The organism is Amorphus sp. MBR-141, assembly GCF_053628695.1.
In genome coordinates this window covers 57672-171453 of record NZ_JBRJGW010000009.1, presented here as the reverse complement: position 1 = coordinate 171453, position 113782 = coordinate 57672, and the positions used below count along the sequence as shown (strand labels likewise).

Annotated in this window: 100 protein-coding genes (2 of these 100 only partly in view); 46 read left to right on the top strand and 54 right to left on the bottom strand. The window is 68.4% G+C overall.

Translation table 11 applies throughout. From position 1 onward, the window contains the following. From ACSSVZ_RS14185 to ACSSVZ_RS14160, 6 genes are all read right to left on the bottom strand, one after another. Positions 1–914, bottom strand: partial view of a 3-keto-5-aminohexanoate cleavage protein gene (locus tag ACSSVZ_RS14185; protein WP_453971008.1) — the 5' portion only. The gene continues 13 nt to the left of window position 1, outside the view; only the first 914 of its 927 coding nucleotides appear in the window; it begins with the start codon at positions 912–914; its stop codon lies off the left edge, out of view. An 8-nt stretch (positions 915–922) separates the two neighbouring features. Then, positions 923–2278: an aminotransferase family protein gene (locus tag ACSSVZ_RS14180; RefSeq protein WP_453971006.1), complete on the bottom strand. Its 1356-nt coding sequence runs from the start codon at positions 2276–2278 to the stop codon at positions 923–925. Positions 2279–2294: 16 nt separating this feature from the next. After that, on the bottom strand, positions 2295–3374 hold the full coding sequence (locus tag ACSSVZ_RS14175; protein ID WP_453971004.1) for an ABC transporter ATP-binding protein: 1080 nt from the start codon (positions 3372–3374) through the stop codon (positions 2295–2297). 83 nt (positions 3375–3457) lie between these two features. Further along, entirely contained in the window at positions 3458–4597 is a 1140-nt protein-coding gene (locus ACSSVZ_RS14170) for an extracellular solute-binding protein (RefSeq protein WP_453971002.1), read from the bottom strand. A 39-nt stretch (positions 4598–4636) separates the two neighbouring features. Next, a complete protein-coding gene (locus tag ACSSVZ_RS14165; RefSeq protein WP_453971000.1) occupies positions 4637–5422 on the bottom strand; it encodes an ABC transporter permease in 786 nt (261 codons plus the stop codon). Beyond that, positions 5422–6288, bottom strand: a complete 867-nt coding sequence (locus ACSSVZ_RS14160; RefSeq protein ID WP_453970998.1) for an ABC transporter permease — start codon at positions 6286–6288, stop codon at positions 5422–5424. Before ACSSVZ_RS14160 ends, ACSSVZ_RS14165 begins: the two co-directional genes overlap by 1 nt. Before the next feature lie 101 nt (positions 6289–6389). Between ACSSVZ_RS14160 and ACSSVZ_RS14155 the strand changes: the two genes are divergently transcribed. Next, positions 6390–7361 (top strand): LysR family transcriptional regulator, encoded by a 972-nt coding sequence (locus ACSSVZ_RS14155; protein WP_453970996.1) that lies wholly within the window; start codon positions 6390–6392, stop codon positions 7359–7361. A gap of 17 nt (positions 7362–7378) precedes the next feature. Here ACSSVZ_RS14155 and ACSSVZ_RS14150 read toward each other — a convergent pair whose 3' ends face one another. From ACSSVZ_RS14150 to ACSSVZ_RS14135, 4 genes are all read right to left on the bottom strand, one after another. Further along, positions 7379–7978, bottom strand: coding sequence for a nuclear transport factor 2 family protein (locus ACSSVZ_RS14150; protein ID WP_453970994.1), 600 nt, complete (start codon positions 7976–7978; stop codon positions 7379–7381). Between the two features lie 108 nt (positions 7979–8086). Continuing rightward, complete coding sequence (locus ACSSVZ_RS14145) at positions 8087–8650, bottom strand: NADPH-dependent FMN reductase (protein WP_453970993.1); 564 nt, start codon at positions 8648–8650, stop codon at positions 8087–8089. Positions 8651–8726: 76 nt separating this feature from the next. Beyond that, positions 8727–9704: a tripartite tricarboxylate transporter substrate binding protein gene (locus tag ACSSVZ_RS14140; protein ID WP_453970991.1), complete on the bottom strand. Its 978-nt coding sequence runs from the start codon at positions 9702–9704 to the stop codon at positions 8727–8729. A 145-nt stretch (positions 9705–9849) separates the two neighbouring features. Beyond that, positions 9850–10620, bottom strand: a complete 771-nt coding sequence (locus ACSSVZ_RS14135; protein ID WP_453970989.1) for an IclR family transcriptional regulator — start codon at positions 10618–10620, stop codon at positions 9850–9852. 118 nt (positions 10621–10738) lie between these two features. Between ACSSVZ_RS14135 and ACSSVZ_RS14130 the strand changes: the two genes are divergently transcribed. Beyond that, a complete protein-coding gene (locus tag ACSSVZ_RS14130; RefSeq protein ID WP_453970987.1) occupies positions 10739–11194 on the top strand; it encodes a tripartite tricarboxylate transporter TctB family protein in 456 nt (151 codons plus the stop codon). Between the two features lie 5 nt (positions 11195–11199). Continuing rightward, positions 11200–12717, top strand: a complete 1518-nt coding sequence (locus ACSSVZ_RS14125; protein WP_453970985.1) for a tripartite tricarboxylate transporter permease — start codon at positions 11200–11202, stop codon at positions 12715–12717. Positions 12718–12816: 99 nt separating this feature from the next. On the opposite strand, the gene ACSSVZ_RS14120 is transcribed toward ACSSVZ_RS14125, so the two are convergent. The 5 genes from ACSSVZ_RS14120 to ACSSVZ_RS14100 all read right to left on the bottom strand — a co-directional run bounded on the left by ACSSVZ_RS14120 (position 12817) and on the right by ACSSVZ_RS14100 (position 18019). Then, positions 12817–14253: an aldehyde dehydrogenase family protein gene (locus tag ACSSVZ_RS14120; RefSeq protein ID WP_453970984.1), complete on the bottom strand. Its 1437-nt coding sequence runs from the start codon at positions 14251–14253 to the stop codon at positions 12817–12819. 68 nt (positions 14254–14321) lie between these two features. Continuing rightward, the gene (locus ACSSVZ_RS14115; RefSeq protein ID WP_453970983.1) at positions 14322–15125 is read right to left on the bottom strand and encodes an NAD-dependent epimerase/dehydratase family protein; all 804 of its coding nucleotides are present in this window, start codon (positions 15123–15125) and stop codon (positions 14322–14324) included. Between the two features lie 12 nt (positions 15126–15137). Beyond that, positions 15138–16418, bottom strand: a complete 1281-nt coding sequence (locus ACSSVZ_RS14110) for a TRAP transporter large permease (protein ID WP_453970981.1) — start codon at positions 16416–16418, stop codon at positions 15138–15140. Between the two features lie 4 nt (positions 16419–16422). Further along, positions 16423–16965: a TRAP transporter small permease gene (locus ACSSVZ_RS14105; RefSeq protein WP_453970979.1), complete on the bottom strand. Its 543-nt coding sequence runs from the start codon at positions 16963–16965 to the stop codon at positions 16423–16425. Positions 16966–17026: 61 nt separating this feature from the next. Further along, positions 17027–18019, bottom strand: coding sequence for a TRAP transporter substrate-binding protein (locus ACSSVZ_RS14100; protein ID WP_453970977.1), 993 nt, complete (start codon positions 18017–18019; stop codon positions 17027–17029). Positions 18020–18204: 185 nt separating this feature from the next. On the opposite strand from ACSSVZ_RS14100, the gene ACSSVZ_RS14095 reads away from it, so the two are divergent. The 4 genes from ACSSVZ_RS14095 to ACSSVZ_RS14080 all read left to right on the top strand — a co-directional run bounded on the left by ACSSVZ_RS14095 (position 18205) and on the right by ACSSVZ_RS14080 (position 21965). Continuing rightward, a complete protein-coding gene (locus ACSSVZ_RS14095) occupies positions 18205–18957 on the top strand; it encodes a FadR/GntR family transcriptional regulator (RefSeq protein ID WP_453970975.1) in 753 nt (250 codons plus the stop codon). Positions 18958–19049: 92 nt separating this feature from the next. Then, a complete protein-coding gene (kdgD, locus tag ACSSVZ_RS14090; RefSeq protein WP_453970974.1) occupies positions 19050–19955 on the top strand; it encodes a 5-dehydro-4-deoxyglucarate dehydratase in 906 nt (301 codons plus the stop codon). Continuing rightward, positions 19952–21088, top strand: a complete 1137-nt coding sequence (locus tag ACSSVZ_RS14085; protein ID WP_453970972.1) for a mandelate racemase/muconate lactonizing enzyme family protein — start codon at positions 19952–19954, stop codon at positions 21086–21088. The genes kdgD and ACSSVZ_RS14085 overlap by 4 nt, the downstream gene beginning before the upstream one ends. 1 nt (position 21089) lies before the next feature. Further along, positions 21090–21965 (top strand): amidohydrolase family protein, encoded by an 876-nt coding sequence (locus tag ACSSVZ_RS14080; protein WP_453970971.1) that lies wholly within the window; start codon positions 21090–21092, stop codon positions 21963–21965. Positions 21966–22004: 39 nt separating this feature from the next. Here the strand turns inward: ACSSVZ_RS14080 and araD are convergent, their stop codons facing one another. Genes araD through ACSSVZ_RS14065 form a run of 3 tightly spaced genes read right to left on the bottom strand, consistent with a single transcriptional unit; the run spans position 22005 to position 25259 of the window. Next, entirely contained in the window at positions 22005–23723 is a 1719-nt protein-coding gene (araD, locus tag ACSSVZ_RS14075; RefSeq protein ID WP_453970969.1) for an L-arabinonate dehydratase, read from the bottom strand. After that, the gene (locus tag ACSSVZ_RS14070) at positions 23720–24535 is read right to left on the bottom strand and encodes an MBL fold metallo-hydrolase (protein ID WP_453970967.1); all 816 of its coding nucleotides are present in this window, start codon (positions 24533–24535) and stop codon (positions 23720–23722) included. The genes araD and ACSSVZ_RS14070 overlap by 4 nt, the downstream gene beginning before the upstream one ends. Positions 24536–24539: 4 nt before the next feature. Beyond that, positions 24540–25259, bottom strand: coding sequence for a ribonuclease activity regulator RraA (locus tag ACSSVZ_RS14065; protein WP_453970965.1), 720 nt, complete (start codon positions 25257–25259; stop codon positions 24540–24542). Between the two features lie 358 nt (positions 25260–25617). On the opposite strand from ACSSVZ_RS14065, the gene ACSSVZ_RS14060 reads away from it, so the two are divergent. The 4 genes from ACSSVZ_RS14060 (at position 25618) to ACSSVZ_RS14045 (ending at position 29601) form a co-directional block, all read left to right on the top strand. Then, a complete protein-coding gene (locus ACSSVZ_RS14060; protein WP_453970963.1) occupies positions 25618–26598 on the top strand; it encodes a C4-dicarboxylate TRAP transporter substrate-binding protein in 981 nt (326 codons plus the stop codon). Between the two features lie 301 nt (positions 26599–26899). Next, the gene (locus ACSSVZ_RS14055) at positions 26900–27400 is read left to right on the top strand and encodes a TRAP transporter small permease (RefSeq protein WP_453970961.1); all 501 of its coding nucleotides are present in this window, start codon (positions 26900–26902) and stop codon (positions 27398–27400) included. After that, complete coding sequence (locus tag ACSSVZ_RS14050) at positions 27400–28680, top strand: TRAP transporter large permease (RefSeq protein ID WP_453970959.1); 1281 nt, start codon at positions 27400–27402, stop codon at positions 28678–28680. The genes ACSSVZ_RS14055 and ACSSVZ_RS14050 overlap by 1 nt, the downstream gene beginning before the upstream one ends. 216 nt (positions 28681–28896) lie before the next feature. Beyond that, entirely contained in the window at positions 28897–29601 is a 705-nt protein-coding gene (locus ACSSVZ_RS14045; protein WP_453970958.1) for a VIT1/CCC1 transporter family protein, read from the top strand. A gap of 168 nt (positions 29602–29769) precedes the next feature. On the opposite strand, the gene ACSSVZ_RS14040 is transcribed toward ACSSVZ_RS14045, so the two are convergent. Continuing rightward, entirely contained in the window at positions 29770–30501 is a 732-nt protein-coding gene (locus ACSSVZ_RS14040; protein ID WP_453970956.1) for a GntR family transcriptional regulator, read from the bottom strand. Positions 30502–30694: 193 nt separating this feature from the next. On the opposite strand from ACSSVZ_RS14040, the gene ACSSVZ_RS14035 reads away from it, so the two are divergent. After that, positions 30695–32311 (top strand): ABC transporter substrate-binding protein, encoded by a 1617-nt coding sequence (locus ACSSVZ_RS14035; RefSeq protein WP_453971076.1) that lies wholly within the window; start codon positions 30695–30697, stop codon positions 32309–32311. Between the two features lie 34 nt (positions 32312–32345). On the opposite strand, the gene ACSSVZ_RS14030 is transcribed toward ACSSVZ_RS14035, so the two are convergent. Continuing rightward, positions 32346–32801, bottom strand: coding sequence for an acyl-CoA thioesterase (locus ACSSVZ_RS14030; RefSeq protein ID WP_453970953.1), 456 nt, complete (start codon positions 32799–32801; stop codon positions 32346–32348). A gap of 244 nt (positions 32802–33045) precedes the next feature. Here ACSSVZ_RS14030 and ACSSVZ_RS14025 point away from each other — a divergent pair, with 244 nt between their 5' ends. Beyond that, positions 33046–33894 (top strand): fumarylacetoacetate hydrolase family protein, encoded by an 849-nt coding sequence (locus ACSSVZ_RS14025; protein WP_453970951.1) that lies wholly within the window; start codon positions 33046–33048, stop codon positions 33892–33894. A gap of 36 nt (positions 33895–33930) precedes the next feature. Here ACSSVZ_RS14025 and ACSSVZ_RS14020 read toward each other — a convergent pair whose 3' ends face one another. Both ACSSVZ_RS14020 and ACSSVZ_RS14015 read right to left on the bottom strand, forming a co-directional pair. Then, complete coding sequence (locus ACSSVZ_RS14020; protein ID WP_453970949.1) at positions 33931–36474, bottom strand: HWE histidine kinase domain-containing protein; 2544 nt, start codon at positions 36472–36474, stop codon at positions 33931–33933. Beyond that, the gene (locus tag ACSSVZ_RS14015; RefSeq protein ID WP_453970947.1) at positions 36461–37090 is read right to left on the bottom strand and encodes a biliverdin-producing heme oxygenase; all 630 of its coding nucleotides are present in this window, start codon (positions 37088–37090) and stop codon (positions 36461–36463) included. The genes ACSSVZ_RS14020 and ACSSVZ_RS14015 overlap by 14 nt, the downstream gene beginning before the upstream one ends. A 430-nt stretch (positions 37091–37520) precedes the next feature. Between ACSSVZ_RS14015 and ACSSVZ_RS14010 the strand changes: the two genes are divergently transcribed. The 6 genes from ACSSVZ_RS14010 to treY are packed head-to-tail and all read left to right on the top strand — an operon-like array spanning position 37521 to position 51726. Further along, a complete protein-coding gene (locus tag ACSSVZ_RS14010) occupies positions 37521–39596 on the top strand; it encodes an alpha-1,4-glucan--maltose-1-phosphate maltosyltransferase (protein ID WP_453970945.1) in 2076 nt (691 codons plus the stop codon). A gap of 26 nt (positions 39597–39622) precedes the next feature. After that, positions 39623–42907, top strand: a complete 3285-nt coding sequence (treS, locus tag ACSSVZ_RS14005) for a maltose alpha-D-glucosyltransferase (RefSeq protein ID WP_453971074.1) — start codon at positions 39623–39625, stop codon at positions 42905–42907. Further along, positions 42904–45114, top strand: a complete 2211-nt coding sequence (gene glgB / locus ACSSVZ_RS14000) for a 1,4-alpha-glucan branching protein GlgB (protein WP_453970944.1) — start codon at positions 42904–42906, stop codon at positions 45112–45114. Before treS ends, glgB begins: the two co-directional genes overlap by 4 nt. Positions 45115–45131: 17 nt before the next feature. Further along, positions 45132–47216, top strand: a complete 2085-nt coding sequence (gene glgX, locus ACSSVZ_RS13995) for a glycogen debranching protein GlgX (protein ID WP_453970942.1) — start codon at positions 45132–45134, stop codon at positions 47214–47216. Then, positions 47213–49054 carry a malto-oligosyltrehalose trehalohydrolase gene (gene treZ / locus ACSSVZ_RS13990; RefSeq protein ID WP_453970940.1) on the top strand — a complete coding sequence of 614 codons (1842 nt, stop codon included), beginning with the start codon at positions 47213–47215 and terminating at the stop codon, positions 49052–49054. Before glgX ends, treZ begins: the two co-directional genes overlap by 4 nt. Positions 49055–49059: 5 nt before the next feature. After that, positions 49060–51726 carry a malto-oligosyltrehalose synthase gene (gene treY, locus ACSSVZ_RS13985; RefSeq protein ID WP_453970939.1) on the top strand — a complete coding sequence of 889 codons (2667 nt, stop codon included), beginning with the start codon at positions 49060–49062 and terminating at the stop codon, positions 51724–51726. A gap of 7 nt (positions 51727–51733) precedes the next feature. On the opposite strand, the gene ACSSVZ_RS13980 is transcribed toward treY, so the two are convergent. The 5 genes from ACSSVZ_RS13980 to ACSSVZ_RS13960 form a co-directional block, all read right to left on the bottom strand. Beyond that, entirely contained in the window at positions 51734–52432 is a 699-nt protein-coding gene (locus ACSSVZ_RS13980; protein WP_453970936.1) for an ABC transporter ATP-binding protein, read from the bottom strand. Further along, positions 52425–53171, bottom strand: a complete 747-nt coding sequence (locus ACSSVZ_RS13975; protein ID WP_453970935.1) for an ABC transporter ATP-binding protein — start codon at positions 53169–53171, stop codon at positions 52425–52427. Before ACSSVZ_RS13975 ends, ACSSVZ_RS13980 begins: the two co-directional genes overlap by 8 nt. Next, a complete protein-coding gene (locus ACSSVZ_RS13970; RefSeq protein WP_453970933.1) occupies positions 53164–54168 on the bottom strand; it encodes a branched-chain amino acid ABC transporter permease in 1005 nt (334 codons plus the stop codon). Before ACSSVZ_RS13970 ends, ACSSVZ_RS13975 begins: the two co-directional genes overlap by 8 nt. A 10-nt stretch (positions 54169–54178) precedes the next feature. Then, complete coding sequence (locus tag ACSSVZ_RS13965; protein ID WP_453970932.1) at positions 54179–55051, bottom strand: branched-chain amino acid ABC transporter permease; 873 nt, start codon at positions 55049–55051, stop codon at positions 54179–54181. Positions 55052–55139: 88 nt separating this feature from the next. Then, the gene (locus ACSSVZ_RS13960; RefSeq protein ID WP_453970931.1) at positions 55140–56288 is read right to left on the bottom strand and encodes an ABC transporter substrate-binding protein; all 1149 of its coding nucleotides are present in this window, start codon (positions 56286–56288) and stop codon (positions 55140–55142) included. 424 nt (positions 56289–56712) lie between these two features. On the opposite strand from ACSSVZ_RS13960, the gene ACSSVZ_RS13955 reads away from it, so the two are divergent. The 10 genes from ACSSVZ_RS13955 to ACSSVZ_RS13910 all read left to right on the top strand — a co-directional run bounded on the left by ACSSVZ_RS13955 (position 56713) and on the right by ACSSVZ_RS13910 (position 68030). Next, positions 56713–57180 carry a 4-hydroxylaminobenzoate lyase gene (locus tag ACSSVZ_RS13955; protein WP_453970930.1) on the top strand — a complete coding sequence of 156 codons (468 nt, stop codon included), beginning with the start codon at positions 56713–56715 and terminating at the stop codon, positions 57178–57180. A 110-nt stretch (positions 57181–57290) separates the two neighbouring features. Further along, positions 57291–58832 carry a benzoate-CoA ligase family protein gene (locus tag ACSSVZ_RS13950; protein WP_453971072.1) on the top strand — a complete coding sequence of 514 codons (1542 nt, stop codon included), beginning with the start codon at positions 57291–57293 and terminating at the stop codon, positions 58830–58832. 2 nt (positions 58833–58834) lie between these two features. Beyond that, positions 58835–59653 carry an alpha/beta fold hydrolase gene (locus ACSSVZ_RS13945; protein WP_453970928.1) on the top strand — a complete coding sequence of 273 codons (819 nt, stop codon included), beginning with the start codon at positions 58835–58837 and terminating at the stop codon, positions 59651–59653. After that, on the top strand, positions 59650–61218 hold the full coding sequence (locus tag ACSSVZ_RS13940) for a 3,4-dehydroadipyl-CoA semialdehyde dehydrogenase (protein WP_453970927.1): 1569 nt from the start codon (positions 59650–59652) through the stop codon (positions 61216–61218). The genes ACSSVZ_RS13945 and ACSSVZ_RS13940 overlap by 4 nt, the downstream gene beginning before the upstream one ends. A gap of 14 nt (positions 61219–61232) precedes the next feature. Next, complete coding sequence (locus ACSSVZ_RS13935; RefSeq protein ID WP_453970925.1) at positions 61233–61766, top strand: DUF309 domain-containing protein; 534 nt, start codon at positions 61233–61235, stop codon at positions 61764–61766. Positions 61767–61905: 139 nt separating this feature from the next. Further along, on the top strand, positions 61906–63567 hold the full coding sequence (boxC, locus tag ACSSVZ_RS13930; protein WP_453970923.1) for a 2,3-epoxybenzoyl-CoA dihydrolase: 1662 nt from the start codon (positions 61906–61908) through the stop codon (positions 63565–63567). Positions 63568–63697: 130 nt separating this feature from the next. Further along, complete coding sequence (gene boxB, locus ACSSVZ_RS13925; protein ID WP_453970921.1) at positions 63698–65149, top strand: benzoyl-CoA 2,3-epoxidase subunit BoxB; 1452 nt, start codon at positions 63698–63700, stop codon at positions 65147–65149. 90 nt (positions 65150–65239) lie between these two features. Next, positions 65240–66463, top strand: coding sequence for a benzoyl-CoA 2,3-epoxidase subunit BoxA (gene boxA, locus ACSSVZ_RS13920; protein WP_453970919.1), 1224 nt, complete (start codon positions 65240–65242; stop codon positions 66461–66463). After that, the gene (locus tag ACSSVZ_RS13915; RefSeq protein WP_453970917.1) at positions 66450–66935 is read left to right on the top strand and encodes an acyl-CoA thioesterase; all 486 of its coding nucleotides are present in this window, start codon (positions 66450–66452) and stop codon (positions 66933–66935) included. The genes boxA and ACSSVZ_RS13915 overlap by 14 nt, the downstream gene beginning before the upstream one ends. Before the next feature lie 111 nt (positions 66936–67046). Further along, positions 67047–68030, top strand: a complete 984-nt coding sequence (locus ACSSVZ_RS13910) for a helix-turn-helix transcriptional regulator (protein ID WP_453970915.1) — start codon at positions 67047–67049, stop codon at positions 68028–68030. A gap of 33 nt (positions 68031–68063) precedes the next feature. Here the strand turns inward: ACSSVZ_RS13910 and ACSSVZ_RS13905 are convergent, their stop codons facing one another. The 6 genes from ACSSVZ_RS13905 to ACSSVZ_RS13880 all read right to left on the bottom strand — a co-directional run bounded on the left by ACSSVZ_RS13905 (position 68064) and on the right by ACSSVZ_RS13880 (position 76149). Continuing rightward, the gene (locus ACSSVZ_RS13905) at positions 68064–69266 is read right to left on the bottom strand and encodes a thiolase family protein (RefSeq protein WP_453970913.1); all 1203 of its coding nucleotides are present in this window, start codon (positions 69264–69266) and stop codon (positions 68064–68066) included. Between the two features lie 43 nt (positions 69267–69309). Further along, positions 69310–70023, bottom strand: coding sequence for an ABC transporter ATP-binding protein (locus ACSSVZ_RS13900; protein ID WP_453970911.1), 714 nt, complete (start codon positions 70021–70023; stop codon positions 69310–69312). Beyond that, positions 70020–71783: a branched-chain amino acid ABC transporter ATP-binding protein/permease gene (locus ACSSVZ_RS13895; RefSeq protein ID WP_453970910.1), complete on the bottom strand. Its 1764-nt coding sequence runs from the start codon at positions 71781–71783 to the stop codon at positions 70020–70022. The genes ACSSVZ_RS13900 and ACSSVZ_RS13895 overlap by 4 nt, the downstream gene beginning before the upstream one ends. A gap of 4 nt (positions 71784–71787) precedes the next feature. Continuing rightward, on the bottom strand, positions 71788–72828 hold the full coding sequence (locus ACSSVZ_RS13890) for a branched-chain amino acid ABC transporter permease (protein WP_453970908.1): 1041 nt from the start codon (positions 72826–72828) through the stop codon (positions 71788–71790). Between the two features lie 130 nt (positions 72829–72958). Then, complete coding sequence (locus ACSSVZ_RS13885) at positions 72959–74809, bottom strand: feruloyl-CoA synthase (RefSeq protein ID WP_453970907.1); 1851 nt, start codon at positions 74807–74809, stop codon at positions 72959–72961. Between the two features lie 200 nt (positions 74810–75009). After that, on the bottom strand, positions 75010–76149 hold the full coding sequence (locus ACSSVZ_RS13880; RefSeq protein ID WP_453970905.1) for an ABC transporter substrate-binding protein: 1140 nt from the start codon (positions 76147–76149) through the stop codon (positions 75010–75012). Positions 76150–76357: 208 nt separating this feature from the next. On the opposite strand from ACSSVZ_RS13880, the gene ACSSVZ_RS13875 reads away from it, so the two are divergent. Together ACSSVZ_RS13875 and ACSSVZ_RS13870 are read left to right on the top strand one after the other, a co-directional pair. Further along, positions 76358–76963, top strand: coding sequence for a TetR/AcrR family transcriptional regulator (locus tag ACSSVZ_RS13875; RefSeq protein ID WP_453970903.1), 606 nt, complete (start codon positions 76358–76360; stop codon positions 76961–76963). 174 nt (positions 76964–77137) lie between these two features. Next, a complete protein-coding gene (locus ACSSVZ_RS13870; RefSeq protein ID WP_453970901.1) occupies positions 77138–78382 on the top strand; it encodes an MFS transporter in 1245 nt (414 codons plus the stop codon). Positions 78383–78414: 32 nt separating this feature from the next. Here the strand turns inward: ACSSVZ_RS13870 and fghA are convergent, their stop codons facing one another. From fghA to ACSSVZ_RS13845, 5 genes are all read right to left on the bottom strand, one after another. Further along, positions 78415–79260, bottom strand: a complete 846-nt coding sequence (gene fghA / locus ACSSVZ_RS13865; protein ID WP_453970899.1) for an S-formylglutathione hydrolase — start codon at positions 79258–79260, stop codon at positions 78415–78417. A gap of 207 nt (positions 79261–79467) precedes the next feature. Further along, positions 79468–80580 carry an S-(hydroxymethyl)glutathione dehydrogenase/class III alcohol dehydrogenase gene (locus ACSSVZ_RS13860; protein ID WP_453970897.1) on the bottom strand — a complete coding sequence of 371 codons (1113 nt, stop codon included), beginning with the start codon at positions 80578–80580 and terminating at the stop codon, positions 79468–79470. Between the two features lie 128 nt (positions 80581–80708). Beyond that, positions 80709–82418 carry an acyl-CoA dehydrogenase family protein gene (locus ACSSVZ_RS13855; protein WP_453970896.1) on the bottom strand — a complete coding sequence of 570 codons (1710 nt, stop codon included), beginning with the start codon at positions 82416–82418 and terminating at the stop codon, positions 80709–80711. 16 nt (positions 82419–82434) lie between these two features. Next, positions 82435–83196 carry an SDR family NAD(P)-dependent oxidoreductase gene (locus ACSSVZ_RS13850; RefSeq protein WP_453970894.1) on the bottom strand — a complete coding sequence of 254 codons (762 nt, stop codon included), beginning with the start codon at positions 83194–83196 and terminating at the stop codon, positions 82435–82437. After that, on the bottom strand, positions 83193–85052 hold the full coding sequence (locus ACSSVZ_RS13845) for a feruloyl-CoA synthase (RefSeq protein WP_453970892.1): 1860 nt from the start codon (positions 85050–85052) through the stop codon (positions 83193–83195). The genes ACSSVZ_RS13850 and ACSSVZ_RS13845 overlap by 4 nt, the downstream gene beginning before the upstream one ends. A 142-nt stretch (positions 85053–85194) precedes the next feature. Between ACSSVZ_RS13845 and ACSSVZ_RS13840 the strand changes: the two genes are divergently transcribed. From ACSSVZ_RS13840 to ACSSVZ_RS13810, 7 genes are all read left to right on the top strand, one after another. Next, entirely contained in the window at positions 85195–86007 is an 813-nt protein-coding gene (locus ACSSVZ_RS13840; RefSeq protein WP_453970891.1) for a crotonase/enoyl-CoA hydratase family protein, read from the top strand. Continuing rightward, positions 86007–86483 (top strand): MarR family winged helix-turn-helix transcriptional regulator, encoded by a 477-nt coding sequence (locus ACSSVZ_RS13835; RefSeq protein WP_453970889.1) that lies wholly within the window; start codon positions 86007–86009, stop codon positions 86481–86483. Before ACSSVZ_RS13840 ends, ACSSVZ_RS13835 begins: the two co-directional genes overlap by 1 nt. Continuing rightward, positions 86483–87358, top strand: coding sequence for an amidohydrolase family protein (locus tag ACSSVZ_RS13830; RefSeq protein ID WP_453971070.1), 876 nt, complete (start codon positions 86483–86485; stop codon positions 87356–87358). Before ACSSVZ_RS13835 ends, ACSSVZ_RS13830 begins: the two co-directional genes overlap by 1 nt. A 140-nt stretch (positions 87359–87498) precedes the next feature. After that, entirely contained in the window at positions 87499–88620 is a 1122-nt protein-coding gene (locus tag ACSSVZ_RS13825; RefSeq protein ID WP_453970887.1) for a C4-dicarboxylate TRAP transporter substrate-binding protein, read from the top strand. Positions 88621–88704: 84 nt separating this feature from the next. Next, entirely contained in the window at positions 88705–89226 is a 522-nt protein-coding gene (locus ACSSVZ_RS13820; RefSeq protein ID WP_453970885.1) for a TRAP transporter small permease, read from the top strand. Then, complete coding sequence (locus ACSSVZ_RS13815) at positions 89223–90527, top strand: TRAP transporter large permease (RefSeq protein ID WP_453970883.1); 1305 nt, start codon at positions 89223–89225, stop codon at positions 90525–90527. The genes ACSSVZ_RS13820 and ACSSVZ_RS13815 overlap by 4 nt, the downstream gene beginning before the upstream one ends. A gap of 483 nt (positions 90528–91010) precedes the next feature. Beyond that, a complete protein-coding gene (locus ACSSVZ_RS13810) occupies positions 91011–91643 on the top strand; it encodes an invasion associated locus B family protein (RefSeq protein WP_453970881.1) in 633 nt (210 codons plus the stop codon). A gap of 137 nt (positions 91644–91780) precedes the next feature. Here the strand turns inward: ACSSVZ_RS13810 and ACSSVZ_RS13805 are convergent, their stop codons facing one another. From ACSSVZ_RS13805 to ACSSVZ_RS13770, 8 genes are all read right to left on the bottom strand, one after another. Then, a complete protein-coding gene (locus tag ACSSVZ_RS13805; protein ID WP_453970879.1) occupies positions 91781–92521 on the bottom strand; it encodes an SDR family NAD(P)-dependent oxidoreductase in 741 nt (246 codons plus the stop codon). A gap of 128 nt (positions 92522–92649) precedes the next feature. Further along, the gene (locus tag ACSSVZ_RS13800) at positions 92650–92862 is read right to left on the bottom strand and encodes a HepT-like ribonuclease domain-containing protein (RefSeq protein WP_453971068.1); all 213 of its coding nucleotides are present in this window, start codon (positions 92860–92862) and stop codon (positions 92650–92652) included. 106 nt (positions 92863–92968) lie between these two features. Further along, positions 92969–93265 (bottom strand): nucleotidyltransferase family protein, encoded by a 297-nt coding sequence (locus ACSSVZ_RS13795; protein WP_453970877.1) that lies wholly within the window; start codon positions 93263–93265, stop codon positions 92969–92971. A gap of 97 nt (positions 93266–93362) precedes the next feature. Beyond that, positions 93363–93746, bottom strand: coding sequence for a helix-turn-helix domain-containing protein (locus tag ACSSVZ_RS13790; protein ID WP_453970875.1), 384 nt, complete (start codon positions 93744–93746; stop codon positions 93363–93365). 12 nt (positions 93747–93758) lie between these two features. Beyond that, positions 93759–93998 carry a type II toxin-antitoxin system RelE family toxin gene (locus ACSSVZ_RS13785; RefSeq protein WP_453970873.1) on the bottom strand — a complete coding sequence of 80 codons (240 nt, stop codon included), beginning with the start codon at positions 93996–93998 and terminating at the stop codon, positions 93759–93761. A gap of 79 nt (positions 93999–94077) precedes the next feature. Further along, positions 94078–95778: a dihydroxy-acid dehydratase gene (ilvD, locus tag ACSSVZ_RS13780; RefSeq protein ID WP_453970872.1), complete on the bottom strand. Its 1701-nt coding sequence runs from the start codon at positions 95776–95778 to the stop codon at positions 94078–94080. 153 nt (positions 95779–95931) lie between these two features. Then, entirely contained in the window at positions 95932–97083 is a 1152-nt protein-coding gene (locus ACSSVZ_RS13775; protein ID WP_453970871.1) for a PQQ-dependent sugar dehydrogenase, read from the bottom strand. 208 nt (positions 97084–97291) lie between these two features. Beyond that, positions 97292–97648 (bottom strand): hypothetical protein, encoded by a 357-nt coding sequence (locus tag ACSSVZ_RS13770; RefSeq protein WP_453970869.1) that lies wholly within the window; start codon positions 97646–97648, stop codon positions 97292–97294. A gap of 368 nt (positions 97649–98016) precedes the next feature. On the opposite strand from ACSSVZ_RS13770, the gene ACSSVZ_RS13765 reads away from it, so the two are divergent. Then, entirely contained in the window at positions 98017–99897 is a 1881-nt protein-coding gene (locus tag ACSSVZ_RS13765; protein ID WP_453970868.1) for a c-type cytochrome, read from the top strand. Positions 99898–100014: 117 nt separating this feature from the next. On the opposite strand, the gene pyrF is transcribed toward ACSSVZ_RS13765, so the two are convergent. Further along, complete coding sequence (gene pyrF / locus ACSSVZ_RS13760) at positions 100015–100722, bottom strand: orotidine-5'-phosphate decarboxylase (RefSeq protein WP_453970866.1); 708 nt, start codon at positions 100720–100722, stop codon at positions 100015–100017. A gap of 146 nt (positions 100723–100868) precedes the next feature. Here pyrF and hisB point away from each other — a divergent pair, with 146 nt between their 5' ends. From hisB to coaA, 7 genes are all read left to right on the top strand, one after another. After that, entirely contained in the window at positions 100869–101471 is a 603-nt protein-coding gene (hisB, locus tag ACSSVZ_RS13755; protein ID WP_453970865.1) for an imidazoleglycerol-phosphate dehydratase HisB, read from the top strand. Between the two features lie 64 nt (positions 101472–101535). Further along, positions 101536–102057, top strand: coding sequence for a DUF2628 domain-containing protein (locus tag ACSSVZ_RS13750; protein WP_453970864.1), 522 nt, complete (start codon positions 101536–101538; stop codon positions 102055–102057). Then, positions 102054–102704: an imidazole glycerol phosphate synthase subunit HisH gene (hisH, locus tag ACSSVZ_RS13745; RefSeq protein WP_453970863.1), complete on the top strand. Its 651-nt coding sequence runs from the start codon at positions 102054–102056 to the stop codon at positions 102702–102704. The genes ACSSVZ_RS13750 and hisH overlap by 4 nt, the downstream gene beginning before the upstream one ends. Next, positions 102701–103432 carry a 1-(5-phosphoribosyl)-5-[(5-phosphoribosylamino)methylideneamino]imidazole-4-carboxamide isomerase gene (gene hisA, locus ACSSVZ_RS13740; RefSeq protein WP_453970862.1) on the top strand — a complete coding sequence of 244 codons (732 nt, stop codon included), beginning with the start codon at positions 102701–102703 and terminating at the stop codon, positions 103430–103432. Before hisH ends, hisA begins: the two co-directional genes overlap by 4 nt. Positions 103433–103510: 78 nt before the next feature. Then, positions 103511–104284, top strand: a complete 774-nt coding sequence (hisF, locus tag ACSSVZ_RS13735) for an imidazole glycerol phosphate synthase subunit HisF (protein ID WP_453970860.1) — start codon at positions 103511–103513, stop codon at positions 104282–104284. Further along, a complete protein-coding gene (locus tag ACSSVZ_RS13730) occupies positions 104281–104637 on the top strand; it encodes a phosphoribosyl-ATP diphosphatase (RefSeq protein WP_453970859.1) in 357 nt (118 codons plus the stop codon). Before hisF ends, ACSSVZ_RS13730 begins: the two co-directional genes overlap by 4 nt. 123 nt (positions 104638–104760) lie before the next feature. Beyond that, positions 104761–105714: a type I pantothenate kinase gene (gene coaA, locus ACSSVZ_RS13725; RefSeq protein WP_453970857.1), complete on the top strand. Its 954-nt coding sequence runs from the start codon at positions 104761–104763 to the stop codon at positions 105712–105714. Positions 105715–105749: 35 nt separating this feature from the next. Here the strand turns inward: coaA and ACSSVZ_RS13720 are convergent, their stop codons facing one another. The 7 genes from ACSSVZ_RS13720 to ACSSVZ_RS13690 all read right to left on the bottom strand — a co-directional run. Next, positions 105750–106235 (bottom strand): RES family NAD+ phosphorylase, encoded by a 486-nt coding sequence (locus ACSSVZ_RS13720; protein WP_453970856.1) that lies wholly within the window; start codon positions 106233–106235, stop codon positions 105750–105752. Continuing rightward, the gene (locus ACSSVZ_RS13715; protein ID WP_453970853.1) at positions 106232–106699 is read right to left on the bottom strand and encodes an antitoxin Xre/MbcA/ParS toxin-binding domain-containing protein; all 468 of its coding nucleotides are present in this window, start codon (positions 106697–106699) and stop codon (positions 106232–106234) included. The genes ACSSVZ_RS13720 and ACSSVZ_RS13715 overlap by 4 nt, the downstream gene beginning before the upstream one ends. 193 nt (positions 106700–106892) lie before the next feature. Beyond that, positions 106893–110624 (bottom strand): methionine synthase, encoded by a 3732-nt coding sequence (metH, locus tag ACSSVZ_RS13710; RefSeq protein ID WP_453970852.1) that lies wholly within the window; start codon positions 110622–110624, stop codon positions 106893–106895. Between the two features lie 147 nt (positions 110625–110771). After that, positions 110772–111683 (bottom strand): methylenetetrahydrofolate reductase [NAD(P)H], encoded by a 912-nt coding sequence (gene metF / locus ACSSVZ_RS13705; protein ID WP_453970850.1) that lies wholly within the window; start codon positions 111681–111683, stop codon positions 110772–110774. Continuing rightward, positions 111680–112696: an ArsR/SmtB family transcription factor gene (locus ACSSVZ_RS13700; RefSeq protein ID WP_453970848.1), complete on the bottom strand. Its 1017-nt coding sequence runs from the start codon at positions 112694–112696 to the stop codon at positions 111680–111682. The genes metF and ACSSVZ_RS13700 overlap by 4 nt, the downstream gene beginning before the upstream one ends. A gap of 400 nt (positions 112697–113096) precedes the next feature. After that, entirely contained in the window at positions 113097–113465 is a 369-nt protein-coding gene (locus ACSSVZ_RS13695) for a hypothetical protein (protein WP_453970847.1), read from the bottom strand. 116 nt (positions 113466–113581) lie between these two features. After that, positions 113582–113782: the final stretch of a glutamate--cysteine ligase gene (locus ACSSVZ_RS13690; RefSeq protein WP_453970845.1), read on the bottom strand. The gene runs 1170 nt beyond the window's last position; the window shows 201 of its 1371 coding nt (coding positions 1171–1371); the start codon falls outside the window, past its right edge; the stop codon is at positions 113582–113584.

Genomic DNA, 113782 nt, shown 5'->3' with positions numbered 1-113782 from the left:
CGGTCGGCGCCCTTGAGACACAGCATGGCGCGCGCCTCGGCGGGCGTGGCCGGTTCGCGGCCCAGTTCCTCGACGATCCGGCGGATCTTCGCGACCTGTTCGGCGTTCGAGCGCGCAAGCGTCCCGCGCGCGATCATCAGGCTGTCCTCCAGGCCGACGCGGACATGGCCGCCGAGCGTGGCGGCCATGGTCGCCAGCGGCATCTGGTGCCGCCCGGCCGCGAGGACGGAAAAGGCGTAGTCGTCGCCGAACAGCCCGTCGGCGATCAGCTTCATGTGCATGAGGTTGGCCGGATCGGCGCCGGCCCCGCCCAGCACCCCGAACACGAACTGGATGAAGAAGGGCGGCTCGACCAGGCCGCGGTCGGCGAAGTGGCGCAGCATGTAGAGATGGCTGAGGTCGTAGCACTCGAACTCGAAGCGGGCGCCGCGCTCGGTACCCAGCTCGGTCAGGATGCGCGCGATGTCGCGGGGCGTGTTCTTGAAGACGAGGTCGTCGGAATTCTCCAGGAACGGTTTTTCCCAGTCGTGCTTCCACGTCTCGATCTTCGCAGCCGCCGGATAGAGTGCGAAGTTCATCGACCCCATGTTGAGCGAGCACATCTCCGGCTCGAAACGCTTTGGCGCGGCCAGCCGATCGTCGAGCGACATGGTCGCGCTGCCACCGGTGGAAAGGTTGAGTACCGCGGCGGATGCCTGCTTGAGGCGGGGCAGAAACGCTCCGAAGTCCTCCGGGAGCGGCGAGGGCCGGCCCGTCGCCGGGTCACGGGCATGCAGATGCAGGATCGCGGCGCCCGCCTCGGCTGCATCGATCGCCTGTTCGGTGATCTCGTCGGCGGTGACGGGCAGGTGCGGCGACATGGACGGGGTGTGGATCGAGCCGGTGACCGCACAGGTGATGATGATTTTTGACACGCAACTGCTCAGGCGCTCTGCGGAAGGGCCGCATGGATGTCGTCGGTGAACTGGCGCAGCGAGACTTCGAGAAGGCCGATGATCTCGTCGATCTGGGTCTCGTCGACGATCAGCGGCGGGCAGACCAGGATGTGGTCGCCCTCGAAGCCGCCACGGGTGCGGCGGGAGTAGACGATCAGTCCATTGTCGTAGGCGATGTTGACGAAGCGGTCGTGGGCGGCGAGCGACGCCGGCAGTGGCGCCATGGTACGTCGGTCGGCAACGAACTCGAAGGCGAGCAGCAGGCCCTTGCCGCGCACGTCGCCGATGATGGCGTGGCGCTGCATCAGATCCTGCAGCCGGGACTTCAGGAGACCGCCCATGCGCTCGGCGTTGGCGATCATGCCCTGGCGTTCGATCTCCTCGATCACGGCGAGGCCGGCTGCGCAGGCGAGCGGATTGCCGGCGTAGGTGTAGCCGTGCTGGAAGCCGCCCGCCTCCAGCACCGGGTCGATCAGCCGGTCATGCGCGGCCATGGCGCCGAGCGGCACGTAGCCGGCGGCGAACCCCTTCGACATGACGACGATGTCGGGCTCGAGATTCCAGTGCTCGCCGGCCAGGAACCGGCCGGTCCGGCCGGCGCCTGTCATCACCTCGTCGAGAATCAGCAGGACGTCGTATTGCCGGCAGATCTTCTGGATCCGCTCCATGTAACCTTTCGGCGGAACCAGCGCGCCGGTGGAGGCGCCGCCAACCGGCTCGACGATGAACGCGAGCACCGTCTCCGGCCCCTCCTCGAGGATTTTCGCCTCGAGCAAGTCGGCGTAGTGCAGGCCAGTCGCCTCGTCGTCCGGATCGAGGCCGTCGAGATAGGCCCGCGGCGCCGGGATCTTCGGCATCGTGCGCATCATCGGCAGGAACGGCTCGGTCAGCGGATCGTAGCCGGTGAGCGCCAGCGCTCCCAGCGTCGAGCCGTGATAGGACGGGTGCCGCGCGATCACCTTCCAGCGCGCGGCCTGACCCGTTGCTACAGCATACTGACGGGCAAGCTTGATCCCGCTTTCGACGGCTTCGGAGCCGCCAGAGACGAAGAAGATGCGGTCCAGCCCTTCGGGCATGAGGGACGCCGTCTTCGCCGCGAGCTTCTCCGACGCCTCGGTCTCGAAATGCAGCCGGTACCCGAAGGTCGCCTTCTCCATCTGCCGTCGCATGGCGCCCAGCACGACTTCGTTCGAATGGCCGATGTTGCAGACCATCGCGCCCGACGAGCCGTCGATGTAGCGCTTGCCGTCGATGTCCCACATGTAGATGCCGCGGGCCTCGTCCAGCATCGGCTTGCGCCGCCGCGTCTGGTAGAAAAGGTGGCTTTTGTACTGAGCACTCATGTTGCGGGTCCGAACGTCAGGAAGCGGGAAGCGCAGCGCAATCGCGCGGCCGGAGATGCAGGGAGACCTGCGCGCCCTCCGCAAACGGGCGATCGTCGATCATGTTGATCGCCTGGAGCTGGTGCGCACCGACTCGGACGAAATAGCGCGCCGCTTGCCCCTGATAGTCGACGGTCTCGACCACGCCGGTGGCGGTGACAACGTCGTCGGCGGTCACGCCGGGGGCGGCCAGGCGCAGCTTTTCGGCGCGAATGATGAGCTTGGCCGGGCCGGCGCCCTCGAGGCGCGGGGCTCGCTCGCGCGGAATGAACAGCCGTCCGATGTCGGCGGTCTCGAGCCCGACCCGGTCGCCCTCGATCCCGATGCACCGCGCCTCCAGCACATTCGATGCACCCAGGAAGCGGGCGACGAACTCCGATTGCGGGTTGTTGTAGACGTCCTCCGGTGCGCCGATCTGCTCGACACGGCCATCCGACATCACGACGACGCGATCGGACATGGCCAGCGCTTCGGACTGGTCATGGGTGACGAACACCGTGGTGACGCCGATCCGGTGCTGGATCCGCTTGAGTTCCACCCGCATGTCCTCGCGCAGGTTCGCATCCAGCGCTGACAGGGGTTCGTCGAGCAGCAGGACGTCGGGTTCGATGACGAGGGCGCGGGCGAGCGCGATGCGCTGCTGCTGGCCGCCGGAGAGCTCCTTGGGATAGCGGTCGCCGACGTGCGGCAGCTGGACGAGATCGAGCGCCTCGCGCACGCGGCGTTCGGCATCGGCGCGCGAGACGTCGCGATACTTCAGGCCGAAGGCGACATTGTCGGAAATCGTCTTGTGGGGAAACAGGGCGTAGTTCTGGAAGACGAGGCCGAGATTGCGCTTGTGGATCGGCACGTCGTTCATGCGCCGGCCCTTGATGGTGATCTCGCCTTCGGTGGGATCGAGCAGGCCGGCGATCATCCGGAGCGTCGTCGTCTTGCCGCAGCCGGAGGGCCCGAGCAGCGTGACGAACGTCCCCTCCGCGATCTCCATCGACATGGGATGGAGCGCGGTGAAGCTGCCGAAGCGCTTGACGATGTTGGTGAGGGTGACGGCGCTCACGGCTCTGTTTCCGGTTCTGGTTCGGGCAATCGGGACGAGCGGGGAGTGCGCACCCGTGCGGCGCGCACTCCGAAGATGGCGGCTCAGTAGCCCTTCTGGACCTGGCTGAACTTCTTCGACCAGGCCTGCTCGTGGCCGTTCCAGTAGGCCGGATCGGCAAAGGTGAGGCCCGACAGCGTGCCTGACGGATCGAAGGCCGGCAGCTTGGGAATCTTGCTGCCGAGGTCGACCTTCTTCGGGTCGAGGGCCGGCGGATAATTCTGCCCTTCCGCCACCGCGATCGAGGTTTCCGGGGCCAGCATGAAGTTGAGGAGTTCCTCGCAGGCACTCATCGGCGAGCCCTTGATCACGAACAGGCATTCCTGCCAGCCGAAGCCGTTCGGCGGGTCCATGTAGCCGATGTCGTGTCCCTGCTCCTGCAGCGCGTAGATGCGCCCGGACCAGCCTTCGGTGACGTAGATCTCCTCCTCGGCGAGCAGGCTCATCAGCTCGGCTCCGGAACTCCAGTACTTCAGGAGGAGGTCACGGTTCTGGCGCACCGCGTCCCAGACAGCGTCCATGTCGGTCGCGTTGTTGGGGTCCTGGTCGGTCTGCAGCGACGCGTACCAGATGCGGGTGCGCCAGTCGCTCCAGCCGCCGATCTTCTTTTTGTACTTCTCGTCGATGAGGATCTTGGCGCCCTTCTCCTTCACTTCCTCGTCGGAGATGTATTTGCGGTTGTAGGCGATGCCGGTGGTTCCGTAGTCGTAGGGCACGCAGGAGAGCTTGCCGTCGCTCACCTTGCGGAACACGTCGGTGAGCTTCGGGATCACGTAGTCGAGGTTGGGAATCTTGCTCTCGTCGAGGGTCGAGCCGAGACCGAGATTGGTGTAGCGCACGTAGTCGAAGACGCCGGACAGGTGGGCAATGTTGTACTCGCCCGGCTGGCTCGCCTTGACCCGCGACAGATATTCGTCGCCGCCGCCGAAGGTGCCGTCGACGACCTTGATGCCGGTCTTCTCGGTGAACGGCGTGAAGGCGTACTTCTGGAAGGCCTCCGAGACGACGCCTCCCCAACCGTCGAAGCGGACCTGGTCGACGGCGGCCAGCGCCTGGCGGGCGAACGGCATCTGCACGCCGCAGGCCAGCCCCGCGGCACCCAGAAGGCCGAGGAAGGTCCGCCGGTCGACGTCGCCCTCCATGTAGCGTTCGCGCAGTCGTTCGTACCGTTTGGTGTCGTCCATCTGATGGCTCCTTTTCCTGGAAGGTTGTTTGTTGTGGCTCTATCCGCCGCGCCTGGCGGAGACGCGCCGGGCGATCGCCAGTCCCGAGAGGGGCAACCCGACGGTCAACAGGATCATCACCGTCCCGAGCGCGTTGATTTCGGGCGAGATGGAATTGCGCAGCATCGCGAAGATCTGGGTGGGCACGGTCTCCACGCCGCCCGGCTTCCAGAACAGCGTGCCGGTGATGTCGTCGAAGCTGATGGTGAAGGCGAACAGCATGCCGGCGAATACGGCGGGCGCGAGCAGCGGCAGGGTGATCTGGAAGAACGCCTGCACCGGGCTGGCGCCCAGGCTCATGGCGGCCTCTTCCATGTCGCGGCGGATGCCGACGAGGCGCGCCTGGACCACCAGCACCACGAATGGCAGCGTGAAGATCACGTGCCCCATCAGCAGCAGCGGGAAGCTCTTCGGCAGCGACAGGAAGTTGAGGAACAGCAGCAGCGCCACCGCCAGCACCACCTCGGGCACGAGGATGGGTGCGATCAGGATGGTGGAGATGAGGTTGCTGCCGGGCAGCTTGTAGCGCACCAGCGCCAGCCCGGCGAGAACGCCGAGCGTAGTGGAGATCACCGCCGTCAGCGCGCCGAGGATGAGCGAGGTGCGGAAGGCGCGCAGGATCGCATCGTTGTTGGCGAGCTCGACGAACCAGCGCAGCGACACGCCGGTCATCGGAAAGCTGCCGAACTGGCTGGCGTTGAAGCTGAGCAGCACGACCACTGCCACCGGCAGCAGCATGAAGAGGTAGACGAGAACCGTCCAGATCCGGATCAGCTGCCAGCCCATCAGCCGAGCCCCTTCATCAGCTGGGCCATGCCGAGGAAGTGATTGTAGACGAGCACCAGCACGCCGAGCACGGCGAGCAGCATCAGCGACAGGGCCGACCCCAGTGGCCAGTCGAGCTGGGTGATGATCGCCTCGAAGACGAGGTTGGCGAACATCGCATCGGTCGGCCCGCCGAGCACCAGCGGCGTGATGTAGGTGCCAGCCGAGAGCACGAAGCACAGGAGCCCGCCGGCCGCGAGTCCGGGCAGGGAGAGCGGCAGGGTGATCTCCAGGAAGCTGTTCCAGCGGGTGGCGCCAAGCGAGCAGGCGGCATGCTCGAGCGTCTCGTCGATGCCTTCGAGGCTGACGAAGACGTTGAGGATCATGAACGGCAGCAGGAAGTGCACGAGACCGAGAATGACGGTCGTCTCGTTGTAGAGCATCTGGATCGGCTCGCTGACGATGCCCAGCCAGATCAGCGCCGAGTTGATGGCGCCCGACACGCCCAGGATGTTGATCCAGGACATCGTGCGGATGATGTAGCTGATCCAAAACGGCAGCATCAGCAGCAGGAGCAGCAGCGCCTTGTTGCTGCGCGACCGGGCGATGAAATAGGCGGCCGGGTAGCCGATGAAGCCGCAGACGACGGCGGTGATCGCGGCGATCTTCAGGGTGTGCAGCAGGATGTCGCGATAGAAGCGGTCGGACAGCGCCTCGCGCCAGTTGTCCAGGTAGAACCCGACCTGGTCGGCGCCCGTCGCCGTACGCAGCCAGAACGAATAGACGACGATGAACAGCAGTGGCACGAACAAGAGGAGCGTGACTGCCGTCAGCGCCGGCGACAGCAATATCCAGGGTTGGCGTGCCTCGCGGCGTTCAACCGACATCGACTGTCAGGCTCCCCCAGTTCCAACCACTGGCTTGACTTTGGCGAGCCGGGGATCATTCCTCAAATAGATAATCGGTATCCTCACTATAGGATCTGTCTATGATTGATGATGATCCTCCGCTGCAGCCTGCCGAGCGGCTGGTGCGCGAGCTCGACTGGAACCTGCTCAGGACCTTCATCGTCATGGCGGAATCGCGCTCTGTCACCGATGCGGCGGGCAAGCTCCGGCTGAGCCAGCCGTCGGCGTCGACGGCGCTGAAGCGGCTGGAGACGCGGATCGGCAAGAAGCTCATCGATCGCTCGCCCGGGCATTTCCGCATGACGCGTGCCGGCGAACTGCTCTATCGCGAGGCGGTCGAGATCCAGGGCGCCGTCTTCCGCCTGACGACCGCGGTGCGCGACGTGACCGACGAGGTGCAGGGCCACGTGAAGATCGCGGTGGCGAGCCACGTGGTGTGCCCGGTGTTCGACGAGGCCCTGGCGCAGTTCTACGCCGCCCATCCCAAGGCTACCGTTTCGATCGACGTCCACCCGAGCCACGACGCCATCGGCGCGGTCACCGCGCGGAGCGCCAGCTTCGCGATCTGCCTGGTCCGCGAGCGCAATCCGAAGCTCGAATACAGCCGCCTCTATCGCGAGTTCTTCGGGCTGTTCTGCGGTCCCCCGCATCCGCTGTTCGGGCGCACCGACCTCAAGCACGGCGACCTCGCCGGCCACTCATCGGTGAGCTTCGAGACGGACCGGCTGCAGGACGTCCTGAAGCCGGTCACGCTGATGCGGGCCGAAGCCCAGCTCGGGGAGCGCGTCGTGGGCACCTCCAGCAACCTGGAGGAGGTGCGTCGCATGATCATTGCCGGCCTCGGGATCGGGCCGCTGCCGGTCCATGTCGCCAAGGGCGACGTCCGCAGCGGCGTGCTGTGGCATCTGCCGCCCTACGACAAGATGCCGGAGATCGACGTCCACGTGGTCTGGAACCCGCGGGCCAATCTCAACCGCGCCGAGCAGACGATGCTGGCGGCGCTGCTTGCCCGGATCGAGGCCACGCCGATGGAGGTGCGGACCTACGGCTGAGGCCCCGGCTGTCGGGCCTAGAGGGGCGCGCCGCCGAGCCAGGTGCGGCCGCGCTCGTAGAGCTGGTGGACGGCCTCGCCCTTCAGGCCGGGCATGTCCGTCTTCACCTGGAAACCGAGGCGGGTCTGCATGTAGGCGAGGTGCCGGTAGCCCTCCGGGAAGCGGCCCAGCAGGTCCGGATCGAGTTCCAGCCGGCAGGCGGGGTCGACGGGATCGAGACGGTCTTTCTCGTAGATCGGCTGGCGCAGCACCACGCCCCACTTGCCGTCGCGCTTCTCGATGAAGTCGTAGAACCGCCCGGTGCACACGACGTCGCAGACCGCGCCGTCGACGGCGCCGCGCTGGGAGATCGTCATCTTGGTCTGGGCGATGGCGCGGTCGCCGGCGAGGTCGATGGAGGTGCCGCCGAGAAAGTGGAGGATGTTGACGCCCTTCTCGAAGCCTTCGCGGCTCACCTTGATGAAGGCGTCGGCATCCCCCTGGAACCAGGTCGCCATCATCACACCGTCGTCGTGCCAGACGGTCCGAAAGCGCTCCCAGTCGCCGGCGTCCCGCCACACGGCCCAGTTCTCAACCAGGTCGCGGATCGCAAGTCGGTCCAGCAGGTCGTCGGTCATGGTCGCATCCTTTGAGCGCGGGGGAGCGGGGCATCGGTCCGGTGGTGGCCGCCCGGGCGGGGCGATTGGGAGGGGTGGGCAACCGGTCGGCCGACTGGGCCGGGGCATTCAGGCGTGGGTCATCCGCTCGACGAACGGCAGGAAGGCCTTCAGCTGGGCGGAGATCGCGTCGCGGGTGGGGCCATCGGCGACGACACCCTTCTTCTCGTCGACCTTCGTCTTCGCGAAGCTGACGAACACTTCGGGCTTGTTGAAGACCTGGGCGTCCAGGAAGACCATGATCTGACGCAAATGATACTGGCAGCGGGCGCCGCCGAGCATGCCGATGGCGGCCGACTGAAGCGCCACCGGCTTGCCGGCGAAAGGCTGGTCGGGGAGCCGCGACACCCAGTCGATGGCGTTCTTCAGCACGCCGGGGACCGAGTAGTTGTATTCGGGGCTCACGATCATCACGCCGTCGGCCGCGCGGATGGCCTCGCCCAGCGCGGCGACCGGGGCCGGCATGCCGGTGGCCTGGAGATCGGCGTCGTAGAGCGGGAAGTCGGCGATCGACGGGGCGTCGACCAGGCGGATGCCGGCAGGCGCCAGCTCGGGCAGGGTGTTGCAGATCATCCGGTTGAACGAGCCGGCCCGCAGGCTGCCGCAGACGACAAGGATCTGTTTCTGTGTCATGGCACTGATTGACTTTCTGGGGTGACCGGGCCGGGCATGCAGCGCGCCCGGCCCGTCTTGTCCGTGCGGTGATCGTCTAGCGTTGCGGGATGTCGGCGTTCGCGCGGACCTTGTTCCAGCGCTCGACATCCGAGGCGATCTGGTTGCCGAACGCCTCCGGCGTCGATCCCTCGATGATGTAGCCGCTCTCCAGCGCCTTGGACCGCAGCGCCTCGTCGGACAGCGCCTCGCCGAGCGCCGCATTGGCCTGGGCGATCACGTCGTCCGGCGTTCCGTCCGGAAAGACGAGCCCGTACCAGGTGGAGACGTCGTAGCCGTCCTGGCCGGCCTCGGCCACGGTGCCGACGTCCGGCAGCGCCGGATGGCGTTTGGCACTGGTCACGGCAAGCGCCTTGATGTCGCCGGCCTTCACCTGTCCCACCACCGGAGCAAGCACTTCCACCAGCATGTCGACCTCGCCGGAAAGCACCGCGGCAAGCGCCTCCGGCGTCTTCTGGTAGGGGATGTGGACGACGTCGATGCCGAGCGTCTCGGCGAGCAGGGCGCCCGCGAAGTGCTGGGAAGATCCGACGCCGACGCTGGCGAAGGTCAGCTCGCCGGGCTTCTCCTTGGCCAGCGCGACGAGTTCCTCAAGGTTGCTCGCCTCGAAGTCGGGACGGGACACCACCACCAGCGGCATGCGGGCCACCACCGATACGGCGTCGTAGTCGCCGACCGGATCGTAGGGCAGCTCCTTGTACATGGCCGCCGCCACCGTGTGGCCGTTGGCCATCATGTACATGGTGTAGCCGTCCGGATCGGCCTTCGCCGCCGCGTCCGCGCCGATGGTTCCGCCGGCGCCCGGCCGGTTGTCGATGACCACCGGCTGGCCGAGCGTCTTCGACAACGGTTCGGCGACCATGCGCGACAGCGTGTCGGTGCCGCCGCCGGCCCCGTACGCCACGATGACGTGCACAGGACGGTCCGGCCAGTCCGCCGCGATGGCGGGGGCCGCTGCGAGCATGATGGCGGTTCCGCCGGCCATCAACACCTTGGCGAATGCGTGAGCGGTCATAAGGCTGTCTCCTCCCCTGAGCCCTTTTCGGGCGTTTCATATAGTAAACTGTTCTCTCCCATAAACAAAATCATGTGGCCAACGGCCCGTCAAGAGGCCTGCAGCGGCGGTGGATCCGGACGTGGTGGGGCGGAAGGGGACGGCGTCAGCTGTGCGCGGCGCGGTTCAGGACCGCTTCGGCCTGCGTCGCCGCCTTGCGCAGCTGCTGGCGGATGCGCATGCCCGTGCGCTGGTCGTAGCGGGCGCTCGGGATTGCCACGTTGATCGCGCCCACGACGGTTTCGCCCTGCCGGACCGCCATCGCGATGCCGACGATGCCGGGCGTGAACTCCTCGTCGACCGTGCCGAATCCCTCGGCGCGGATCCGTTCCAGGTCGCGGGTGAGGCGTTCGACCGACTGGATGGTGTTGCGGGCGAACTGGTCGAACCGCACCCGCCGCAGATAGTCGTCGAGCCACGCGTCGTCCTTGAGCGCCAGCATCGCCTTGCCCGAGGAAACCGCGTAGAGCGGCGCCAGATCGCCGGTTTTCATGGTGAACGACAGCGAGTGCCGGCCAGAATGGGTGATCACCACCTCCACCTCGTCGCCAGACTGTCGGTTGAAGCCGCACGTCTCGTTGATGGCCAGACACAGCTGCTCGATCACCGGACCCATGAGCTTGCCGAGGTGGACGCCGGTGTCCGGTCCGCGCGCGAGCTCGGCCACCTTCGGGCCGATCCGGTAGCCGTCGTCGCCGGCTGCCACGTAGCCTCGTTCGGTGAGCGTCGCGATCAGGTGAAACAGGCTGCTTTTCGGAATGCCGAGGGCGGCCGCGATGGAGGCCGCGGGCGTCGGGTCCGGCGACACAGCGAGGTACTCGAGCAGGTCCAGGGTCCGGTCTGCTGACTTGACTTTGCGGACGGAGGCGGGTCTCATCATGTCAATCCGATCACATATGTGAACAACACAATTAGCACGTCCGTTCGACGGTGCAAGCCGGCGAAGGCGCCACCGGATCATACGGCGCAGGGATCGGACAGGGGAGGCGACCGACTTGCGGGGTACGCGTGTTTCACTGCCGGTCGGGCTCGCGGCCGGCGCGGTCATCGGCGTCGGTCTTGTCGGGATGTGGACAGCGTCCGGCTACGATTTCGGCACCGCCCGCCAGTTCGGTCCGGCGGTCTTTCCCTTCGCCCTCTCCGTCCTGCTGCTTCTCGCAGGCCTCGGCATCCTGCTGGAGGGGCATGCCCCGGACGAGGAGCCATTCCGCCTCTCCTGGCCGCGCGGCATCGTCTTCGTCACCATCCTCGCCGGGCCGATCGCGTTCGCGCTGACGGTCGGTCGGCTGGGCCTCGTGCCGGCGATCTTCGCCTGTGTGCTGATCTCGGTGCTCGCCGAGCGGAGCCTCTCGCTCGTCAAGACGCTGATCCTGGGCGCAGTCCTGGCGGCCGGGTGCACGCTGGTCTTCACCGTATTCCTGAACCTTCCGCTCCGCCCCTTTATCTGGTGAGCCCGATGGATCTCGTCGCCAATCTCGGGCTGGGCTTCAGCGTCGCGCTGACGGCCTCCGCGCTCTCCTACTGCGCCATCGGCATCACGCTGGGCATCATGATCGGTGTGCTGCCGGGCATCGGGCCGCTGGCCACCGTCGGCATGCTGCTGCCGCTGACCTTCTACGCGCCGCCGACCGAGGCGATCATCATGCTCGCCGGCATCTACTACGGCTCGATGTACGGGGGGTCGACGGCGGCCATCCTGCTCAACCTGCCGGGAACCGCGGGCGCCGCCGTCACCTGCCTCGACGGGCATCCGATGGCGCAGCAGGGCCGGGCCGGCGTGGCGCTGTTCGCCACCACCTTGTCGTCCTTCTTCGGCGGCATGGTCGGCATCCTGATCCTCGCCGCCTTCGCGCCGCTGCTGGCAGCGATTGCCCTCAACTTCGGCTCGCCGGAATACTTCGCCCTGATGTGTCTGGGCCTGCTGGCGGCGGCGCTGGCCGGCGACGGCTCGCCGAGCCGGGCGTTCGCGATGATCATCTTCGGGCTTCTGATCGGCTGCATCGGCACCGACGTGAACAGCGGCGTGCGGCGCTACATCTTCGGCTTCAACCATCTGAGCGACGGCATCAATCTGGTGGTGGTGACCACCGGCCTGTTCGGCATCGCCGAGGTGATCGCCAACGCCGGCCGCGTCAACCGAGGCCGCATCAACGACCTCGACCTGCGATGGCGGTCGCTGCTGCCAACCCGGGACGACTGGCGGCGCTCGGTGCTGCCGGCCTTCCGGGGGACCTCCATCGGCGCGGCGCTCGGCATCCTGCCGGGGACCGGCGCGGCGCTCTCCACCTTCGTCGCCTATGCCTGCGAGCGGCGCGTCTCCAAGTCGCCCGAGCGGTTCGGCAAGGGCGCGATCGAGGGCGTCGTCGCGCCGGAATCGGCCAACAATGCCGCTGCGCAGACGGCGTTCATCCCGACGCTCAGCCTTGGCATTCCGGGCGACGCGATCGTCGCCATCATGCTCGGCGCACTCATCATCCACGGCGTGGTGCCCGGCCCGCGCCTGATCGCCGATCACCCGGAACTCTTCTGGGGCCTCACGGTCAGCTTCCTGATCGGCAACGTGCTGCTTCTGATGCTCAACCTGCCCCTGATCGGACTGTGGGTGCGCATCCTGAGGATCCCCTACGGCATCCTCTACCCGGCGATCCTCGTGTTCATCTGCGTGGGCGTCTATTCGATCAGCAATTCCTACTTCGACGTGCTGCTCGCGGTCGTCTTCGGCGCCGTCGGCTACGGCATGCGGCTCACGCGCTTTCCGACCGCGCCGCTGCTGCTCGGCCTCGTGCTCGGCCCGCTCTTGGAGCAGAACCTTCGACGCTCCATGATGCTGTCGCGCGGCGATCCGATGATCTTCGTCGAGCGGCCGATTTCCGGGGGGATTCTGGCCTGCGCGGCGCTGCTGGTCGTGCTGGTGGTGGCCGGCGGCATCCGCAAGCGCCGGCGGGCCAGGCTGGCGGCTCTGGCCGCCTCCTGACCGGTTCCGCGAGGCGTCCGTCGGTCATGAAAAACCGGCCGCGCGGGCGCGCGGCCGGTGCTCGTCGGCTTGGCATAGCGCCCGTCCGGCGCCGGTTGATCATGCCAGCGTGTAGGCGGTCTTGACGGTGGTGTAGAACTCCTGGGCGTATCGGCCCTGTTCGCGGGGGCCGTAGCTGGATCCCTTGCGGCCGCCGAAGGGGACGTGGAAGTCGACGCCGGCGGTGGGCAGGTTGACCATCACCATGCCGGCCTCGGAGGCCCGCTTGAAGTGGGTGGCGTGCTTCAGGCTGGTCGTGCAGATGCCCGCCGACAGCCCGAACGGGGTGTCGTTGGCGACGTCGAGCGCCTCCTCGTAGTCCCGCACCCGGATGACGCTCGCCACCGGCCCGAAGATCTCCTCGCGGGAGGTGCGCATGGCGTTGGTCGCCTCGGTGAACAGCGCCGGCTGCAGGTAGAAGCCGGGCGTCTCGCGGTTGAGGCGCTCGCCGCCGAAGGCGAGGGTCGCCCCGTCCTCGTCGCGGCCGATGGCGAGGTAGCGCTCGTCCTGCTCGAGCTGGCTCTGGTCGACCACCGGGCCGATGTGGGTGCCGTCCTTCAGGGCGTCGTCGACGGAGAGGGTCTTCAGGCGCGCCACCACGGCGTCGACGAAGCGGTCGTGGATGCCGGCCGTCACGATCAGCCGCGACGAGGCGGTGCAGCGCTGGCCGGTGGAGAAGAAGGCGCCGTTGACGCAGGCGTCCACGGCGGTGTCGAGGTCGGCGTCGTCGAGCACCACCATCGGGTTCTTGCCGCCCATCTCCAGCTGCACCTTGCGCATGTGCGCCGCGCAGGCGGCCGCGACGCGCTTGCCGGTGGCGACCGAGCCGGTGAACGAGATGGCGTCGACGTCGGGGTTGTCGAGCATCGCCTGGCCGACCACCGAGCCCCTGCCCATGACGAGGTTCAGCACCCCGTCGGGCAGGCCGGCGCGGGTCAGGATGTCGGCCAGCTCCCAGGCGCAGCCGGGCGTCAGCTCGGCCGGCTTGAGGACGACGGTGTTGCCGTGGCAGAGCGCCGGCGCGAGCTTCCAGGCGGGGATGGCGATGGGGAAGTTCCAGGGCGTGATCAGGCCGACGACGCCGACCGGCTCGCGGGTCATTTCCACGCCGACGCCGGGGCGCACGGACGGCACGCTCTCGCCGGTGAGCCGCAATGCCTCGCCGGCGAAGAACTCGAACACCTGGCCGGCGCGGCCGGCCTCGCCGATGCCCTCGGCGAGCGTCTTGCCCTCCTCGCGCGCCAGCAGCCGGCCGAGCTCCTGCCGGCGGGCGAAGATCTCGTCGGCGGCCTTGCGCAGCACCGCGTGGCGTTCCATCAGGCCGGAGCGCGACCAGGACGGGAAGGCGGCCCTGGCGGCGGCGACGGCCGCGTCGGCGTCGGCCGCCGTCGCGCGGGCGTAGTCGCCCACCACGTCGTCGGTGTTCGACGGATTGACGTTGGGCACGGCCTCGCCGCCAACCCACGCCCCGCCGATCAGGTTCTCGTGCAAGCCCATCTCGTCTCTCCTCGTCGATCGTTGCGGGGGCGCCGCCGCCGGTGCGCGGCCACGGAAGCGAAGTCGGCTCAGCTCGCGTCGTCGGGGTGGCCGAGGGTGACGAAGGCGCCGCCCTGGTAGATCACGGCGGCGTCCGTCGGTGCCTCGGGGGCAGCCTCCGCCACAACCTCTGCGCGCCATCTAGCGGACGTGCGCTTCGGCGTCCAGCCGAGGAAGCCGGCGTGTGCGTTGTCCCACCAGCTCTCGTCGTTGGCCGATGCCCCGTAGACGATGGTGTAGCCGAGACGGGGTGCTGCGAAGGCCCGCGCGACGAGGTCGGCAAAGTCCTCCACCGCCAGCCAGGTCGCCAGCATGCGGGGGGTCTTCGGCTTGTCGAAGCAGGAGCCGATGCGCACCGCGAGGCACTCCTGGCCGAACTTGTCGAAATAGAGCGAGGCGAGATTTTCGCCGAACGCCTTGGAGAGGCCGTAGAGCGTGTCGGGCTTCGGAACCGTCTGGCCGTCCAGCCGCTCGTCGCGCCGGTAGAAGCCGATCACGTGGTTGGAGCTCGCAAAGACGATGCGCGGCTGGCCGTTGTGGCGGGCCGCCTCGAACAAATTGTAGCAGCCGGCGATGTTGGCGTTGAGGATCAGCTCCCACGGCCGTTCCACCGAAATGCCGCCGAGATGGATGACGCCGTCGACGCCGTCGAACAGGCCGTTGACCGCCGCCGCGTCGCCGAGGTCGCATTCGCGGAACGTCTCGTGGGCGGCGAGATCGGAAATCGGCGCCACGTCGGACAGCACCACCGCGCGCGCGATCTGCGGCAGGAGCGGGCGGAGCAGGGTGCCGAGGCCGCCTGCGGCGCCGGTGAGCAGGAGTTTGTCGAGCATCAGCGGTGTCTCTCAGTTCAGGAGCGCGGGCAGGGTCAGCGAGATCGCCGGCACATAGGTCACGAGCATCAGCGCGACCAGGATGGCGAGATAGAACGGCCAGATCGTCTTCACCGCCTGTTCTATCTTGATGCCGCCGATCACGCAGCCGACGAACAGGCAGGCGCCCACCGGAGGCGTGCACAGGCCGAGGCCCAGGTTCATCATCAGGAGGATGCCGAACTGGATCGGGTCCATGCCGAGGCTGGCCGCGACCGGCAGGAAGATCGGCGTGCAGATCAGGATCAGCGCCGCCATGTCCATGATCATGCCGAGCCCGAGCAGGATCAGGTTGAGCACCAGAAGGATGACGATCGGATTGTCGGAGATCGCCGTCAAAAGCACGGTGAGCTGTTCCGGCACGCGGTAGATCGCGAGGAGGTAGGAGAACGCCGAGGCGCAACCGACCAGGATCATCACCAGCGCCGTGGTCCGCACCGAGCGCAGCACGGAGGTGCGGAACGCGTCCCAGGTCAGTTCCCGGTAGACCAGTGCGGTGATGACCACCGCGTAGATCGCGCCGAAGGCGCCGGATTCGGTCACCGTGAGGATGCCCGAGAGCACGCCGCCGACGATGATCACCGCCGTCAGCAGGCCGGGGATCGCCGCGGCGAAGCTGTAGACCAGCATCCGGAAGCCCGGAAAGGCCTCCTTCGGGTAGCCGCGGTTCACCGCCACGATGTAGGCGGCCACCCCCAGGCAGAAGCACATGATGACGCCGGGGACGATGCCGGCGATGAACAGCTTGGACACCGAGATGCCGCCGCCGGCGGCGACGACGTAGAGGATCATGTTGTGGCTCGGCGGGATCACCACCCCGGCCACCGAGGAGGTGACGGTGACGTTGACGGCGTAGTCGGCGTCGTAGCCCTTCTCCTTCATGACCGGCATCAGGATCGAGCCGAGCGCCGACGTATCGGCGACCGCCGATCCGGAAATGCCGCCGAACAGCATGGAGGAGGCGACGTTGACCACGCCGAGGCCGCCGCGGACGTTGCCGACGGCGGCCGCCGCGAGGCGCACGAGCCGGGCCGCGATGCCGCCGTGCAGCATCAGTTCGCCGGCGAAGATGAAGAACGGAATGGCGAGCAACGAGAAGACGGAGACGCCCGACAGGATGCGCTGGAAGGCGACGAACAGCGGCAGCCCCTCGTAGAGAAAGGCCGCGACCGACGCCAGGCCGATGGCGAACGCGACGGGGGCGCCGGCGATCAGGCCGAAGAAGAAGACCCCGAACAGAATGGTGAGCCCCATCGGGTCAGGCCTCGCTCGCCGGATCGGTGGACCGGCGGGCGAGGGCCGCGGCGGCGAACACGATCATCAGGGCTCCGCAGATCATCAACGGCGCCGCGCGCCAGCTTTCCGAAATCTGCAGCATCGGGATCTTGCGATCGAGGTTGGTGGCGACGAGCAGCCAGCCCTGCCAGGCCATGAACCCGCCGAACACCAGCACGTAGAGATCGGCGACGACCCGGAGCGCCCGGCGCGGACCGGCGGGCATGGCCTCCCGGAGGAAGTCGATGTTGAGATGGCTGCCGCGCCGGACCCCGACGGCCGCCCCCAGGAAGGTGATCCACGAGATCAGCACGATCGAGCACTGCTCGACCCAGGTGGGCGTGTCGTTGAGGACGTAGCGGCCGTAGACCAGCCAGCCGAAGATCGCGATCAGCACCACCAGCATGACGCCGGCGGTCAGCATGCAGGCGCTGGCGACGAGATCGAGCGCTGTCGCGACGGGGGACCGGCGCTGCGGGCCGCCCGCGGGGCCGTCGGTCTTGGTGGCGGTGGGGGGCTCAGCCAATGGACGCACTCTCGCAAAAGGCCCCGGATACGCGGGGCATCCGGGGCGTTTGCGGGGACGGCTACTTGGTCGCCTGGATCTTCTCGATCAGCGGCTCAAGCTCCGGGTTCGCCTCGATGAACTTGGCGTACACCGGCTTCATCGCGTCCTGGAAAGGCGTCTTGTCGGAGATCTCGTTGATCTTCACGCCGGAGGCGACGACCTCTTCCCTGGCCTTCTCGGTGTCGGCCGCCCACAGCTCCCGCTGCGTCCTGGCGGCGTCGATCGCCGCCTGGCGGACGATCTCCTGGTCTTCCGGGGACAGCGCGTCCCAGCTCGCCTTGGCGATGCACAGGCATTCCGGAATGATCAGGTGCTCGGTGGTCGAATAGAACTTCGCCACCTCGTAGTGGTTCGACGAGTCGTAGGACGGGTAGTTGTTCTCCGCCCCGTCGACGACGCCGGTCTTCAGCGACTGGTAGACCTCGCCGTAGGGCATCGGCGTGGCGTTGCCGCCCATCGCGGCGATCATGTCGACGTAGAGGTCGTTGTTCATCACCCGGACCTTCAGGCCCTTCACGTCGTCGGGTTTCTCGATCGGCCGCTTGGTGTTGTACATGCTGCGGGCGCCGGAATCGAACCACGACAGGGCGACGAGCCCTTTCTCCGACAGCGCATCGGAGAAGCTCTGGCCGATCTCGCCGTCCATGACGGTGTGCATCTGGTCGATGCCGGAGAAGATGAACGGCAGCGACATGACGTTCGTCTCGGGGACGATGGGGCCCATCGGACCCATGCTGAAGTTGGCGAAGTCGAGGGCGCCGTTGCGGGTCTGCTCGATGGCGTCCGGCTGATCGCCGAGCACCGCGTTGTGATAGACGGTGGCGGTGATGCGGCCGTCGGTGTTCTCGGTCACCTGCTTGGCGAACTGGTCCAGGGCGATCCCGTTCGGGTAGGTCGGCGGGTGGATGTTCCAGCCGCGCCAGTCCTTGGCCTCCGCGGTGGCGATGGTCACGAACGAGAGTGCCGCCGCGGCGAGTGCCGTCGTGCGAAGAAGCGAATGCAGCCTGGTCATGTGTGTCCCTCCCTCAGGGCGTTCAGCCATCTTGTAATATCACGAGGAGGTTGTCATCATACAATTATGAGATCACTCGTCAACACGCTTCACACGCCGATCCGCGCGCCGGCATCCGGCGGTGTAGAGTGGGGCCGGAAGCCCCGGTCTGGGCGGGGCCGGGTGCGCGTGGATGGGAGGGCCTGATGACGGATACGCCTGCGGTGCAGCGGCGGGTTGCCAGGCAGGAGCCGGGCGTCCGGCCGCCGGTCCGGCGCAACCTCGTGGCGACGGTGGCCGAACGGCTGCGCAAGTCGATCGTCGAGGGCGAGCTGAAGCCGGGCGACAAGCTGCCGAGCGAGGTGGCGCTGACCCGGGAGCACGCGGTGAGCCGCACCGTCATTCGCGAGGCGATTTCGTCGCTGCGCGCCGACGGGCTTGTCGAGCCGCGCCACGGGGTGGGGGTCTTCGTCCTGGGCGGGCAGGCGCCGGTCTCGGCGTTTCAGGTCGAAACGGCCCGGATCTCCTCGATTATCGAGATGCTCGAACTGCGCTGCGCGATCGAGGCGGAGGCCGCGGCGCTGGCCGCCGCCCGCCGCTCTCCGGCCCAGGAGGAGGCGGTCCACGAATGCTATGACGACCTCAGCCGGCTGATCGCGGGCGGCCGGGGCACCGCCGAGGCGGACTTCGCGTTCCATCTGGCGATCGCCGATGCGACCAACAATCCGCGCTTCCGAGAGTTCCTGGAGCTGATGGGGCAGAACGTCATTCCGCGCTCGTCGCTGCAGGCCGGCCAGCAGGAGGCGACGCCGGCGGAGTATCTGCAGCAGATCCAGGCCGAGCACCGGCGAATCGCCGATGCGATCGCTGCCCGGGACGAGGAGGCGGCGCGCCACGCCATGCGCGTCCACCTCAACGGCAGCCAGCAGCGCTACCGCAGTCTGATCCGCCGCAGCTAGCGCATATCATCATATCTCTTATTGACAGTGATATGATGAGATTTATGATCCCTTGCGTCGCACGACGGCAGTGAAGAGGGATTTGGGTCGACATGGAACCGAGCACGTTGAAGGCCACTCTCGGCACGGGCCTTCTGTCCTTTCCGGTCACGCCGTTCGGAGCGGACGGCAACTTCAACGCAACGCCCTATCGCGACCACGTCGGCTGGCTTTCGGGGTTCGGCGCCAGCGCCTTGTTCGCCGCCGGCGGCACCGGCGAGTTCTTCTCGCTTGCGCCGGACGAGGTTCCGGTCATCGTGCGGGCCGCCAAGGACGCCTCCGGCGACACGCCGATCATCGCCGGGTGCGGCTACGGCACCCGCATTGCCGTGCCGCTGGCGCAGGCCTGCGAGACGGCCGGCGCGGACGGGGTCCTCCTGCTGCCGCACTATCTGATCGACGCCTCCCAGGAGGGGCTCTTCCATCACGTGAAGGCCGTCTGCGACGCCGTCTCGATGGGGGTGATCGTCTACAACCGCGACAACGCGATCCTCTCCGCCGAGACGCTGGCGCGGCTCTGCGAGGCCTGCCCCAACCTCGTCGGGTTCAAGGACGGGTCGGGCGACATCGGCCTCGTGCGCCAGATCACCGCGGTGATGGGCGACCGGCTCACCTATCTGGGCGGCATGCCCACCGCCGAACTCTTCGCCGACGCCTACCTGGGCGCCGGGTTCACCACCTATTCGTCGGCGGTGTTCAACTTCGTGCCGCAGCTCGCCTGCGACTTCTATGGGGCGCTGCGGGCCGGCGATCACGCGCGCAGCACGGCGATCCTGACGGACTTCTTCTATCCCTTCATGGACATCCGCAACCGCCAGAAGGGCTATGCCGTCTCGGCGATCAAGGCGGGCGTGCGGTTGGTGGGCTATGATGCGGGACCGGTGCGGCCGCCGCTCACGGATCTCACCGGCGAGGAGACCGAGATGCTGTCCGATCTGATCGAATCCACCCGCAGATGAAGATCGAAGCGGTTCGCACGCACCTGCTCGATCACCGGCTCGACCATGCCTTCGAGAGCGCCTCGATGCGCTTCGACCGGCGCCAGCACTGCCTGGTGGAAATCGTCTGCGAGGACGGGACGGTGGGCTGGGGCGAATGCCTGGGGCCGGCGGCCCCGAATGCGGCGGTGGTGGCGGCGTACGGCGCGCGCCTCGTCGGGTGCGATCCGCTGGAGACGGAGAAGATCTGGATCGACCTCTACAACGCGCTCCGCGATCAGGGGCAGGGCGGCCTGACGATGACGGCGCTGTCCGGCATCGACATCGCGCTGTGGGACATCAAGGGAAAGCGCTTCGGCGTTCCGGTCTCGACGCTTCTCGGCGGACGCTTCCGCGACAGCGTGCGGGCCTACGCGACCGGGTCGTTCCGCAAGGACGGCGTCGACGCCGCCTCGGACGTGGCGGCCGAGGTCGCGGGCTACCGCTCCGAGGGCTTCCACGCGGTCAAGATCAAGATCGGCTTCGACGTCGAGGAGGACCTCCGGGTGATCGAGGCCGTGCGCGATGCGATCGGGCCGGACATGCGGCTGATGATCGACGGCAACCACGGCTACGACGTGCTGGAGGCGGTCGAGGTCGGCGTTCGCGCGGTCGCGTTCGGCGTCGACTGGTTCGAGGAGCCGGTGCTGCCCGAGCAGCTTGCCGCCTACCGTGCGGTGCGTGCCGGCCAGCCGATCCCGGTGGCGGGCGGCGAAACCTGGCACGGCCGCTATGCCTTCGAGGAGCCGCTGCGCACCCGCGCCATCGACATCGCCCAGCCGGACATCTGCGGCACCGGCGGGTTCTCCGAGATGCGCCGCGTCGCCGATCTGGCCGCGCTTCACGGCGTCCGCCTGGTGCCGCACGTCTGGGGCACCGGCGTGGCGATCGCGGCGAGCCTGCAGTTCATGGCGGCGCTGCCGCCGGATCCGCCGCGCAAGGCACCGATCGAGCCGATCCTGGAATTCGACCGGACCCATAACCCCTTCCGCCAGGCGGTGCTGCGCACGCCCATCGAGCACGCGCGGGGGGTGGTGCGCATCCCAGACGGGCCCGGCCTCGGCATCGAGATCGATCGCGACGCCCTCGCCGCCTACGCTCCGAAGGACGGATGAGATGACGGGCGGCGGCATCCCCTCCAACACCCGTCCGCTCGACGGAGCGACGCCGCGGCTTGGCGTTCTGCCCGGCGCCACCGACTGCCACATGCACGTCTTTGCCGAAGGCTTTGCCAGCCAGCCGGGCGGCCCGCCCATCGTCCAGCTCGCGACGGCGGAAGACTACGGGGTCGTTCAGCGCCGGCTGGGCCTGGACCGGGTGATCGTCACCCAGCCGAACGCCTACCAGTTCGACAACCGCGCCACGTTGTCGGCGCTCGACCGGTTCGGCGCGGACTCCGCCCGGGCGATCATCGCGGTCTCGCCGACCCAGACGGTGGAGGAGCTCGCGCCGCTCACCGTGCGCGGGGTCCGCGGCGCCCGCATCATGAACCTGCCGGGCGGGGCTGTGCCGCTTGCCGGGCTGGAGCCGGTCGAGGCGCTTGCCCGCGAACTCGGCTGGAGCCTGATCGTGCAGTTCGACGGGCGCGAGATCGATGCGCATCTGGCGGCGCTGCGGGCGATCGCGGCGCCCTACGTCATCGACCATTTCGGCAAGTTTCTGGAGCCGGTGTCCGCCGACGATGCCCGGGTCGACGCCCTCCTGACGCTGATCGACCGTGGCAACGCCTGGTACAAGATCTGTGCGCCGTACGAGACCAGCCGGAGCGGTCCGCCGGGGTATGAAGATGTGGCGGCGATCGCCAGGCGCGTCATCGCCCATGCCCCCGAACGCGTCGTATGGGGCTCGAACTGGCCCCATGTCAGCGTCAGGCCGGATGCCGCCGACTATCCGGACGAAGCGGCGCTGCTCGACCTGCTGCTCGACTGGGCACCCGAAGCGGTCCGCCGCAAGATCCTGGTCGACAACCCGGCCGAGCTCTACGGGTTCTGACGCCCACGTCTGCCACGACGCGTTCCGGGATTCTCGAACCTAGTGGATCTCCGGTTCGGGAACACCGCCGGACCCGACCAGGAAATCGAAGTCGCAGCCGTCGTGGGCCTGGCCGATGTGGCGCGCGAAGAGGTGGTTGTAGCCGCGCTCGTAGGTGCGCGACGGCGGCGACCATTCGGCCAGCCGTTCGGCGATCTGCTCGTCGGTCAGCCGCACTTCGAGACTGCGCGCCTCCACATCGATGGCCACGATGTCGCCGGTGCGCACGGCCGCCAGGGGGCCGCCGATATAGGCCTCCGGCGAGACGTGCAGCACGCAGGCCCCGTAGCTGGTGCCGCTCATCCGCGCGTCGGAAATGCGCAGCATGTCGCGCACGCCCTGTTTCAGCAGCTTCCTGGGGATCGGCAGCATGCCCCACTCCGGCATGCCGGGCCCGCCCACCGGACCGGCATTCTGCAGCACCAGCACCGTGTCGGCGGTCACCTCCAGATCGTCCCGGTCCACCGCCGCGGCCATCTCGTTGTAGTCGCGGAAGACCAGAGCCGGCCCCTCGTGCTTCAAAAGACGCGGGTCTGCGGCCGACGGCTTCATCACGCAGCCGTTGGGCGCGAGGTTGCCGTAGAGCACCGCCGTTCCGCCGGAGGACGAAACCGGCCGGTCCAGCGGGCGGATGACGTCGTCATTGTAGACTTCGGCGGTGGCGATGGTTTCACTCAGTGTGCGGCCGCTGACGGTCGCCGCAGAGAGGTCGAGCTTGTCTCGGAGCGTGCCGAGCAGGGCGGTGAGGCCGCCGGCGTAGTAGAAGTCCTCCATGAGGTATTGGCCCGACGGTTGGACGTTGGCGGTGACGGGAACGTCCCGGGAAAACCGGTCGACGTCCATGAGGTCGAGCGGGACGCCGGCGCGGCGGGCGAGCGCCACCAGATGGATGAGGGCGTTGGTGGATCCGCCCATCGCCATCTGGGCCACCAGCGCGTTCTCGAACGAGGCGCGGGTGAGGATGGTCGACGGTTTGCGGTCCGCCCAGATCATCTCCACGGCCATGCGGCCGCACGCCGAGGCCATGCGGGGGTGGCCGGCGTCCGGCGCCGGGATGGAGCTGGCACCGGGCAGGGTGAAGCCCAGCACCTCGGCCAGTGCCGTCAGCGTCGATGCCGTGCCCATGGTCATGCAGTGCCCGTGGGAGCGGGCGATGCCGGCTTCCATCTCCTTCCAGGTCTCGTCCGAAATGTTGCCGGCGGCCTTTTCGGCCCAGTATTTCCAGACGTCGGAGCCGCTGCCCAGCGCCTTGCCCTGCCAGTTGCCGCGCAGCATCGGCCCGGCCGGCAGGAAGATCGCCGGCAGGTCCATCGAGATCGCGCCCATCAGCAGACCCGGCGTGGTCTTGTCGCAGCCGCCCATCAGCACCGCGCCGTCGACCGGATGCGAGCGCAACAGCTCTTCGGTCTCGATGGCCAGCAGGTTGCGGTAGAGCATGGTGGTCGGCTTGACGAAGGGTTCGGCCAGCGACAGCGCCGGCAGTTCGACGGGAAAGCCGCCCGCCTGGATCACCCCGCGCTTCACGTCCTCCACCCGCTCGGCGAAGTGGGCGTGGCAGGAGTTGATGCCGCTCCACGTGTTGACGATGGCGACGATGGGCCGGCCGACGAACTCGTCGTGGCTGTAGCCCATCTGCAGCATGCGCGAGCGGTGCCCGAACGCGCGCAGGTCCTGGGCTCCGAACCAGCGGTGGCTGCGGAGATCCTCCTTGGTCTTCACGGGCGTCTCTCCGGTTGGGCGGATGTCTTGGACAGGGTGTGGACGAAGGGCTCGCCGACCCGGGGCAGCCGGTACTTGTGGGCGATCTCGAGAATGGCCAGCGATGCCCGGAACAGGTGCGGCGGACAGCTGTTGTCGGCGAACATGTCGTGGTGGCAGGGCAACGCCACCTCGGGATCGATGTCGCGCACCAGTTCGGCCGCCTGGAAGTGGCTGAGGTTGTCGTAGCCGCCGTTGATGCACACGGCCATGACGTGCGGCGCATGGGCCTTCGCCGCGCGCAGCAGCGGGGAGGGGGCCGTGTCGCCGGTGACGTAGACCCGCGGGCCGCCGGCGACCTCCAGCACGAAGCCCATGTGATTGAGATCGGTGGTGTCGGTCGGCAGCGCGAAGGTGCCGGTGATGGTGACGTCGCCGAGGACGAACGACTGCTTCGGGTGGGTCAGCATGCGTTCGCCCGCCGGAATGCCGGCCTCGGCAAACACCTCCAGCGCCTGGGCCGGCCCGGCGAACCGGCGCGTGCCGGCCCGGCGGCTGCCGGCGATCGTCTCCGGGCAGGCATGGTCGGCGTGGCTGTGGGTGCACAGGAAGAGGTCGACCACGAGGTCATCGGGCGCCAGTGGCAGCGGCACCTGGCGCGCCGTGTCGAGGCCGGGCCGCATGCCGTTGATGCGGTCCGACAGGTAGGGATCGATGGCGATCACCGTGCCACCAGGGGACTTCACGAGGTAGCCGCTCTGGCCGAGGAACCAGAGGGCTACGCCGTCTTCCGGCACCGGCAGCGCGGCGACGTCTCTCATCAGCGAGCCCATGCACCTAGCGTCCGTGGTCCGCGCGCCAGGATGCGAACAGCTCCCGGCTGGCCGGGTCGGTGGGCGGATAGAGACCGACGATGGTGTGGCCCGCGTGCACCCGCTCGGCGACGAAATCCTCGAAGGCGGTCATTTCGTGTGCTTCCTCGGCGATCTCGTCGGCGAGGTGGGCGGGAATGACGACCACGCCCTCGTCGTCGCCGACGATGATGTCGCCCGGGTAGACGGCGACGCCGCCGCAGGCGATCGGCAGGTTCAGGTCGATGGCGTGATGGCGGATCAGGTTGGTCGGCGCCGAGGGGCGCGCGTGATAGGCGGGGAAGTCGAGGCCGGCGATGTCGGGCGTATCGCGGAAGCCGCCATCGGTCACGATCCCAGCGGCGCCGCGCACCATCAGCCGCGTGACCAGGATGCCGCCGGCCGACGCCGCATCGGCATCGCCGCGGGCATCGATCACCATGACATGGCCGGGAGGGCAGCTCTCGATGCCCACCCGCTGCGGATGAGCCGGATCCAGGAAGGCGTCGAGGGTGTCGAGATCCTCGCGGGCCGGAATGTAGCGCAGCGTGTAGGCCTCACCCACCATCTGCCGGCCCGATGCGATGCGCCGCGGGCCCTGGAGGAAGGTGTTGCGGAAGCCGCGCTTCAGGAGGGCCGTGGTGAGCGTCGCGGTGCTGACCCCGCGCAGCCGGGCGCGGGCCGGGTCGCCGATCCGTCCGCTCATGCTGCGAGCTTCCGGTGGCGGATCGTGAAGGGCGCTGCGGCGGCGCCGGGCAGGCAGCCGTCCGGGCAGCGCGGGTGATCGGCGGTCATCGTGCTTCCTTCCCTTCGCCTCCATGGGCGAGGTTGTTCTTGATTGCCTGTGGGCGGGTCAAAACGTGGTCGACAGGACCGCGGCGGCGAAACCACCTTGACGCGAGCCCGAACTAAAATATTAATATACCTGACTGGAACGTCAACCCGGATCACGCGTGCCGCCTGCGGTCGGCGCGCCGGGACCGGAACAAAGAACGCGGCCGCGAAGCCGCGGGCCATCGGCGGAGCCGACGGGGCCGGATGACCTGTCAGGGGAGAAACGACAGATGCTGAAATCACGAGTCATTTTCGGAGCGGTCCTTGCAGGCCTTGCTCTGGCGCCCGTTCACGTGCTGGCGGCCGACTACAGCCTGCGGCTCGGCACGGTGCTGGCCCCCGGGGATCCGCTGGTGGTGGGCGCCGAGGCGATGAAGAAGGCGGTCGCGGAGCGGACCGACGGGAAGGTGGAGATCCAGATCTTCCCGAGCTCGCAGCTGGGCGATACCCAGGACATGATGGACCAGGCGCAGGCCGGCGCGAACGTCGGAACCTTCGTCGAGGCCTCCCGCGTGTCGGTCTACGTGCCCCAGTTCGACGTGCTGGTCGCGCCCTATGTCTTCGACAGCGTCGACCAGCTCGCCGCGCTGGTCGAATCGCCGACCTACGACGCCTGGAACAAGGCGCTGGAGGACAAGACCGGCCTCACCATCCTGTCCTTCAACTGGTACCAGGGCGCCCGCAACCTGTTGACCAAGAAGCCGGTCAGCGGGCCGGAAGACCTCAAGGGCGTGCGGGTGCGCACCATCGGCCAGCCGCTGTGGATCAAGACCATCGGCGCGATGGGCGCGGTGCCCACCCCGCTCGCCTGGGCCGAGGTGTATCCGTCGCTGCAGACCGGCGTCATCGACGGGGCGGAAGCGCAGCCGTCGGCCATCCGCGGCGCCAAGCTCTACGAGGTCGTCAGCGACGTCACGGTGACCGAGCACATCTACCTGATGACCGGGCTGATCGTCAGCGCCAAGTGGCTGAACTCGCTGCCGGAGGACCTGCGCGCCATCGTCGTCGAGGAAGCCCAGAAGGCCGGGGCCGGGGTGCTGAAGGCAAACGTCGAACAGGCCGACGAGATCTTCGCGGAGATCGAGAAGGCGGGCGTGAAGGTGCACCGCATCGACACGGCGCCGTTCCGCAAGGCCGTCGAGCCGGTCTACGAGGAGCTCGGCCTCACCGACATGATCAAGGAAGCCCGCGGCGCGATCGGCGCCAACTGAGGCCGGTCGGCCAAACCCGGTTCCGCGCGGAGAGAACCGTGCGGAACCGTTTCGGCGGCCCGGCGCCGCCGCCGGCGCTCTGCGCCAGGACGGGCCGGCGTCGCACGGCGCTGGATTGCCGGCCGCCTCACTCGGGCCTGGAGCCGTTGCCGATCGGGTGGAAGCACCCGATCGATGTGAAACGGCTCCGGATTCCATCGCTTTGGGCAGGTCCCGGTCAGATCACCGCGATCTGGACGCGGCAGGCTCCAGCATGACCCAGGACTTCGGCCCGATCTGGATCGGCGGGACAGGAACACCCATGCTCACGACCTCACTCGCGTGGTTGCGCCGGATCGAGCGCGCCGTCGCCATGCTGCTGCTCTCGGGCATCTTTCTGGTGGTCTTCGCGGCCACGATCGGCCGCTATCTCGGCATGCCGGTGATCTGGTCGCTGGAGGCCAGCCAGGCGATGTTCGTTTGGCTGTGCCTGCTTGCCGGCGACATCACCCTTCAGAATTTCGGCCATTTCAGCGTGCCGTTGATCGCCGACACGCTGTCGCGGCCGGCCCGCCGGATCCTGGAGACGGTGAACGCCTGCATCGTGCTGGCGCTGCTGGTTTTCCTCGCCTGGTACGGCTGGTCGTTCGCCTGGATGAGCAGCGGCCGGCCGCTCGCCATGATGGGCGTCAGCGAAGGCATCGCGACGGCGGCGCTGCCCGTCGGCTTCGGGCTGATGGCGCTGACCACCCTCGAGCAGCTGGTCCGGCGCTGGCGCCGGATCGGCTACGACGACGCCCACCTGGCGCGGGACGTGATGTGATGCTGCTGCTCATCGGCGTCCTGTTCTTCATCCTCCTGCTCCTCAACCTTCCGGTCGCCTTCGCGCTGGCGCTCGCGTCGATTCCGGTCTTCCTGGTCAGCGACTACATGCCGCCGGCGGTGGCGCTGCAGCGCATGTACGGCGCCACGCTCTCCTATCCGCTGCTGGCGGTGCCGTTCTTCATCCTCGCCGGCAACCTGATGAACACCACCGGCATCACCGATCGGCTGCTGCGGTTCGCCCGGCTCCTCACCGGCTGGATGGTCGGCGGCCTCGCCCAGGTGTCGATCGTGCTGTCGGCGCTGATGGGGGGCATTTCCGGGGCTGCCGTCGCCGACGCGGCGATGGAAGCGCGGCTGCTCGGACCGACCATGATCGAGCGCGGCTACTCGAAGGGGTTCACCGCCAGCGTCATCGCGTTTTCCTCGGTCATCACCGCGACCATCCCGCCGAGCATCGGGCTGATCCTGTTCGGCTTCGTGAACGAGGTGTCCATCGGCCGGCTGCTGCTCGGCGGTGTGGTGCCGGGGATTCTGATGACGATCACGCTGATGATCGTCACCCGGCTGGTGGCCGGCCGCAACGGCTATGCCCCCGAACTGAAGGAGCGGCCGAGCTGGCGCGAGGTGGCGGTCAGCTTCCGGGAATGCTTCTGGGCGCTGATGTTCCCGGTCTTCCTGCTGGTCGGCTTCCGGATGGGCTTCTTCACCGCGACCGAGGCCGGCGCCATCGTCGTTGCCTACGCCCTGGTGGTCGGGCTGGTGGTCTACCGCGAGATGACCTGGCGGACCTTCGTGCAGGCGCTCCACCACTCGGTGATCGACATCGGCATGGTGATGCTGATCATCATCCTGTCCGCCGTGGTGGGCCACGCCTTCATCATCGAGCAGGCGCCCCAGCAGATCACCGGCGGGCTCGCGGCGGTCCATGCGAGCCCCTACGTGACGCTGCTGATCGTGCTCGGCGTCCTCTTCGTCGCCGGGATGATCATGGAAGCGACCGTCAACGTGCTCCTGCTGACGCCGCTTCTGCTGCCGGCGCTGACGGCCCAGGGCTTCGATCCGGTGCACGTCGGCGTGATCATGACGATCCTGATCACATTCGGCGGCAACACGCCGCCGATCGGCGTCATCATGTACACCGTGTGCGGGATCCTGAAGGTCAGCTTCGGACAGTTCGTCCGGGCGTCCTATCCGTTCATCATCGCCATGGTGCTGCTGTTCATGGTGCTGGGCCTGTTCCCGGCGACGGTGCTGTATCTGCCCGACCACGTGATGTGAGGCCGGAGCAACTTCGCTCAGATCAGCTTCGATCTGGCCGACCAGACAATGGCGTTTCTGTCGCCGCAACAGGGAGCCCGCTCGCAGGCGTTGACCTGATTGCCGAACATACGTCGGACCATCGCAGGCTCGATTGGCGAATGGTCGCGAAAAGGTCACCCTGCTTGTCGTAGGCTAGGTTCCTGATCTTTGTTTCAAAGTGAACATGGGAACGACATGCCCGCAGCATCAGCCCATCCGGGAGACCCGCATTACATCACGCGCAGCGGCTGGTTGCGCGCGGCCGTTCTTGGCGCAAATGACGGGGTCGTTTCCGTGTCGTCGCTGATCGTCGGGGTCGCCGCGGCCGATCCGACCCCGAGCACCGTTCTCATCGCCGGCATTGCCGGATTGTCGGCTGGTGCCATGTCGATGGCGGCCGGCGAATATGTATCCGTCTCGTCGCAGTCGGACACGGAACGGGCCGACATCGTCAGGGAAACCAAGGCGCTGCGGGAGTTCCCGGAGGCCGAACTCGCCGAACTGGCTGCGATCTACCAAGAGAAGGGGCTCAGCGAGGAGACGGCCCTTGTGGTGGCCAGGGAGCTCACGGAGCGGGACGCGCTTGGCAGCCACGTTCGGGACGAACTGGGGCTCTCGGAGGCGCACGCGGCCAACCCGCTTCAGGCGGCGTTCGCGTCGGGCGTGACGTTCACCGTCGCCGCGTCAATTCCCCTGTTGGCCGCGTATGCGGCGCCGACGGGATCGATCATCCCGGTTGTCCTGGTGGTGACGGTCATCACCCTGGCAGCGCTCGGCGCTCTGGGAGCAAAGGCCGGCGCGGCGCCGGTTCTGCGCGCGACGCTGCGCGTGGTGGTCTGGGGCGTGTTCGCCATGGCGGTCACGGCGGGCGTGGGCTGGGTATTCGGTGTCAGCGTCTGAGCGTCAGCCGCAGGCGTTGCCCGACCGATTGAAGCCGAAGCTGTGTCCTGCATCCACGCTTTCGCGGGCATCTCAGGCCGATCGGGCCTGATTTCATCGCGGTCTCAAGGGGTTGGCTCACGAGCGCCTTCTTGGCGATCGGGTGGAGCCACATGCTCGGAAATGGCTCTAGTCGGTAATGTGATCGGGAAAGCGGTCGCGCAGGTCCTCGACGCTTGCCAGGGTGCCGGACAGGTGGCCGCGCAGCGCTTCCTGGGCCTGGTCGGGGTCGCGCAGGGCGAGGGCCTCCAGAATCCCGCGGTGGCCGGTGATCACGCTCTGCGCCTTGCCGGGGGTCGGCAGATGCAGGTGGCGCAGCCGGTCGAGGTGGCCGCTGCGGCTGCGGATCAGGTTCCAGAGGCCCGGAACGCCGGCCATCTCCTGCATGGTGCGGTGCATCTCGCGGTCGGCCTCGGCAAAGGCCGCGAAATCCTCCCGCGCGAGGAAGCGCTCCTGCTGCAGGATCAGGCTCTCGATCGGATAGAGGTCGAGCCCGTCGGTGGCCGCCAGCAGGCGCACCGCCTCGATTTCCACCGAAACCCTGAGGAACTGGGCTTCGCGCACGCTCTGCAGATCGATCTTCGCGACCTTGGTCGCCGATTGCGGATACGTCTCGACCAGCCCTTCCTCCTCCAGCTTCAGGATCGCTTCGCGGACGGGCTGCTGGCTGACGCCGAACCGGATCGCCAGCTCCGCCCGCGACAGCGTCGCGCCGGGCGGAACGGCAAGCGAGATGATGCGCGCGCGCAGCTGCTCGTAGACCTGCGCGACGGCGGGCCGCCGGCGGTCGACGCGGACGTCGGCGAACGGGTCCTCCACAGGCATTGAGAGGACCGGTGAGGTCTGGTCGCTGCTCGACATGAACCCTTCTGAAATTGATATATCAATTTCCATCGATAGCCGGTTCTGCCCGCGCCCGCAATCACCGGGGGCGCGCCACGCGCGGCGGCCGGACGAGCGTGCTGCCTGACGGGAAGGACTTGATGCCTGGCGCGCAATGCGCCATCCGATGGGCACGATCGAGATTTCCGCACACCCGGGGGCCGACTTGACCATCTCTCGCATCCATCGCCGCGCCCTGTTGCTTCTCGCCGCCGCGCTGGCGGTGGCGCTGCTGCCGGGACGCGCCGCCCATGCCCAGTCGCGGGCGGAAACCCTGCGCTACGTCACCGGCGGGGCGGTCAACACGCTCGATCCGGTCATGCTGGGCGCGACGCCGGCGGCTACCTCCCTCAGTGCGGCCACCTATGACCGGCTCGTCGCCTTCGAGCGCACGCCGCGGGACGCGGCAGCCGGCACCTACGTGTTCGACTTTTCGGCCATCCGCGGGGAGCTCGCGGAAAGCTACGAGGTCAGCGAGGACGGCCTGACCCTCACCTTCCACCTGCGGCCGGACGCCACCTGGCAGGACGGGTCGCCGGTCACCGCCGAAGACGTGAAGTGGTCGCTCGACCGGGCGGTGACGGCCGAGACCATGTCGAAGGCCCAGCTCAAGACCGGCTCGCTGACCAGCCCCGACCAGTTCGAGATCGTCGACGACCGGACCGTGCGGATCAGCCTGCCCAAGGTCGACCGGCTGGCCCTGCCCAATCTCGCCTCGCTTTACGCACCGATGTTCGACAGCAAGCTCGTCAAGGCGAACGCCGGCCCGGACGATCCGTGGGGCGTCGAATGGCTGAAGACCAACACGGCGGGCAGCGGCGCCTACCGCGTCGACACCCACCAGCCGGGGCGGCAGGTGATCCTGGCGCGCAACGACGCCTGGACGGGCGGTGACGCCCCGGGCTTTCCCCGCGTCATCATCCAGACCGTTCCCGACGCCTCGACCCGCGCCAACCTGGTCGAGCGCGGCGACGCCGACATCACCATCGACATCCAGACCGAGGACCTGATCGCGCTGCGGCGTCGGGGCGACGTCAAGGTCGTGTCCGCGCCGATGCCGACGGCGTTTACGGCGGTCATCTTCAATACGCAGATGCAGCCGTTCGACGATCGGCGCGTTCGCCAGGCCGTGGCGCTGGCGCTGCCCTACGACGATATGCTGGCGGCCGCCGTCTCGGGCTTCGGCGGCAAGCTCTACGGCGCCGACTGGGACGACGTCCCGCCGCGCGCCGGGTTCCCCCAGGCGCTGCCGCTCCACACCGACCTCGAACGGGCCCGCGCGCTGCTCGCGGAGGCAGGCTATCCGGACGGCTTCGAAACGACGCTCTCCTTCGCCGTCAACCGCGCCCAGTGGGCCGAACCGGCCGCCGCGCTGGCGCAGGAAGCGCTGGCCAGGATCGGCATCCAGGTGGCGATCGAGAAGCTGCCCGATCCGCAGATGGCCGACGCCATCACCGAAAAGCGCCTGCCGATGCTGCTGGAGCGCTCCTACGCGATGTTCCCCTCGGCGGAATACTTCTTCCGCGTCTTCATGAGCGGCGAGTCGCGCTGGAACTTCTCGAGCTGGAACAACGAGGAGGTCAACGCGCTGCTGCCGCAGGCGCGTTACGAGGCCGATCAGGCCAAGTACGATGCCATCGCCGAAAAGCTCATCGGCATTGCCGCCGACCAGGTGCCGATGGCGCTGCTCTGGCAGCCGACCCAGGACGTGGTGATGGGCGAGGACATCGTCGGCTTCACGACCTGGTACCACTACTACGTCGATGTCCGCGATCTGAAGCGGCGATAGCACCGTCGAGTGCGAGGCCGGCGACGGCGTGCGATCAGCGCGTCCAGACGGTGCGCACCTCGACGGTGCGGTCCTCTTCAAGCGACTGGCGGATGGGGTCCGGGATCGCCACCGCCTTGATGCGCGCGGCGTCGTCCGGGTCGACCGCGCTCCAGACGCGCACCTGCGAGATCTCGGCGATCAGCGTCTCGCCGCGCGTGAAGCGGTGGGCCATGTCGAAGGAGGAACGGCCGAAGCGCCGGATGGTGGTCGACAGCACCAGGTCCTCGCCGAACCGGGCAGGCGCCTGGAACGCTGCCTCGCATCTGACCAGCGGCACGCCCCGGTAGTCCGGATCGGTGCCGAACAGGTCGGGAAGGGCGAAGCCCGCCGCCTCGAACAGCGTCGTCACTCCCGTCTCCGACCAGGAGAAGAAGTGCGGGTTGTAGACGATCCGGGCGGCGTCGCAGTGACTCCATTCGACGCGAATGTCGACGCGGGTTTCGAGCATGGGCCGGGCCTGGCGAGAGGGGACGGGACGGGGAAAGCGGCCCGTAACCGCTACGAGCGCACCGATCAGACGGCGATTCGCCCGCCAGCCGCAAGGCGGAGTTTTTCCGAGGTGAGGATTATGGTGCGGCCGCACCGAAGCGTGGTACGGACCTCACGCAACGGCAGGCCGATCGGTGGCGCGCGTCCTGCTCACATCCACATGCCCTTTCAAGATCAATGCGCCGTCTGGAGGTCTGAGGCCGATGAAGCTCGTCTCGTTTCGCAGGAATGGAAACCCCGGCTACGGCGTCGTCAAGGACGATGGTATCGTCGATATCGGAGCGAAGCTGCCGAACGCGCCCACGTTGCGGGCCCTTCTCGAAACCGGCGGCCTTGAGAAGGCGCGGGACCTTGCGGCCTCTGCCGCGGTCGACGTCGCGCTGGCCGACATCACCTTCGACCCGGTGATCCCGGACCCGGCCAAGATCATCTGCATCGGCCTCAACTACCGCGACCACGTCGCCGAGACCGGCCGCACCGAGACCGCGAATCCGGCGCTGTTTCCCCGCTATCCGGCGAGCCAGGTCGGCCACGGCCAGCCGATGATCAAGCCGCTCGAATCCGACGTGTTCGACTACGAGGGTGAACTGGCCGTCATCATCGGCACCGGCGGCCGGCGCATCTCGAAGGACGACGCCTTCGCCCACATCGCCGGCTACTCCTGCTACAACGATGGCAGCATTCGCGACTGGCAGGGCCACACCGGACAGTTCATGGCGGGCAAGACCTTCGTCGGCACCGGCGGGTTCGGACCGTGGATGGTCACCACCGACGAGATCCCGGATCCGTCGGCCCTGACGCTCACCACCCGCCTCAACGGGCAGGTGATGCAGACCTCCACCACCGACATGCTGATCACGCCGATTCCGGGCCTGATCGCCTACATCTCGACGATCCTGCCGCTGGAGCCGGGCGACGTCATCGCCACCGGCACGCCGGCCGGCGTCGGCTTCAAGCGCACCCCACCCATCCTGATGCGCGACGGCGACACCATCGAGGTCGAGATCTCGCAGATTGGCACCCTCAGCAATCCGGTGGTCGCGGAACGCTGAGCGCACCCGGCGCCGCGGGCCGCTCCGGCCCGGGCGTCACGCCGCGGCGGCGGGAAGGACGGACGAGATCGCGGCAATCAGGTCCGCGACTTCGTAGGGCTTGCGGACGATCGGCACGTGCGAGAGCGTGCTGGGGATCATCGAGCCGTCGCCGTAGCCGGTCGCGAAGACGAACGGGATGCCGCGACGCATCAGTTCTTCCGCGACCGGAATCGACGTCTCGTCGCCGAGGTTGACGTCGAGAACCGCCACGTGCGGTGGGGTGCCGTTCAGCTTCTCGATCGCTTCTGCCGCAGACGCGGTGGTGGTGACGTCCGACAGTCCGTGATCCTGCAGGCTCGCCTCCACGTCCATGGCGATGAGCATCTGGTCTTCCACCAGCAGCACGCGCGTGCTGCTGTCGAGGGTGTCGGCGGAGGTCCGTGCCGTCGGCGCCTTGCCGTCCGAGCGGCCGGGCTCGTCGGTCAGCTCGGCATGCTTCGCTGGAATGGCCAGCTCCGCCCGCACGCCGTCGGATGCGTAGTCGACGTGGGTGCGCCCGCCAAGATCGTACGGGATCGAGCGGCTGATCAGCGCCGAACCGAAGCCGGAGCGTGCTGGTGCTGCGACCGCCGGGCCGCCGGTTTCCTCCCAGGAAATCACGCAGTCTCCGGCGGCATCCATGCGCCATGACACCGCCAGTTCGCCCGCTTCCGTCGACAGCGAACCGTACTTCGCGGCGTTCGTCGCGAGCTCGTGCAGCACCAGTGCCAGCACCGAAAAGGCGCGTCCGTCCATCCAGACGCCGGGGCCGTCCAGCCGGACGGTCGTCGACGGATTGCGATAGGGCGACAGCTCGGCGTCGAGAAGATCGGCAAGCATCCCACCGCCGTCGCCCCGCACCACCTGGTCATGGGCGAAGGACAGCGCCTGCAGCCGTCCCTTCAGCGTGTCGACATATTCGACCAGCGTGCGGCCTTCCTGGACGGGATGGCCGACCAGCGACTTGATGATGGCCAGGATGTTCTTGACGCGGTGGTTGAGCTCCTGGTTGAGCATCCGCTGACGGACGTCGGACTTGCGCCGTTCCTCCGCCATCAGTTCGTTCTGCCGGAGCACGATCTCCACCGTGGCCGCCCGCGCCTCTTCGGCGATCTCCGCCTCGGACTCCGTCCACGGCGCGGATTGGGCCCGAACCGTCTCCTTCCAGATGGCAAAGCTCTTGCGCGGGGTGAGCCGGTCGCCGAGCGGGCCGCTCTCGTACGATTTTTCCGGATTGCCCGCCCAGTCGAGGGTCTGAACGAGCTCCTTGCGGAAGAAGAACATGTAGTCGTTGGGGATCTGCGACAGGGGGATCGCCAGTGCCCCCGACGCCTGTTCGACGTAGGCGGCCGCTCCCGGCACCTCGCGCGAGAGGCTGTTGCTCATCCAGACACGCCCGTCGGCGGCGGCGGCGACATGGCGCGCGAGTTCCGGGATGGCATCCAGGGGCGGGGTGATTCCATGCGCATGGAAGCGCCCGCCGAGCCACAGCCCGACCCCGTCGCACGGCACGAGACCGGCGAATTCGGAAAGGCTCTCTTTGAGAAGCGTCTCGATCCCGCCCTGGTGGGTTGCCCGGCGCAGGAACCGGTCCAGCGACGCCCGGGCAGCCGTCGCGGTGTCCAGGCGCCGCTTCTGCTTCAGCGTGTTCAGGTGCAGCGAGAAGAAATCGCCGAAGATCTCCGCCGCAACCCGTTCCGCCATCGGCAGGATCTTCGGGGAATAGTGGTGACAGGCGATCAGGCCCGACAGGGTGCCGTCGACGATCACCGAGATCGACATGGAGGCGGCCACTCCCATGTTGCGCAGATACTCGCAATGGATCGGCGAGACGCTGCGCAGGTGGGCGTGGGAGAGATCGAGCGGCTCGCCGCCATCGTCCAGCTCGGGGACGACCGGCACGCGCGCGAAATCGACGTCCGAAATGATGCGGATGGTGTTGCTGAGATAGAGCGCGCGCGCCTGCTGCGGGATGTCGGAGGCGGGAAAATACTGCCCGAGGAAGCTCTCGAGGTCGGCCCGCTTCACTTCGCTGACGACCCTGCCGGATCCGTCCTGCTCGAAGCGGTAGATCATCACCCGATCATAGCCGAGGGCGGAGCGAACGAGCCGCGCCGCCTGGTCCATCAGTGCGCTCTCGTCGCCGGTGCCGCCGATCCGGCCGATCATTTCCCGGGTCAGCCGGAGAGGCTGGTTGGCCTTCATCGCCGGTTCGAATTCGATCAGAACCGAGGCTCCGACCCTGTGCACGCTGATGTCAAACCCGCCTTTCGCCATGACCTGCACGTCGAACAGCAGCGCGGGCCGCGCCACATCACCGGCGATCGCTTCGGCGCCCCGCAGGGCCTGCACGCAGGCGTCGTCGAACAGGCTTTCGAGCGAGGCACCGTTGATAGGGCCGCTCAGGCCCAGCATCTCCGCCGCGTTCTCGGAATGACGCAGCACGGTCCCGCCGCCGGGCGCGCAGACCAGCAGGCAGCCGTGCGGCTGGATGCTGCCGGGAATGTGGATCGGCTCCCTGTCGCAGTTGGTCAGGTCGACGGTGTCAGGCAGCGACATGGTCAAAGCTCTTGAAAGCGTCCGTGGCGGTCTGGAAGGCCGTGACCGCCGCCTCGGCGGCGACGTCCAGGCTGAAGGGCTCGGCGCGTTCCAGACATGCAAGGAAACTGCGCCAGTTGCCAAGGGTCAGGCTCTGCACGGCGAGATGACGCCCGCCATGGCGCGCATCGAAACCGAGCGCAAGCGCCCGCTGCGCGATGATCCTGCCGCCCAGCGCCGATCCCTCCAGAACATAGGCAACGCCTGCGGCGGCGGAAGGGTTCGCATCGATGACGAGCGCCGCACCGGGCCGGGAGCCGATGCCGACGTCGGCGAGATCAGCGGCCAGGTGGCGGGCAATACATGTGGGCTGCCAGCCGGCAAACTCGGCCGGCATCGGAACCCGGGAGAGCCAGCGCTCGGCGGCGCTGCGAAACCCGTCTAGGCCGACCAGGTAGCGCCGGTATGCGGCGGGGGTCTCCAGCGGGCCGACGGTCGTGTCCAGGAGAGCATGCGCCGAAGCGGTCAGTTGCCTGAGCCCCCCGCGCCGTGAGCCGAATTCCATCAAGTTCCGTTCGGTTCCCGTGTCGGTCGTTGTGGTGTCGTGAAAGCGCGGGATGCTCGGCGCGGACCGCATCGGACGCCGCCGCAGACGGTCGCCGACAGCATCACGATTCCGTCGCAGGATCGCAAATTCGATCCCCGCCCGGTATCGCATAAGACATAGAACGCCCGCTGGCGCGGGGGCAGGAGACGTGAATGCGAAGCAGGTGTCTGGAGGCCGGCTGCCGGCGGACCGGATCTGCCTCCGCACGACGGTGAGGGCGCCGGGGCCCGCTTCTTGCTTGCGGGAGAAAGAGGAACCAATCCGCGGCGAGCCGCGTTGCTTTCCACGAGGGGTTTCGGGGGGCGTTTCAGGCGATCGGAAGCGGATTCCCCCGGGCTGCGCATGGATCCCGTCCATGCAGGCAAGGTTCGCTGCGTCGGCTGTCACCCTGCGCGCCGATGTATAACCTGAGCAACGACTCCAAAACCGGCTGTTTGCAATTGGACACGAGGTGCATTTCTTGGCCGATCAGATGAGCCGAAAGGCGCCCACCGCTGTAACCTCCGCCGGGATCGGACCGCTCGACGATCCGGCGGTGGACCGCATCTATGCGCTGGCGGATCGTCGCATCGCCATCGAGGGGATCGGGACCGAGATCGACGGTGGCCGATTCCCTGCCAAGTCGGCAGTCGGTGAGCCGTTCGTGGTCGAGGCCGACATCTTCGGCGACGGCCACGACGTCATCGATGCCGCTCTCATCTTCAAGCCGCGCGGCGGCCCTGCCTGGGACGAGGTGCCGATGCGGTTCCTTGAGAACGACCGGTGGCGGGGAGGGGTCGGATTCCGGCAGCCGGGCAGCTACCTCTACACGCTCGTGGCCTGGCGCGACCTGTTCGCCAGCTGGCTGCGCGACACCGAGAAGAAGATCGCCGCCGGCGTGAAGATCTCGCTCGAGATAGAAGAGGGCCGGCGCCTGATCGAGGCGGCTCTGGGGAGCGAGTTTCAACCTGGGACGATCGCCAGGGCCGACTTCGAGGCCGGGCGCGCCGGGCTCTCCGACGTCATGGCGCGCCTCACTGCCGCCAGCGAGGCCGAGCGGCTGGAAATCATGCTCGCCCCCGAGACGGGGGAGCTGATGCGGCGCGCCGGACCGCGGACCAACCTCACCCGCTACGAACGTGATCTGGAGGTGTTCGTCGACCGGCAGCGGGCCGCGTTCAGCGCCTGGTACGAGATGATGCCGCGCTCCCAGTCGGGCGAGGCGGGCCGGCATGGCACGTTCGACGACGTCATCGGACGCCTGCCCTACGTGCACGACCTGGGTTTCGACGTGCTGTATTTCACGCCGATCCATCCGATCGGCCGGATCAACCGGAAGGGCCGCAACAACACCCTGACGCCCGGCCCCGACGACCCCGGCAGCCCCTATGCCATCGGCTCGGAGGAGGGCGGCCACGACGCCGTCCACCCGGAGCTCGGAACGATCGAGGACTTCGACCGGCTGGTCGAGGCGGCCCGGGCCCATGGCCTGGAGATCGCGCTCGACTTCGCGATCCAGTGCGCCCCGGATCATCCCTGGATCAAGCAGCATCCGGAGTGGTTCGACTGGCGGCCGGACGGGACCATCAAGTTCGCCGAGAATCCGCCCAAAAAGTACGAGGACATCGTCAATGTCCACTTCTACCGCGACGCCATTCCCGGCCTGTGGCTGGCGCTGCGCGACGTGGTGCTCTTCTGGGTCGACCACGGCGTCAAGATCTTCCGGGTCGACAATCCGCACACCAAGCCGCTGCCGTTCTGGGAGTGGATGATCTCCGAGGTGCGGGCGAAGCACCCGGACACGATCTTCCTCGCCGAGGCCTTCACCCGGCCGAAGGTGATGAAGCGCCTCGCCAAGGTCGGCTTCAGCCAGTCCTACTCGTACTTCACCTGGCGCAACGCCAAGGAGGAGCTGACGGAGTACATGACCGAGCTGACGCGCTCGGAGTGCGCGGCCTACATGCGTCCCAACTTCTTCGCCAACACCCCCGACATCAACCCGCCCTTCCTCCAGACCAGTGGGCGCGCGGGCTTCCGGATGCGGCTGGTGTTGGCGGCGACGCTTGCCGGCAACTACGGTCTCTACAACGGCTTCGAGATCTGCGACGCCGAGGCGGTGGCGGGCAAGGAGGAGTATCTCAACTCCGAGAAGTACGAGATCCGCGTCTGGGACATGGACCAGCCGGGCCACATCAAGGACGACATCCGCCTCGTCAACCGGCTGCGCAACCACCATCCGGCGCTGCGCAGCTTCACCTCGCTGTCGTTCTACAACGCCTTCAACGACAGCGTGCTCTACTACGGCAAGAGCGACGCCGCGGCGGGGAGCTACATCCTCGTCCACGTCAATCTCGATCCGCACACCGCCCAGGAGTTCGACTTCGAGGTGCCGCTGTGGGAGTTCGGTCTCCCCGACGAGGCGTCGATCGAGGTCGAGGACCTGCGGCACGGCAACCACTTTACCTGGCACGGTAAGATGCAGCGATTGCGACTTGATCCGAACGACTGTCCATACGCGATCTGGCGGATTTACCCGCCGGGAGCACCGCGCGCATGACCTCCCGGAGCAAACGCATGGACGGCATCATCGATCGCACGGTCGCCGACTGGTACAAGGACGCCGTCATCTACCAGCTGCACGTGAAGGCGTTCCAGGATTCCAACAACGACGGAATCGGCGACTTCGGCGGGCTGATGCAGCGGCTGGACTACGTTCAGGAACTGGGGGCGACGGCGGTCTGGCTGCTGCCGTTCTATCCCTCGCCGCTGCGCGACGACGGCTATGACATCGCCGACTACAAGTCGATCCATCCGTCCTACGGCAAGATGGCGGACTTCCGCGGCTTCATCGCCGAGGCCCACCGGCGGGGGCTGCGGGTGATCACCGAGCTCGTCATCAACCACACCTCGGATCAGCATCCCTGGTTCCAGAAGGCGCGCCACGCGAAGCCCGGCTCCGCGGCCCGCGACTTCTACGTGTGGTCCGACAGCGACCAGAAGTTTCCCGAGACGCGCATCATCTTCACCGACACGGAGAAGTCGAACTGGAGCTGGGATCCGGTGGCCGGCGCCTATTTCTGGCACCGCTTCTACTCCCACCAGCCGGACCTCAACTTCGACAATCCGCGCGTGCTGAACGAAGTGCTGAAGGTGATGCACTACTGGCTCGACATGGGCGTCGACGGCCTCAGGCTGGACGCGATCCCCTATCTGGTCGAACGCGAAGGCACCAACAACGAGAACCTTCCCGAAACCCACGATGTCCTGAAGAAGATCCGCGCCGAGCTGGATGCGCACTATCCCGATCGGATGCTGCTCGCCGAAGCCAACCAGTGGCCGGAGGACACCCGCCCCTATTTCGGCGACAACGACGAGTGCCACATGGGGTTCAACTTCCCCCTGATGCCGCGCATGTACATGGCGGTGGCTCAGGAGGACCGGCACCCGATCACCGACATCATCCGCCAGACGCCAGAGATCCCCGAGGACTGCCAGTGGGGCATCTTCCTGCGCAACCACGACGAGCTGACGCTCGAGATGGTGACGGACCAGGAGCGCGACTATCTCTGGAACGTCTATGCCGGCGACACCCGGGCCCGCATCAATCTGGGCATCCGCCGCCGGCTGGCGCCCCTGATGCAGAACGACCGGCGCAAGATCGAGCTCCTGAACTCGTTCCTGATGTCCTTCCCCGGCACGCCGATCATGTACTACGGCGACGAGATCGGCATGGGCGACAACTACTATCTCGGCGATCGCGACGGCGTGCGCACGCCGATGCAGTGGTCGTCGGATCGCAATGCCGGCTTCTCCCGCGCCAACCCGCAGCAGCTGTTTCTGCCGGTCATCCAGGACCCGCTCTACGGCTACCAGGCGATCAACGTCGAGGGACAGAACTCCGACACGTCGTCGCTTCTCAACTGGATGCGGCGGATGATCGCCGTCCGCAAGCAGCACCAGGCCCTCGGCCGGGGCAGCATGACGCTGCTCTATCCGTCGAACCGCAAGGTGCTGGCGTATCTGCGCGAATACGAAGGCGAGACGATCCTGTGCGTCGGCAATCTGTCGCGCGCCGCCCAGGCGGTGGAGCTCGACCTGTCGGAAAAGCGCGGCCAGGTTCCCATCGAGATGATGGGCAACTCGGCGTTCCCGCCGATCGGCGACTTGCCGTACCTGGTCACGCTGCCGGCCTTCGGCTTCTACTGGTTCGTGCTGGCGGATGCCGACCAGGCGCCGTCCTGGCACACGCCGATCCCGGAAATCCTGCCCGACTTCATCACGCTGACCACCCGCGACGGGCGGATCTCCACGGCGCTGTCGGGGCGGGAGGGCCGCTTCCTGGAGAAGGACGTGCTGCCGAAGTTCCTGCCGTTGCAGCGCTGGTTCGCCGCCAAGGACAGCGCCATCAGGTCGGTGACCGTCACGCCGCTGGCGGAGCTCGAGCAGGGGCGCCACATGCTTGCCTGCGTCGACGTCGAGATCGACGGCGAGACCCAGCGCTATTTCCTGCCGTTCTCCTCGGTGTGGGGGGAGGAGACGCTGGCGTTCAACTCCCCGACGCTCGCTTACACCCTCGCCAAGCTGAGGCGCGGACCCAAGGTCGGCGCCCTGATCGACGGCGCCTTCGAGGCTGCCCTGCCGGAAGCGATGCTGGCCGCCATTCGCCGCGGCGACACCATCGAGGCGGGTGAGGCAAGCGTCGTCTTCCGCGGCAATGACCTGCTCGCCGAGACCCTGGACAGTGTCGAGACCCTCGAGCCGCCGCGTCCGATCGGGGTGGAACAGAGCAACGTCTCGATCATGTTCGGCGACACGCTGATCCTGAAGTTCTACCGCCGGCTGCGCGCCGGTCTCCAGCCGGAGGTCGAAGTCGCCCAGTTCCTCACCGAAACCGCCGGCTTCGCCAACACCCCGCCGTTCCTCGGGGCCGTCGAGCACCGCACGGCCGACGGGCAGGCGACGATGCTCGCCGCCGCGTTCGGGTTCGTCCGCAACCAGGGCGATGCCTGGGAAGTGCTCACCGCCGCGCTTCGGCGCGACCTCGACGAACTCGACGGGCATCGCACGTCCGACGACGGAGCGGACGGCGACCAGCCGCCCTTCGCCTATCCGCTGATGATCGGGGACCTGCTGGGGCGCCGCACCGCGGAGCTTCACCAGGCATTCGCGGCGGACACCGACGACCCGGCGTTCGCCGTCGAGGCGATCACGGCGAACGACGTGAAGGGGTGGACGAAGGAGGCGAAGGACGACGTCAAGGCGATGTTGAAGAGCCTTGCTTCAGCCCGGGACGGCCTCGACGCGGACGCGAAGGCCGTCGCCGACGTCGTGCTGGCGTCGAAGGACAGGCTGCTCGCCCGGGCGAAGGCCGCGTCCGGTCTCAAGCCGTCCGGGGGGCAGTCCCGCATCCACGGCGACTATCATCTCGGCCAGGTCCTGATGGTGCAGGCCGACGTGATGATCATCGACTTCGAAGGCGAGCCGCGCCGCAGCCTCGATCAGCGCCGGGCCAAGACGTCGCCGCTGCGCGACGTCGCCGGCATGCTGCGGTCGATCGACTACGCCGCGGCCGCCGTTCTCGATCCGCAGGGCGGTGCCGGCCAGGCCAGCAACGAGGGGGCGGTCGACCGCGCCACCCTTTGGCGAGAGCAAACGACCCGGCACTACATGGAAGCCTACGAGGCTGCCGCTGCCGGATCCCCCACGCATCCCGAAGATCCGGCGTTCGCCCGGGCCCTGCTTGACATGTTCGTCCTTCAGAAAGCCGCCTACGAGGTGTCCTACGAACTGTCGAACCGCCCGGACTGGGTCGCGATTCCGCTACGCGGCCTGATTGCGCTGATCGGCAACGAAGAGGTCGACGCATGACGACCAAGCTGAACACCCTTGCCCCGTCCGCGAGCGAGATCGAGGCGATCATTCGCGGCCGGCACGGCAATCCCTTCTCCGTCCTCGGCATGTTCGGCGGCAACGGATCGCCCCTCGTCGTCAACGTGTTCGCGCCCGACGCGGCGACGGTGACGGTGCTGGACGCCGACAGCGGCGCTCCCGTCGGCGAACTGGAGCGGGTCCATCCGGAAGGATTCTTTGCCGGCGAAATAACCGGCCGCACCGCGCCGTTCCCCTACCGGCTGCGGCAGTCAGCCGGCGATAACGTATGGGAGCGTGAGGATCCGTATCGGTTCGGAGCGTTGCTCGGCGAGCTCGACGAGTATCTGCTCGGCGAAGGGCGCCATCTGGAACTCTACCGGCGCGTCGGCGCGCATCCCGCTACCCATGAGGGTGTCGAGGGGGTGGCCTTCAGCGTCTGGGCGCCCAATGCGCGCCGCGTCTCCGTCGTCGGCCCGTTCAACGCATGGGACGGCCGCCGGCACCCCATGCGCCGGCGCCTAGGCGTGGGCGTCTGGGAGCTGTTCATTCCGGGGCTGCAGCGCGGCACGCTCTACAAATACGAGATCGTCGGCGTCAATGGCGACGTGCTGCCGCTGAAGGCTGACCCGATGTCGTTCGCCCAGGAACACCCGCCGGAGACCGCCTCGATTGTCAGCGGTCTGCCCCAGCACGCCTGGGCCGACGACGCATGGCTGGCCAAGCGGGCAGACCGGCAGGCGCTGTCGGCGCCGGTGTCGGTGTACGAGGTCCATCTGGGCAGCTGGAAGCGGGGTGGTGGCGGCGAGGCGCTCGACTATGACGCGCTGGGCGATCTGCTGGTCGACTACGTTACCGAAATGGGGTTCACCCACGTCGAGCTGATGCCGGTCTCCGAGCATCCGTTCACCGGCTCGTGGGGCTACCAGCCGATCGGCCTGTTCGCGCCGACCAGCCGCTTCGGACCGCCGGAGGCATTCGCGCGCTTCGTCGACCGGCTGCACCAGGCGGACATCGGCGTCATCATCGACTGGGTGCCGGCGCATTTCCCATCCGACGCCCACGGTCTGGTCCGCTTCGATGGGACCGCGCTCTACGAGCACGAGGATCCGCGGCTCGGCTTCCACCGCGACTGGAACACGCTGATCTACAATTTCGGACGGCTTGAGGTCGCCAACTTCCTGGAGGCGAACGCGCTATTCTGGCTCGACCACTATCACGTCGACGCGCTGCGCGTGGATGCGGTCGCGTCGATGATCTATCTCGACTATTCGCGCGACGAAGGGGACTGGGTTCCGAACCGCTACGGCGGCAACGAGAACCTGGATGCCACCGCCTTCCTCCGTGAGATGAACACCCGCGTCTACGAGCGCATCCCCGGCGTGCAGACGATCGCCGAGGAATCCACGGCCTTTCCCGGCGTCAGCCATCCTGTCGACGCCGGCGGGCTCGGCTTCGGCTACAAGTGGAACATGGGCTGGATGCACGACACGCTCGACTACATGAGCCTCGATCCGGTGCATCGGAAGCATCACCACGGCCGGATGACCTTCGGCATCCACTACGGCTTCACCGAGAACTTCGTGCTGCCGCTGTCCCACGACGAGGTCGTGCACGGCAAGGGGTCGATGATCGGCAAAATGCCCGGTGATCGCTGGCAGAAGTTCGCCAACCTGCGCGCCTACTACGGGTTCATGTGGACCCATCCCGGCAAGAAGCTGCTCTTCATGGGCGGCGAGTTCGGCCAGGACCGCGAGTGGAACCACAACCAGTCCCTCGACTGGCACCTGCTGGAGGATCCCCTGCATGCCGGCCTGCAGTCGACAGTGCGTGATCTGAACCGTCTTTACAGGTCCGAACCGGCGCTGCACGAGCTCGACTGCGATCCCGAGGGCTTCGAGTGGATCGAGGCGGGCGATGGCGAGAACAGCGTGTTCGTCTACCTGCGCAAGGCCAGAGGCACGGCCCGGCCGATGGTCGTCGTCTGCAACATGACGCCGATCGTGCGGCACGGCTACCGCGTGGGACTACCGGAAGGCGGCCCCTGGCGCGAAGTCCTGAACACCGACGCGGAACACTATGGAGGTTCCGGCGTTGGGAACGGCGGCGTCATCACCGCCGCCGATCAGGGCTGGCACGGCCGGGCTTCGTCGGCGCAACTGACCCTTCCTCCCCTCGCGACCCTCGTTCTCACGCCGGACCGCTGAATTCGGAATTCATTTCAATGTCCAAGACACGACAGACGGTTTCCGCGGGCTCGCCGTTCCCGCTGGGGGCGCACTGGGACGGCTCCGGGGTCAACTTCGCCCTGTTTTCCGCCAACGCCACCAAGGTGGAGTTGTGCCTGTTCGACCAGGCCGGGCGGCGCGAAATCGAACGCATCGCGCTTCCGGAATTCACCGATGAAGTCTGGCACGGCTACCTGCCGGAGGTGCGCCCCGGCCAGCTCTACGGCTACCGCGTGCACGGCCCCTACGAGCCGAGCGCCGGTCACAGGTTCAATCCGAACAAGCTGCTGCTCGACCCCTACGCCTTGGCGCTCAACGGCGACATCAAGTGGCACGACGCGATGTTCGGCTATCGCATCGGCCACAACCGCGGCGACCTTTCGTTCGACCGGCGCGACTCCGCGTTCGTCATGCCGAAGTGCGTGATCGTCGACCCGGCCGTCACCTGGGGCCCGGACATCCGGCCGGCGACGCCGTGGTCGAAGTCCATCATCTACGAAGCCCACGTGAAGGGCATGACCGCGCTGCGCGAGGATCTGCCGTCGCATCTGCGGGGCACGTTCGAGGGGCTGGCCAGCCCCCGCGTCATCGACCACCTGGTGAAACTGGGCGTCACCGCCGTCGAGCTGATGCCGACCCAGGCGTTCTTCCCCGACCGGCACCTGGTCGAGCGCGGGCTCACCAACTACTGGGGCTACAACACCATCGGCTTCTTCGCGCCGCGCCAGACCTATCTGGCGCCGAACGGCAACATCCACGACTTCAAGCTGATGGTGCGCCGGCTGCACGAGGCCGGGATCGAGGTCATCCTCGACGTCGTCTACAACCACACCGCTGAGGGCAACGAGATGGGGCCGACCCTCTCGTTCCGCGGCATCGACAATGCCAGCTACTACCTGCTCGGCGACGACCCGCGCTACTATTACGACACCACCGGCTGCGGAAACACCGTGGCGCTCGGCCATCAGCGCGTGCTGCAGATGGTGATGGATTCCCTGCGCTACTGGGTCGAGCAGTGCCACGTCGACGGCTTCCGCTTCGATCTGGCGAGCTCCCTCGGCCGCAACCGCGATGTCTTCGAGACGAACGCCGTGTTCTTCGATGCCGTCCGCCAGGATCCCGTGCTGTCCCGGGTCAAGCTCATCGCCGAGCCGTGGGACACCGGCCCGGACGGCTACCAGCTCGGCAACTTCCCGCCCGGCTGGGCCGAGTGGAACGACAAGTACCGCGACACCGTGCGCTCCTACTGGAAGGGCGACGAAGGCAACCTGCCGAAGCTCGCCGACTCGCTCCTCGGTTCCTCCGCGCTGTTCGAGAAGCGCGGGCGCCGCTCGTCGTCCAGCATCAACCTGGTGACGGCCCATGACGGCTTCACGCTGATGGACGTGGTCAGCTACGACCACAAACACAACGAGGCCAACGGCGAGGACAACAACGACGGCCACTCCCACAACCTCAGCTGGGGGTGGGGCGCCGAAGGCCCGACCGACGATCCGGCGATCATCGCGCTGCGCGACCGGGCGCGGCGCAACATGATGGCGACGCTTCTGTTGTCCCAGGGCACGCCGATGATCCTGATGGGCGACGAGGTCGGCCGGACCCAGAACGGCAACAACAACGCCTACTGTCAGGACACGGAGATCAACTGGTTCGACTGGAAGGTCGACGATCCGCGGCAGATGGAGTTCCAGAATTTCGTGCGCGGGCTGACCGCGCTCAGGCGGTCGCGGGCGCTGTTGGGCCAGGACCGCTTCCTCCATGAAGAGCCGGAGCCGCGAAGCGGAACCTGGGCGCGTTGGCTGAGGCCCGACGGCAACGGCATGGAGCCGGGCGACTGGGAGGACCCCAATTCCCGGGCCATCGCCCTGATGATGTGCGGCCGCGACGAGTGCCTCTATCTGGTCCTCAACGCCTACCATGAGCCGGTCCGGTTCGCGCTTCCCGAAGCCGTCGGCAAGGGTTGGGGCCTGCTCGTCGATACGTCCGACGGCACCGTGCTGCAGCAGGCCCGGTCCGTGATCGAGGACGGCGGCATCGACGCTCCCCCGCGCGCGCTCGTGTTGCTTGAGAGCAGGTCGTGACGGCAGAAATCGAAAACCCCCATGCCCGATCCTTCCTCCGCACCTGGGGTGCCGAGTTCGTCGCGCCGGGAACGGTGCGCTTCCGGCTGTGGGCGCCGAACGAGCCGGCGGTGACGCTTCGTCTCGACGGCGCCGATCACCCGATGGACCGGAGCGAGGACGGCTGGTTCGAGGCGACCCGCTCGGACGTCGCTGCGGGGGCCGAGTACGCCTACGTGCTCGGCGACGGCAGCGTCGTGCCGGATCCGGCGTCGCGGGCCCAGGCCGGCGACGTCCTGGGCCCGTCGGTGGTCGTCGACCCCGCGCGCTACCGCTGGCGCCATCCCGACTGGGCCGGGCGGCCGTGGGAAGAGGCCGTCATCAGCGAGATCCACATCGGCACCTTCACCCAGGCCGGGACGTTTCGTGCGGCCATCGAGCGGCTGCCGCACCTTGCGGCGACCGGGATCACCGCGGTGGAAATCATGCCGGTGGCACAGTTCGCCGGCGCGCGCGGCTGGGGGTACGACGGCGTCCTGCTCTATGCGCCCCACAACGCCTATGGCACGCCGGACGACTTCAAGGCGTTCGTCGACGCCGCCCACGGGCTCGGGCTGATGGTGTTCCTGGACGTGGTGTTCAACCACTTCGGGCCGGATGGAAACCATCTCCACAACTACGCCGAGGACTTCTTCCATCCCGAGCGGCACACGCCGTGGGGGGCGGGGATCGCCTACGAGAAGCCCCCGGTCCGGCGGTTCTTCGTCGAAAACGCGCTCTACTGGCTGACCGAGTTCCACCTCGACGGCCTGCGCCTCGATGCCGTAGATCACGTCATCGACGAGGCGTCGGAGACCGAGATTCTGATCGAGATCGCCCAGCAGGTGCGGGCGCAGATCACCGACCGGCCGGTTCATCTGGCCACCGAAGACAACCGCAACATCACCTGGCTCCACGAGCGCGATGCCGAGGGGCGCGTCGTGCTGCACACCGCCGAGTGGAACGACGATCTCCACAACGTCGCCCACGCCATCGCCACCGGCGAGAGCGAGGGCTACTACATCGATTTCGCCGAGGATCACTGGGGCAAGTACGCGCGCGCCCTGGCGGAAGGCTATGCCTACCAGGGCGAGCCGTCGCGGTTCGCCGGCGGCACGCCGCGGGGCGAACCGAGCGCGCACCTGCCGCCCACCGCCTTCGTCGACTTCATCCAGAACCACGACCAGATCGGCAACCGCGCCTTCGGGGAGCGGCTGCTCGATCTCGCCGAACACGAGATCGTCCAGGTGCAGACGGCGGTCCTGCTGCTGTCGCCCCATGTGCCGCTGCTGTTCATGGGCGAGGAGTACGGGGAGACGCGGCCGTTCTGCTTCTTCACCGACTTCCACGGCGAACTCGCCGATGCGGTGCGCGAGGGGCGGCGCCGGGAGTTCATCCACTTCGCCGCCTTCCATGGCTCCGAGACCGAACTCTGGCACATTCCCGACCCGAACGCGGCGAGCACGTTCGAAGCCTCGAAGCTCGATTGGGCGAAGCTCGAGAGCGAGGCGGGACAGGCCTGGAACGCCTTCGTGCGCGAACTTCTGGCCGTCCGCCACGGGTCGATCGTGCCCCTCCTGAAAGGGGCCGGCGGCCACGCCGGCAAGGTGCTCCTCGCCGAAGACGGCGCGATCGCCGTCGACTGGAGGCTTGCCGGCGGCCGGCTTGAGCTGCGAGCCAACCTGTCGCCCGAAGTGCGCACGCTGCCACCGCTGACCGGAGAGCTGATCTACCGGTTCGCTCCGGAAGGCGACGCGGTCGGGAATGACCAGCTCGCCGGCCACAGCGTCGTCGCGGCGCTCGCGCCGGAACAGGGATGATCCCCATGTCGACCGGACGTGTGCCGCTGATCGCGACCTACCGGCTGCAGATGCGCGACGGCATGACCTTCGAGGCGGCGCGCGCGATCGTGCCCTATCTGAAGCGTCTCGGGGTCAGCCATCTCTATCTCTCGCCGGTCTTCACCGCCGTCAGCGGGTCGACCCACGGCTACGACGTCACCGATTTCAACGAGATCGATCCGGCGATCGGGGGACGCGCGGGCCTCGACCGTCTCTCCGCCGCGCTGCAGGCCGAAGGCCTTGGCCTGATCCTCGACATCGTGCCCAACCACATGGCCGCGTCGCTGGAGAACGCCTGGTGGCGCGACGTCGTCGAATGGGGCGCCGACAGCCGGTTCGCCCGCCATTTCGACATCGACTGGTCGGAACGGCTGACGCTGCCCATCCTCGGCAAGGACTTCGACGGCATCGTCGCGGACGGCGACATCGGCCTTGCGGCGGACCGCGCCGCCGGCCGGCTCGTTCTCACCTATTTCGACAACCACCTGCCGCTCGCCCCGCAGACCTGGCGCCTGCTTGCGGACGCCTCGGACGATCTCCTCGTGCGGGACGTTGCCGCGCTCGGAGCGGCCGCACGCCCGGAGGCCGGCGATGCCCTCCATGCGGCGGTCGCGGACATGCTTGCGTCCGGCGGCCACGCCGACGCGCTCGATCGCGAACTCGCGCGTCTTGCCGCGGACGACCGGCTGCTCGCAGCGTTGCATGATGCGCAGCCCTGGCATCTGATCTTCTGGCAGAATGCGCGCCGTCATCTCTCCTATCGCCGCTTCTTCGAGGTGACCGGCCTCGTCGGCGTGCGGGTGGAGGATCCGCCGGTGTTCGACGAGGCGCACCGGCTGATCCTCGAACTGGTCGCCACCGGCACCGTCGACGGCCTGCGCGTCGATCATGTCGACGGGCTCGCCGACCCCACCGCCTATCTCGCGCAGTTGCGCGACGCGGTCGGTCCCGACGTGCCGATCCATGTGGAAAAAATCCTCGAAGGCCACGAGGCCCTGCCGGAGGCGTGGCCGATCGAGGGGACGACGGGCTACGAGTTCATCACCGCGATCGGCGGCCTGATGACCGACGAGACGCGCCTGCCCGATCTCCATGCGGCCTACGAGGATTGCCTCGGCGAAACGGCCGATCTGGAGGCCGCGCGCCGCGACGCCAAGCTTCGCATGGTCCGCCACAATTTTGCCGGCGAGCTGGCCGGCCTGACCGGCTCCCTCGTCAAAATGGCGGCGTCGGTCGGCGCAAGCGTATCGGCCGAGGACGCCCAGGCGGTTCTCACCGAGGTGATCGTCGCGTTCCCGGTCTATCGGACCTACGCGGACGCAGACGGGACCGGGGCGCGCGACCGAACCCTGGTGGAGGAGGTGCTCGCCCAGGCGATCGGCGCCGCGTCCGTCTTCGATCCGGCGGCCTTCGCGCTGGTGCGGGCGGCGCTGACGGGCGACATCGATCCGTCGCAGGCGGAGCCGGCGGCGCGCTTCCGCATCCGCTTCCAGCAGTTGACCGGGCCGGTGATGGCGAAGGCCATCGAGGACACGCTGTTCTACCGCTTCAACCGCCTCATCGCCGTCAACGAGGTTGGTGGTGATCCGGACGACGTGGCCCTCGATGCGTCGGCCTTTCACGCCGCGATGGGCCGCCGCGTCGCCGAGCAGCCGAGGGGCCTGCTGGCCACCGCCACGCACGACACCAAGCGCGGCGAGGATGCCCGCGCCCGCCTCTATGCCATCAGCGAGGCGCCGGAGGACTGGGCCGCGGCGGTGGCATGGTGGCGGGAGTTGAACATGGGCCGCGTGGACATGCGCACCGGCCATCCGGCGCCGGGGCCGGACACGCAGTGGCTGGTCTACCAGTCGCTCGCCGGCGTGTGGCCCGCCGAACTCGGGCCTGACGATCCCGACGGTCTGGCGCTGCTGCGCGACCGCTTCCTCGGCTACGTGGAAAAGGCGCTGCGCGAGGCCAAGCGGCGCACCAGCTGGATCGACATCGATGCAGACTACGAGGACGGCGTACGCGGCTATGCCGATGCCCTGTTCGAGCCGGACAACGGCGACTTCCTCGACGACTTCCTGCGCATGCTCGTCCCCTTCATCCGCGCCGGCAGTCTGACGAGCTGGGCGCAGACGGTGCTGAAGATGGCCGCGCCCGGCGTGCCGGACATCTACCAGGGTTCCGAGGACATCGACCTCTCCCTCGTCGACCCGGACAACCGCCGGCCCATCGACTTCGATCATCTGTCCGCCCAGCTCGACGCGGCGTTTCCGGCTTGGCCCGGCGTCGGGTTTCCGTCCCTCGGGATCGTCAAGCAGCGGATCGTCCAGGCGAGCCTCGCCCTCAGGGCCCGTCGGCCGGACGTGCTGACGACTGGCGCCTACGCTCCGCTCGATGCAAGCGGACCGGCGGCCCGCCATGTGGTCGCGTTCATGCGCGGAGAGGGCGCCGTCGTGGCGGTGGTGCCGCGGCTTGCCTACGGTCTGGTGGAACACGGCGGCGATCCGAGGTCCGCGGAGGTCTGGGGCGAGACCACGGTGGCGCTGCCCAACCCCGGCGGCACCTATCGCGACGTGGTCACCGGGGCCGAAATCCCCGGCGGCCCGGTTCGTCTCGCCGACCTCTTCGCGGTCTGTCCGTTCGCGCTGCTGGAGGCCCGGTAGAGGGCGGTCAGACGCCGAGCCACTTCTGCTGGGTCTCGGTGTCGCGGCGGATGTCGTCCGACGATCCGCGCCACACGGCCTTGCCCCGCCCGACGATGACGACCTCGTCGGCCAGGCTGGTGGCGAAGCCGAAATTCTGCTCCACCAGCATCATCGTCAGCCCTGCGTCCTTCAGGGCTGCCAGCTTGTCGTGGATCTGCCGGACGATGATCGGGGCAAGCCCCTCGGTCGGTTCGTCGAGGATCAGCAGGCGCGGGTTCATCAGCAGTGCCCGGCCGATCGCGAGCATCTGCTGCTCGCCGCCGGACAGCTGGTTGCCGCCGTTGGCGAGGCGTTCGCCCAGCCGCGGGAAGAAGTCGATCACCCGGTCCAGCGTCCACTCCGCGTCCGCCGGCGCGGTACGGCCGGCGAGCATCAGGTTCTCGCGCACGGTCAGCGAGGGGAAGATGTCGCGCGTCTCCGGCACGTAGGCGACGCCCTGGCGGGCGATCTCGTAGGACTTGGCGCGGGCGATCGAAGCGCCGTCGAAGCGGATGTCGCCGCCGGTGACGGGCAGCAGGCCCATCACCGCCTTGAGAGTCGTCGTCTTGCCGGCGCCGTTGCGCCCCAGGATGGCGAGCATCCGGCCCGGTTTCGCGTCCAGGCTGAGCCCGTGGATCACGCGGGTCTCGCCGTAGCCGGTTTCGAGGTTGGTGACCTCAAGCATGGGCGTCCCACTCCCCGAGATAGATCTCCCGCACCATCGGGCTGGCGCGCGTCTCTTCCGGCGTTCCCTCGAAGACGACTTCCCCGTAGTTGAGCACGGTGATGCGGTCGGCGACGTCGAAGGCCAGGTCCATGTCGTGCTCGATGATCAGCACGGTGAGGTCGCGCGGCAGCGTGTGCAGCAGCTTGTGGAAGGCCTGGATCATGCCGGGCCCGACGCCGGAGGTCGGCTCGTCCATCAACAGCACGCTTGGCCGGGTCGACAGCGCGATGCCCACCTCCAGCTGCCGGCGCACGCCGTAGGAGACGGCATCCACCGGCATGTCGAGAACCTCGGTCAGCCCGACCGACTCGGCTGCGGCGCGCACTTCCTCGACGATCTCCGGATCCCGCAGCGTGTCCTTCATCATCCAGCCGGCCGCGCCGCGCGCGGTCGCAACCGCCAGCGCCAGGTTCTCGCGCACGGTCAGCGAGCCGAACAGGTTGTTCTTCTGGTAGCTCCGGGCGAGCCCCATCCTGGCGCGGGCCGCGATGGAAAGCCCGGTGATGTCGCGCCCGTTCATGACGATCGCGCCCGAGCTCGGCTTAAGCTCGCCCGCGAGGATGTTGAAGAGGGTGGTCTTGCCGGCGCCGTTGGGCCCCAGAACCACCCGCCGCTCGCCCTTCTCCAGCGCGAACGAGACGTCCTTGGTGACGACGAGCGAGCCGAAGGACTTGTTGAGCGCACGCGCCTCAAGCATGGGTCTCGCTCTCCTGTCCAAGTGCCGGTGCGGCAGGCGGCTGGGCCGCCTTGGCGCGGCGTCGCTCGATCATGTACTCGATCTGGCCGTAGAGGCCGCGCCCGCCCGCGACGATGGTGAGGATCAGCACCGCGCCGGCGACGATGTGCCAATAGGGGGTGGCCGAGGAAATCTCGTGCTTGAGGAACACCCAGACGACGGCGCCGACGACGGGACCGACCAGGGTGCCGATGCCGCCGAAGATCACCACCATCAGCACCGTGCCGGAGACCATCCAGGCCATCAGCTCCGGCGAGACGAACATGGTCTGCTGGGCGGCGATGGCGCCGCCGAGGCCGGCGAGCGCGCCGGAGATCGCGAACGCCACCGCCTTGGTCCGCCACACGGTCAGGCCGACGGCACGCATGCGTGCCTCGTTGACGTGGATGCCGACCAGGGTGCGGCCGAAGCCGGACCGCAGCACCAGCGCCGCGATGACGTAGACCAGCGCCGCCGCCGCGATCGCGAACAGCGCGAACTGCAGGGAATCGTTGAAGTCGAGCCCGAGCGCCGAGACGTCCAGGCGCGGCACGCCGGACAGGCCGTCGTCGCCGCCCAGCGCCTTGTTCTCGAAGGCGAGCACGTAGGCCATCTGGCCGAAGGCCAGCGTCGCCATGATGAAGAAGATGCCGTGGGTGCGCGACGTCACCGCCCCAACCGCGAACGAGAACGCGCCGGAGACCACCACCGCTGCGGCGAGGGCCACGAAGGGGTTGATCTCGAACAGCACCGTCAGGGCGGCATAGGTGTAGGCGCCGACGCCGAAGATGGCGCCGTGGCAGAGCGAGATCATGCCGCCATAGCCGGCCACCATGTCCAGGCTGATCGCCAGGATCGCCAGCGTCGCCGCCTCGATGACGAGTTCCTTGCCGAAGTAGCCGGTGGTGAGCGTGTAGACGATGGCCGCCGCGAATATGGCGAGGATGACGAGGGTCTTGAGGAGGGTCTGTCGGAACATCGGCGTCGCCTCAGGCCCGGGCCGGGAACAGGCCGGTCGGCCGGAAGACCAGGACCACGGCGAGCAGGATGTAGATCAGCAGCGACGCCACGCCGGGGATCAGCACGGTGCCGAACGTCTGGGCGAAGCCGACCAGGAACGAGCCGGCGACGGCGCCGCGCAGGCTGCCCATGCCGCCGACCACCACGACGATCAGGGTCGAGATCAGGATCTCGGTGCCCATGTCGGGGTGGGCGGAGAAGACCGGGGCAGCCACCGCGCCGGCAAGGCCGGCGAGTGCGCAGCCGACGCAGAAGACGAGAAAGAAGATGCGCTCGACGTTGACGCCGAGGCAAGCCGCCATCTGGTCGTTGTCGACGCCGGCGCGGATCATGGCGCCGAGCTGGGTGCGCGACAGGACCAGGGCGAGCGCGCCCATGACGACGGCTCCGAGACCGATGATGAACAGCCGGTAGGTCGGATAGACGACGCCGAACAGCTCGGAGCGCCCGGTGAACAGCTCCGGCTCGGCGGTGCCCAGCGCGATGTCGCCCCAGATCAGCCGGAAGATGTCGACGAACACGAAGATCAGCCCGAGCGTGACCAGCACCTGGTTCATCGGCCCGGCGCGCCGCATCCGCTTCATCAGGCCGAGATAGAGGAGGATGCCGGTCAACGCGACGACGATCGGCGCGGCGGCGAAGCCGGCCCAGTAGGAGCCGGTCGCGCTGGCGGCGGAGATGCCGATGAAGGCGCCGAGCGCGTAGAGCGCCCCATGGGCGAGGTTGACGAAGTGCAGCAGGCCGAAAATGACCGTCAGCCCGACCGACAACAGAAACAGGAGCATCGACAGCTGAAGTCCGTTCAGCGTCTGTACCGCCCAATACGACCAGTCGGTGCCCATCAGCCCGTCCCGCGTCCAAGAGGGGAAATGAAAAAGGCCGGGCGGATCGGTTCTCGAAACGCCCGGCCTGGAAGCTCGCGCCCCGAGCCTACAGCTTGCAGCCGTTCGGCTCGTCCTGAACGTTCGCGACGGTGTCGAGAAGCTTCTGGGTGAGCTTCCCGTCCGTGCCGTCGACGGTGTCGTAGACGTAGACGTTCTGGATGATGTTGTTGGTCGCCGGGTCGATCTTCACCGGGCCGCGCGGGCTGGTGTAGCTGACGGTCGGCAGCGCCTTGGCGATGGCTTCCTTGTCGGCCGATCCGGCCTTGATGGCTTCGACCAGCGAGCGGCCGGCGTCATAGCCCTGGACGGTGTACTCGGACGGCACGCGGCCATACTTCTTCTGGACCGCTTCGACGAACGTCTTGTTTTCCGGGGTGTCGAGGGTCGGGATGTAGTGCAGCGAACCGATCACGCCGACCGCGGCCGGGCCCTCGGCGTCGACGTAGAGCGGCGAGGTCACGAAGCCCGAGCCGTGCAGCGTCGCCGTCTTGTTGAGGCCGAACGCGTCGTACTGCTTGACGAAGTTGATCGCTTCGCCGCCGGCGTAGAACACGTAGACCGCATCCGGGTTGGTCGCCTGTGCGGCGCTGAGGAACGGCCCGAAGTCCTGGGTGGTGCGGAACGGGGTGTATTCCTGGCCGACGATCTCGCCGCCGGCCGCCTTGAAGGCGTCGGCGAAGGCCGTGATCTGCTGATGGCCTGCGGCATAGTCAGGGGCGAGCGTGTAGACCTTGCGGATGCCCTGGTCGTACATCCACTGGCCCATCGGCCGGTTGACCTGGGCGTTGGAGAACGACACCCGGACGATGTAGGGGCTGCAGTCTTCGCCGGTGGCCTCGTCGTTGCCGGCGTTGGAGACGATCAGCGGGGTCTTGGTCTGGTCGACGAAGTCGCGGATCGCGCCGAGCACGCCGGAGGAGACCGGCCCCATCAGCACGTCGACCTTGTCCTCGAGCACCATCTTGCGGGTCTTGGAGAGGCCGACCGGCGGCTTCGCCTCGGTGTCCTCGCGGACGACGGTGATCTGGTCGCCCATGCCGGCTTCCTCGACCGCCAGCATGAAGCCTTCGTCGATGTCCTTGCCGAGCGCGGCGTAGACGCCGCTGTAGGGCAGCAGGAAGCCGACCTTGACGTCCTGCGCCGATGCCGGAACGGCGGCGAAAGCCAACGACGCGCACACGAATGCGCCAGTCATCGTTTTCAACATTCTTGTCCCTCCCAATACCGACACGCGGGATTGGCCCAGCCATCGTGGGCCGGTGTCGGTCGTTTCCTCATACCCGAAAGCCAGGTCGATCCCCGTGGCGGGTTCGCCTGCCCGAATGCCGCACGGTGGTCGCCCCTGTTGTTGGTTTTCGGGACGCTTCGACCGGACAGGAGATACCCTATCCGAGCCACTTTTGCGACGCAAGCAATATAATGCATATTCTGGAGGCGATCTCAGCGCGCCCGCTAAAAGATTGCAGGCATAGCGGAAATGGCCTTCTTAGCGGCGCTCCGGGATATAATGCCACTCCACGGGTTGCGGTTCGGGGGAGCCTTATGCATAATAATGCAGAAATGCGAAGCGCTCCAAAGGCCGTCCCCAGTGCGGCGGGAGCGGCAACCGGGAGGACGCCATGAGCGAGCAGGCATTTCGGGATCTGGTCTCGAAGATCGCGGCGCGGATGGGCGACCGTCCGCTGGACGACGGGCTGGCCACCTTTCTCAACGACACTTTTCCGAAGGACGGCGATGACTTCGCCCGGCTGCGCGCCCTGTGTGCCGAAGGCGAGGCGGGCGGCTGGCTGCTGCAGCGCGAGCACGGCGGTATCAAGTTCGGTCGTCCGGTGAAGCCCGGCGGCGAAGCTGGCCGCTTCAGCGTCGACGTGGTGCGGATGAACGACGTGCGCGGGCCGCATCACGTTCACACCACCGGCGAGATCGGTGCCATCATGCCGATCGAGGGCGACGCCAGGTTCGATGGCATGCCCGAGGGGTGGTACGTCTATCCGCCCGGCAGCGACCACCATCCGACCGTCGCGGGCGGCGACGCCTACGTGCTGTACTTCCTGCCCGAGGGGCAGATCGAGTTCACCGGCCGCTGAGGCGGGCGGGCCTGCGTCTGCGGGGCCCGGCCGGACCGCGCCGAGCGGGCCCGAACCAACAAGATCGATAAGACGACGAGACCGCCGTGGAGGATACGTCCGTGCAGGCAATGAGCGGCAACGCCGCGCCCTATTTCGTGGACCGTCACGTCGCCGGAGGCATCGGCGACAAGGCCGCCTTCGTGGAAAGCGGCGGCAAGGGCCGGACCATCACCTATTCCGGCCTGGCCGATGCGACCGACCGGATGGTCGGCCTCTACCACCGCCATGGCCTCCGGCGCGAGGACCGCGCGGTGATGATCGTGCTCGATACGGTCGAGTTCCCGGTCATCTTCTGGGGCAGCCTGAAGGCCGGCGTCATCCCGGTTCCGGTCAACACGCTGCTCTCGGCGGACCTGTTCCTGGCGATCCTGCGCGATGCCCGTGCCAAGGCGCTGTTCGTCTCCGCCGAGCTTGTGGACACCGTCGCGCCGATCCTCGACCAGGCCCCCGATCTGTCGTCGGTGTTCGTGATCGGCGGCGACGCCGGCCCCCACCTCGACTTCGCCGCCGAGCTGGCGGCGAGCGAGCCGGGCCCGATCGTCGACGCCTCGCCGGACGAATGCGCGTTCTGGCTCTATTCGTCGGGATCGACGGGGCTGCCCAAGGGGGTCCGCCACGTCCACTCCAGCCTGAAGGCCACCGCCGACACCTACGCCGCCCAGGTCCTGAAGATCGCCGAGACCGATACGGTCTATTCGGCGGCGAAGCTGTTCTTCGCCTACGGGCTCGGGAACGGCATGACCTTCCCGATGTCGGTCGGCGCGACCGCCGCGCTGCTGGCGGGCCGTCCCACGCCCGACAGCGTCTTCGGGGTGCTCGAAGGGGTTCGCCCGACCGTGTTCTGCGGCGTGCCGACCCTTTACGCCGCGATGCTGGCGTCGATGTCGGCCGAACGGCCGGCCGGCTGCGAGAAGCTGCGCATCTGCGTTTCGGCCGGCGAGGCACTGCCGGAGGAAGTCGGCAGCCGCTGGAAGGCGCGCACCGGCGTCGACATCCTGGACGGTGTCGGCTCCACCGAGATGCTGCACATCTTCCTGTCCAACGCCGAGGGCGACATCTGCTACGGCACCTCGGGCCGCGCGGTGCCCGGCTACCAGCTCCGCCTGGTCGACGAGAGCGGCCACGACGTCGAGGTCGGCGGCATCGGCGAACTGCTCGTCCACGGTCCGTCGGCGGCCGAAGGCTACTGGAACCAGCGCGACAAGACGCGCTCCACCTTCGAGGGCTACTGGACCCGCACCGGCGACAAGTACGAGCTGCGCGCCGACGGCCGTCTCGTCTACTGCGGCCGCACCGACGACATGTTCAAGGTGAGCGGCATCTGGGTGTCGCCGTTCGAGATCGAGCAGGCGCTGGTCTCCCATCCGGACGTGCTGGAGGCGGCGGTCGTGCCGGCCGACGACGAGACCGGCCTGGAGAAGCCGCGCGCCTTCGTGGTGCTGAAGTCCGGCGCGGCAGACGAGGCGATGGCGACGGTGCTGCGCGAGCACGTCAAGGAGCGCGTCGGCAAGTGGAAGTATCCGCGCTGGATCGACTTCGTCGACGAACTGCCGAAGACCGCGACCGGCAAGATCCAGCGCTTCAAGCTGCGTCAGCCTGTGGGAGGGTGAGGATGATCTGGACCGTTGGAGAACCCGTCCGGCTCGACATCGAGGGTGTCGGCCTCGAGGGCCGTTGCTTCGGACCGTCGCCCGCCGAGCGCCCCACCATCGTGCTGCTGCACGAGGGGCTCGGCTGCGTCGCGCTCTGGCGCGACTTTCCCGAAAGGCTCGCCGCGGCGACCGGCCACGGCGTCTTCGTCTATTCGCGCCAGGGCTACGGCCAGTCCGATCCGGTCCCGCTGCCGCGCCCGCTGGACTACATGACCCGCGAGGCCGTCGAGGTGCTGCCGAAGGTGCTGGAGGCCATCGGCTTCCGCTCGGGCGTGCTCCTCGGACATTCCGACGGTGCCTCGATCGCCGCGCTCTATCCGGGCAACGTCCAGGACCACCGCATCCGCGGCCTGATCCTGATCGCGCCGCACTTCTTCACCGAGCCGGAAGGCCTCGCCTCCATCGCCAAGGCGAAGGAGGTCTTCGACGGCGGCGACCTGCGCGCCCGGCTCGCCCGGTACCACGCCGACGTCGACGGCGCCTTCCGCGGCTGGAACGACGCCTGGCTCGATCCGGCGTTCCGCGCCTGGAACATCGCCTACACGATCGACTACATCCGCGTCCCCGTGCTCGCCATCCAGGGCGCCGACGACCAGTACGGCACGCTCGCCCAGATCGATGCGCTGGAAGAGGGGCTCTACTCGCCCCTCGACCGGGTGATCGTGGAGGGCGCCGGCCATGCGCCCTTCCTGGAAAAGCCTGAGCAGACGCTCGCCGAAATCACCGAATACATTGTGCGGCTCGATCGCATCGAGGCCGCGCGCGTGGAGGTCGCATGAAACTCGAAAGTTACGTCGCCGGCGGCTGGGTCGCGGGCACCGGCGAGGGTCGGCCCTTCATCGATCCGACCACCGGCGAAGAGCTGGGCCGGGTCGATGCGACCGGCATCGACGGCACGGCGGCGCTGGCATTTGCCCGCGACACCGGCGGTCCGGCGCTGGCGGCCCTGTCGTTCGCCGAGCGCGGCGCCCTCCTGAAGGCGGTCGCAGACGTTTTGACCGCCAACCGCGAGGCCTATGGAGAAATCGCCCGGAAGAACTCCGGCAACACCGTCCGCGACGCGGCCATCGACATCGACGGCGGCATCGGCACGCTGAAGTACTACGCCCGTCTTGCCCGGTCGCTGGGCGATGCGAAGACGCTGGTCGAGCCCGGCCAGGACAGTCTGTCCAAGGACGGCAACTTCGCGGCCCGCCACATCTGGACCACTCGGCCTGGCGCGGCCCTGCAGATCAATGCCTACAATTTCCCGTCCTGGGGTATGTGGGAGAAGGTGGCGGTCGCGCTGCTGGCGGGTGTCCCGAGCGTCGCCAAGCCGGCGTCGGCGACGGCCTGGCTCTCGCACCAGATGGTCGCCGACGTGATTGCGGCGAAGGTGCTGCCGGACGGCGCCCTGTCGCTCGTCTGCGGCGGCGGCAAGGATCTCGTCCGGGCGCTGACGGCCATGGATTCGCTGGCCTTCACCGGGTCGGCCGACACCGGCGCCATGCTGCGCGGCGATCCGGCCGTGCTGGCGGCGGCGCCGCGCGTCAACATCGAGGCCGACAGCATCAACGCCACGATCCTCGGCCCGGACGCGGCGCCGGGCAGCGCGGTGTTCGATCTGGCCGTCCGCGAGGTGGTCTCCGCCCTCAGCGTGAAGGCCGGCCAGCTCTGCACCAACATCCGCCGGGTGCTGGTGCCGGCGGAACACGCCGATGCGTTCGCCGAGGCCGTCTCCGCCAAGGTCTCCGGCTTCGCCGTCGGCGACCCGGCCGATGAGGCGGTGCGGGTCGGACCGCTGGTCGATCTCGATCAGCGCAAGACCGCGCTCGAAGGCATCGCGCGCCTGACCCGGGAAGCGACGGTGGTGTGCGGCGGCGGGATCCCGAAGGAGGTCGTCGGTGCCGATCCGCAGGCGGGCGCCTTCCTCGCGCCGACGCTGCTCTCCTGCGCCGATCCGGCGTCCGGGCAGGCCGTACACGAGATCGAGGTGTTCGGGCCGTGCGCAACGGTCATGCCGTACGCCAGTGTCGATGATGCCATCGCGCTCGCGGCGCGGGGCGGCGGGTCGCTCGCCCTCAGCCTGTTCTCCAACGATGCCGACGCCAAGCGCGCCGCGGTGCTCGGCGTGGCGCCGTTCCACGGCCGCGTGATGGTCGTCGACGAGGAGGTCGGTCGCGATCACACCGGCCATGCGATCGTCATGCCCATGTGCGTCCACGGCGGTCCCGGCCGGGCCGGTGGAGGCGAGGAGCTGGGTGGGCTGCGCGGCCTGCGCATGCACATGCAGCGCACGGCCGTCCAGGGCTCGCCGTCGCTGCTGGATGCGCTCTCGGGTGGTGCTGTCGAGGCGGCGCTGTGAGTCGGGCGGCGGCCATGCCCGACGTCGAGGCCTGGCCGCTGCCGGACGAACCCTACGTGCCGGGCCGCACGCCGCGGCCCGAGACCGGTCCGGTGTTCGCGATTTCGGGGGCGGCCCCGGAGGCCACCGACCCCGACCTCTGGTTCCAGCACGAGGCATGGCTTTCCGGCTTCCGCCTCTACCGCCACGGCTATTTCTGGGAGACCCACGAGGTGTGGGAGCCGGTCTGGATCGGCGCGCGACCCAACAGCGCCGAGCGCGCCATGGTGCAGGGGCTCATCCAGGTGGCGAATGCCTGCCTGAAGCTTCGGATGGACCGGCACCGCGCCGCCGTCCGGCTGGTGGTCATCGCCGCCAACTGTCTCGATGAAGCCGCCATCGGCGGTGACGCGAGCCGTATGGGCCTCGATCTCGCGGCGGCGAGGGCCGCGACGGCAGGCTTTCTGTCGCGGCTCGCCTCGGTGCCGGGCGCAGAGGCCCTGGATGGCCGGCCGCCCTATGACCAGATGATCGACTATCGCGGCGAAAATATGCACTATAATGCATAAATCTCGGAGATCTGCATGCGTTCCCGCGGGATCTCTGGCGATTTGATGCGAATTTTCGCCCGATTTCACCGCGCTTTAGAATTGAACTGATTCCGATCGTGCACTATATTGCTAACAACCAATCCTCAGGGAGGCCTGCGTGACCAAGCGCATCGATTTCCAGACCGACCCGTCCAAGTACCGCCACTGGCGGGTGTCCTGCGAAGGCGAGGTCGCCCATCTCACGATGGACGTCGATCCGTCCGGCGGCCTCTTCGACGGCTACGAGCTGAAGCTCAACTCCTACGATCTCGGCGTCGACATCGAGCTGGCCGACGCCGTCCAGCGGCTGCGCTTCGAGCATCCCGAGGTGAAGGTCGTGGTGATGCAGTCCGGCAAGGACCGCGTCTTCTGCGCCGGTGCCAACATCCGCATGCTCGCCAGCGCCGCCCATGCCCATAAGGTGAACTTCTGCAAGTTCACCAACGAGACCCGCAACACCTTCGAGGCGGCGGGCGCGGAATCCGGCCAGTACTACATCTGCGCCATCAAGGGCGCCTGCGCCGGTGGCGGCTATGAGCTGGCGCTCGCCTGCGACCACATCATCCTGGCCGACGACGGCAACTCCAATGTCGCGCTGCCCGAGGTTCCGCTTCTGGCGGTGCTGCCGGGCACCGGCGGGCTCACCCGCGTCACCGACAAGCGAAAGGTCCGTCGCGATCTCGCGGACGTTTTCTGCGCGATGGAAGAGGGCGTGCGCGGCAAGAAGGCGCTCGACTGGCGCCTCGTCGACGACTCCGTGCCGAACTCCAAGTACGACGAGACCATCGCGACCCGCGTGTCGGAATACGCCGCGAAGTCGTCGCGTCCCTCCGACGCCAAGGGCGTCGAGCTGACGCCGATCAGCCGGACCTTCAACGACGACGGCGGTGTCACCTATTCGACCGTCGAGCTGGAAGTCGACCGCGAGAAGCGGGTCGCCTACCTCACCATAAATGGGCCGACCGATGCGGCCCCCGCCAGCGTCGAGCAGCTCCATGACGAGGGCGCGGCGACCTGGATGCTGCGCGCCGCCCGCGAGCTCGACGACGCGATCCTGCACATCCGCCTCAACGAGCTGGAACTCGGGGTGCTGGTGTTCCGCAGCCAGGGCGACCCGGAAAAGGTGGCAGCCCACGAGGCCTTCCTTCTCGACAACCGGTCCGACTGGTTCGCCAACGAGATCCTGCTCTACTGGAAGCGCATCCTGAAGCGCGTCGACATGACCTCGCGCTCGCTGGTCGCGCTGGTCGAGCCGGGCTCCTGCTTCACCGGCGTGCTGGCCGAGCTGCTGTTCGCGGTCGACCGGTCGTACATGGCCGAGGGCGATTTCGAAGGCGACAACCGCCACGTCGCGTCCATCACGCTCACCGAGGCGAACTTCGGGCCGTTCCCGATGGCCAACGATCTCACCCGTCTGCAGACGCGCTTCCTCGGCGCGCCCGAGCGGGTCGATGGGGCCAAGGAACGGGTCGGCGAGACGCTCGAGGCGTTCGACGCCAACGAGCTCGGCCTGGTGACCTTCGCCTTCGACGACATCGACTGGGAAGACGAGGTCCGCATCTTCCTGGAGGAGCGGGCGAGCTTCTCCCCGGACGCGCTGACCGGCATGGAGGCGAACCTCCGCTTCCCCGGTCCGGAAACCATGGAAACCCGCATCTTCGGCCGCCTCACCGCCTGGCAGAACTGGATCTTCCAGCGCCCCAACGCGGTTGGCGAAGACGGCGCGCTCCGCCGCTACGGCAGCGGCGTGCGCGGAGATTACGACCTGCGCCGCGTCTAGGGTCTCCGTGCTGGCGCCGCCGGCGGGATCAAGTCACGGTGTTCGTGAAACGTTGGCCGGCGCGCGATCCGGCGGGGCAACCGATCGTCCCCGCGGCCCGCGCCGGCAAGACCATCTCAGGGAGAGAAACATGCTCGATCTCATCAACGTCGCCTACGACACCCAGATCCCGAACAACGTCGGCCTGTCCTCCGACAAGCGCGTGCTGAAGGCGCTGGAGCGCTGGCACCCGGGCTACATCAACTGGTGGAACGACCTGATCCCGCAGAACTTCCAGGAATCGCTGGTCTATCTGCGCACGGCGATCAGCGTCGACCCGAAGGGCTGGGCGAAGTTCGACTACGTGAAGATGCCCGAGTATCGCTGGGGCATCCTGCTGGCGCCCGAGGTCGAGGACCGCACCATCCCGTGCGGCGAGCACGCCGGCCAGCCGGCCTGGCAGGAAGTGCCGGGCGAATACCGCAACATGCTCAAGCGCCTGATCGTCATCCAGGGCGACACCGAGCCGGCTTCCGTGGAGCAGCAGCGCTATCTCGGCATGACCGCCCCGTCGCTCTACGACATGCGCAACCTGTTCCAGGTCAACGTCGAGGAAGGCCGTCACCTGTGGGCGATGGTCTACCTGCTGCACAAGTATTTCGGCGCCGACGGCCGCGAGGAAGCCGACGACCTGCTGCGCCGTCAGTCGGGGTCCGAAGAGAGCCCGCGGATGCTGGGCGCCTTCAACGAGGCGACGCCGGACTGGCTCTCCTTCTTCATGTTCACCTACTTCACCGACCGTGACGGCAAGATGCAGCTGGAAAGCCTGGCGCAGTCCGGCTTCGACCCGCTGTCGCGCACCTGCCGCTTCATGCTGACCGAGGAAGCCCACCACATGTTCGTGGGCGAGACCGGCGTCGGCCGCACCATCCAGCGCACCTGCGAGGCGATGCGCGAGGCCGGCATCGAGGATCCCTACGACATCCAGGCGGTGCGCAATCTCGGCGTGATCGACCTGCCGACCATCCAGAAGAAGCTGAACCTCCACTACACCCTGTCGCTGGACCTGTTCGGCGCCGAGGAGTCCACCAACGCCGCCAACGCCTTCAACGCCGGCATCAAGGGGCGCTACCACGAGGTCAAGCTCGAGGACGACCACCGCCTGCACGACGACACCTATCCGGTGGTGCGCTTCGAGGACGGCAAGGTCTTCACCGTCGACGTGCCGGCGCTGTCGGCCATCAACATGCGCCTGCGCGACGACTACGTGAAGGACGCCTCGGGTGGCGTCGGCCGCTGGAACACGATGATCTCGAAGACCGGCGTCAACTTCCAGATGACGCTGCCGCACCAGGGCTTCCACCGGCAGATCGGCGTGTTCGCCGGCCAGCCGATCACGCCCGAGGGCGAGACCATCTCCCGCGAGGAGTGGGATCGCCGGCGCGACGAGTGGCTGCCGACCACCGCCGACGGCGACTTCATCAAGTCGCTGATGGTGCCGGTCACCGAGCCGGGCAAGTATGCCGGCTGGATCGCCCCGCCCCGCGTCGGCATCGACAACAAGCCGGGCGACTTCGAGTACGTCCAGCTGCACATGGCCTGATCGCCGTCCGGATGCGTACGGTTAGGGTGGGGGGAGCGTTTCCCCCCGCCGCCGTTCGCGCCGGAGACTGACCTGGAGGCCGAGAGACCCATGAACAAGCCCCTCGCCGACACCGCCTCGCTGCAGAAGCCGCTGAAGCAGCACGTCATCGATCCGGAGACGTGCATCCGCTGCTACACCTGCGAGGAGTGCTGCCCGATCGACGCGATCACCCACGACGACAACAACGTCGTGGTCGACGCCTCGATCTGCGACTACTGCATGGCGTGCATCTCGCCGTGCCCGACCGGCGCGATCGACAACTGGCGGGTGGTGCTCGAGCCCTACAGCCTCGACGACCAGTTCTCCTGGGACGAGCTGCCCGAGCAGCAGGAGCTTGAGGCCGGCGACACCGGCTCGACGGCGGTCGAGGCCCTCGACGACGAGATGGAGCGCCTTCTCAACGAGGCGCACGCGGGAGCGGGCGGCAAGTCCAAGCCGCCGGCGTCGGCCTCCAAGCCCAGCGTCAACCTGTTCAATCTCGGCCATCCGACCACGGCGACCGTGCAGGGCAACTTCCGCCTGACCAGCGAGACCGCCGACAGCGACGTCCGCCACATCATCCTCGACTTCGGCGACGTGTCGTTCCCGGTGCTGGAGGGCCAGTCGATCGGCATCCTGCCGCCGGGCACCGACGCCGACGGCAAGCCCTATCTGCCGCGCCTCTATTCCGTCTCCAGCCCGCGCGACGGCGAACGTCCCCAGACCAACAACCTCTCGCTTACCGTCAAGCGCGAGGAGCATGGCGTCTGCTCCAACTACGTCTGCGATCTGAAGAAGGGCGACAAGGTCCAGATCACCGGCCCGTTCGGCGCCACCTTCCTGATGCCCAACGACCCGCAGGCGAACGTGATTATGATCTGCACCGGCACGGGCTCGGCCCCGTTCCGCGCGTTCACCATGCGCCGCCAGCGCACCTCGCCGGATGCCGACGGCCGCATGGTGCTGTTCTTCGGCGCCCGCACCGCCGATGCGCTGCCCTATTTCGGCCCCCTCAAGAAGGTGCCCGACCGGGTGCTGCAGAAGGAGCTGTGCTTTTCGCGCTCGCCCGAGGGCCCGAAGGAATACGTCCAGGACCGGCTGCGCACCGAGCACGCCCGCGTCCTCCAGCTCCTGAAGTCCGACCGCACCCACATCTATGTGTGCGGCCTGAAGGGCATGGAGGAGGGCGTCGACGCGGCGCTGGGCGAGATCGCCAGGGAAGGGGCGTTCGACTGGCCGTCCCTGCGCACCCAGATGCGCGAAGAAGGTCGCTACCACGTTGAGACCTACTGACGTGCGGCCGTCGGCGGACGCGCCGGCCGGCGATGCCGGGTCCGGGTTCGTGCATCCGATCACCGTGCGCTGGGCCGACTGCGACCCGGCCTTCATCGCCTACACCGGGCGCATCCCCAACTTCGCGCTGGAGGCGATCGATGCATGGTGGGCGGCGGTCGTCGGCTACGACTGGTTCCGCCTCAACGCCGATCGCGGCTACTCCACGCCGTTCGTCCACATGTCGCTCGACTTCCTCGCCCCGGTGACGCCGCGCCACGTGCTGGAATGCGTGGTCCGCCCGCTCCGGCTCGGCGAAACCTCCATCCGCTTCGAGGTGGTGGGCTCCCAGGACGGCATGCGCTGCTTCACCGGCGAATTCGTCTGCGTGTTCGTCACCACCGCGGGCTTTTCCAGAACCCCGCCGATTGCCGAAATCCGTGCGGTGATCGAGGCGCACCTGCCCGAAGGAGCGGCTTCCGGCGCAGATTGATGCGCCCGCCCGCGCAGCCTTGTAAAGCCGCGTGCTACCTGCAAAAATCGGTGTGTGGCGCTGCGACGCTGCTTGAGGCGATATGAAATATAATGCATAATCGTCGCCAAGATGAGCTCATCCAGCGCTAGCGAAATCGTCACCTTCAGCGGCCGGGTCTCGAGTGCGGAAAGCGCCGCGCTCGACGACAACACCGCGTTCCTGGAAATGGTCGGCGAGCGCGTGCGCAGCGGCCGCGCGCGGCGTGGCATGTCGCGCAAGGCACTCTCGGAAGCCTCCGACGTGTCCCAGCGCTACCTCGCCCAGCTGGAGAGCGGCTCCGGCAACATCTCCATCGCACTCTTGCGCCGCATCGCCGAGGCGCTCGACTTCCGCATCGAGTGGCTGGTCGGCGAGGACGATCCGTTCGTCTCCGACATCCCGGCGATGGCGGCGCTCTACCGCACCGCGACGCGCGAGCAGCGCCGCCGGGTGCTGGAAGTCCTCGACCCCGAACACCCCGATCTGCGCCGCGCCTCGCGCATCGCGCTGATCGGCCTGCGCGGCGCTGGCAAGTCGACGATCGGCCGGCTCACCGCGGGCGCCGTCGGCATGCCGTTCCTGGAACTCAACGAGGAGATCGAGCAGGCGAGCGGCATGCCGGTCAACGACGTGATCGCGCTCTACGGCCAGGAGGGCTACCGCCGCCTCGAACAGCAGTCGGTCGAGCGCGTCGCTGCCACCCACGACGCCATCGTGCTGGCGGTGGCCGGCGGCATCGTGTCGGAGCCCGACACCTTCACCTACCTGCTGCGCCACTTCCACACGATCTGGCTGAAGGCCCAGCCCGAGGAGCACATGACCCGCGTGCGCGCCCAGGGCGACGAGCGGCCGATGGCCGGCAGTCCGGCGGCGATGGACGAACTGCGCAGCATCCTCACCAGCCGCGAGGCGCTCTATGCGCGCGCCGAGGCGGTGGTGGATACCTCCGGCAAGACCATCGAGGAAAGCCTCGCCGACGTGCTGGAGACCATCAAGACCCACGGCCTGCTCGATGGCGGCGGCGGCGACGGCACCCGCTACGTCTCCCTGTGGGACCGGGTCGAGGCGGACTGAGGCGCTCGGGTCCCCAGTTGGGCCGGGAATGCTTTACCGGTCGCCGACGCGGATGACCACGGCGGTGGAGCTGTCGCCGGCCGCGCAGCCCTGGAACAGGCCGTAGCCGCCGCCCTTGATCACCAGTTCCTCGATCAGTTCGATGATGGCGCGCACCCCGGTCGGGCCCTGGGGGTGCCCCCAGATCAGCGACGAGCCGTAGTTGTTCATCGCCCGCCAGTCGATGCCGAAGGCGCGCGCGAAGGCGATGTCGTTCACCGCGAACGGGTTGTGCGACTTGATGGCCGTCATGTCGTCGATGGTGCGGCCGGCCCGCTCCAGCGCCAGTTTCGAGGCGGGGATGGGGGCGGCCGGCATGTGCGCCTTCTCCACCCGCGCCAGCCCGAAGGAGACGAGTTCGATCTCGATCGATGGATCGCGCGACAGCTCGGCCGCGCGGCCCGGATCGGCGACGACGATGGCGCCGGCGACGCCGTCGGCCGGATGGGTCTGCCCGCCGTAGGTGACGGTGCCGCCGGGGACGACCGGCTTCAGCTTCGCCAACCCCTCGGCGGTGGAGCGGACGATGCCGCTGTCGCCGGTCATCGTCGCCTGCACCTTGCGGAAGCGCGCGTCCGGCACCTCGAACGGCAGCGTCATGAACCGCTTCAGGAACGCCGCACCATCGGCCAGCGCGTCGTCGTACTGGGCGAGCCGGTGCAGCACCACCTCGTGCTGCACCTCCGTGGTGATGCCGTCGCGCGCCGCGACGTTCTCCGCGGTGGTGACCATGGCGCACTTCGCCCACGGGTCGTTGGAGAAGCTGTCCAGCACCCAGTTCTCGCTGTCGCCCGTGCCGCCCGGCGCATGGGGCGCGGGATAGTAGAGGTGCGCGCCGTTGGAGCAGCGGTCGCCGGAGACGATCAGACACGTGGAGGCCGCGCCAATGGCGATCTCGCCGGCGGCGGCTCCGAACAGCCGCGCTCCCGTCGCGCACGCCTGGTTGATGGTCGGGCCGGTCAGCGCCTCGGCGCCGATCATGCCGGCGAACCAGGGCACGCCGTAGAAGCTCGACTTCTGCGGCACGGTCAGCCCGTAGGCGGCGTAATCGAACACCTCGGGGCTGATGTCCCGCTCGGCGAGCGCCGCCTTCGTCACGTGGGCGGCGAACTCGATCGCATGCAGATGGGCCAGCTCGCCGCCCCAGCGGGCGAACGGCGTCGCGAAGGTGCCGCCATAGGGGATGTAGGCCTTCATGGGGTCCTCTCGGAGTGGTCCAGGGGAGCAGGCACGCGCGGCGTCAGCCGGCGCCGCCGAGATAGATTTCGGAGACTTTCGGATTGGCGGCGATCTCGCGGGCCGGGCCGGACAGCGTGATGGTGCCGAGCTCCATCACATAGGCGGTGTCGGCCACCGCAAGAGCGGCGCGGGCGTTCTGCTCGACGAGCAGGATCGACACGCCGGTGTCGCGCAGCCGGCTGACGGTCTGCAGGATATCGCGCACGATCAGGGGCGCCAGCCCGAGGCTCGGCTCGTCGAGCATCAGCAGCCGCGGGTGGGCCATCAACGCGCGGCCCATGGCCAGCATCTGCCGTTCGCCGCCGGACAGGGTGCCGGCCTCTTGGCGGCGGCGTTCCTTCAGGCGCGGGAACAGGGTGAACACCTCCTCCAGCCGGGTCGGGATCTCGGCGCGACCGCGCCGGAATGCGCCAAGCTCGAGATTCTCGCCGACGGTCATGGTGGAGAACAGGTCGCGCTGTTCGGGCACCAGGGTGATGCCGAGTCCGACCCTGTCCTCGGCCGGCACGTAGGCGAGGTCGGCGCCGTCGAAGGCGACGCGCCCGCTCGACGGCAGCAGCCCCATGATGGCGGCGAGCAGCGTCGTCTTGCCGGCGCCGTTGGCGCCGATCACCGTGGCGATCGTGCCGGGTTCGAGCGACAGGGAGACCCCCTGGACGGCCTCCACCTGGCCATAGGCGACGCGAAGGTCGGTGACGTCGAGAAGCGCGCTCACAGGTCCGCTCCCAGATAGGCTTCGATGACGGCCGGGTTCTTGCGCACCTCGGCCGGCGGTCCCTCGGCGATCTTCGATCCGAAGTCGAGGACGACGATGTGGTTGGTGAGCCGCATCACGAAGTCCATGTCGTGCTCGACCAGCAGCACGCTCATGCCGTCGTCGCGCAGGTCCTCGATCAGCTTCGCCAGCGCCTGCTTCTCGCTGTGGCGCAGGCCGGCGGCCGGTTCGTCGAGCAGCAGCAGTACCGGATCGAGGCAGAGGGCGCGGGCGATCTCGGCCAGCCGCTGTTCGCCCAGCGACAGGGCGCCGGCCTCGATGTGCATCCGGTCGGCCAGGCCGACGCGTTTCAGCTGCCGCGCTGCCTCGGCGAAGATGCGCCGTTCTTCCGATCGGTCGAGGGCGAGCATGCCGGTGAAGAAGCCGGAGCGCGTGCGCAGGTGCGTGCCGATCGCGACATTGTCGAGGACGGTCATCGTCTGCGACAGCTTCACGTGCTGGAAGGTGCGGGCGATGCGGCGCTTGGCGATGCGCGCCGGCGCCAGCCCGGTGATGGTCTTCGAGCGGAACACGATCTCGCCGGCGGTCAGCTTCGTCACTCCGGTGACCAGGTTGAAGGTGGTGCTCTTGCCGGCGCCGTTCGGGCCGATCAGGCCGACGATCTCGCCAGGCCTGACCCCGAACGACACGTCGTTGACGGCGACCAGTCCGCCGAAGGTCTTGCGCGCGTCGCGTACCTCCAGGAGCGGGTCCTCCCTTTGGCTCTCGTCGCGGGGGAGGGGCGGGGCGTCGGCGATCTCGCGGGGACTGCCCTTCGGGAACAGGCCGGCGATCAGCGGCCAGAAACCGGTGCGCGCGCCCTGCAGCAGGGCCACCAGCAGGATGCCGAAGACGATGCCCTCGTAGTTGCCGCCCTGGCCGAAGATGAGCGGCAGCCAGTCCTGCAGCAGGTCCTTCAGGATCGTCACGATGCCGGCGCCCAGCACCGCACCGTAGACGTAGCCGGCCCCGCCGACGACCGCCATCAGCAGATACTCGATGCCGACGTTGAGCCCGAACGCGCCGGGCGTCACGGCGCGCTGGAAATGGGCGTAGAGCCATCCCGCGACGCCAGCCAGCACGGCGGCGTAGACGAACACGGCAAGCTTCGCCGTCCAGATGTTGATGCCGACGGATTCCGCGGCGGCAGCACCGCTCCGCAGCGCGCGGATGGCGCGCCCGACGCGGGAATCGAGGAGGTTGAGCGTCAGGCCGATCGCCGCCAGCACGATCACCCAGACCACCGGATAGAAGGCGCGGCCGGAGAGCAGCTCGGTGCCGAAGAAGTTCAGCGGCGGAACGCCCTGGATGCCGTCATAGGCGCCGATGATCTTCAGGTTGCCGAACAGGTAGTAGAAGCTGATGCCCCAGGCGATGGTGCCCAGCGGCAGGAAGTGGCCCGACAGCCGGACGGTGACCAGGCCGATGATCAGCGCGGCGAACGCCGTCACCGCGACCGAGGCGAACAGCGCCATCCAGGGCGACCAGCCGTAGCTCGTGGTGAGCAGCGCCGTGGCGTAGGCGCCGAAGCCGACGAACGCGGCCTGGCCGAAGGAGGTCATGCCGCCGACGCCGGTCAGAAGCACGAGGCCGAGCGACACCAGGCTCGCCACGCCGACGAAGTCGAGCAGCGTCACCCAGTAGTCGGGCACGCCCGGCACCAGCGGTATCGACAGCATCACGACGGCGAAGACGGCAAAGCCGATCCATTTGCGCGACATGGGCCTACTCCTCTTCCTCGTCGTGCGGCGGCATGAAGAAGGACCGCCACAGCAGGAAGGGAAGGATCGACATGAACACGATCACCTCCTTGAAGGCGCTCGCCCAGAAGGAGGAGAAGGATTCCACGATGCCCAGCAGGAAAGCGGCGCCCACGGCCGGCACGTAGGCCGACAGCCCGCCGATGATCGCTGCGACGAAGCCTTTCAGGCCGATCAGGAAGCCGGAGTCGTAGTAGAGCGTCGTCAGCGGCGCGATCAGGATCGCCGACACGATGCCGATGGCCGCCGCCATGGCGAAGGCGATCTTTCCCGACATCTCGGTGGAAATGCCGACGATGCGGGCGCCGCGCTGGTTGATGGCGGAGGCCCGGAGCGCCTTGCCGATGAGCGTGCGGCCGAAGAAAACCGACAAGAGGGCCAGCAGCAGGAAGGTCGCGGCGAGTACGAGAAGGCTCTGGGCGGACACGAACAGCGGCCCGATCTGGAAGTTGGCGTCGATCAGGGGCGCGGTGCGGTAGCCTTCCGCCCCGAAAAACACCAGCCCCATGCCGGTCAGCGCCAGATGCGCGCCGACCGAAGCGATCAGCAGCACCAGCACCGAGGCCCGCGCCAGCGGCTGGAAGGCGATCCGGTAGAGGAACGGCCCCATGGGCACGACGAGCAGGATGCTCAGGAGGATACTGACCAGCGGCCCGAGTTTCAGCGGCGCGAGCACGACGACGGCTCCCGCGATGATGCCCGCCGGCACGATGGTGCGCAGCAGGATGCCGCCGATCCGCCGCAGCCGCAGGTCCCGCCGCGCGGCGAACAGGTCCATCGCCATGGCGCCCACCGCCAGCGCCACCAGCATCGCGGCGGAGCCGGGCACCCGGCCCATCTCCAGCGCGGCGAGCGACAGGCCGCCGTAGGTGACGAAGTCGCCCTGGGGAACCAGGATGACCCGGGTGACGGCGAAGACGAGGACCATGGCGACCGCGAGCAGCGCGTAGATCGCACCGTTGGTGAGGCCGTCCTGGATCAGGAAGAGGGCGATTGTACCGTCCAAGGGAGGATGCCGCTCGGTTTGCAGGAGAGGGGATCAGCCGTCGCGCGGGGCGCGGCGGCGATCGGTGGGCTTGGGTCGGTTCGGGGCCTGACGGTCGGTCATGGTCATGGGGGCCGGTGGAGGGGCGGGGCTACAGCGGAATGTAGCCCTCCGGGTCGTCGCCGTAGAGCGCGTCGACGTCGGACGCGCGCCGGGCAAGGACGGCGCGCTGGTTGATGTAGCCCTTGTCGGTGATCTCGCCGGCGTCGACCATCGGCGGATGATCGAGCAGGCGGGCCCGTGTCGCATAGCGCGAGCTGCCGCCGCCTTCGCTCTTCAGCTTCGCGAGACCGGCGCGCACATGGGCGCGCAAGGCAGCGTGGGCGAGAACCTCGGCCAGCGGCGCATCGTCGTCGAGGCCGGCGAGACGGCGGCAGGCGGCGACGTTCGGGAAGATCAGCAGTCCGGCGGCGTTGCGGTCATGCCCGGCGACGACGATGTCCTGGGCGATCGGATCCATCGCGGCGATCGCCCGGATGCGCAGGTCGCCGACGGAGACCCAGGTGCCGGACGACAGCTTGAAGTCCTCGGTGATGCGCCCGTCGAAGAACAGGCCGGCGCCGGCTTGCTCCGGGTCGGCGAACGTCACCGCGTCGCCGGTCAGGTAGAAGTCTTCCTCGTCGAACGCCTTGCGGGTGAGATCGGCCTGCTTCCAGTAGCCGGGGGTGATGTTCGGTCCCCGCACCCGGATCTCCAGCTTGCCGGCGTTGGGAACGAGCTTGATCTCGGTGCCGGGCACCGGAATGCCGATGTTGCCGGAGCGCGAAGCCTGGAAGTGGCAGTCGGTGGCCATCGGCGCCGTCTCGGTGGTCCCCCAGGAACCGACCATCGGGGTCACCGCGCCGGTGGTCTCGAGCGACAGGGCCTCGAGCGCTTGCCAGACGTTCTGCGGAAGGGCAGCGCCGGCATAGAAGATCAGCTTCACCGTCTCGAAGAACGTGGTGCGCAGGGTGTCGTCCGCGCGCATCGCCTCGGCCAGCATGTCGAAGCCGCGCGGCACGTTGAAGCACAGCGTCGGCCGGACGTCCTTGATGTTGGCGATGGTCACGTCGATGCCGCCCGGGGCCGGCTTGCCGCGGTCGATGTAGAGGGAGCCGCCGTTGCGCAGCACCATGTTGAAGTTGTGGTTGGCGCCGAAGGTGTGGCTCCACGGCAGCCAGTCGACGATGACCGGCGGCTCGTGCTCCAGGAACGGCCAGGTCAGCGCCTTGGCCTCCTGGTTGCTGGTGAGCATGCGCTGGGTGGTGATCACCGCCTTGGGCGTTCCCGTCGAGCCGGAGGTGAACAGGAAGCGCGCGATGGTGTCTGGACCGACCGCCACGTTGGCGCGGCCGACGGCGTCCTCGTCGATCTCTTCCAGCAGCGCGTCGAACGCAACGACGTCGCCGCCGTGGCCGGCGCTGGCCGCGACCGTCGCGTCGGTCAGCTCCGACAGGGCCCCGAGGGCGGGGCCGTAGGTGGCGGCGTCGGAGACGTAGATGACGCCCGGCTGCAGCAGCGCCACCATGTCCTTCAGCTTCTGATGGTCCTGGGACATCAGCGAATAGGCGGTGGAGATGGTGGCGACCGGCACGCCGATCTCCATGGCGGCCAGCGCCAGGACGGCATGGTCGATGCCGTTCTCGCTGAGGATCGCCACCGGCCGCTCGGGCGATAGGCCCTGGCCCAGCAGGAAGGTCGCGGCGCGCAGCGTCCGGGCCCGCATCTCGGCATAGCTGACGGTCCGCCAGGGGTCGGCCGAGGTGGCCCGTTCGGCCAGGAAGACGCGCTCCGGATCGCGAGCGGCCCAGCTTTCCAGCCAGACGCCGACGGCGCGCGGCGGCCTCGGGAGGGACACCGGCGAGCGCAGGACCATCGTCCCATCGCTGCGGCGTTCGACATCGACGAGCGGCTCGGCGAACATCGCCGGCTGCGCCTTGAGATCAGCCTGATGTGCGGTCATGTCCGGGCCCCGGAAATGATCCGGCTGCCGCGCGGGGGCTCGATCGACCCCACTCCGGCAACCGGTTCGTTCAACGCGTAGGTTCAGGGCAACCCCAGTGCGGGTCGGATGCGATCCGGCGAAAAGGTGGGGTTGCCGCCCTCTGGAACTCAGGCCAGGGGGAGGTCCGCCGGATGATCCCACCCGGCGGACTTGACTCCCTACTGACCCAGATACTTCCAGTTGCCGTCCTCGACGATGACCAGCACGCGGCTGCGCTCGTCGTGGCCGTAGTGCTGGTCGTCGGTCGTGTTGAACACGCCATGGACGCCGACCACCTCGTGCAGGTTGGCGAGCCCGTCGCGCAGCGCGGCGCGGAACTCGGGCGTGCCCGGCTTGGCGCCGGTGGCCAGCGCCTGCTCGACGGCGGCGGAGAGCACCTGGCCGGCGTCGAACATGTGGCCGCCGAAGGACGACAGCGAGCCGGCGCCGTTCGCCGCTTCGTATTCCTCGGTGTAGGTCACGCCGAGCTTCTTCGACGGGTGGGAGTCCGGCAGCTGCGCGGCCACGACCACCGGTCCGACCGGCAGGATGGTGCCCTCGGCCGACGGCCCGGCGACGCGCAGGTAGTCCTTACTGGCCGCGCCGTGGGTCTGGTAGATCTGGCCCTTGTAGCCGCGCTCGGCGAAGGTCAGGTTCGGCAGGGCCGCCGGGGTGCCCGACGCCACGACGAGGATCGCGTCCGGGTTGGCGGAGACGAGCTTCAGCACCTGGCCGGTGACGCTGGTGTCGGTGCGGGCGAAGCGCTCCACCGGGCCGAGCTTGATGTCGGTGCCTTCCAGCTGGGCCTGCATGGCGTTCAGGAACTGCTCGCCGAAGGCGTCGGCATAGCCGAGGAAGCCGAGCGTCTTGACGCCCTTTTCCTTCATGTTCGCGACCAGTGCACTTGCCATCTGGGCGTTCGGCTGCGGCATCGGGAAGGCCCAGTGGCCGCCGTCGCCTTCAAGCTTGACCGGCGAAAGCGGGATCACCGGGGTCTTGGTCTCGGCCGCGATGCCGGCGAGCGCCATGGAGGCGGGCGTCGCCGAGGAGCCGATGATCACGTCGGCGTCTTCTTCCTCGATGCACTTGCGGACGTTCTTGACCGCAGCCGTCGGATCGGTGGCATCGTCGAAGACGACGTAGTTGACGCTTTCGCCGGACATTTCCTTCGGCAGCAGCGCGACGGTGTTGTTCTCGGGCACGCCGAGGGAGGCGGCCGGTCCGGTGGCGGACACGGTCACGCAGACGTTGATCTCGGCGGCGGCCGGGACGGTGAAGGCAAGGGCGGCGAGCCCTGCGACTGCAAAGCGAAGATACATGTATCTCTCCCCGTGACGGCGATCGCTCGGGCTTGGCCGCGGATCGCGCTTGTCGATGCCGCTCGTCCGTCATCGGCGGCCACCGGGCTGGTGGACGCTGCGGAGAGCGTTTCTCTTCTTGAAGTTTGAACGTCTACAACAAGCTGTCCTTTGTCAATACGGCGGCGTATGGTAATCGTCGTGCTCGTCGATTGTTCAGGATCCGCCGATGGCGCCGCCCCCCGCCACTGACAGAGTTTCCGCCGATGCCGACGGCGGCAGCGCCCGCCTGGGCGCCGGCGACTGGGTCGCCACGGGCCTGCGCATCCTGGCGAACGGCAACGTCGACGACGTCCGCGTCGAGGTCATCGCGCGTGAGCTCAACGTCACCAAGGGGAGCTTCTACTGGCACTTCAAGAACCGCCAGGACCTTCTGGAGCGCATCCTCGACCACTGGACCGACTGGGCGACCGTGCAGATCACCCGCTGGGCCCGCTCGGAGGGCCAGACGGCCCGCGACCGGCTGGTCTGGCTGTTGTCGCTGCCGGCCCGGTCCCGTCCCGACAAGCACGGCGCCGACATCGAACTCGCCATCCGCAACTGGGCCCGCCAGGATGCGCTGGCCGCCGAGACGGTGAAGACCGTCGACGCCCTGCGGGCCGGCTTCTTCCGCGAACTCCTCTCCGAGCTCGACCTCGACGAGGACAAGCGCGCCGAGCGCGTCGCGATCGCCCAGTCGTTCATGCTCGGCGAGGCGCTACTCAAGACCGGCCAGGACCGCGAGGCGCGGCTCGCCAACGCCCGTGCCTGCGCGGATCTCCTGACCTCCCGCTGAGCGTTGCCCCGCCCTCAGGACGCGTTGGAGCTCAGGCGCCCCCATCGAGGGTTGCGCCAAGCGGGCAGCTTAGGCGGATTTGCCCATCTTATGTGCATAGCTGCGCCCTGATATGCTTCGAAAGTGATCACTCGGCGTCCGTCGCGGGCGCCGTCTTCATTCCGAGGCGCACCCATGACCACCATCGCGGCCGATCGGTCCGCCAGCGGGCTCGACTCCCCCTATGCGTGGACGCGGCTCATCGTCTCCGCCCTGATCACCACGATCGGTGGGGTGGGCTTCTGGTCGGTCGTCGTCGTGCTGCCGACGGTGGAGACGGCGTTCGGCGCCAGCCGGGGCGGCGCCTCGCTCCCCTACCTGGCGCTGATGACCGGCTTCGCGGTCGGCGGCATCGTCATGGGCCGCATCGCCGACCGCTACGGCGTCGTATGGACGCTGGCGTTCGGGTCGGTGTCGCTGCTGGTGGGCTACACGCTCGGCGGCCTGTCGACGAGCCTGTGGCAGTTCATCGCCGTGCATGGCCTGTTCATCGGCGGCATGGGCAGCTCCGCGGTCTATGGGCCGATGATCGCCGAGGTGTCGCGCTGGTTCGTCCGCCGACGCGGCATCGCCGTCTCGATTGCCGCGTGCGGTACCTATTTCGCCGGCGCGCTGTGGCCGCCGGTCATCCAGTACTGCGTCGACGGCTGGGGCTGGCGGGCGACCTATGTCGGCATCGGCGTGGTCTGTTGCGCGACCATCCTGCCGCTGTCGCTGTTCATGCGGCGCCAGGCCCCGGATCCGCCGGCCGCGCAGCCGCGTGCCGTGCGCCGGGCCAATGCGCTGCCGACCGACGTCGACCTGCCGCCGCGCGTCATCCAGGGCATGCTGGTGGTGGCGGGGCTCTCGTGCTGCATCGCGATGGCCATGCCCCAGGTCCACATCGTCGCGCTGTGCACCCAGCTGGGTTACGGCGCCCAGGCCGGCGTGCAGATGCTGTCGCTGATGCTGGCCACCGGGATCGTGAGCCGGCTCGTCTTCGGCGTGGTCGCCGACCGCATCGGTCCTTTGCCGACCCTGCTGATCAGCTCCGTCGCGCAATCGCTGTCGCTGTTCCTGTTCCTGCCCTTCGACGGACTGGCGCCGCTCTATCTCGTGTCGGCGCTGTTCGGGCTCGCCCAGGGCGGACTGGTGCCCACCTACGCGCTCATCGTCCGCGCCTTCTTCCCGGCGAAGGAGGCGGCGGCGCGCATCGGCATCGTGCTGTCGGCGACGCTCGCCGGGATGGCGCTGGGCGGTTGGATGTCGGGCGAGATCTTCGACATGTTCTATTCCTACGGCCCCGCCTTCATGAACGGGATCGCCTGGAACCTGGTCAACATGTCGATCGCCGCCTTCCTGCTGGTCCGGCTGGGCAGCGGCAAGCTGGCGCCGGCCTGACGCCGGTCTCGCTCAGCCGACCGGAAGCGGCCTCACAGTCCGAGGCGCTCCGCGTGCCAGTCGAGGTGGTCCTCGATGAAGGTCGAGATGAAATAGTAGGAGTGGTCGTAGCCTTCCTGCCGCCGGAGCGTCAGCGGGATCTCCGCCTTCGCGCAAGCCGCCTCCAGAAGCTCCGGCTTCAGCTGGCTCTCCAGGAAGCCGTCGGCAAGCCCCTGGTCGACGAGGATGTCGCCGACCCGGTGTCCGTCCTCGATCAGGGCGCAGGCGTCGTAGCGGCGCCAGAGGTCGCGGTCGTCGCCCAGATAGCCCGGCAGCGCCTTGTTGCCCCACGGGCAGTTGATCGGCGAAGCGATCGGCGCGAACGCCGAGACGGCCTTGAAGCGAGCCGGATTGCGCAGCGCGATCGTCAGCGCGCCGTGGCCGCCCATCGAGTGGCCCATGATCCCCTGGCGGGAGAGGTCCACCGGCAGCGCCTCGCCGATCGCCTTCGGGAGCTCGTTCTCGATGTAGCTCGCCATCCGGTAGTTCTTCGCGAACGGCTCCACGGTGGCGTCGACGTAGAAGCCGGCGCCCAGCCCGAAGTCGTAGGCCCCCTCCGGATCGTCGGGGACGCCCTCGCCCCGCGGGCTGGTGTCGGGAGCCACCAGCGCGATGCCGTATTTCGAGGCCACCCGCTGGGCGCCGGCCTTGGTGGTGAAGTTCTCCTCGGTGCAGGTGAGGCCTGCCAGGAACCACACCACCGGAACCGGCCCGACCTCGGCCGCCGGCGGCAGGTAGACCGCGAACCGCATGTCGGTGCCGGTCTCCGATGACGCGTGCTTGCAGACGAGCTGGGTGCCGCCGAAGGCGCGGGCGCTGGAGAGCGTCTCGAGGGTCATGGCATCGTCCTTGTCAGTTTTTGTTCACGCCGGCGGCGGGCTGACGCCCGCGGAACTGCGGGGTCAGTCTGAACTTTTCAGGCCGCAATCCCGAACGGGAAACCGGAGCCCCCATTTCTGGGGATTTGCGAAGCCAGCGCGCGACCGCGCGCCGGCCGGTCAGGCCGCCCCCGCGGAGCGGTCAGCGCAGCGAACGCGCGTGAGCGATCAGTATTGAATCACCGAGCGGATCGACTTGCCCTCGTGCATCAGCTCGAAGGCGTGGTTGATCTCTTCCAGCGGCATGGTGTGGGTGATCAGGTCGTCGATGTTGATCTTGCCCTCCATGTACCAGTCGACGATCTTCGGAACGTCGGTCCGGCCGCGAGCGCCGCCGAAGGCGGTGCCCTTCCAGACCCGGCCGGTGACCAGCTGGAACGGCCGGGTGGAGATCTCCTTGCCGGCTTCCGCGACGCCGATGATGATCGATTCGCCCCAGCCGCGGTGGCAGCACTCCAGTGCCTGACGCATCACGTGGGTGTTGCCGGTTGCGTCGAAGGAGAAGTCGGCACCGCCGCCGGTGAGGTCGACGATCGCCTGCACGACATGGTCACGGCCCACCTCGTCGGGATTGATGAAGTCGGTCATGCCGAACTTCTCGGCCATCGCGCGCTTGCCCGGATTGATGTCGACGCCGATGATCTTGTCGGCGCCGACCATGCGGGCGCCCTGGATCACGTTCAGGCCGATGCCGCCGAGGCCGAACACGACCACGTTGGCGCCGGGCCACACCTTGGCGGTGTAGATCACCGCGCCGATGCCGGTGGTCACGCCGCAGCCGATGTAGCAGATCTTGTCGAACGGCGCGTCCTCGCGCACCTTCGCCACCGCGATCTCCGGCATCACCGTGAAGTTCGAGAAGGTCGAGCAGCCCATGTAGTGGAACAGATCCTTGCCGCCCATGGAGAACCGGCTGGTGCCGTCCGGCATCAGGCCCTTGCCCTGGGTGGAGCGGATCGAGGTGCACAGGTTGGAGCGCTGCGAGAGGCAGGTTTTGCACTCGCGGCATTCGGGCGTGTAGAGCGGGATCACATGGTCGCCCGGCTTCACGCTGGTCACGCCTTCGCCCACCTCGCGCACGATGCCGGCGCCCTCGTGGCCGAGGATCGACGGGAACAGGCCTTCGGAGTCCGCGCCCGAGAGGGTGTAGGCATCGGTATGGCAGACGCCCGTCGCCACGATCTCGACCAGCACTTCGCCGGCCTTCGGTCCGTCGAGGTCCACCGTCTCGATGGCGAGCGGCTCACCGGCCTTCCAAGCGATTGCTGCCTTCGTCTGCACGTGCGTCTCCCTCTCGTTCAGGTCCGATGCGCCGCGACGCAGGCGTCTGCGGCGGATTCATTTGGCTGGCGACTTTGTCATGCGAGGCCCCCCGCATGTCAATCGATGGCCGGCCGGGTGGGAGCGTCTCAGACGGGGTCGACGAGCGAGCGCGGCAGTCCGGCCTCGTGGACGGCCAGCGCCGCTTCGCCCTCCAGCCCGTACAGGCGGAAGCGCGCGAGCGCCGGCAGCGCGGCGAGCCGCGGGTCGTCCGTGCCGGCGACGATCAGGCGTGCCGCCATCCAGGCCGAAACCGCGCACCAGCCGGCCTTCAGGTAGGCGAGTGCGCCGGCCTCGCCCTGGCGCGGGTCGTCCTCCAGGCCCATCATCGTCGACGACAGCCGCTCGAACCCGGAGACAACGCGCTCGGCGGCGGCCGCCGCGTCGGCGTCGATGGCGCGGCAGGTCGCGATCTCGGCGGCGGCGCGGCTCAGGAACACGGCGAGCCCGCGCCCTTTCTCCCGCCACAGCCGGCGCATCAGGAAGTCGATCGCCTGGATGCCGGAGGTGCCCTCGTAGATCGCCAGCACGCGGGTGTCGCGCAGCGCCTGCTCCACCGGCCACTCCCTCGTGTAGCCGGCGCCGCCCAGCACCTGGATGGCGGCGCTCGAAAGGTCGAACCCGGTCTCCGCCCCGAAGGTCTTGGCCATCGGCAGGGCCCACGCGACGAACGCCGCCGCATCGGCGCGCGCGTCCTCGTCGGTCTCGCGCCGGGCGAGATCCATGGAGGCGCCGAGTTCCAGGATCGCGGCGCGCAGGATCTCGGTGCGGGCGTCCATGGCGAGGAGCTGGCGGCGGACGTCGGCGTGCTCGACGATGGCGACCGGCTTGCCGTCCGCCGGCCCGCCCTGGCGGCGCTCCTTCGCATAGGCGAAGGCAACGTCGGTGACCCGCACCGCGACGCCCAGCCCCTGGCAGGCGGTCAGCAGCCGCATCTGCTCGATCATCGCGAACAGCTGGGGCAGGCCGCGGCCGGCTTCGCCGAGCAGGATGCCGCGGGCGCCGTCGAAGCCGACGGCGCAGGTGGGCGAGCCGTGCAGGCCCAGCTTCTCCTCGATGCGCGACACGCCGACGCCGTTGCGGCTGCCGTCGTCGAGGGTGTCGGGAACCAGGAACAGGCTGAGGCCGCGCGTGCCGACGCCGTCGCCGGTGCGCGCCAGCAGGCAGTGGCCGATGCGATCGGTCACGTCGTGATCGCCGAACGAGATCCAGATCTTCTGGCCGGTGACGCGCCAGCTGCCGTCGCTTTCCTCCACCGCGCGGGTGCGGATGCGGCCGACGTCGGAGCCGGCGTCGGGCTCGGAGATGCAGATCGTGGCGCCCCATTCGCCGCTGACGAGGCGCGAAATCCAGGTGTCGGCGAGAGTCTCGTCGGCGACGGCCGCCAGCAGGTGCGCGGCGGCGCGGCTGGAGCCGGCGAGCATCATGAAGGCCGGGCAGGCGCCCTCGAAGAACGGGCCGCAGGCCGCCTGCAGTGCGATCGGCAGGCCCTGTCCGCCGTGTGCCTCGTCGATCTCCAGGCCCAGCATCCCGGCCGCCCCGACGGCCCGGTAGGCGGTGCGATAGCCCTCGGGCGTGACCACCCGGCCGTCGGCGATCCGGCAGCCGGTGCGATCGGCTGGGACGTTGAGCGGCGCGACGACGCTTTCGGCGATCTTCGCCGATTCCGCCACCAGGGCTGCCACCGTCTCCCCGTCCGGGACGTCGGCGATTTCGCCGAGGCGCTGCCAGCCGGGCGTGGCGGCCAGCAGCGCCGCCACGCGGACGGGATGGTCGCGGGGGTCGGTGAAGACGCTCATGTCGTTAGCCGGCTGATTATTTCGGGGGCAGGCGGATGGCGCCGTCGAGACGGATGACCTCGGCGTTCAGGTAGGCGTTCTCAATGGCGAACAGCACCGCGTCGGCGAACTCCGACGGCTCGCCGAGCCGGTTCGGGAACGGGATGCCTTCGGCCAGCCGGCCGCGCGCCTCCTCGGGGATGTTATAGAGGAGCGGCGTGTAGAAGATGCCCGGCGCGATGGTGTTCACCCGCACGCCGATGCGGGCGAATTCGCGGGCGGCCGGCAGCGCCAGAGAGACGATGCCGCCCTTGGAGGCCGCATAGGCCGACTGACCGATCTGGCCGTCGGTGGCGGCGACAGAGGCGGTGTTGACGATGGCGCCGCGGCTGCCATCGTCCAGCGGCTCCAGCTCGGCCATCCGGGCCGCCGCCAGCCGCATCATGTTGAAGGTGCCGATCAGGTTGATCTGGATGACCTGGGCGAAATCCTCCAGCGGCGTCGGCCCGTCGCGTCCGAGGATGCGGCCGGCGACGCCGACGCCGGCGCAGTTGACCAGGATGCGCGCACCGCCGTGTGCGGCTGCCGCCTCGTCGAGCGCTTCGCCTGCGCGCACAGGGTCGGTGACGTCGCAGGCGATCGCGATCCCACCGATGTCGTCCGCCACGCGCTGCGCACTGTCGGGTGCGCGGTCGAGCACCGCGACGCGCGCCCCGCGCGCCGCCAGCGCGCGGGCCGTCGCCTCGCCCAGTCCGGAGCCGCCGCCCGTTACGACCGCTGCGTTCTTTTCGATTTTCATGCCTGCTTCTCCGGCTTTTGCGCACGGATGACGCGCGGATCGCCATCGGCATAAAGCGCGGCCACAAGGTCGCCGCGATGGCGCAGAACGGCGCGCTGGTTGATCGACCCCTTGTCGGTGATCTCGCCGCGGTCGAGGGAGGGTTCTTCGGTCATCAGCAGCGCCCGCATGACCCGGGTCGCCGATCCGGTCGCCTGCGCCGCATGGGCGCCGAGGCGTTCGGCGATCGCCGTGCGGACGGTGTCATGGGCCAGGACCTCGGCATCGGAGAGCGCGTCGCCGCCGTCGAGCAGGCTGCGCAGCTTCGGCAGGTAGGGGACCAGCAGGGCGCCGAGCTCGCGCTGGTCCTCGCCGGCGATGACGGCATCGCGGACCAGCCCGTCGAGGTCGTTGACGAGCTTCGCCCGAAGCGCCCCGACGGCGACCCAGGTGCCGGTCTCCAGCTTGAAGTTCTCCGCCAGCCGGCCGTCGAAGAAGAAGCCCCTTTCCGGGTGGCCGGGCACGGCGAACCGGAGCGCGTCGCCGAGCTTGTAGAAGCCTTCCTCGTCGAACGCCTCCGCCGTGTGTTCGGGATCGCGCCAGTAGCCGGGGGTGATGTTCGGGCCCTTCAGCCGGGCCTCCAGCTTGTCCTGGTCGGGCACCAGCTTGAGGACCACGCCCTGGGCCGGGATGCCGACGTTGCCGGCGCGCTCCTGCTCCTCGGAGCACTTCAGCGCGAACGGACCGGTCTCCGTCGCCCCGAGGCCGGTGGCCAGCAGCACCCGGTGACCGATGGTGTCCACCGCGAGCTGCTGCAGCCGGTCCCAGGTGTGCTGGGCCATGCCGGCGCCGGCGTACATCATCAGCTTGAGGTTGGCGAAGAAGTTGGTTCTGAGCGCGTCGTCGCGCTCCATGGCGTCGACCAGCATCTCGTAGCCGGCCGGCACGTTGAAATACCAGGTGGGCGAGATCTCGCGCAGGTTGCGGATGGTCTCGCCGATCATCTTCGGGCTCGGCTTGCCGCCGTCGATATAATAGGTGCCGCCGTTGTAGACGGTCAGGTTGAAGACCTTGTTGCCGGCGGCGGTGTGGTTCCACGGCGCCCAGTCGACCACGACCGGCGGCTCGTCGCGCATGTAGGCGTAGCAGTCGGCGACCATCTCCTGGTTGGAGGTGAGCATCTGCTGGGTCTGGATCACCGCCTTCGGCGAGCCGGTGGTGCCGGAGGTGAACAGGAATTTGGCGATGGTGTCGGGTCCGACGGCCTCGAAGGCCCGGTCGACGGCGTCGGTGGGGACGGTGGCGAGGATGTCGTCGAGCATCAGGCAGCCGCGGCCCGGGATCGGCGCCCGCGACACCGCGACCTGCACCGACGGGTCGACGGTGGCGGCGATGGCGCGCTCGAAGCGCAGGCCGTCGGCCACGAAGATCATGCCCGGCGTCATCCGCTCGACGATCTCGCGCAGCTTGCCGTGGTCGGTGGAGACCAGCGAATAGGCGCTGGAGATCGCCGCCGAGGCGATGCCGACATGCTGGGCGCCGAGCGCCATCAGGGCATGGTCGAGGCTGTTTTCCGACAGGATCAGCAGCGGTCGGTCCACCGACAGGCCGAGGTCGAGGAGCTTCTGGCCGATGGCGCGCACACGGGCCAGGCACGCGCCGTAGGAGATCCGGATCCAGGCGCCGTCGTCGCCGCGCTCCGCCATCCAGGTGCGGTCGGGATCGGTCTCGGCCCAGTGGACCAGCCGCTCGTTCATCTTGTCGGGACGCGGCCCCAGGGGATCGGTGCGCCAGACGAGCATCGAGCCGTCGTCGCGCTCCGTCCATTCGATCTGTGGGGACCACAGCTTGACGTCCCGCAGCCCGGGTTTTGCCATCGTCTCCTCCACGCGTTTTTGCAGGGGTTGTTTTGCGGGGATACTTGACTGGAACGCCTGACATTGTCTACTAGGAAACAAAAATTTTGTAGATTATCCATGGGCAGAAAAGTGTCCGGGATCGCCGGGAGGACCAGGCCGAATGCAGGCACGACAAGCGGAAGACGCGGCCGACGAAGCGCTCGTGACCTATGAGGTCCGGGGGGATGTTGCCCTGGTCGGGCTGAACCGCCCGGACAAGCGCAACGCGATCAGCGACCGCTTCATCGAGGCGATCGCGGTGGCCGTCGGGCGCGCCGAGACCGACGCCAAGGCGGCCGTCATCTATGGCCACGGCGATCATTTCTGCGCCGGCCTCGATCTTGCCGAGCACGTCAAGAAGTCGCCGATCGAAGGGGTGAAGGGTTCGCGCCGCTGGCACGCCGTCTTCGGACAGATGGAGCATGGCGTGATCCCGTGGATCTCCGCCCTGCACGGCGCCGTCGTCGGCGGCGGCCTCGAGCTGGCGGCATCGACCCACATCCGCGTCGCCGACCAGAGCGCCTTCTTCGCGCTGCCCGAGGGCCAGCGCGGCATCTTCGTCGGCGGCGGCGGGTCGGTGCGCGTCGCCCGGCTGACGGGAGCCGCCCGCATGGCCGACATGATGCTGACCGGCCGCGTCGTTCCCGCCGCGGACGCGGAGCGCTGGAACCTGGCGAGCTACGTCGTGGACAAGGGCGCCGCGCTCGACAAGGCGATCGAGCTGGCGGCCAGGGCGGCCACCAACGCCGAGCTGTCGAACTACGCCGTCATCCACGCGCTGCCGCGAATCCAGGACATGGCGAAGGAGGACGGCCTGTTCGTGGAATCGTTCATCTCGGCCTTCACCGCGACGAGCCCCGAGGCCGAAGAGCGCCTGCGTGCCTTCCTGGAGAAGCGCGCCAAGCGGCTCGATGTGCCCCAGGGAGACGCCTGATGGCCGCCACCCTCGAACGCGAGACGTCTGCGGGCGACGTCGACCTGGGTGATCTGCGGGAGTCGCTCGGCTTCCTCATGCGGCTCGCCCAGCTGCGCGTGTTCGAGGACTATTTCGAGGCGCTCGGTCCGTACGGCATGCGGCCCGGCGAGTTCTCCGTCCTGGTGGTGATCGGCCACAATCCCGGCATCCGCCAGGGCGTGCTCGCCTCCAAGCTGATGATCAAGCGGGCGCACATCACAAAGGTCATCCGCGGGCTGGAGGACCAGGGGCTGGTCGCCCGGCGCATTCCCGACGAGGACCGCCGCGTGGTCGAGCTGTCCCTCACCCGGAAGGGCCAGGCGTTCGTCGGCGAGCGGGCCGAGGCGCTGCATGCCTTCGACCACGCGGTGCCGGCCGGCCTGACCGGCAAGGACCGCGACGAGCTCGTCCATCTCCTCCAGAAGCTGCTCGGACTTTCGGAAAGCGAGGCATGATGAACGTCGACGACCTCATCGCCATCGACATCCACACCCACGCCGAGGAGCCGTGCTGCGGGCCGCGCGACGACGGCTACGACGAGTTCCAGGCCGGCATGGCCAAGTACTTCAAGAATCCGGCCGGCGTCGACGGCATGCTGCCGACCGTCCAGGAAACCGCCGACCACTACCGCGCGCGCAGGATCGGCTGCGTGATCTTTCCCGTCGACAGCGAGCGCGAGACCGGCTTCCGGCGCTATTCCAACGAGGAGGTGGCGACGATCGCGGCGGAGAACGCCGACATCATGATCCCGTTCGCCTCCATCGATCCGGCGAAGGGCCGGGCGGGGGCGCGCGAGGCGCGCCGGCTGGTGCGCGAGTTCGGCGTGCGCGGCTTCAAGTTCCACCCGACCCAGCAGGGCTTCTTCCCCAACGACCGCGCCGCCTATCCGCTCTACGAGGCGATCGAGGAGGAGGGCGCGATCACGCTGTTTCACACCGGTCAGACCGGCGTGGGCGCGGGCATGCGCGGCGGCATGGGCATGCGGCTCAAGTATTCCAATCCGATGCACCTCGACGACGTGGCGGTCGATTTTCCCGACCTGAAGATCATCCTGGCGCACCCGTCCTTCCCCTGGCAGGAGGAAGCGCTGTCGGTGGCGACCCACAAGCCGAACGTCTACATCGACCTGTCCGGCTGGTCGCCGAAATACTTCCCGCCGATCCTCGTCCAGTACGCAAATTCGTTGCTCAAGCACAAGATGCTGTTCGGCTCCGACTGGCCGGCGATCACGCCGGACCGGTGGCTGTCGGACTTCGAAAAGATCGCCATCAAGGACGAGGTGCGCCCGCTGATCCTGAAGGACAACGCGCGCAAGCTTCTGGCGATCTGACACCCGGCGGGACCGCCGGACGCGGCAGCGACGCCGCGGTCCGGACGTCGCGACCTGAATCCACGCGGCCGCCTGCGGCGTACGGGACGGAAAGATCCCGGTTGGAGGCGGTCATTGAGGCAACCAAGGGAGGACTATCCATGAAGACGTTCGTCGTTGCGGCCGCGGCCGCGGCCTGCCTGATTGCAGCGAGCACGGCCGGCGAGGCCCGCGAACTGCGCATCGCGCCCGGCGCTCCGCCGGCGCACCCCTCCAACAGCCACCTCTACCAGAAGCTCAAGCAGTACCTGCCGGAGGAATCGAACGGCGCGCTGACCGCCGTCGTGCTCGGTCCGGAGGTGGCGAGCCTCGGCCAGATGAAGGACGCGCTGCAGAGCCAGCTCGTCGAGGTCGGCAACCTGCTGCCGCTCTACTTCCCCGCCGATCTGCCGAACATGGCGCTCGCCGGCGAACTCGCCCTTTCCGGCCGGTCGCCCCAGGCGATGGCCGCGGCGATGACCGAGTACATGGTCACCTGCGACACCTGCCAGGACGAGCTGAAGTCGTTCGGCATGGTCTATCTCGGCTCCGGCTCCTCCGACGTCTACACGATCCTCACCAAGACGCCGGTGAAGTCGGTCGACGACCTGAAGGGCCTGCGGCTGAGGAGCGGCGGCGCGCCGTTCTCGCGCTGGGCGGAGCACTTCGGCGCCGTTCCGGTCAGCGTGCCGGTGACGGACACCTTCGAGTCGCTCTCCCAGGGCACCATCGACGGCTCGATCGCGTCGGTGGCCGACCTGCTGTCGTTCCGGCTGATCGACCTGGTCAGCAACGTCGCCGTCATGCAGATCGGCACCTACCACGCCACCTCCGACTTCACCGTCGGCGAGGCGGCCTGGCAGAGCCTGAGCGTGGAGGAGCGCGAGGCGCTGGCCCGGGCGGCCAACCGCGCCAACGTCGACTTCACCCAGCGCTGGGGCGCCGACATGCCGAAGGAGGCGATCGACGCGGCCAAGAAGGCCGACATCGCCTTCGTCGAGCCGGACCAGGCGCTCGTCGATGCCTCCAACGCCTTCGGCGAAGCGGACGTGCAGAACGCCATCGACCGCTCGCGCGACCAGTTCGGCCTGCAGGACGCCGATGAGCGGGTGCACCGCTTCCTCGATCTGGTCGACAAGTGGACGAAGATCGTCGACGACGCCGGCAACGACCCGGCGAAGATCGCCGAGGCCACCCAGGCGGAGATCTGGGGCAAGGTCGACTTCTCCACGTACGGACTTTGATCGGATGCACCGGCGCGGCAGTGCCGTGCCGGTGCTTTCCGGGCTCGTCCTCCCGACCGTGACGCAGGCCCAAGGATCGCCGCGATGAAGGCGCTCGCCGACCTGACCAACCGCGCGATGAACCTGACCGCCGTGCTCGCCTCTCTCGGCGCGCTGGCGATGATGCTTCACATCTGCGCGGAGGTGGTCTCCCGCAATCTCTTCGGCGCGCCCATTCCCGCCACCGTCGAGATCGTCTCCCAGTACTACATGGTGCTGCTCGCCTTCCTGCCGATCGCCTGGCTGGAGCGCCGCGGCGGCATGGTCAGCGTCGAGGCGATCGACTTCCTGCTGTCGCCGGGCGTGCGGCGCTGGTCGGACGTGGCCGTCTCGCTGGTGTCCGCCGTCATCTATGCCGGGCTCGCCTACACCACCTGGCTCGTCGCCCTGAAGAATTTCGCGACCGGCACCTTCGTGACGGCGCTCGAGGTCGCCGTGCTGACGTGGCCGACCTACTTCCTGCCGCCGCTCGGCTTCGCGCTGGCGGTGCTGGTGACGCTGTTCCGCGCCGTCGCGCTGGCGAGCGGTGAGACCGACACGCGGGCGCAGGAGGTGTTCGAGCCATGAGCATCGAGATCGGGCTCTACGGCATCGGTGCGCTGATCCTGCTGCTGCTGTTGCGGCTGCCGGTGGCGCTGGCGCTGATCCTCGTCTCGTTCGGCGGCATGGCGGCGATGCTGGGCTGGAGCCCGGCCTTCGGCATCCTCTCGTCGACGCCCTATTCGTTCGTCGCCAGCTGGACGCTGTCGGCCGTGCCGATGTTCCTGCTGATGGGCTTCGTGGCCTTCCACGCCGGCCTGACGACGGGGCTGTTCGAGGCGGCGAAGGCGGTGCTGCGCAAGATCCCCGGCGCGCTGGCCATCTCGTCGATCTTCGCCTGTTCGGGCTTTGCGGCGGTGTGCGGCTCCAGCCTCGCGTGCGCCGCCGCCATGGGGCGCATCGCCATCCCGGAGATGGTGCGGGCCGGCTACAAGCCGAGCTTCGCCTGCGGCTCGATCGCCGCCGGCGGCACCATCGGCGCGCTGATCCCGCCGTCGATCCTGATGATCGTCTACGGCGTGTTCGCGGAGACGTCGATCACCAGGGTGTTCGTCGGCGGCATCACCATGGGGCTGATGACCGCGGTCGCCTATTCGATCGTGGTGCTGCTGCTGTGCTGGCTCCGCCCCGACATCGTGCCGCGCCGTCCGGTGGACCCGGACGGGCCTGGCGCAGGGGAGGCGCTGCTGCGGATCTGGCCGGTGCTGGTGCTGATCGCGCTGGTGTTCGGCGGCATGTTCTCCGGCCTCTTCACCGCCACCGAGGCCGGCGCCGTCGGCGCCCTCGGCGCGATCGTCATCTCGGCGGTCACCGGAAAGCTCAGCTGGGCCGCGCTGAAGGCGTCGCTGATCGAGACCCTGACCACCGCGGCGTCGCTGTTTGTCATCGCCTTCGGCGCGGCGATGTTCACCCGCTTCCTCGGCGTCAGCGGACTGTCCGGCTTCCTCTCCCAGGCGGTCGGCAGCGCCGACATCGGCTACGTGCAACTGATGATCGTCGTGGTGCTGATCTACCTGGCGCTCGGCATGTTCATGGAGCCGTTCGGGGCGCTGCTGGTGACGCTGCCGGTGCTGCTGCCGGTGTTCGAGGCCCAGCACATCGACCTGATCTGGTTCGGCGTGCTGGTGGTGAAGCTGCTCGAGATCGGCATGATTACGCCGCCGGTGGGGCTGAACGTGTTCGTCATCCGCAGCGTCGCCTCCGAGCACGCCAGCGTGGTGGAGATCTTCCGCGGCGTGATCCCGTTCCTGGTGGTCGACGTTGTGGTGGTAGCGATCGCCATCGCCTGGCCGGGGCTGGTGCTCTTCTTCCCCCGCCTGATGGGGTGACGTGCGGCGCAGGAGCACGGGCAGGGGCCGCTCGCCCCGGTTGAAGCCCTGCGGGGCGGGCCCGTGCAGCCGCCTGTGGAGGACGGCGGAGCGGCCGCAACATCGGCTTTGACGAATGCGAGAATCACTTTAAGGTTGTGGCTTCGGTGGTCACCTTCGGTCTGCGGCGCTTTCCCTCACCGGCGCCGATGACCGACCCTGGCGGGATGCTCCTCCTCCCGCCACGCCCGCCCGGACCATCCCCCTTGCGCCCGGGCGGGCGGCTTTTCCGCCGATGCGTGCGGCGACGGTTTGCCGCCATGCAGGCCGTCGGCCGGGCGCCGGTGCGGCCGCCCGGCGGGACCCGCGGCCGATCGGCGCAGCGCAAGTTGCCCGGAAATGTCAGGATTTCCCCGCCGCCGAAAAATGCTCTAGACCATCTTCCGTTCGGGTCGAGATCGACCGGGACGGCAGGGTTTCCGAGGTCAGCGCGAGGGACAGGGCATGGCGATCGACGGCGAGTGGGATGAGCGGCGGCCGGCGGGCACGCGGCGCGAAGCGGGCCTTCGGGCGCGTCGGCTGCTGGTGCTGGCGCTGGCGCTGGCGTCGGTCCTGAGCCTCGGGCTCGCCGCGCTGCCGGCGGCCGCCCAGGAGCAGCCGGCCCAGCCGGCTCAGCCGGAACAGACGGCCCCCGATGCCGCGGTCACCGCCTCGCCCACCAACTCCGGGCCGCCGCCGTGGTCGGCGCGTTGCGCCGCCGCCACCCGCGACGCGGCGCTCGACTGCCAGCTCGAGCAGCGCGCCGTCGTCACCGAGACCGGCCAGCTGCTGCTGCTGGTCACCATCGCCGTGCCGGGCGAATCGCGCCAGCCGATGCTGTCCATCCGCACGCCGCTGCAGATGTTCCTGCCGGCCGGCGTCCGCATCGATATCGACGGCCGCAACGCCCAGAAGCTCGACTTCCAGACCTGTGACCAGCAGGGCTGCTACACGCGCGGGCCGATCTCCAACGCGCTGCTGGAGGCGATGTTCAAGGGCCTGAAGCTGAACATCATCATCGAATCGATCAACCGCCAGCAGCTCACCGTGCCGATGTCGCTGGAAGGCTTCACCGAGGTCTACGGCAAGGTCCGCTAGAGCCTTTTCCGGTCAGGTCGAATCACCTGACCGATAAGAAATGGCTCCAAAATCAATGCCTTGAGCCTTTTCCGGTCAGGTGGTCACACCTGACCGGTCCGAGATGGCTCCGGGATCACTCTCTTGAGCCTCTCTGCTCAGTCGAACCCGCCGTCCACCGGCAGGAAGGCGCCGTTGATGGAGCGCGCAGCGTCGGAGGCGAGAAAGACGATGGTGCGCGCCACTTCCTCCGGCTCGACGAAGGCCTTCGTCGCCTGCCGTGCCAGATAGTGTGCCTCGGCCTCTGCGACGCTGAGCCCGTTCTTCTCCGCATAGGCCTCGATCACCGACTGGATGCGCGGCCCGCGCACCGAGGCCGGCAGGATCGCGTTGACGCGGATCCCGGCGGTGGCGACCTCGCGGGCGAGCGAGGCGGTGAAGCCGAGCACGGCCCACTTCGAGGCCGCGTAGGGCGAGCGGTTCGGATAGCCGATCTTGCCGGCGACGGAGGAGAGGTTGACGATGGTGCCGCCGCCGTCCGCCGTCATCTGCGGCACCACCAGCCGGCAGGCCAGGAACATGGCGGTGACGTTGACCGCGAAGGTCAGATTCCACTCGTCGGGAGTGATGTCGGGCACCGGCGCCGTCGGACCGGAGATGCCGCCGTTGTTGACCAGCACCGAGACGGGGCCGGCCGCGGCCACCAGCGCCTCGATGTCGTCGGCGTTGGCAAGGTCGCAGCGCACGAAGCGGCCGCCGATCTCCGCCGCCACCACCTCGCCGGCCGCCACGTCGATGTCGGAGACCACCACCTCGTATCCCTCGCCCGCCAGCGCCCGCGCGGTCGCGGCGCCGATGCCGGAGGCAGAGGCGGTGATCAGGGCGCGCTTGGGGAGCATGGGGAGGGGCCTTCTTTCAAACCTTCGCGGTCGGGTCGATGTATCCGAATTTCACTCCGGCCGTGTAGGCGAAGTTCGGAACGAGCGGAAATCGGACGAGGCTGCTCTCATCCAAACGGGTCCTGCAGTCAGGCAATGGCGTCGCGCAAAGGAGGGAGTTCGTCGACGACGACGCCCCATATGATCGTATCGGAAAGGCCGTGATAGTCGTGGCGGAGCACGTTGCCGATGCCGCGGACCTGGGGCCAAGGGATTTCTGGGCGCAGGCCCGTCACCTCGTCGGGCAGGGCGCGGCTCGCTTCGGAAATAATCTCGATGCCGCGCTGAACGCCATGCTTCAGGAGCCAATCGGCCCGGTAGTCCTCGACCGTCTTGCCCGCGATGCTGCCTTGATCCCGTCGATCGCCGCCCGCATGTCGTCGAGGGCATGGCGGAATTCACGGGCCATCAGAAGATGGGCGTCGCCGATTGCTCGATCCGGGCGCGCAGGCGCGGATGGAGGCCGTCGCGCGTCGTGATGTCGACGGGCATCTGAAGCCGCTCTTCCAGAAAGAGTTTGATGCCGACCAGATCGAAGGCGTTGAAGCGGCTGTCCGGATCGTAATCGATGAACAGATCGAGGTCGCTCGCCGCGCCGGCCTGATCGCGGGCGGCAGACCCGTAGAGATAGAGCGCCGTTGCGCCCATGCCGCGCACGGCATCGGCATTGCGCCTCAGGCTCGCGATGATGTCCGCTCTGGTCATGGTCTTATTCTAGATCATCGAACGGCCGCTTTCCACGCGCGCATGGCGGGGCTTTGAGCTTTGCCAGCGCGCCTGAGGGGCATGGGGCGCGACCTTCCTACTCATCGATCAGATCGTCGATCCGGACGCGGAGAACCCGAGCGAGCCTGGCAAGCACATCGGTGGTGCCGGCCCGTTTCCCTCGCTCGAGCTCAGATAGATAATTCTGGCTGATGCCGGCGTCCGTGGAGAGCGACATCTGTGTCAGGCCACGGATCTTGCGCCAGCCGGACAATGCGGTTGGCGCCGCGAGCAGAATATCGGCTTCGGCTTCGGAGAGGGTCGCGATTTCGCCATTCCGGACACCGGCAACGATGGCATCAGCGAAGGCGACGTCCCGCGCGTCCTCGTTGCGCTCCGCGATCAGTGCTTCGAAATCGGCCCGCGGTACAAGGACAAGTTCCTCTCCTCCGGGGGTGATGATGGTGGGGTAATCGGTCATGACCCTGTTGCCCTATTCATAGACATCGCCGCGGTGGCCGATCCTGACAACCAGGATTTCAGCTTCGCCTTCCGACAGAATTGCCCGGTAGTCACCGATCCGAAGACGAGTGTAGCTGCTTCCTGCAAGTGCCTTGACGTCGCCCGCACCGGTTTCGGCGTAGCGCGCGATCTTCGCGCGAATGCGCACCGCCTCCGAACGGTGCGTTCTCAAAGCCTTGATGGCGGCTGCCGTATAGCGGACCGTCTTCATGCCTTAATATCGCGAATTGCGATAAAAATGCAATCCAGAATATCGCTGACTTGGGGTCAGAGGCAGACCCGGTGAGTCCTCATTCGGCCGTCAGGTCGGGCCAGGCGGCGGGGCCGTCGTGGGTGACGGCGCCGTGGTTGGCCTGGCCGACGAGCTTGGCGTACTTGCCGAGCGCGCCGGCGCTGTGGAACGGCGTGCGGGGCGTCCAGGCGGCGCGGCGGCGCTCCATCTCGGCGTCGTCGATCAAAAGGTCCAGCTTGTGGCGGGTGGCGTCGATGAGGATGCGGTCGCCGGTCTCCACGAGCCCCAGCGGCCCGCCGGTGGCGGCCTCCGGGCAGACGTAGCCGATGCACATGCCGCGGGTGGCGCCGGAGAAGCGGCCGTCGGTGATCAGCGCGACCTTCTCGCCCATCTCCTGGCCGTAGATGAGGGCGGTGACGCCCAGCATCTCGCGCATGCCGGGCCCGCCCACCGGCCCCTCGTTGCGGATGATGAGGACGTCGCCCTCCTCGTACTGGCGCGCGCCGACGGCCTTCGCGCAGTCGTCCTCGCTCTCGAACACCCGGGCGGTGCCCTCGAACACCAGCTTGGTCATTCCGGCGACCTTGAGGACGGCGCCGTCGGGGGCGAGCGAGCCCTTCAGCACGGCGAGGCCGCCATCGGGGCTGATCGGCGTGGCGGGCGACCGGACCACCTGGCCGTCCGGGGCCCGGGCGGAGCCGTAGGTCTCGGCCAGCGACTTGCCGGTGACGGTGAGGGGAGAGCCGTCGATGTGGCCGCTCTCGATGAGGGCGCGGATGATCACCGCGGTGCCGCCGATCTCGTAGACGTCCTTGGCGTGGAAGCGGCCGCCCGGGCGCAGGTCGCCGATCAGCGGGGTGCGGGCGAACACCCGGTCGACGTCGTCGAGGTCGAAGGCGATGCCGGCCTCGTTGGCGATCGCCGGCAGGTGCAGCGCGGCGTTGGTGGAGCCGCCGGTCGCCGCCACGATCGCCGCGGCGTTCTCCAGCGAGGTGCGGGAGATGATGTCGCGCGGCAGCGGTCCGCCGCGCTCCAGCATTTCCATGACCAGCCGGCCGGCCTGGCGGGCGAGCTGGGCGCGCTCGGAATAGACGCCCGGCACCATCGACACGTTGGGGAAGGAGAGGCCGAGCGCTTCGGAGACCATCGCCATGGTGTTGGCGGTGAACTGGCCGGCGCAGGCGCCGATGGTGGGCTTGCAGGCGCGCTCCAGCCGGGCGAGGTCGGCCTCGCTCATGCGGCCGGTCTGCACCGCGCCGACGGCCTCGTAGGCGTCGAGCACGCTGACGTCCTTGCCGTCGAAGCGGCCGGGAAGGGCGGCGCCGCCGAAGATGAAGATGCCCGGCACGTTGCAGCGGACGATGCCCATCATCACGCCGGGCAGCGTCTTGTCGCAGCCGCCGAAGCCGATCAGCGCGTCGTAGGCGTGGCCCTGCACGACGGCCTCGATGGAGTCGGCGATGATCTCGCGGGAGACGAGGGAGAACTTCATGCCCTCGTGGTTCATGCCGACGCCGTCGGAGACGGTGATGGTGGAGAACTCGCGCGGCGTGCCGCCGGCCTCCTCGACGCCGGCGCTGGCGGCCTCGACCTGGAAGGCATGCGTCATGTTGCAGGGGGTCTGCTCGCCCTTCATGGAGACGATGCCGACCATCGGCTTGGCGATCGCGTCGTCGTCGAGGCCCATGGCACGCATGAAGGCCCGGTGGGGCGTTCTGTCGAGCCCCTGCTTCGTGACGTCCGACCGCATCCGCTTCATGAAGAATCTCCCGCCTGTGTTCGAGCGGCGGAAACATAGATCAATTACAACCGGCGTGGGGAGCGGGCTTGCGAGAATTTCTTGCCCCCGCGCCGGTGATCTCGCACGCGCGGTCCGGTCGCGGCCGTTCGTCCGGACCGCGGACCGAAGCCGTCAGCCCTTTGGCGGCGGCACCAGCCGGAACACGCCGCCGCTCGGACGGTCGGTGAGCAGGTAGATCGCGCCATCCGGGCCGACCGAGACGTCGCGGATGCTGCCGAGCTCGCCCTGGATCAGCCGCTCCTCGCGGACGATGGCGCCGTCGCGGAGTTCCAGGCGGACGAGGGCCTGGGCGGTGAGCGAGCCGACGAACAGGTTGCCGCGCCAGTTGGGAAACAGGTCGCCGTCGTAGAAGGCGAGCCCGGTCGGCGCGATCGACGGGTTCCAGCCGTAGACCGCGGGCTCGAGGCCGGGCGTGGTGGCGGTGGGATCGGCGTCCGAGCCGGAGGCGGAGACGCCGTAGGAGACGCGCGGCCAGCCGTAGTTGCGTCCGGCGCGGGTGTGGTTCACCTCGTCGCCGCCGGTGCCGTCGTGCTCGATGGTCCACAGCGCGCCGCTGGCCGGATCGAGATCGGCCCCCTGGACGTTGCTGTGGCCATACGACCAGATCTCCGGCCGGGTGTCGGTCCGGCCGATGAACGGGTTGTCCCTGGGAGCGCCGCCGGCCGGGCGCACGCGCACGACGGAGCCGAGATGGTTGGAGGGATCCTGGGCGAGTTCGGGATGATTGCGCTCGCCGAGGGTGACGAACAGGTTGCCGTCGTCGCCCATCACGATGCGCGAGCCGAAGCTCTCGCCGCCCGTCACCTTCGGGTCCTGGCGGAAGATCACGTCGACGTCTTCCAGGCGGGGCGCGCCGTCGTCCAGCACCAGCCGCGCGCTGGCGGCGGCGGTGCCCGCGGTGCCGTCGTCGCCGGGTTCGGCGAAGGTGAAGTAGATGCGGCCGGTGGTGGCGAAGGCGGGATCGACGATGACGTCGAGCAGGCCGCCCTGGCCGTCGGTGTACACCTCCGGCACCCCGGCCACCGGAACCACGCTTCCGTCATCGGGGTCGACGATGTTGAGGCGGCCCGGGCGCTCGGTGACGAGGAAAGACCCGTCCGGCAGGAACGCCATGCCCCAGGGAAAGGCGAGTCCGGTGGCCACCGGCTCGATGACGAACGGCTCGGCCCACGAATCGAAGAGCTGCTGGGCGGAGGCAGGCGCGGCCATGGCCACCAGCCCGGCGGCGATCATCCGGACGACGGTGCGGCGCGCCTTCCCCATTGCTGTCTCCCGTGCGGTTCCGCCAATGCGACCGGAGCCGTTCGCGATCGGGCGACGGCGGCCGGATCGGCAGGAAATGGCTCCGGAGTCAATCAGTTGAGCGCTTCCCAATCGTCCGGACCGAGCCGGTCCGGACGGAGAATGCTATAGAACGGAACGCGGAAAAAGGGGAGCCGCTTTTCCGGTCACGGTCGGCAGGCAGGGGGGATCAGGCCTCGTCTTTGCGGCGTTCCCGGTCGCTCTCGACCGTCTCCCGGAACGAGCGCCAGGACACCACGACCACCGAGATCATGGTGCCGAACAGCAGGGTGGTGACGCCGCCCGCAACGATGCGCTGCAGGGTCGGATCGGTGGCCGCGGCGGCGGCCTCCGGCGTGGAGGCGGCGACGGACCGGGCGGCGATCGCCGCGTGGGCGGCCTCGGCGGGGGCGGCTTCGGCGATCCCGGCCGTGGCCAGGAGACAGACGCCGACGATCATCGCCGACGCGATGACGAGGGTCTGCACCCGCCCCGAGAGACGGAGCATTCGGCGTGCGTGGCGCTTGGCGACTGCAAGGCGGACCATCGGGTGTCTCCGTTGTTGGGCGGCTCAAAACCGATGACCCGACAGTCGGTGGTCAATGGGACGGTGATTGGGGCGCGGCGGGACAATGCGCAGGCAACTTTGTGTCAATTTGGGCCACTCGGTGGCGGGCGCGCCTCACTGATTAAGCGCGGGTTAACGCGCTTGCTGCGAGCTTGTCGTCGAGCCGTAGAACTTTAATGATTTAAATCGGCGGGATGATCGACCATCATCGGGCCGGATCGGCGGCCTGGCCGCCGGAGGTGGCGATGACGATCGCGCCGGCACCGATCGCGGACACGGGATCGGCCGGTGAGTTAGGGATGGTCCCGGCCTCGACGCGCGAGGCACGGGCAGACGAGGGGCTTGGAATGATTCGACACACCCACGCGGCCGCCGGACGGAGCACGCGCGCGGTCGCCGCCACGGCGATCGCCGGCCTTCTGTTCGGCCTGGCGACGGCACCCGTCCAGGCGCAGTCCTCGACCGCGACGCCGGCGCCGGCCGCCACGCCGGCCGCGCCCGCCGCCAAGCCGGCGCCCGACGCGGCACCGGCTGCGACGCCGGCCGCCCCCGAGGCGAAGCCGGCTGCGGACGCCACCGCGACCCCCGAGGCGAAGCCGGCCACGAGCGCCGCCGACGCGCTGATCGCCAAGGGCAAGTATCTGGTCACCGCCGCCGACTGCATGCCCTGCCACACCGGGCCGGACGGGCCGGACTTTGCCGGCGGGCTGATGCTGGATACGCCGTTCGGCGGCATTTCCTCGCCCAACATCACCCCGGACAAGGCGACCGGCATCGGCTCCTGGACCGAGGAGGAGTTCTACAAGGCGCTGCACCTCGGCATCGGCAAGGACGGCGAATATCTCTATCCGGCGATGCCCTACACCTCGTTCACCAAGATCACCAAGGACGACGTCTCGGCGATCTACGCCTACCTGCAGTCGCTGGAGCCGGTGAACGCGCCGCGCAAGCCGAACACCCTGACCTTCCCGTTCAACGTGCGCGAGGGACTGGCCGCCTGGGACCTGATGTACTTCACGCCCGGCACGTTCGTGCCCGATCCGAAGCACTCCGACCAGGTCAACCGCGGCGCCTACCTGGTCGAGGGGCCGGGCCACTGCGCCGAGTGCCACACGCCGCGCAACCTCGCCGGCGCCATGGACACCTCGGACATGCTGGGCGGCGGCAAGCTGATGGGCCAGCCCTATTACGCCCCGGACATCTCCGGCTCGCTGCAGGACGGCATCGGCGACTGGACCGTGGACGAGATCGTCGACTACCTGCACACCGGCGCCGACAAGACCAAGGGCACCGTGTTCGGGCCGATGGCCGACGTGGTGACCCATTCGCTGTCGCTGTTGACCGACGACGACGTCACCGCGATCGCGGTCTATCTCAAGCAGTCGAAGGCAGAGAGTGACACCGACGGCAAGCCGCTGGCCGACCGTACCACCAAGGCCGGCTCGGAAATCTACCTGAACAACTGCGCCCAGTGCCACCAGTCGACGGGCCTCGGCATCCAGGGCGCCATCCCGCCGCTGGCCGGCAACGACGCGGTCATGGCCGGCGGCCCGCAGGACGTCATCACGGCGGTGCTCGGCGGCCTGCCGGGCCAGGGAGCCTACGGCCAGATGCCGGCGTTCGGCGGCCAGTTCGACGATCAGCAGATCGCCGACGTGGCCAACTTCGTGCGCACCAACTGGGGCAACGACGCCTCCGCCGACGCCACCGCCGACATGGTCAAGCGCCTGCGCGACCAGGTGACGCCGACCGGACCGGCCTCCCAGGCGGCCCGCGGCTTCGGCTGTCCCGCGGTGTCGGCGTCGGGCTCGCAGGATGCGATCCCGCTGCCGGCCCAGGACATCATCAACGGCTTCGCCGGGGTGACCGACGCGGAAATGGCCAACCGGGTGGGCGAGGTCCTGCGCCTCGTGAAGGCCGCCAATCCGGGCACCCAGGATGCCGACATCATCGACGAGATGGTCGCCGCCTACTGCCCGGTGGTGGCCGCCGACGCCGACCTGACGGTCGCCGAGAAGCACGCCCGCATCAACACCTTCCTGACGGAAGTGAGCAGCCAGCTCGGCGAGGGCCAGTCGACCGCGGCCGACCGGATCCTCGTGCAGGTGCCGCTGTCCCAGGACGTCGTCAACGACGTCAACGCGGCGGCCAAGGCGGCGAACGAACAGCCGGGCGCCTATCTCGGCAAGCTGATCGAGGAGCAGGTGAAGGCCCCCGCCGCCAAGTAGGCTGGAGCTGCCCGCCTGAAATGCAGAACGCCCCGCATCGGTGACGATGCGGGGCGTTTTTGTTTGTGGGTCTCGGTGGTCCGCTGCAATGAGCGGACGCCGGTTTCCGAGGGCGCCTCAGAGCGCCTGCTCGATCTCCGCGACGATGGCCTCGGCGGCGGCGCGTCGGTCGTCGGCCATGATCACCGGTCGGGCGACGACCAGGTAGTCGGAGCCGGCGCGGATCGCCTCGGCCGGCGTCATCACCCGCTTCTGGTCGCCGGCGGCCGCACCCGCCGGGCGGATGCCCGGGGTGACCAGCACGACCTCGTCACCAAGGCGCTTGCGCAGGTCGGCCACCTCGAGCGCCGAGCAGACGAGTCCGTCGGCGCCGGCGGCGACAGCCTTTTCGGCCCGGTGGGCGACCAGCTCGCGGACGCCGGTCGCATAACCCGCCTCGATGAGGTCGGCGTCGTCCATGGAGGTGAGCACGGTGACGCCGAGGATCATCAGGTCGCGGTCGCGGGCCACCTCCGCCGCCGCCGCGATCGCCTTCGGGTAGGCGTGCAGCGTCAGCATGGCGGCCCCCGTCGCCAGGATCGAGCGCACGGCGTTGGCCACCGTGTTGTCGATGTCCAAGAGCTTGGCGTCGAGGAACACGGTCTCGCCGTCGTCGGCGAGCCGGCGGGCGAGGTCGAGGCCGCCGGCATAGATCAGCTCCAGCCCGATCTTGTAGGCCCCGACCGTGCTGCGGGTTTCCGCCACGCAGGCTTCCGCCTCCGCCACGCTCGGGAGGTCGAGGCCGACGATCAGGCGGTCCTTCGCATCCTTCGGCTTCAGGCGCATCGCTCCGGCATCCTCCAGCGGGTCCATCGGGCCGGCGACCCCCGCCCGGCAAAGGGGGGCGTCAAGGCACCGGCGTCGCCATTCTTTTCATTCGCGCGGCGGGTTGATACAAGGCGCGGTATCAAATCTCCACCCATGAAGGGCTAGTGCAGGTGCCTCGGACCGCAAAGATCGTCCGGCAGACCAACGAAACGTCCATTTCCGTCGAGATCGACCTCGACGGACGCGGGCGGACCGCGATCGCGACCGGCGTTGGCTTTTTCGATCACATGCTGGACCAGCTCGGCCGGCACTCGCTGATCGACATCACCGTCAAGGCCGACGGCGACCTGCACATCGACGACCACCACACGGTGGAGGACACCGGCATCGCGCTCGGCCAGGCGCTGCGCGAGGCGCTGGGCGACAAGCGCGGCATCACGCGCTACGCCGACGCCGCGCTGCCGATGGACGGGACGCTGACGCGGGCCGCCATCGACATCTCCGGCCGGCCGTACCTGGTGTTCCGGGCGCCGTTCTCGGCGCCGAAGATCGGCACCTTCGACACCGAGCTGGTGGCGGAGTTCTTCCGGGCGTTCGCCATGAACGCGCTGGTGACGCTGCACGTGGAGACGGTCTACGGCGACAACAATCACCATATCGCCGAAAGCGCCTTCAAGGCGGTGGCGCGCTGCCTGGGGGCAGCGGTCGCCATCGACCCGCGCCGCGCCGACGAGGTGCCGTCCACCAAGGGGCGTCTCGCCGAGTAGGGCGGACCGGCCCGGCCGCTCCGTTCCGGACGGGCCGCGCAATCGAGATCGAGGACATCGGGACATGGCCGTCTACACGGTCCTTCTTCCACCCCCGGCCAGGGCGTCGGGCGTCGAGCAGACGGCGGAGCGCACGGTGTTCGTGCGCGACGGCTTCTCGTGGCTCGCCATGCTGTTCCCGGTGCTGTGGCTGCTGTTCAACGGGCTGTGGCTGCTGCTCCTCGCCTTCCTGCTGGTGGCCGTCGGCCTGGAGCTCGGGCTGTCGCTGATCGGCGGGCCGGTGCCGGGGCTTGCCGGACTGGCGCTGGCGGTGCTGTTCGGCTTCGAGGCGAACGGCCTCCGGCGCTGGGCGCTGATGCGGCGCGGCTACCGCTTCGCCGGCATCGTCAGCGGCGCCCGCCGCGTCGACTGCGAGCGGCGCTTCTTCGCCGCCTGGCTCGCCGAGGGCGCGGTGGCCGCCGAACCGGCGCCCGTCCGCACGGCCCATGCCGACGGCCGGCCGGCCGCCCGGGTGGCGCCGTCGCCGCTCTCCCCCGGAGATCCCGGCATCTTCGGACTGTTTCCCGATACGAGGAATGCACGATGAACGTCGTCATCGTCGACTACGGCTCCGGCAACCTGCGCTCGGCCGCCAAGGCCGTGGAGCGGGCCGCCTCCGAGGCGGGCATCGACATCGAGCTGCACGTCACCGCCGACACCGACCGGGTCGCCAACGCCGACCGGCTGATCCTGCCGGGCGTGGGCGCGTTCGCCGACTGCCGCCGCGGGCTGGAGACCGAGGCGGACATGCTCGACGTGGTGCGCGACACGGTGAGCCGCGTCGGTGTGCCGTTCCTGGGCATCTGCGTCGGCATGCAGCTGATGGCCGATCGCGGCCTGGAACACGAGGTGACGCCCGGCTTCGGCTGGATCCACGGCGACGTGAAGCGCATCGAGCCGGCCGATCCGACCCTGAAGATCCCGCACATGGGCTGGAACACGCTCGACGTCACCCAGCGGCATCCGGTGCTGGAAGGCATTCCCACCGGGCCGGACGGCTGGCACGCCTATTTCGTGCACTCCTACCACCTCGACGTCTTCGACGACGAGGACCTGTTCGCCACCGCCGACTATGCCGGCCCGGTCACCGCCGTGGTGGCGCGCGACAACATGATCGGCACCCAGTTCCATCCCGAGAAGAGCGAGAAGCTCGGCATCGCCCTTCTCGCAAACTTCCTGAAGTGGAAACCGTGATCCTCTTTCCCGCGATCGATCTGAAGGACGGCACCTGCGTGCGCCTGCTGCAGGGCGACATGGCGCGCGCCACCGTGTTCAACGACAACCCGGCCAACCAGGCGGCGGCGTTCGCCGATGCCGGCTTCGAATGGCTGCACATCGTCGACCTCAACGGCGCGTTTGCCGGCCGGAGCGTCAACGTCGACGCGGTCGGGGCGATCCTCGACGCCGTCAACGTGCCGGTGCAGCTGGGCGGCGGCATCCGCGACATGGCCGGCATCGAGGCGTGGCTCGGCCGCGGCATCACGAGGGTGATCCTCGGCACCGCGGCGCTGCGCAACCCGGAGCTGGTGATCGAGGCCTGCCGGGCGCATCCGGGCCGGATCGCGGTGGGCATCGACGCCCGCGGCGGCCGCGTCGCGGTGGAAGGCTGGGCGGAGACGGCGGAAACGCTGGCCGTCGACCTCGCCCGGCGCTTCGAGGATGCGGGCGTGGCGGCGATCATCTACACCGACATCGCCCGCGACGGCATGCTGTCGGGCCTCAACCTGGACGAGACGCTGGCGCTGGCCGAGGCCGTCGACATCCCGGTGATCGCCTCGGGCGGCCTCAAGGACATGGACGACATCGACGCGCTGTCGGCCCCGCGCATGGCGCGGCTCGCCGGCGCCATCGCCGGCCGCGCGCTCTATGACGGCCGTCTCGACCCGAAGGCGGCGCTCGCCCGCATGAAGCAGGCGGCCTGACTTTCCGATCGGGCGGGGACATGATCTAGTCCCGGTTTTCCGGCCCGCACCCACACTGCAGCGAACAGGCAACACGACGTGCTGAAGACCCGCATCATTCCCTGTCTCGACGTCCACGAGGGACGCGTCGTCAAGGGCGTCCAGTTCGTCGACCTCGTCGATGCCGGCGATCCCGTCGAGGCGGCCGTCGCCTACGACGCGGCCGGCGCCGACGAGCTCTGCTTCCTCGACATCACCGCCAGCCACGAGGAGCGGGCGATCCTGCTCGACGTGGTGCGGCGCACCGCCGAGGTCTGCTTCATGCCTGTGACGGTGGGCGGCGGCGTGCGCACCAACGACGACATCCGCCAGCTGCTGCTGGCCGGCGCCGACAAGGTGTCCATCAACACCGCCGCGGTGAACGACCGGGAGTTCGTGCGACGGGCGGCGGAGAAGTTCGGCAGCCAGTGCATCGTCGTCGCCATCGACGCCAAGAAGGTGAGCCGGGAGGGTGAGCCCGACCGCTGGGAGGTGTTCACCCACGGCGGCCGCCGCCATACCGACCTCGACGCCATCGAGTACGCCCGGGAAGTCGAGGCGCTGGGTGCCGGCGAGATCCTGCTCACCTCCATGGACCGGGACGGCACCAAGGACGGCTACGACATCGCGCTGGTGAAGGCCGTCTCCGATGCGGTGAAGATCCCGGTGATCGCGTCGGGCGGCGTCGGTGACCTGGACGACCTTGTGGCCGGCGTGCGCGACGGTCACGCCTCGGCGGTGCTGGCCGCCTCGATCTTCCATTTCGGCACCCACTCCATTCGCGAGGCGAAGGAGCACATGGCGGCCGCCGGCATTCCGATGCGGCTGACATGAGCAGCGCGGCAGACGGCTTCGATCTCGCCGCCCTCGCGGCGATCGTGGCGACCCGTGCGGCGGCCGATCCGGAGTCGTCCTACACGGCCAGGCTCGCCCATCGCGGCCCGGCCTACTGCGCCCGCAAGTTCGGCGAGGAGGCCGTCGAGGCGGTGGTCGCCGCCGTCGAGGGGGATCGCGACGGCTTGCGCAGCGAGGCGGCGGATGTTCTCTATCATCTCCTCGTGCTGCTGCAGGTGCGCGACGTCGCCCTCGCGGACGTCCTGGCCGAGCTTGAGCGGCGGACGGGCCAGACGGGCCTGGAGGAGAAGGCGGCGAGAGCCCCGTCCGGTCAGGCGTCGCCTGACCGATAGGAAGCGGCTCCGGCGGGCATGTCCGGAGCCAGTCGTGGCCGTCGGGATCCGCTCGATCCGGACGGGAAGAGCGCCAGGCCGAGAGGCCGTGCGGGCGTCGGACATCAGTCGCCGGACCTAAGTATGGACACATCCAATCCGATGGAGCTTTCGCCCTACCGCGTCTTCTCGAAAGCCGAATGGGCGCGCCTGAGGGCCGACACGCCGATGACGCTGTCGGCCGAAGAGGTGCAGGAGCTCCAGGCCTACAACGACCAGGTCGATCTGGAGGAGGTGGAGGCGATCTACCTGCCGCTCGCCCGCCTGCTGTCGATGTACGTGGAGGCCACCCAGGCGCTGCACGCCACGACGAACCGGTTTCTCGGCCGCAACGACGGCCAGATCCCGTTCGTGATCGGCATCGCCGGCTCCGTCGCGGTCGGCAAGTCGACCACCGCGCGCCTGCTGCAGGAGCTGCTCGCCCGCTGGCCGACGAGCCCGACCGTCGACCTGGTGCCAACCGACGGCTTCCTGTTTCCCAACGCCGTCCTGGAGGCGGAGGGGCTGATGGAGCGCAAGGGCTTTCCGGAAAGCTACGACCTGAAGACGCTGCTCGCCTTCCTGCACGACGTGAAGGCCGGCAAGCGCCACGTCGAGGCGCCGGTCTATTCGCACCTCACCTACGACGTGGTCGAGGGCGAGCGGATCACCGTCGACCGGCCGGACATCCTCATCCTCGAGGGCCTGAACGTGCTGCAGACGAGCCGGCTGTCGCGGGAAAGCCGCGGCGTGCCGTTCGTCTCCGACTTCTTCGACTATTCGATCTACATCGAGGCCGACGAGGAGGTGCTGCACCAGTGGTATCTCGAGCGCTTCATGCGGCTGAAGGGCACGCGCTTCCACGACCCGCGCTCGTACTTCCACAAGTACGCCGACATCTCCGAGGAGGAGGCGCTCGCCTTCGCCAACGGGCTGTGGGAGCGGATCAACCTGGTGAACCTGCGCGAGAACATCCGCCCGACCCGTCCCCGCGCCGACCTGATCCTCTCCAAGGACACCGCCCACCGCATCGAGACCGTGGCGCTCCGGAAGATCTGAGGGGCGGACCGGACGGCCGGCGCAGGCGGCTTCCGTCACCGAAACAGCCGGTCGTCCCACGCCACCGGCTTCTCCAGGTCGTCGCCCCTGACGTCGGCGAATTCCGGGTGGGTCGCGTTGATCACCACGTTGGTTTCCAGCGGCGCCACGACCGAGGGGACGAACAGCACCGCGCCGCGTCTCTCCCGGTACCAGCCCATGCCGAAGCGGCGGGCGGCGTTGCCGTTCGGCTGGCGCCAGTCCGGCAGGCTGTCGCGCGTCACCACCTCGTAGCTGAGGCCGGCGGGCAGGGCGATCTCGATAGAATGCTGGTTGGGCGGCAGCACGCCGTTCCAGTGGGCGAGCTGTTCGAGCAGCGCCGTGGAATAGTGCTCGGCCGCATAGATGACGGCGGCACCCGCGGCGTGCCAGCGGCCGGAGACGAGCCGGGCGCCTTCGGGCGAGAACACCGGATAGGTCCCGGCCGGGTCGCCGATCCGGTAGACGGTGCGCTGGTCGGGCAGCCGGCGCGGCGTCGTCAAAGCGCGACGCCGGCCTCGGCGCGCCGCAGCAGGTTGAGGACCGCATCGGCGCCGGCCGAACTCGAGCGCGCCAGGTCCAGCGGGGACTGCCCGTTCAGCAGCGGATGGGAGCGGGTCAGGAAGAGCGTCGCGCGTTCGGCGTTGCCGTGATAGGCGCGCCCGACCGCGTCGATCACCCGGCTCAGCTCGTAGAGCCGTTCGCTGTGCTCGCGCGGCAGCGGCTTGCTGTCCCGGCGGGCGCGCCTGAGCGTCGCTTCGGGCACCAGCGGGGCCTTGTCCACCAGCGCGCCGATGAAGTCGTGCAGGGCGGAGGCCGTCCGGGTGGGCAGCCCCTCGGTCACCCGCCGGGCCAGCGCAACATCGTCGAAATCGGCCGTCACCTTCAGCGACAGCAGCTTGGCCAGCCGCAGCGGTTCGCTCTCCGGCATGGCGCCGGGATTTCCGTAGGCCTCGAAGGACAGCATGGCGGCACCCGTTCTGCGATCATCTGACGCCAATATAGGCGTCAGATGACGCTGCCGCAATCGCGTGGATCCGGAAGCACCTGGGCTCGCCTATCCGGACAGCGCCCGCCAGCGCGCGCGAGCGCGCCGGCCGGCGAGGCTCCCCACCCGGAGCCGGTGAGCGAAGCGAACACGGCGTGAGGGGAGGAAGTGGCTACTCCGCCGCTTCCTTCAGCGCCTGCGGCTGGTAGTTGAGGATCGGTGCCAGCCAGCGCTCGGCGAGCTCCACCGTCCAGCCCTTGCGGGCGGCGTAGTCCTCGATCTGGTCGCGCTCGATCTTGCCGACGCCGAAATAGTAGCTTTCCGGCCGGCCGAAATAGAGGCCTGAGACCGACGAGGCCGGCCACATGGCAAACGACTCCGTCAGCTTCACGCTGGTCGCGGCTTCCGCGTCGAGCAGGTCGAACAGCGTCTGCTTCTCGGTGTGGTCGGGCTGGGCCGGATAGCCCGGCGCCGGGCGGATGCCCTGGTACTTCTCGGCGATCAGGTCGATTGGCGAGAGGTCCTCGTCCGGGGCGTAACCCCAGAACTCCCGGCGCACGCGCTGGTGCATGTGCTCGGCGAACGCCTCGGCGAGCCGGTCGGCGAGCGACTGGGACATGATCTTCGAGTAGTCGTCGTTGTCCTTGCCGTAGCGTTCCGCCACCGCGTCCTCGCCGATGCCGGCGGTGACGCAGAAGCCGCCGACATAGTCCGGCACCCCGGTATCGAGCGGAGCGATGAAGTCGGCGAGTGCTGCGTTCGGCCGCTCGCGGTCGCGGGCGATCTGCTGGCGCAGGGTGTGCAGGGTGGCGATCTTCTTGGTGCGCGCCTCGTCCTCGAACACGACGATGTCGTCGCCCTCGGCGCCGGCCGGCCAGAAGCCGATGACGCCGTTGGCGGTCAGCCAGTTCTCCTCGACCATCTGCTTCAGCATCACCTTCGCGTCGTCCATGACGGCGCGGGCGGCGGGGCCCACCTTCGGGTCGTCGAGGACCATCGGATAGGTGCCCTTGATCTCCCAGGCCGCCAGGAACGGCGTCCAGTCGATGTATTCGGCCAGCGTCGCCAGCGGATAGTTCTCGAAGGTCTTGGTGCCGAAGAAGCTCGGCCGCGCCATCTTGCTGGCCGACCAGTCGACCGGCGTCCGCTTGGCGCGGGCCTCGGCGAGCGGCAGCCGCTTCTTGGCCGACTGGCCGCGCGCGTACTTCTCCGCCGTCTTCTCGTAGTCGGCGCGCACCTCGTCGAAGTAGCTGTTGCGGTTGTCGGCCATCAGCTTGGAGCAGACGCCGACGGCGCGCGAGGCGTCGGTGACGTAGATCGCCTGGCCACGGTGGTAGTTCGGGTGGATCTTCACGGCGGTGTGGATCTTGGAGGTCGTCGCACCGCCGATCAGCAGCGGCACGTCGTAGCCCTCGCGCTCCATTTCGGCGGCCACCGCGCACATTTCGTCCAGCGACGGCGTGATCAGGCCGGACAGGCCGATGATGTCGACCTTCTCCGCCTTCGCCGTCTCCAGGATGCGCTGGGAGGGCACCATGACGCCGAGATCGATCACCTCGAAGTTGTTGCACTGGAGCACGACGCCGACGATGTTCTTGCCGATGTCGTGGACGTCACCCTTCACGGTGGCGAGCAGCACCTTGCCGGCGTTGGAGCGGTCGGTGTTGCCGAGCCGCTTCTTCTCCTCCTCCATGTAGGGCATCAGGTAGGCGACGGCCTTCTTCATCACGCGGGCCGACTTGACCACCTGGGGCAGGAACATCTTGCCGGAGCCGAACAGGTCGCCGACCACGTTCATGCCGGACATCAGCGGCCCCTCGATGACGTGGAGCGGCCGCTCGGCGCGGGCGCGGGCCTCCTCGACGTCCTCGTCGATGTAGTCGGTGATGCCGTGCACGAGGGAGTGCTCGAGACGCTTCTCCACCGGGTGGTCGCGCCAGGCGAGATCGACGACGCGGGCCTTGCCGCCGCCGGCCTTGTAGCGCTCGGCCGCCTCCAGCAGCCGGTCGGTGCCGTCGGCGCGCCGGTTGAGGACCACGTCCTCGCAGAGCTCGCGCAGCTCGGCCGCCAGGTCGTCGTAGACCGCCAGCTGGCCGGCGTTGACGATGCCCATGTCCATGCCCCTGCTGATGGCATGGTAGAGGAACACCGAGTGCATCGCCTCGCGCACCTGCTCGTTGCCGCGGAACGAGAACGACAGGTTTGAGACGCCGCCCGAGATGTGGGCGTGCGGCAGGTTCTCGCGGATCCAGCCGGTCGCCTCGATGAAGTCGTTGCCGTAGTTGTTGTGCTCCTCGATGCCGGTCGCCACCGCGAAGATGTTGGGATCGAAGATGATGTCCTGCGGCGGGATGCCGACCTGTTCGGTCAGGATCTTGTAGGAGCGCTCGCAGATCTGGATCTTGCGCTCGTAGGTGTCGGCCTGGCCGTCCTCGTCGAAGGCCATCACGACGACGGCGGCGCCGTAGCGGCGCACCTTCTCGGCCTGGACCAGGAACGCCTCCTCGCCTTCCTTCAGCGAGATCGAGTTGACGATGCCCTTGCCCTGGATGCACTTCAGGCCGGCCTCGATGACCGTCCACTTGGACGAGTCCACCATGATCGGCACGCGCGCGATGTCGGGCTCGGCGGCGATCAGGTTGAGGAAGGTGACCATCGCCGCCTCGGAATCGAGCAGCCCCTCGTCCATGTTGACGTCGATGATCTGGGCGCCGTTCTCCACCTGGTCGCGGGCGACCTCCAGGGCGGTGGCGTAGTCGTTCTCCTTGATCAGCTTGCGGAAGCGGGCCGAGCCGGTGACGTTGGTGCGCTCGCCGATGTTGACGAACGGGATGTCCTTGGTGAGCACGAACGGCTCCAGCCCCGACAGCCGCATGCGCGGCTCGATCGTCGGGATCTGGCGCGGCTTGTGGATCGCGGCGATCTCGGCGATGGCGCGGATGTGATCCGGGGTGGTGCCGCAGCAGCCGCCGAGCACGTTGACCAGGCCGTCGCGGGCAAAGTCGTCGAGCTGGCCGGCCATCGCCTCGGGGCTCTCGTCGTACTCGCCGAGTTCGTTGGGCAGGCCGGCGTTCGGATAGGCGCAGATCAGGGTGTCGGCGACCTTGGAAAGCTCGGAGATGTGGCCGCGCAGCTCCTTGGCGCCGAGCGCGCAGTTGAGGCCGACGGTCATCGGCGCGGCGTGGGCGACCGAGTGCCAGAAGGCGGTCGGCGTCTGGCCGGACAGCGTGCGGCCGGAGAGATCCGTGATGGTGCCGGAGATCATCACCGGCAGCCGGTAGCCGAGCTCCTCGAACAGCAGCTCGAAGGCGTAGATGGCGGCCTTGGCGTTGAGGGTGTCGAAGATCGTCTCCAGCAGGATCAGGTCGGCGCCGCCCTCGACGAGGCCGCGCGCCGCCTGGCCGTAGGCCTCGGCCAGGCCGTCGAAGGTGACGGCGCGATAGCCGGGGTCGTTGACGTCCGGCGAGATCGACGCGGTGCGGTTGGTCGGGCCGATGGCGCCGGCCACGAAGCGCGGCCGGTCCGGCGTCTGGGCGGTCACCGTGTCGGCGGCCGACCGCGCCAGCCGCGCGCCCTCCTTGTTCAGCTCGAACGCCAGCTCCTCCATGCCGTAGTCGGCCTGGGCGATGGTGGTGGAGGAGAAGGTGTTGGTGGCGACGATGTCGGCGCCGGCCTCCAGGTAGGCCCGGTGGATGCCCTCGATCGCCTCGCCCTGGGTCAGGATCAGGAGGTCGTTGTTGCCCTTCAGGTCACTCGGCCAGTCGGCGAAGCGCTCGCCGCGGAACGCCGTCTCGTCGAGCCGCAGGTCCTGGATCATCGTTCCCATGGCACCGTCGAGCACGAGAATGCGGTCCGCGGCAGCGGCGCGAAAGCGGTCGAAGGTGTCGGAGCGGCGAAGAGCCATTGGAAAAAGTCCCTCGGTTCGTAAGCGAACGGCCCCGCGCGTGCGGGCGGAGCCATGAGTGTCGATTGGCCGGGCCGCGCCGTGGTGGCGGCGGCAGCGGCCGGAGGCGTCCGGCCCGGACCGTCGTCGATCCGGACGGGGGGGCGCCTAAGCGGCAGCCTCGATGGGGGTGTCGGCGCGCAGGCCCAGTAGGTGGCAGAGCGCGTAGACCAGTTCGGAGCGGTTCATCGTGTAGAAGTGGAAGTCGGTGATGCCGCGGGAGTTGAGGTCGAGCACCTGTTCGGCGGCGACCGCGGCGGCCACCAGCCGGCGCGTCTCGGCGTCGTCGTCGAGCCCCTCGAACCGGCGTTCCAGCCAGTCCGGGATCGTCGTGCCGCAGGCGGCCGAGAAGCGGGCGACCTGCTGGAAGTTGTGGACGGGCACGATGCCCGGCACGATCGGCAGGGTGATGCCGGCCTTGGCGACGCGCTCCAGATAGGCCTCGAACAGGTCGTTCTCGAAGAAGAACTGGGTGATCGCCCGGGTGGCGCCGGCATCCTGCTTGCGCTTCAGGTTGTCGATCTCCACGCCCCAGTCGGCGCTGTCGGGGTGGCGCTCGGGATAGGCCGAGACGGACACCTCGAAATCGCCGATGGCGCGGATGCCGGCGGTCAGCTCGGCGCCGTTGGCGTAGCCGCCCGGATGCGGGGTGTAGGCGGTTCCGGCGCCGGCCGGCGGATCGCCGCGGAGGGCGACGATGTGGCGGATGCCGGCGCTCCGGTAGTCGCGGATGACCTCGTTGACCTCGTCCTTGGTCGCGCCGACGCAGGTCAGGTGCGCGGCCGGCTTCAGCCCGGTCTCGTCGATGATCCGCTTGACGGTGCGATGGGTGCGCTCGCGGGTCGAGCCGCCCGCGCCGTAGGTCACCGACACGAAGCGCGGCTGCAGCGGCTCCAGCCGCTGGATCGAGGCCCACAGCGTGTCTTCCATCGCCTGGTTCTTCGGCGGGAAGAACTCGAACGACGCGGAAATCGGCGGGTGTGCTGCCTGCGGGCGGCCGGGCGTGGTGGTCTCGTTCATCCGGTGGTCTCCAAGGCTTGCGTGGTGTGCTCGGCGGCGATCTGCGTACGGGCGTCGCGGCTGAGCCAAAGGGTGACGGTGAGATCGGCGGGAGAGGCGCCGACGGGCGCCAGGTCCTCGACGACGACGGTCTCGAGGCCCGCCAGCGCGAGCCAGCCCGACACCTGCTCGTGCGAGAAGCCGAGCCGGCGATGGGCGTGCTCCGAGCGGAGGAACTCCAGGCCGTGCGGGGCGAAGTCGACGACCAGCAGCCGGCCGCCGGGACGCACCGCGCGGGCCGCCTCTTCGATGGCGCCGGCCGGGTCCTCGAGGTAGTGCAGGACCTGGTGCAGCGTCACCAGGTCGTAGGAATCCGGGGCGACCGACAGCGCGAAGATGTCGCCCTGGCGGACGCGGGCATGCTGGATGCCGGCCTTGGACAGGTTGACCCGGGCGACCGACAGCATCGCCGAGCTGGCATCGATGCCGAGCGCGCGCTCGTAGAGATCGGCGAACAGCTCCAGCGTGCGGCCGGTGCCGGTGCCCAGGTCCAGCATCGACTGGATCGGCGCGGTGCCGACCAGTCCGCGCATGGCCCGCTCGACCGAGGCTTCCGGCACGTGCAGCGAGCGCAGCGCGTCCCAGGCGTGGGCGTTGGCGGCGAAGTAGGCCGCCGCCGTCTCGGCGTGGCCGCGCTGGACCGCGGCGAGCCGCTCGCGGTCGCGCGACAGCGTCGGGTCCGACGGATCCAGCTGCAGCAGCAGGTGGTCGGCGAGCCTCGAGCCGGAATCCACCTCGGTGAGCCGGTAGTAGGCCCAGGCGCCCTCGGGGGCGCGGACGATCAGGCCGGCATCGGTCAGCAGCTTCAGATGGCGCGAGATGCGCGGCTGGCTCTGGCCGAGGATGGTGGTCAGATCCTTCACGGTCAAATCGGCGCCGGCGAGGAGGGCGAGGATGCGCAGGCGCGTCGGCTCGCCGGCGGCGCGCAATCCACCCACCAGCGTGTCCAAGCCGATCACGCTGTCGACAAACATCTCGGATGTACCTTCGGGTACCACGTCCTGCCTCGGATCATTGGAGTTCGATATAAAGATATCTTTATACCTTGAACTCGCAAGAGGCAAGGGGGCTCTCGGCGCGTGAATCCGCGCGGAAAATAACCGGAAACTTAGATTAAATATCTGATATTAAACGGATTATTCGAAAGGGCGGCTGCCCAACAGGCCGGGCGCCGGCATCAGGATTGGGGAAATTGCCCACGAAGGGTGTCGGGATTCCCACCGCCGGTCGGGCGTTTCCGAGCGGCCGGCAGCCGCGCGGACGGCGTGCGTCGGGCCAGCGGGCGCCGGCGCACGCCATCGAGCCACGGCATCCCGCGCCGGCCCCGGCGCGGGGTCGTCGTCGAGCCCGAAACGGCGACCTGGCCGCCGACTGTCAGTCGAAGGAGATCTCGTTGTCGTCCAGGTAGACGTTGTTCGCGGCGCAGATGTCGATCGAGATCGGGTCGTCCAGCACCTCGCCGCCTCCGTCCGCCGCCCAGCCGACCCGCAGGATCTGGTCGCAGGCGCCCGTGTCGGCGGTGAACTCGACCTGCACGCCTTCGCCCGGCGCCAGCTCCTCGTCGAGCCAGTTGTCGCTCCAGCCGTCGCCGTCGTTGGTGTAGAAGCCGACGACGGTGTTCGTGTCGGTGGTGTTGTGGATCTCGAAGAAGCCCTGGGATCCCGTCCCCTGGGCATGGGCCGAGGTCCCCAGTGTGATGGCCAGCGCCGCGGTGGCGGCAAGGCGCCCGATCGTCGTGTTCATGTCATTCCCCCCGGTGAGGAGCCTCCGCTCCAGGCACCAGCGTAGACCCGTTGGGCGAGGAATGCCGTCGAAAAGACGCGTGACCGGAACAGGGCCGGGGAGCCGCGTCCCGCCGCTCAGAACGCGTAGTCGGTGAAGATGTGGTCGAGGTTGGCGCCCCACGGGCCCTTGTACTGGTCGAGCATGCGCTCGGCCATGGTGCGGCCGCTGGCGATGACCTCCTCCAGCGGGCCGAGGAACTGCGTCTCGTCGCTGCCGGAGCTGTTGAGCCGGCCGCGCCGCTTCAGGCCCTCGTGGGACAGCGCGACCATCTCGCG

Excerpts from the sequence above, each read along its gene's own strand:
- ACSSVZ_RS14180 (WP_453971006.1), bottom strand. The coding sequence starts at position 2,278 with ATGAGTGCTCAGTACAAAAGCCACCTTTTCTACCAGACGCGGCGGCGC.
- ACSSVZ_RS14170 (WP_453971002.1), bottom strand. The coding sequence starts at position 4,597 with ATGGACGACACCAAACGGTACGAACGACTGCGCGAACGCTACATGGAG.
- ACSSVZ_RS14165 (WP_453971000.1), bottom strand. The coding sequence starts at position 5,422 with ATGGGCTGGCAGCTGATCCGGATCTGGACGGTTCTCGTCTACCTCTTC.
- ACSSVZ_RS14160 (WP_453970998.1), bottom strand. The coding sequence starts at position 6,288 with ATGTCGGTTGAACGCCGCGAGGCACGCCAACCCTGGATATTGCTGTCG.
- ACSSVZ_RS14155 (WP_453970996.1), top strand. The coding sequence starts at position 6,390 with ATGATTGATGATGATCCTCCGCTGCAGCCTGCCGAGCGGCTGGTGCGC.
- ACSSVZ_RS14150 (WP_453970994.1), bottom strand. The coding sequence starts at position 7,978 with ATGACCGACGACCTGCTGGACCGACTTGCGATCCGCGACCTGGTTGAG.
- ACSSVZ_RS14145 (WP_453970993.1), bottom strand. The coding sequence starts at position 8,650 with ATGACACAGAAACAGATCCTTGTCGTCTGCGGCAGCCTGCGGGCCGGC.
- ACSSVZ_RS14140 (WP_453970991.1), bottom strand. The coding sequence starts at position 9,704 with ATGACCGCTCACGCATTCGCCAAGGTGTTGATGGCCGGCGGAACCGCC.
- ACSSVZ_RS14135 (WP_453970989.1), bottom strand. The coding sequence starts at position 10,620 with ATGAGACCCGCCTCCGTCCGCAAAGTCAAGTCAGCAGACCGGACCCTG.
- ACSSVZ_RS14125 (WP_453970985.1), top strand. The coding sequence starts at position 11,200 with ATGGATCTCGTCGCCAATCTCGGGCTGGGCTTCAGCGTCGCGCTGACG.
- ACSSVZ_RS14120 (WP_453970984.1), bottom strand. The coding sequence starts at position 14,253 with ATGGGCTTGCACGAGAACCTGATCGGCGGGGCGTGGGTTGGCGGCGAG.
- ACSSVZ_RS14115 (WP_453970983.1), bottom strand. The coding sequence starts at position 15,125 with ATGCTCGACAAACTCCTGCTCACCGGCGCCGCAGGCGGCCTCGGCACC.
- ACSSVZ_RS14110 (WP_453970981.1), bottom strand. The coding sequence starts at position 16,418 with ATGGGGCTCACCATTCTGTTCGGGGTCTTCTTCTTCGGCCTGATCGCC.
- ACSSVZ_RS14100 (WP_453970977.1), bottom strand. The coding sequence starts at position 18,019 with ATGACCAGGCTGCATTCGCTTCTTCGCACGACGGCACTCGCCGCGGCG.
- ACSSVZ_RS14095 (WP_453970975.1), top strand. The coding sequence starts at position 18,205 with ATGACGGATACGCCTGCGGTGCAGCGGCGGGTTGCCAGGCAGGAGCCG.
- kdgD (WP_453970974.1), top strand. The coding sequence starts at position 19,050 with ATGGAACCGAGCACGTTGAAGGCCACTCTCGGCACGGGCCTTCTGTCC.
- ACSSVZ_RS14085 (WP_453970972.1), top strand. The coding sequence starts at position 19,952 with ATGAAGATCGAAGCGGTTCGCACGCACCTGCTCGATCACCGGCTCGAC.
- ACSSVZ_RS14080 (WP_453970971.1), top strand. The coding sequence starts at position 21,090 with ATGACGGGCGGCGGCATCCCCTCCAACACCCGTCCGCTCGACGGAGCG.
- ACSSVZ_RS14070 (WP_453970967.1), bottom strand. The coding sequence starts at position 24,535 with ATGGGCTCGCTGATGAGAGACGTCGCCGCGCTGCCGGTGCCGGAAGAC.
- ACSSVZ_RS14065 (WP_453970965.1), bottom strand. The coding sequence starts at position 25,259 with ATGAGCGGACGGATCGGCGACCCGGCCCGCGCCCGGCTGCGCGGGGTC.
- ACSSVZ_RS14060 (WP_453970963.1), top strand. The coding sequence starts at position 25,618 with ATGCTGAAATCACGAGTCATTTTCGGAGCGGTCCTTGCAGGCCTTGCT.
- ACSSVZ_RS14055 (WP_453970961.1), top strand. The coding sequence starts at position 26,900 with ATGCTCACGACCTCACTCGCGTGGTTGCGCCGGATCGAGCGCGCCGTC.
- ACSSVZ_RS14050 (WP_453970959.1), top strand. The coding sequence starts at position 27,400 with ATGCTGCTGCTCATCGGCGTCCTGTTCTTCATCCTCCTGCTCCTCAAC.
- ACSSVZ_RS14045 (WP_453970958.1), top strand. The coding sequence starts at position 28,897 with ATGCCCGCAGCATCAGCCCATCCGGGAGACCCGCATTACATCACGCGC.
- ACSSVZ_RS14040 (WP_453970956.1), bottom strand. The coding sequence starts at position 30,501 with ATGTCGAGCAGCGACCAGACCTCACCGGTCCTCTCAATGCCTGTGGAG.
- ACSSVZ_RS14030 (WP_453970953.1), bottom strand. The coding sequence starts at position 32,801 with ATGCTCGAAACCCGCGTCGACATTCGCGTCGAATGGAGTCACTGCGAC.
- ACSSVZ_RS14025 (WP_453970951.1), top strand. The coding sequence starts at position 33,046 with ATGAAGCTCGTCTCGTTTCGCAGGAATGGAAACCCCGGCTACGGCGTC.
- ACSSVZ_RS14020 (WP_453970949.1), bottom strand. The coding sequence starts at position 36,474 with ATGTCGCTGCCTGACACCGTCGACCTGACCAACTGCGACAGGGAGCCG.
- ACSSVZ_RS14015 (WP_453970947.1), bottom strand. The coding sequence starts at position 37,090 with ATGCGGTCCGCGCCGAGCATCCCGCGCTTTCACGACACCACAACGACC.
- glgB (WP_453970944.1), top strand. The coding sequence starts at position 42,904 with ATGACGACCAAGCTGAACACCCTTGCCCCGTCCGCGAGCGAGATCGAG.
- glgX (WP_453970942.1), top strand. The coding sequence starts at position 45,132 with ATGTCCAAGACACGACAGACGGTTTCCGCGGGCTCGCCGTTCCCGCTG.
- treY (WP_453970939.1), top strand. The coding sequence starts at position 49,060 with ATGTCGACCGGACGTGTGCCGCTGATCGCGACCTACCGGCTGCAGATG.
- ACSSVZ_RS13980 (WP_453970936.1), bottom strand. The coding sequence starts at position 52,432 with ATGCTTGAGGTCACCAACCTCGAAACCGGCTACGGCGAGACCCGCGTG.
- ACSSVZ_RS13975 (WP_453970935.1), bottom strand. The coding sequence starts at position 53,171 with ATGCTTGAGGCGCGTGCGCTCAACAAGTCCTTCGGCTCGCTCGTCGTC.
- ACSSVZ_RS13970 (WP_453970933.1), bottom strand. The coding sequence starts at position 54,168 with ATGTTCCGACAGACCCTCCTCAAGACCCTCGTCATCCTCGCCATATTC.
- ACSSVZ_RS13965 (WP_453970932.1), bottom strand. The coding sequence starts at position 55,051 with ATGGGCACCGACTGGTCGTATTGGGCGGTACAGACGCTGAACGGACTT.
- ACSSVZ_RS13960 (WP_453970931.1), bottom strand. The coding sequence starts at position 56,288 with ATGACTGGCGCATTCGTGTGCGCGTCGTTGGCTTTCGCCGCCGTTCCG.
- ACSSVZ_RS13955 (WP_453970930.1), top strand. The coding sequence starts at position 56,713 with ATGAGCGAGCAGGCATTTCGGGATCTGGTCTCGAAGATCGCGGCGCGG.
- ACSSVZ_RS13950 (WP_453971072.1), top strand. The coding sequence starts at position 57,291 with ATGAGCGGCAACGCCGCGCCCTATTTCGTGGACCGTCACGTCGCCGGA.
- ACSSVZ_RS13945 (WP_453970928.1), top strand. The coding sequence starts at position 58,835 with ATGATCTGGACCGTTGGAGAACCCGTCCGGCTCGACATCGAGGGTGTC.
- ACSSVZ_RS13940 (WP_453970927.1), top strand. The coding sequence starts at position 59,650 with ATGAAACTCGAAAGTTACGTCGCCGGCGGCTGGGTCGCGGGCACCGGC.
- ACSSVZ_RS13935 (WP_453970925.1), top strand. The coding sequence starts at position 61,233 with ATGCCCGACGTCGAGGCCTGGCCGCTGCCGGACGAACCCTACGTGCCG.
- boxB (WP_453970921.1), top strand. The coding sequence starts at position 63,698 with ATGCTCGATCTCATCAACGTCGCCTACGACACCCAGATCCCGAACAAC.
- boxA (WP_453970919.1), top strand. The coding sequence starts at position 65,240 with ATGAACAAGCCCCTCGCCGACACCGCCTCGCTGCAGAAGCCGCTGAAG.
- ACSSVZ_RS13910 (WP_453970915.1), top strand. The coding sequence starts at position 67,047 with ATGAGCTCATCCAGCGCTAGCGAAATCGTCACCTTCAGCGGCCGGGTC.
- ACSSVZ_RS13905 (WP_453970913.1), bottom strand. The coding sequence starts at position 69,266 with ATGAAGGCCTACATCCCCTATGGCGGCACCTTCGCGACGCCGTTCGCC.
- ACSSVZ_RS13895 (WP_453970910.1), bottom strand. The coding sequence starts at position 71,783 with ATGTCGCGCAAATGGATCGGCTTTGCCGTCTTCGCCGTCGTGATGCTG.
- ACSSVZ_RS13885 (WP_453970907.1), bottom strand. The coding sequence starts at position 74,809 with ATGACCGCACATCAGGCTGATCTCAAGGCGCAGCCGGCGATGTTCGCC.
- ACSSVZ_RS13880 (WP_453970905.1), bottom strand. The coding sequence starts at position 76,149 with ATGTATCTTCGCTTTGCAGTCGCAGGGCTCGCCGCCCTTGCCTTCACC.
- ACSSVZ_RS13875 (WP_453970903.1), top strand. The coding sequence starts at position 76,358 with ATGGCGCCGCCCCCCGCCACTGACAGAGTTTCCGCCGATGCCGACGGC.
- ACSSVZ_RS13870 (WP_453970901.1), top strand. The coding sequence starts at position 77,138 with ATGACCACCATCGCGGCCGATCGGTCCGCCAGCGGGCTCGACTCCCCC.
- fghA (WP_453970899.1), bottom strand. The coding sequence starts at position 79,260 with ATGACCCTCGAGACGCTCTCCAGCGCCCGCGCCTTCGGCGGCACCCAG.
- ACSSVZ_RS13855 (WP_453970896.1), bottom strand. The coding sequence starts at position 82,418 with ATGAGCGTCTTCACCGACCCCCGCGACCATCCCGTCCGCGTGGCGGCG.
- ACSSVZ_RS13850 (WP_453970894.1), bottom strand. The coding sequence starts at position 83,196 with ATGAAAATCGAAAAGAACGCAGCGGTCGTAACGGGCGGCGGCTCCGGA.
- ACSSVZ_RS13845 (WP_453970892.1), bottom strand. The coding sequence starts at position 85,052 with ATGGCAAAACCCGGGCTGCGGGACGTCAAGCTGTGGTCCCCACAGATC.
- ACSSVZ_RS13840 (WP_453970891.1), top strand. The coding sequence starts at position 85,195 with ATGCAGGCACGACAAGCGGAAGACGCGGCCGACGAAGCGCTCGTGACC.
- ACSSVZ_RS13835 (WP_453970889.1), top strand. The coding sequence starts at position 86,007 with ATGGCCGCCACCCTCGAACGCGAGACGTCTGCGGGCGACGTCGACCTG.
- ACSSVZ_RS13830 (WP_453971070.1), top strand. The coding sequence starts at position 86,483 with ATGAACGTCGACGACCTCATCGCCATCGACATCCACACCCACGCCGAG.
- ACSSVZ_RS13825 (WP_453970887.1), top strand. The coding sequence starts at position 87,499 with ATGAAGACGTTCGTCGTTGCGGCCGCGGCCGCGGCCTGCCTGATTGCA.
- ACSSVZ_RS13820 (WP_453970885.1), top strand. The coding sequence starts at position 88,705 with ATGAAGGCGCTCGCCGACCTGACCAACCGCGCGATGAACCTGACCGCC.
- ACSSVZ_RS13815 (WP_453970883.1), top strand. The coding sequence starts at position 89,223 with ATGAGCATCGAGATCGGGCTCTACGGCATCGGTGCGCTGATCCTGCTG.
- ACSSVZ_RS13810 (WP_453970881.1), top strand. The coding sequence starts at position 91,011 with ATGGCGATCGACGGCGAGTGGGATGAGCGGCGGCCGGCGGGCACGCGG.
- ACSSVZ_RS13805 (WP_453970879.1), bottom strand. The coding sequence starts at position 92,521 with ATGCTCCCCAAGCGCGCCCTGATCACCGCCTCTGCCTCCGGCATCGGC.
- ACSSVZ_RS13795 (WP_453970877.1), bottom strand. The coding sequence starts at position 93,265 with ATGACCAGAGCGGACATCATCGCGAGCCTGAGGCGCAATGCCGATGCC.
- ACSSVZ_RS13790 (WP_453970875.1), bottom strand. The coding sequence starts at position 93,746 with ATGACCGATTACCCCACCATCATCACCCCCGGAGGAGAGGAACTTGTC.
- ACSSVZ_RS13785 (WP_453970873.1), bottom strand. The coding sequence starts at position 93,998 with ATGAAGACGGTCCGCTATACGGCAGCCGCCATCAAGGCTTTGAGAACG.
- ilvD (WP_453970872.1), bottom strand. The coding sequence starts at position 95,778 with ATGAAGCGGATGCGGTCGGACGTCACGAAGCAGGGGCTCGACAGAACG.
- ACSSVZ_RS13775 (WP_453970871.1), bottom strand. The coding sequence starts at position 97,083 with ATGGGGAAGGCGCGCCGCACCGTCGTCCGGATGATCGCCGCCGGGCTG.
- ACSSVZ_RS13770 (WP_453970869.1), bottom strand. The coding sequence starts at position 97,648 with ATGGTCCGCCTTGCAGTCGCCAAGCGCCACGCACGCCGAATGCTCCGT.
- ACSSVZ_RS13765 (WP_453970868.1), top strand. The coding sequence starts at position 98,017 with ATGATTCGACACACCCACGCGGCCGCCGGACGGAGCACGCGCGCGGTC.
- pyrF (WP_453970866.1), bottom strand. The coding sequence starts at position 100,722 with ATGCGCCTGAAGCCGAAGGATGCGAAGGACCGCCTGATCGTCGGCCTC.
- ACSSVZ_RS13750 (WP_453970864.1), top strand. The coding sequence starts at position 101,536 with ATGGCCGTCTACACGGTCCTTCTTCCACCCCCGGCCAGGGCGTCGGGC.
- hisH (WP_453970863.1), top strand. The coding sequence starts at position 102,054 with ATGAACGTCGTCATCGTCGACTACGGCTCCGGCAACCTGCGCTCGGCC.
- ACSSVZ_RS13730 (WP_453970859.1), top strand. The coding sequence starts at position 104,281 with ATGAGCAGCGCGGCAGACGGCTTCGATCTCGCCGCCCTCGCGGCGATC.
- coaA (WP_453970857.1), top strand. The coding sequence starts at position 104,761 with ATGGACACATCCAATCCGATGGAGCTTTCGCCCTACCGCGTCTTCTCG.
- ACSSVZ_RS13715 (WP_453970853.1), bottom strand. The coding sequence starts at position 106,699 with ATGCTGTCCTTCGAGGCCTACGGAAATCCCGGCGCCATGCCGGAGAGC.
- metH (WP_453970852.1), bottom strand. The coding sequence starts at position 110,624 with ATGGCTCTTCGCCGCTCCGACACCTTCGACCGCTTTCGCGCCGCTGCC.
- metF (WP_453970850.1), bottom strand. The coding sequence starts at position 111,683 with ATGAACGAGACCACCACGCCCGGCCGCCCGCAGGCAGCACACCCGCCG.
- ACSSVZ_RS13700 (WP_453970848.1), bottom strand. The coding sequence starts at position 112,696 with ATGTTTGTCGACAGCGTGATCGGCTTGGACACGCTGGTGGGTGGATTG.
- ACSSVZ_RS13695 (WP_453970847.1), bottom strand. The coding sequence starts at position 113,465 with ATGAACACGACGATCGGGCGCCTTGCCGCCACCGCGGCGCTGGCCATC.